Source organism: Paenarthrobacter sp. Y-19 (assembly GCF_029223985.1).
Taxonomy (GTDB): Bacteria; Actinomycetota; Actinomycetes; order Actinomycetales; family Micrococcaceae; genus Arthrobacter; species Arthrobacter nicotinovorans.
On record NZ_CP119414.1, the window covers coordinates 2,056,798 to 2,167,760 of the forward strand.

Annotated in this window: 123 protein-coding genes, 7 tRNA genes and 1 riboswitch (2 of these 131 only partly in view); of the genes, 68 read left to right on the forward strand and 62 right to left on the reverse strand. The window is 62.4% G+C overall.

The window, feature by feature from the left end:
• The 6 genes from PYR64_RS09495 to nrdH all read right to left on the reverse strand — a co-directional run.
• Positions 1–1,274: the 5' portion of an iron ABC transporter permease gene (locus PYR64_RS09495; protein ID WP_189075494.1), read on the reverse strand. 325 nt of this gene lie to the left of the window's left edge; the window shows 1,274 of its 1,599 coding nt (coding positions 1–1,274); its start codon is at positions 1,272–1,274; the stop codon falls past the left edge of the window.
• A gap of 4 nt (positions 1,275–1,278) precedes the next feature.
• Entirely contained in the window at positions 1,279–2,337 is a 1,059-nt protein-coding gene (locus PYR64_RS09500; RefSeq protein ID WP_039241728.1) for an iron ABC transporter substrate-binding protein, read from the reverse strand.
• 276 nt (positions 2,338–2,613) lie between these two features.
• A complete protein-coding gene (gene nrdF / locus PYR64_RS09505) occupies positions 2,614–3,588 on the reverse strand; it encodes a class 1b ribonucleoside-diphosphate reductase subunit beta (RefSeq protein ID WP_011775019.1) in 975 nt (324 codons plus the stop codon).
• Positions 3,589–3,709: 121 nt separating this feature from the next.
• Entirely contained in the window at positions 3,710–5,851 is a 2,142-nt protein-coding gene (gene nrdE / locus PYR64_RS09510) for a class 1b ribonucleoside-diphosphate reductase subunit alpha (RefSeq protein ID WP_018777793.1), read from the reverse strand.
• An 11-nt stretch (positions 5,852–5,862) separates the two neighbouring features.
• Positions 5,863–6,333: a class Ib ribonucleoside-diphosphate reductase assembly flavoprotein NrdI gene (nrdI, locus tag PYR64_RS09515; protein WP_018777794.1), complete on the reverse strand. Its 471-nt coding sequence runs from the start codon at positions 6,331–6,333 to the stop codon at positions 5,863–5,865.
• 63 nt (positions 6,334–6,396) lie between these two features.
• Positions 6,397–6,639: a glutaredoxin-like protein NrdH gene (gene nrdH, locus PYR64_RS09520; protein ID WP_011775022.1), complete on the reverse strand. Its 243-nt coding sequence runs from the start codon at positions 6,637–6,639 to the stop codon at positions 6,397–6,399.
• Positions 6,640–7,035: 396 nt separating this feature from the next.
• Between nrdH and PYR64_RS09525 the strand changes: the two genes are divergently transcribed.
• Positions 7,036–8,001 (forward strand): LysR family transcriptional regulator, encoded by a 966-nt coding sequence (locus PYR64_RS09525; RefSeq protein ID WP_018777795.1) that lies wholly within the window; start codon positions 7,036–7,038, stop codon positions 7,999–8,001.
• A gap of 50 nt (positions 8,002–8,051) precedes the next feature.
• The gene (locus tag PYR64_RS09530) at positions 8,052–8,555 is read left to right on the forward strand and encodes a DUF2004 domain-containing protein (RefSeq protein ID WP_079582192.1); all 504 of its coding nucleotides are present in this window, start codon (positions 8,052–8,054) and stop codon (positions 8,553–8,555) included.
• Between the two features lie 92 nt (positions 8,556–8,647).
• Here the strand turns inward: PYR64_RS09530 and PYR64_RS09535 are convergent, their stop codons facing one another.
• Genes PYR64_RS09535 through PYR64_RS09560 form a run of 6 tightly spaced genes read right to left on the reverse strand, consistent with a single transcriptional unit; the run spans position 8,648 to position 13,780 of the window.
• Entirely contained in the window at positions 8,648–9,358 is a 711-nt protein-coding gene (locus PYR64_RS09535; RefSeq protein WP_275779572.1) for a hypothetical protein, read from the reverse strand.
• Positions 9,358–10,395, reverse strand: a complete 1,038-nt coding sequence (locus tag PYR64_RS09540) for a VWA domain-containing protein (protein ID WP_110504713.1) — start codon at positions 10,393–10,395, stop codon at positions 9,358–9,360. The genes PYR64_RS09535 and PYR64_RS09540 overlap by 1 nt, the downstream gene beginning before the upstream one ends.
• Positions 10,392–11,387, reverse strand: a complete 996-nt coding sequence (locus PYR64_RS09545; RefSeq protein ID WP_018777799.1) for a VWA domain-containing protein — start codon at positions 11,385–11,387, stop codon at positions 10,392–10,394. Before PYR64_RS09545 ends, PYR64_RS09540 begins: the two co-directional genes overlap by 4 nt.
• Positions 11,378–11,839 carry a hypothetical protein gene (locus PYR64_RS09550; RefSeq protein ID WP_275779574.1) on the reverse strand — a complete coding sequence of 154 codons (462 nt, stop codon included), beginning with the start codon at positions 11,837–11,839 and terminating at the stop codon, positions 11,378–11,380. Before PYR64_RS09550 ends, PYR64_RS09545 begins: the two co-directional genes overlap by 10 nt.
• Entirely contained in the window at positions 11,829–12,761 is a 933-nt protein-coding gene (locus tag PYR64_RS09555) for a DUF58 domain-containing protein (RefSeq protein ID WP_026267173.1), read from the reverse strand. The genes PYR64_RS09550 and PYR64_RS09555 overlap by 11 nt, the downstream gene beginning before the upstream one ends.
• Before the next feature lie 11 nt (positions 12,762–12,772).
• Entirely contained in the window at positions 12,773–13,780 is a 1,008-nt protein-coding gene (locus tag PYR64_RS09560) for a MoxR family ATPase (protein WP_018777802.1), read from the reverse strand.
• Between the two features lie 149 nt (positions 13,781–13,929).
• Between PYR64_RS09560 and PYR64_RS09565 the strand changes: the two genes are divergently transcribed.
• Positions 13,930–14,133 (forward strand): hypothetical protein, encoded by a 204-nt coding sequence (locus PYR64_RS09565; RefSeq protein WP_227453649.1) that lies wholly within the window; start codon positions 13,930–13,932, stop codon positions 14,131–14,133.
• 21 nt (positions 14,134–14,154) lie between these two features.
• On the opposite strand, the gene PYR64_RS09570 is transcribed toward PYR64_RS09565, so the two are convergent.
• The 5 genes from PYR64_RS09570 to PYR64_RS09590 form a co-directional block, all read right to left on the reverse strand.
• A complete protein-coding gene (locus tag PYR64_RS09570; protein ID WP_055976036.1) occupies positions 14,155–14,976 on the reverse strand; it encodes a carbohydrate ABC transporter permease in 822 nt (273 codons plus the stop codon).
• A complete protein-coding gene (locus PYR64_RS09575) occupies positions 14,973–15,842 on the reverse strand; it encodes a sugar ABC transporter permease (protein WP_079582184.1) in 870 nt (289 codons plus the stop codon). The genes PYR64_RS09570 and PYR64_RS09575 overlap by 4 nt, the downstream gene beginning before the upstream one ends.
• Positions 15,839–17,209 carry an extracellular solute-binding protein gene (locus PYR64_RS09580; protein WP_275779578.1) on the reverse strand — a complete coding sequence of 457 codons (1,371 nt, stop codon included), beginning with the start codon at positions 17,207–17,209 and terminating at the stop codon, positions 15,839–15,841. Before PYR64_RS09580 ends, PYR64_RS09575 begins: the two co-directional genes overlap by 4 nt.
• Positions 17,210–17,242: 33 nt before the next feature.
• A complete protein-coding gene (locus tag PYR64_RS09585; protein ID WP_275779580.1) occupies positions 17,243–18,493 on the reverse strand; it encodes an ROK family transcriptional regulator in 1,251 nt (416 codons plus the stop codon).
• Between the two features lie 170 nt (positions 18,494–18,663).
• Positions 18,664–19,794 carry a methyltransferase gene (locus PYR64_RS09590; protein WP_275779582.1) on the reverse strand — a complete coding sequence of 377 codons (1,131 nt, stop codon included), beginning with the start codon at positions 19,792–19,794 and terminating at the stop codon, positions 18,664–18,666.
• Between the two features lie 218 nt (positions 19,795–20,012).
• Here PYR64_RS09590 and PYR64_RS09595 point away from each other — a divergent pair, with 218 nt between their 5' ends.
• Positions 20,013–20,390 (forward strand): cupin domain-containing protein, encoded by a 378-nt coding sequence (locus tag PYR64_RS09595; protein WP_018777809.1) that lies wholly within the window; start codon positions 20,013–20,015, stop codon positions 20,388–20,390.
• A gap of 76 nt (positions 20,391–20,466) precedes the next feature.
• Here the strand turns inward: PYR64_RS09595 and PYR64_RS09600 are convergent.
• Positions 20,467–20,539 (reverse strand) — tRNA-Ala (locus PYR64_RS09600).
• Positions 20,540–20,898: 359 nt separating this feature from the next.
• On the opposite strand from PYR64_RS09600, the gene PYR64_RS09605 reads away from it, so the two are divergent.
• On the forward strand, positions 20,899–21,498 hold the full coding sequence (locus PYR64_RS09605; protein ID WP_018777810.1) for a ScbR family autoregulator-binding transcription factor: 600 nt from the start codon (positions 20,899–20,901) through the stop codon (positions 21,496–21,498).
• A 125-nt stretch (positions 21,499–21,623) separates the two neighbouring features.
• On the opposite strand, the gene PYR64_RS09610 is transcribed toward PYR64_RS09605, so the two are convergent.
• From PYR64_RS09610 to PYR64_RS09665, 12 genes are all read right to left on the reverse strand, one after another.
• Positions 21,624–21,696: transfer RNA gene (locus tag PYR64_RS09610), tRNA-Ala, on the reverse strand.
• Positions 21,697–21,812: 116 nt separating this feature from the next.
• Entirely contained in the window at positions 21,813–22,217 is a 405-nt protein-coding gene (gene rsfS, locus PYR64_RS09615) for a ribosome silencing factor (RefSeq protein WP_275779584.1), read from the reverse strand.
• Between the two features lie 57 nt (positions 22,218–22,274).
• Complete coding sequence (locus PYR64_RS09620; protein WP_275779586.1) at positions 22,275–23,495, reverse strand: hypothetical protein; 1,221 nt, start codon at positions 23,493–23,495, stop codon at positions 22,275–22,277.
• A 9-nt stretch (positions 23,496–23,504) separates the two neighbouring features.
• Positions 23,505–24,179, reverse strand: coding sequence for a nicotinate-nucleotide adenylyltransferase (gene nadD, locus PYR64_RS09625; protein ID WP_227453706.1), 675 nt, complete (start codon positions 24,177–24,179; stop codon positions 23,505–23,507).
• Positions 24,180–24,183: 4 nt separating this feature from the next.
• Positions 24,184–24,423, reverse strand: a complete 240-nt coding sequence (locus PYR64_RS09630; RefSeq protein ID WP_018777814.1) for a hypothetical protein — start codon at positions 24,421–24,423, stop codon at positions 24,184–24,186.
• 82 nt (positions 24,424–24,505) lie between these two features.
• Entirely contained in the window at positions 24,506–25,870 is a 1,365-nt protein-coding gene (locus PYR64_RS09635; protein WP_055976052.1) for a glutamate-5-semialdehyde dehydrogenase, read from the reverse strand.
• Positions 25,867–27,048, reverse strand: a complete 1,182-nt coding sequence (proB, locus tag PYR64_RS09640) for a glutamate 5-kinase (RefSeq protein ID WP_018777816.1) — start codon at positions 27,046–27,048, stop codon at positions 25,867–25,869. The genes PYR64_RS09635 and proB overlap by 4 nt, the downstream gene beginning before the upstream one ends.
• Entirely contained in the window at positions 27,038–28,624 is a 1,587-nt protein-coding gene (gene obgE, locus PYR64_RS09645) for a GTPase ObgE (protein ID WP_275779590.1), read from the reverse strand. Before obgE ends, proB begins: the two co-directional genes overlap by 11 nt.
• Before the next feature lie 136 nt (positions 28,625–28,760).
• A complete protein-coding gene (gene rpmA, locus PYR64_RS09650) occupies positions 28,761–29,024 on the reverse strand; it encodes a 50S ribosomal protein L27 (RefSeq protein ID WP_003803426.1) in 264 nt (87 codons plus the stop codon).
• Between the two features lie 62 nt (positions 29,025–29,086).
• Positions 29,087–29,395, reverse strand: coding sequence for a 50S ribosomal protein L21 (rplU, locus tag PYR64_RS09655; protein ID WP_018777818.1), 309 nt, complete (start codon positions 29,393–29,395; stop codon positions 29,087–29,089).
• Between the two features lie 370 nt (positions 29,396–29,765).
• Positions 29,766–31,301, reverse strand: a complete 1,536-nt coding sequence (gene thiD / locus PYR64_RS09660) for a bifunctional hydroxymethylpyrimidine kinase/phosphomethylpyrimidine kinase (protein ID WP_275779597.1) — start codon at positions 31,299–31,301, stop codon at positions 29,766–29,768.
• Positions 31,292–31,390, reverse strand: a riboswitch (TPP riboswitch). Its footprint overlaps the gene before it by 10 nt.
• Before the next feature lie 86 nt (positions 31,391–31,476).
• Positions 31,477–34,623: an Rne/Rng family ribonuclease gene (locus PYR64_RS09665; protein ID WP_275779599.1), complete on the reverse strand. Its 3,147-nt coding sequence runs from the start codon at positions 34,621–34,623 to the stop codon at positions 31,477–31,479.
• 470 nt (positions 34,624–35,093) lie between these two features.
• Here PYR64_RS09665 and PYR64_RS09670 point away from each other — a divergent pair, with 470 nt between their 5' ends.
• On the forward strand, positions 35,094–35,765 hold the full coding sequence (locus PYR64_RS09670) for a vitamin K epoxide reductase family protein (RefSeq protein WP_018777821.1): 672 nt from the start codon (positions 35,094–35,096) through the stop codon (positions 35,763–35,765).
• A 77-nt stretch (positions 35,766–35,842) separates the two neighbouring features.
• Here the strand turns inward: PYR64_RS09670 and ndk are convergent, their stop codons facing one another.
• From ndk to ileS, 4 genes are read right to left on the reverse strand one after another with little or no spacing between them, the layout of a single operon-like run.
• Complete coding sequence (gene ndk, locus PYR64_RS09675) at positions 35,843–36,262, reverse strand: nucleoside-diphosphate kinase (RefSeq protein ID WP_018777822.1); 420 nt, start codon at positions 36,260–36,262, stop codon at positions 35,843–35,845.
• A 56-nt stretch (positions 36,263–36,318) separates the two neighbouring features.
• Positions 36,319–36,771: a DUF4233 domain-containing protein gene (locus tag PYR64_RS09680; RefSeq protein ID WP_039241765.1), complete on the reverse strand. Its 453-nt coding sequence runs from the start codon at positions 36,769–36,771 to the stop codon at positions 36,319–36,321.
• A gap of 1 nt (position 36,772) precedes the next feature.
• Positions 36,773–38,134: a folylpolyglutamate synthase/dihydrofolate synthase family protein gene (locus PYR64_RS09685; RefSeq protein WP_275779602.1), complete on the reverse strand. Its 1,362-nt coding sequence runs from the start codon at positions 38,132–38,134 to the stop codon at positions 36,773–36,775.
• A 3-nt stretch (positions 38,135–38,137) separates the two neighbouring features.
• Positions 38,138–41,422 (reverse strand): isoleucine--tRNA ligase, encoded by a 3,285-nt coding sequence (ileS, locus tag PYR64_RS09690; RefSeq protein ID WP_110505992.1) that lies wholly within the window; start codon positions 41,420–41,422, stop codon positions 38,138–38,140.
• 330 nt (positions 41,423–41,752) lie between these two features.
• Here ileS and PYR64_RS09695 point away from each other — a divergent pair, with 330 nt between their 5' ends.
• Positions 41,753–42,787 carry an endonuclease/exonuclease/phosphatase family protein gene (locus tag PYR64_RS09695; RefSeq protein ID WP_018777826.1) on the forward strand — a complete coding sequence of 345 codons (1,035 nt, stop codon included), beginning with the start codon at positions 41,753–41,755 and terminating at the stop codon, positions 42,785–42,787.
• Here the strand turns inward: PYR64_RS09695 and PYR64_RS09700 are convergent.
• Positions 42,784–43,563: an SDR family oxidoreductase gene (locus tag PYR64_RS09700; RefSeq protein ID WP_055972357.1), complete on the reverse strand. Its 780-nt coding sequence runs from the start codon at positions 43,561–43,563 to the stop codon at positions 42,784–42,786. The two genes, PYR64_RS09695 and PYR64_RS09700, sit on opposite strands and share 4 nt — an antisense overlap.
• 72 nt (positions 43,564–43,635) lie before the next feature.
• Between PYR64_RS09700 and valS the strand changes: the two genes are divergently transcribed.
• Together valS and PYR64_RS09710 are read left to right on the forward strand one after the other, a co-directional pair.
• Complete coding sequence (gene valS / locus PYR64_RS09705; RefSeq protein WP_275779606.1) at positions 43,636–46,257, forward strand: valine--tRNA ligase; 2,622 nt, start codon at positions 43,636–43,638, stop codon at positions 46,255–46,257.
• 342 nt (positions 46,258–46,599) lie between these two features.
• Positions 46,600–47,475 carry a DNA-formamidopyrimidine glycosylase family protein gene (locus PYR64_RS09710; protein ID WP_039241866.1) on the forward strand — a complete coding sequence of 292 codons (876 nt, stop codon included), beginning with the start codon at positions 46,600–46,602 and terminating at the stop codon, positions 47,473–47,475.
• Between the two features lie 32 nt (positions 47,476–47,507).
• Here PYR64_RS09710 and PYR64_RS09715 read toward each other — a convergent pair whose 3' ends face one another.
• From PYR64_RS09715 to PYR64_RS09740, 6 genes are all read right to left on the reverse strand, one after another.
• A complete protein-coding gene (locus PYR64_RS09715; protein ID WP_018777830.1) occupies positions 47,508–48,152 on the reverse strand; it encodes a DsbA family protein in 645 nt (214 codons plus the stop codon).
• A gap of 81 nt (positions 48,153–48,233) precedes the next feature.
• The gene (gene clpX / locus PYR64_RS09720) at positions 48,234–49,523 is read right to left on the reverse strand and encodes an ATP-dependent Clp protease ATP-binding subunit ClpX (protein WP_018777831.1); all 1,290 of its coding nucleotides are present in this window, start codon (positions 49,521–49,523) and stop codon (positions 48,234–48,236) included.
• A 182-nt stretch (positions 49,524–49,705) separates the two neighbouring features.
• The gene (locus tag PYR64_RS09725) at positions 49,706–50,365 is read right to left on the reverse strand and encodes an ATP-dependent Clp protease proteolytic subunit (protein ID WP_018777832.1); all 660 of its coding nucleotides are present in this window, start codon (positions 50,363–50,365) and stop codon (positions 49,706–49,708) included.
• Positions 50,366–50,405: 40 nt separating this feature from the next.
• Positions 50,406–51,017, reverse strand: coding sequence for an ATP-dependent Clp protease proteolytic subunit (locus tag PYR64_RS09730; protein WP_018777833.1), 612 nt, complete (start codon positions 51,015–51,017; stop codon positions 50,406–50,408).
• 220 nt (positions 51,018–51,237) lie between these two features.
• Positions 51,238–52,620, reverse strand: a complete 1,383-nt coding sequence (tig, locus tag PYR64_RS09735) for a trigger factor (RefSeq protein WP_018777834.1) — start codon at positions 52,618–52,620, stop codon at positions 51,238–51,240.
• Positions 52,621–52,690: 70 nt separating this feature from the next.
• Positions 52,691–52,765, reverse strand: a tRNA-Pro gene (locus PYR64_RS09740).
• Positions 52,766–52,893: 128 nt separating this feature from the next.
• Here PYR64_RS09740 and PYR64_RS09745 point away from each other — a divergent pair.
• Positions 52,894–52,967 (forward strand) — tRNA-Gly (locus tag PYR64_RS09745).
• Positions 52,968–53,092: 125 nt separating this feature from the next.
• Here PYR64_RS09745 and PYR64_RS09750 read toward each other — a convergent pair.
• The 3 genes from PYR64_RS09750 to PYR64_RS09760 all read right to left on the reverse strand — a co-directional run bounded on the left by PYR64_RS09750 (position 53,093) and on the right by PYR64_RS09760 (position 55,565).
• Entirely contained in the window at positions 53,093–53,980 is an 888-nt protein-coding gene (locus tag PYR64_RS09750) for a DNA-formamidopyrimidine glycosylase family protein (protein ID WP_018777835.1), read from the reverse strand.
• Positions 53,980–54,462 carry a ribose-5-phosphate isomerase gene (locus PYR64_RS09755; protein WP_026267179.1) on the reverse strand — a complete coding sequence of 161 codons (483 nt, stop codon included), beginning with the start codon at positions 54,460–54,462 and terminating at the stop codon, positions 53,980–53,982. The genes PYR64_RS09750 and PYR64_RS09755 overlap by 1 nt, the downstream gene beginning before the upstream one ends.
• A 98-nt stretch (positions 54,463–54,560) precedes the next feature.
• Positions 54,561–55,565 (reverse strand): hypothetical protein, encoded by a 1,005-nt coding sequence (locus PYR64_RS09760; RefSeq protein ID WP_039241778.1) that lies wholly within the window; start codon positions 55,563–55,565, stop codon positions 54,561–54,563.
• A gap of 130 nt (positions 55,566–55,695) precedes the next feature.
• Between PYR64_RS09760 and pepN the strand changes: the two genes are divergently transcribed.
• Together pepN and PYR64_RS09770 are read left to right on the forward strand one after the other, a co-directional pair.
• Positions 55,696–58,257 carry an aminopeptidase N gene (gene pepN, locus PYR64_RS09765; RefSeq protein ID WP_275779611.1) on the forward strand — a complete coding sequence of 854 codons (2,562 nt, stop codon included), beginning with the start codon at positions 55,696–55,698 and terminating at the stop codon, positions 58,255–58,257.
• 55 nt (positions 58,258–58,312) lie between these two features.
• Positions 58,313–58,792 (forward strand): OsmC family protein, encoded by a 480-nt coding sequence (locus PYR64_RS09770; protein WP_055972347.1) that lies wholly within the window; start codon positions 58,313–58,315, stop codon positions 58,790–58,792.
• On the opposite strand, the gene PYR64_RS09775 is transcribed toward PYR64_RS09770, so the two are convergent.
• A complete protein-coding gene (locus PYR64_RS09775; protein WP_275779613.1) occupies positions 58,789–59,787 on the reverse strand; it encodes an NAD-dependent epimerase/dehydratase family protein in 999 nt (332 codons plus the stop codon). The genes PYR64_RS09770 and PYR64_RS09775 overlap by 4 nt on opposite strands.
• An 87-nt stretch (positions 59,788–59,874) precedes the next feature.
• On the opposite strand from PYR64_RS09775, the gene PYR64_RS09780 reads away from it, so the two are divergent.
• The gene (locus PYR64_RS09780; RefSeq protein ID WP_275779615.1) at positions 59,875–60,573 is read left to right on the forward strand and encodes a mechanosensitive ion channel domain-containing protein; all 699 of its coding nucleotides are present in this window, start codon (positions 59,875–59,877) and stop codon (positions 60,571–60,573) included.
• Positions 60,566–61,048 (forward strand): globin, encoded by a 483-nt coding sequence (locus PYR64_RS09785; protein ID WP_018777842.1) that lies wholly within the window; start codon positions 60,566–60,568, stop codon positions 61,046–61,048. Before PYR64_RS09780 ends, PYR64_RS09785 begins: the two co-directional genes overlap by 8 nt.
• On the opposite strand, the gene PYR64_RS09790 is transcribed toward PYR64_RS09785, so the two are convergent.
• Positions 61,045–61,722 (reverse strand): hypothetical protein, encoded by a 678-nt coding sequence (locus PYR64_RS09790; protein WP_018777843.1) that lies wholly within the window; start codon positions 61,720–61,722, stop codon positions 61,045–61,047. The two genes, PYR64_RS09785 and PYR64_RS09790, sit on opposite strands and share 4 nt — an antisense overlap.
• A 63-nt stretch (positions 61,723–61,785) precedes the next feature.
• On the opposite strand from PYR64_RS09790, the gene PYR64_RS09795 reads away from it, so the two are divergent.
• Positions 61,786–62,691 carry an acyl-CoA thioesterase II gene (locus PYR64_RS09795; protein ID WP_055972341.1) on the forward strand — a complete coding sequence of 302 codons (906 nt, stop codon included), beginning with the start codon at positions 61,786–61,788 and terminating at the stop codon, positions 62,689–62,691.
• A 109-nt stretch (positions 62,692–62,800) separates the two neighbouring features.
• Here the strand turns inward: PYR64_RS09795 and ettA are convergent, their stop codons facing one another.
• Positions 62,801–64,483, reverse strand: a complete 1,683-nt coding sequence (gene ettA, locus PYR64_RS09800) for an energy-dependent translational throttle protein EttA (RefSeq protein WP_275779618.1) — start codon at positions 64,481–64,483, stop codon at positions 62,801–62,803.
• 177 nt (positions 64,484–64,660) lie between these two features.
• Here ettA and PYR64_RS09805 point away from each other — a divergent pair, with 177 nt between their 5' ends.
• The gene (locus PYR64_RS09805) at positions 64,661–65,092 is read left to right on the forward strand and encodes a hypothetical protein (RefSeq protein ID WP_275779619.1); all 432 of its coding nucleotides are present in this window, start codon (positions 64,661–64,663) and stop codon (positions 65,090–65,092) included.
• 90 nt (positions 65,093–65,182) lie between these two features.
• A complete protein-coding gene (locus tag PYR64_RS09810; RefSeq protein ID WP_079582166.1) occupies positions 65,183–65,620 on the forward strand; it encodes an SRPBCC domain-containing protein in 438 nt (145 codons plus the stop codon).
• A 58-nt stretch (positions 65,621–65,678) separates the two neighbouring features.
• Here the strand turns inward: PYR64_RS09810 and PYR64_RS09815 are convergent.
• A tRNA-Arg gene (locus tag PYR64_RS09815) sits at positions 65,679–65,754 on the reverse strand.
• Between the two features lie 219 nt (positions 65,755–65,973).
• Between PYR64_RS09815 and PYR64_RS09820 the strand changes: the two genes are divergently transcribed.
• Both PYR64_RS09820 and PYR64_RS09825 read left to right on the forward strand, forming a co-directional pair.
• Positions 65,974–66,528 carry a single-stranded DNA-binding protein gene (locus PYR64_RS09820; RefSeq protein ID WP_275779621.1) on the forward strand — a complete coding sequence of 185 codons (555 nt, stop codon included), beginning with the start codon at positions 65,974–65,976 and terminating at the stop codon, positions 66,526–66,528.
• A 169-nt stretch (positions 66,529–66,697) separates the two neighbouring features.
• The gene (locus PYR64_RS09825; RefSeq protein ID WP_039241789.1) at positions 66,698–67,378 is read left to right on the forward strand and encodes a DNA alkylation repair protein; all 681 of its coding nucleotides are present in this window, start codon (positions 66,698–66,700) and stop codon (positions 67,376–67,378) included.
• Here PYR64_RS09825 and mptB read toward each other — a convergent pair.
• The gene (gene mptB, locus PYR64_RS09830) at positions 67,371–68,927 is read right to left on the reverse strand and encodes a polyprenol phosphomannose-dependent alpha 1,6 mannosyltransferase MptB (RefSeq protein ID WP_018777851.1); all 1,557 of its coding nucleotides are present in this window, start codon (positions 68,925–68,927) and stop codon (positions 67,371–67,373) included. The two genes, PYR64_RS09825 and mptB, sit on opposite strands and share 8 nt — an antisense overlap.
• Before the next feature lie 147 nt (positions 68,928–69,074).
• Between mptB and orn the strand changes: the two genes are divergently transcribed.
• The 4 genes from orn (at position 69,075) to PYR64_RS09850 (ending at position 71,426) form a co-directional block, all read left to right on the forward strand.
• Complete coding sequence (gene orn / locus PYR64_RS09835; protein WP_079582149.1) at positions 69,075–69,710, forward strand: oligoribonuclease; 636 nt, start codon at positions 69,075–69,077, stop codon at positions 69,708–69,710.
• Positions 69,711–69,842: 132 nt separating this feature from the next.
• A tRNA-His gene (locus PYR64_RS09840) sits at positions 69,843–69,918 on the forward strand.
• A 118-nt stretch (positions 69,919–70,036) separates the two neighbouring features.
• The gene (gene def / locus PYR64_RS09845; RefSeq protein WP_039241790.1) at positions 70,037–70,609 is read left to right on the forward strand and encodes a peptide deformylase; all 573 of its coding nucleotides are present in this window, start codon (positions 70,037–70,039) and stop codon (positions 70,607–70,609) included.
• 4 nt (positions 70,610–70,613) lie between these two features.
• Positions 70,614–71,426, forward strand: coding sequence for an acyltransferase domain-containing protein (locus PYR64_RS09850; RefSeq protein WP_275779625.1), 813 nt, complete (start codon positions 70,614–70,616; stop codon positions 71,424–71,426).
• Here the strand turns inward: PYR64_RS09850 and PYR64_RS09855 are convergent.
• The 7 genes from PYR64_RS09855 to PYR64_RS09885 all read right to left on the reverse strand — a co-directional run bounded on the left by PYR64_RS09855 (position 71,411) and on the right by PYR64_RS09885 (position 76,724).
• Positions 71,411–72,211 (reverse strand): HNH endonuclease family protein, encoded by an 801-nt coding sequence (locus tag PYR64_RS09855; RefSeq protein WP_189075466.1) that lies wholly within the window; start codon positions 72,209–72,211, stop codon positions 71,411–71,413. The two genes, PYR64_RS09850 and PYR64_RS09855, sit on opposite strands and share 16 nt — an antisense overlap.
• A 119-nt stretch (positions 72,212–72,330) precedes the next feature.
• Positions 72,331–72,540 carry a hypothetical protein gene (locus tag PYR64_RS09860; protein WP_026267182.1) on the reverse strand — a complete coding sequence of 70 codons (210 nt, stop codon included), beginning with the start codon at positions 72,538–72,540 and terminating at the stop codon, positions 72,331–72,333.
• A 74-nt stretch (positions 72,541–72,614) separates the two neighbouring features.
• Complete coding sequence (locus tag PYR64_RS09865; protein ID WP_081623346.1) at positions 72,615–74,102, reverse strand: glyceraldehyde-3-phosphate dehydrogenase; 1,488 nt, start codon at positions 74,100–74,102, stop codon at positions 72,615–72,617.
• A 310-nt stretch (positions 74,103–74,412) separates the two neighbouring features.
• Entirely contained in the window at positions 74,413–75,555 is a 1,143-nt protein-coding gene (locus PYR64_RS09870; protein ID WP_275779628.1) for a site-specific integrase, read from the reverse strand.
• Positions 75,555–75,791 (reverse strand): DUF3263 domain-containing protein, encoded by a 237-nt coding sequence (locus PYR64_RS09875; RefSeq protein ID WP_275779630.1) that lies wholly within the window; start codon positions 75,789–75,791, stop codon positions 75,555–75,557. Before PYR64_RS09875 ends, PYR64_RS09870 begins: the two co-directional genes overlap by 1 nt.
• On the reverse strand, positions 75,788–76,189 hold the full coding sequence (locus PYR64_RS09880; RefSeq protein ID WP_275779632.1) for an ImmA/IrrE family metallo-endopeptidase: 402 nt from the start codon (positions 76,187–76,189) through the stop codon (positions 75,788–75,790). The genes PYR64_RS09875 and PYR64_RS09880 overlap by 4 nt, the downstream gene beginning before the upstream one ends.
• Before the next feature lie 34 nt (positions 76,190–76,223).
• On the reverse strand, positions 76,224–76,724 hold the full coding sequence (locus tag PYR64_RS09885; protein WP_275779634.1) for a hypothetical protein: 501 nt from the start codon (positions 76,722–76,724) through the stop codon (positions 76,224–76,226).
• A 290-nt stretch (positions 76,725–77,014) separates the two neighbouring features.
• On the opposite strand from PYR64_RS09885, the gene PYR64_RS09890 reads away from it, so the two are divergent.
• From PYR64_RS09890 to PYR64_RS09945, 12 genes are all read left to right on the forward strand, one after another.
• Entirely contained in the window at positions 77,015–77,308 is a 294-nt protein-coding gene (locus PYR64_RS09890) for a helix-turn-helix transcriptional regulator (protein ID WP_275779636.1), read from the forward strand.
• Between the two features lie 28 nt (positions 77,309–77,336).
• Complete coding sequence (locus PYR64_RS09895; RefSeq protein ID WP_275779638.1) at positions 77,337–77,612, forward strand: hypothetical protein; 276 nt, start codon at positions 77,337–77,339, stop codon at positions 77,610–77,612.
• Positions 77,609–77,815, forward strand: coding sequence for a helix-turn-helix domain-containing protein (locus PYR64_RS09900; RefSeq protein WP_275779640.1), 207 nt, complete (start codon positions 77,609–77,611; stop codon positions 77,813–77,815). The genes PYR64_RS09895 and PYR64_RS09900 overlap by 4 nt, the downstream gene beginning before the upstream one ends.
• An 11-nt stretch (positions 77,816–77,826) precedes the next feature.
• Positions 77,827–78,042, forward strand: coding sequence for a helix-turn-helix domain-containing protein (locus PYR64_RS09905; RefSeq protein ID WP_275779642.1), 216 nt, complete (start codon positions 77,827–77,829; stop codon positions 78,040–78,042).
• 139 nt (positions 78,043–78,181) lie between these two features.
• Complete coding sequence (locus tag PYR64_RS09910) at positions 78,182–78,544, forward strand: hypothetical protein (RefSeq protein ID WP_275779643.1); 363 nt, start codon at positions 78,182–78,184, stop codon at positions 78,542–78,544.
• Positions 78,541–78,684 (forward strand): hypothetical protein, encoded by a 144-nt coding sequence (locus tag PYR64_RS09915; RefSeq protein ID WP_275779645.1) that lies wholly within the window; start codon positions 78,541–78,543, stop codon positions 78,682–78,684. The genes PYR64_RS09910 and PYR64_RS09915 overlap by 4 nt, the downstream gene beginning before the upstream one ends.
• Positions 78,681–78,872, forward strand: coding sequence for a hypothetical protein (locus PYR64_RS09920; RefSeq protein WP_275779646.1), 192 nt, complete (start codon positions 78,681–78,683; stop codon positions 78,870–78,872). Before PYR64_RS09915 ends, PYR64_RS09920 begins: the two co-directional genes overlap by 4 nt.
• Positions 78,869–79,795 carry a lambda-exonuclease family protein gene (locus PYR64_RS09925; protein WP_275779647.1) on the forward strand — a complete coding sequence of 309 codons (927 nt, stop codon included), beginning with the start codon at positions 78,869–78,871 and terminating at the stop codon, positions 79,793–79,795. The genes PYR64_RS09920 and PYR64_RS09925 overlap by 4 nt, the downstream gene beginning before the upstream one ends.
• Positions 79,796–79,797: 2 nt before the next feature.
• Positions 79,798–80,700: a recombination protein RecT gene (gene recT / locus PYR64_RS09930; protein WP_275779648.1), complete on the forward strand. Its 903-nt coding sequence runs from the start codon at positions 79,798–79,800 to the stop codon at positions 80,698–80,700.
• Positions 80,700–81,200, forward strand: coding sequence for a single-stranded DNA-binding protein (locus PYR64_RS09935; RefSeq protein WP_275779650.1), 501 nt, complete (start codon positions 80,700–80,702; stop codon positions 81,198–81,200). The genes recT and PYR64_RS09935 overlap by 1 nt, the downstream gene beginning before the upstream one ends.
• A gap of 92 nt (positions 81,201–81,292) precedes the next feature.
• Positions 81,293–81,607, forward strand: a complete 315-nt coding sequence (locus tag PYR64_RS09940; RefSeq protein ID WP_275779651.1) for a glutaredoxin family protein — start codon at positions 81,293–81,295, stop codon at positions 81,605–81,607.
• Between the two features lie 124 nt (positions 81,608–81,731).
• Positions 81,732–81,938 carry a hypothetical protein gene (locus tag PYR64_RS09945; protein WP_275779653.1) on the forward strand — a complete coding sequence of 69 codons (207 nt, stop codon included), beginning with the start codon at positions 81,732–81,734 and terminating at the stop codon, positions 81,936–81,938.
• A gap of 66 nt (positions 81,939–82,004) precedes the next feature.
• On the opposite strand, the gene PYR64_RS09950 is transcribed toward PYR64_RS09945, so the two are convergent.
• Positions 82,005–82,961, reverse strand: coding sequence for a hypothetical protein (locus PYR64_RS09950; protein ID WP_275779655.1), 957 nt, complete (start codon positions 82,959–82,961; stop codon positions 82,005–82,007).
• Positions 82,962–82,978: 17 nt separating this feature from the next.
• Complete coding sequence (locus PYR64_RS09955; protein WP_275779657.1) at positions 82,979–83,809, reverse strand: hypothetical protein; 831 nt, start codon at positions 83,807–83,809, stop codon at positions 82,979–82,981.
• A gap of 390 nt (positions 83,810–84,199) precedes the next feature.
• Between PYR64_RS09955 and PYR64_RS09960 the strand changes: the two genes are divergently transcribed.
• From PYR64_RS09960 to PYR64_RS09990, 7 genes are all read left to right on the forward strand, one after another.
• Positions 84,200–84,691: a hypothetical protein gene (locus PYR64_RS09960; protein ID WP_275779659.1), complete on the forward strand. Its 492-nt coding sequence runs from the start codon at positions 84,200–84,202 to the stop codon at positions 84,689–84,691.
• Between the two features lie 316 nt (positions 84,692–85,007).
• The gene (locus PYR64_RS09965; protein WP_275779661.1) at positions 85,008–85,277 is read left to right on the forward strand and encodes a hypothetical protein; all 270 of its coding nucleotides are present in this window, start codon (positions 85,008–85,010) and stop codon (positions 85,275–85,277) included.
• A 449-nt stretch (positions 85,278–85,726) separates the two neighbouring features.
• The gene (locus PYR64_RS09970; RefSeq protein WP_275779663.1) at positions 85,727–86,197 is read left to right on the forward strand and encodes a hypothetical protein; all 471 of its coding nucleotides are present in this window, start codon (positions 85,727–85,729) and stop codon (positions 86,195–86,197) included.
• A gap of 95 nt (positions 86,198–86,292) precedes the next feature.
• Entirely contained in the window at positions 86,293–86,469 is a 177-nt protein-coding gene (locus tag PYR64_RS09975; RefSeq protein ID WP_275779665.1) for a hypothetical protein, read from the forward strand.
• The gene (locus PYR64_RS09980) at positions 86,466–86,765 is read left to right on the forward strand and encodes a hypothetical protein (protein ID WP_275779667.1); all 300 of its coding nucleotides are present in this window, start codon (positions 86,466–86,468) and stop codon (positions 86,763–86,765) included. The genes PYR64_RS09975 and PYR64_RS09980 overlap by 4 nt, the downstream gene beginning before the upstream one ends.
• The gene (locus tag PYR64_RS09985) at positions 86,762–87,007 is read left to right on the forward strand and encodes a hypothetical protein (RefSeq protein WP_275779670.1); all 246 of its coding nucleotides are present in this window, start codon (positions 86,762–86,764) and stop codon (positions 87,005–87,007) included. Before PYR64_RS09980 ends, PYR64_RS09985 begins: the two co-directional genes overlap by 4 nt.
• The gene (locus PYR64_RS09990; RefSeq protein WP_275779671.1) at positions 87,004–87,222 is read left to right on the forward strand and encodes a hypothetical protein; all 219 of its coding nucleotides are present in this window, start codon (positions 87,004–87,006) and stop codon (positions 87,220–87,222) included. The genes PYR64_RS09985 and PYR64_RS09990 overlap by 4 nt, the downstream gene beginning before the upstream one ends.
• A 137-nt stretch (positions 87,223–87,359) precedes the next feature.
• Here PYR64_RS09990 and PYR64_RS09995 read toward each other — a convergent pair whose 3' ends face one another.
• Positions 87,360–87,920, reverse strand: a complete 561-nt coding sequence (locus PYR64_RS09995; RefSeq protein WP_275779673.1) for a hypothetical protein — start codon at positions 87,918–87,920, stop codon at positions 87,360–87,362.
• A 320-nt stretch (positions 87,921–88,240) separates the two neighbouring features.
• On the opposite strand from PYR64_RS09995, the gene PYR64_RS10000 reads away from it, so the two are divergent.
• Entirely contained in the window at positions 88,241–88,726 is a 486-nt protein-coding gene (locus PYR64_RS10000) for a hypothetical protein (protein ID WP_275779675.1), read from the forward strand.
• Positions 88,727–89,540: 814 nt separating this feature from the next.
• Positions 89,541–89,978, forward strand: coding sequence for a hypothetical protein (locus tag PYR64_RS10005; RefSeq protein WP_275779677.1), 438 nt, complete (start codon positions 89,541–89,543; stop codon positions 89,976–89,978).
• Here the strand turns inward: PYR64_RS10005 and PYR64_RS10010 are convergent.
• Positions 89,975–90,484, reverse strand: a complete 510-nt coding sequence (locus PYR64_RS10010; RefSeq protein ID WP_275779679.1) for a hypothetical protein — start codon at positions 90,482–90,484, stop codon at positions 89,975–89,977. The genes PYR64_RS10005 and PYR64_RS10010 overlap by 4 nt on opposite strands.
• Positions 90,485–90,602: 118 nt before the next feature.
• Between PYR64_RS10010 and PYR64_RS10015 the strand changes: the two genes are divergently transcribed.
• On the forward strand, positions 90,603–91,448 hold the full coding sequence (locus PYR64_RS10015; RefSeq protein ID WP_275779681.1) for a hypothetical protein: 846 nt from the start codon (positions 90,603–90,605) through the stop codon (positions 91,446–91,448).
• Between the two features lie 255 nt (positions 91,449–91,703).
• Positions 91,704–91,771: transfer RNA gene (locus tag PYR64_RS10020), tRNA-OTHER, on the forward strand.
• 272 nt (positions 91,772–92,043) lie between these two features.
• Here PYR64_RS10020 and PYR64_RS10025 read toward each other — a convergent pair.
• A complete protein-coding gene (locus PYR64_RS10025; protein ID WP_275779682.1) occupies positions 92,044–92,211 on the reverse strand; it encodes a hypothetical protein in 168 nt (55 codons plus the stop codon).
• 67 nt (positions 92,212–92,278) lie between these two features.
• Here PYR64_RS10025 and terL point away from each other — a divergent pair, with 67 nt between their 5' ends.
• The 15 genes from terL (at position 92,279) to PYR64_RS10100 (ending at position 102,967) form a co-directional block, all read left to right on the forward strand.
• Complete coding sequence (terL, locus tag PYR64_RS10030) at positions 92,279–93,787, forward strand: phage terminase large subunit (RefSeq protein ID WP_275779684.1); 1,509 nt, start codon at positions 92,279–92,281, stop codon at positions 93,785–93,787.
• 12 nt (positions 93,788–93,799) lie between these two features.
• Positions 93,800–95,368: a hypothetical protein gene (locus PYR64_RS10035; RefSeq protein ID WP_275779686.1), complete on the forward strand. Its 1,569-nt coding sequence runs from the start codon at positions 93,800–93,802 to the stop codon at positions 95,366–95,368.
• 8 nt (positions 95,369–95,376) lie between these two features.
• Positions 95,377–96,423, forward strand: coding sequence for a phage minor head protein (locus PYR64_RS10040; RefSeq protein ID WP_275779688.1), 1,047 nt, complete (start codon positions 95,377–95,379; stop codon positions 96,421–96,423).
• Between the two features lie 174 nt (positions 96,424–96,597).
• The gene (locus PYR64_RS10045) at positions 96,598–97,839 is read left to right on the forward strand and encodes a hypothetical protein (protein WP_275779690.1); all 1,242 of its coding nucleotides are present in this window, start codon (positions 96,598–96,600) and stop codon (positions 97,837–97,839) included.
• A 3-nt stretch (positions 97,840–97,842) separates the two neighbouring features.
• Positions 97,843–98,190 (forward strand): DUF2190 family protein, encoded by a 348-nt coding sequence (locus PYR64_RS10050; protein WP_275779692.1) that lies wholly within the window; start codon positions 97,843–97,845, stop codon positions 98,188–98,190.
• A gap of 11 nt (positions 98,191–98,201) precedes the next feature.
• The gene (locus tag PYR64_RS10055; protein ID WP_275779694.1) at positions 98,202–99,284 is read left to right on the forward strand and encodes a Mu-like prophage major head subunit gpT family protein; all 1,083 of its coding nucleotides are present in this window, start codon (positions 98,202–98,204) and stop codon (positions 99,282–99,284) included.
• Between the two features lie 84 nt (positions 99,285–99,368).
• Positions 99,369–99,728: a hypothetical protein gene (locus tag PYR64_RS10060; RefSeq protein ID WP_275779696.1), complete on the forward strand. Its 360-nt coding sequence runs from the start codon at positions 99,369–99,371 to the stop codon at positions 99,726–99,728.
• Entirely contained in the window at positions 99,725–100,153 is a 429-nt protein-coding gene (locus tag PYR64_RS10065; RefSeq protein ID WP_275779698.1) for a DUF6093 family protein, read from the forward strand. Before PYR64_RS10060 ends, PYR64_RS10065 begins: the two co-directional genes overlap by 4 nt.
• 9 nt (positions 100,154–100,162) lie before the next feature.
• On the forward strand, positions 100,163–100,528 hold the full coding sequence (locus PYR64_RS10070; RefSeq protein ID WP_275779700.1) for an HK97-gp10 family putative phage morphogenesis protein: 366 nt from the start codon (positions 100,163–100,165) through the stop codon (positions 100,526–100,528).
• Positions 100,521–100,937, forward strand: coding sequence for a hypothetical protein (locus PYR64_RS10075; RefSeq protein ID WP_275779702.1), 417 nt, complete (start codon positions 100,521–100,523; stop codon positions 100,935–100,937). Before PYR64_RS10070 ends, PYR64_RS10075 begins: the two co-directional genes overlap by 8 nt.
• Positions 100,938–100,946: 9 nt before the next feature.
• The gene (locus PYR64_RS10080) at positions 100,947–101,153 is read left to right on the forward strand and encodes a hypothetical protein (RefSeq protein ID WP_275779704.1); all 207 of its coding nucleotides are present in this window, start codon (positions 100,947–100,949) and stop codon (positions 101,151–101,153) included.
• Positions 101,137–101,640: a hypothetical protein gene (locus PYR64_RS10085; RefSeq protein ID WP_275779706.1), complete on the forward strand. Its 504-nt coding sequence runs from the start codon at positions 101,137–101,139 to the stop codon at positions 101,638–101,640. The genes PYR64_RS10080 and PYR64_RS10085 overlap by 17 nt, the downstream gene beginning before the upstream one ends.
• Complete coding sequence (locus PYR64_RS10090; RefSeq protein WP_275779708.1) at positions 101,640–101,951, forward strand: hypothetical protein; 312 nt, start codon at positions 101,640–101,642, stop codon at positions 101,949–101,951. The genes PYR64_RS10085 and PYR64_RS10090 overlap by 1 nt, the downstream gene beginning before the upstream one ends.
• A 102-nt stretch (positions 101,952–102,053) precedes the next feature.
• Positions 102,054–102,635: a hypothetical protein gene (locus PYR64_RS10095; protein WP_275779710.1), complete on the forward strand. Its 582-nt coding sequence runs from the start codon at positions 102,054–102,056 to the stop codon at positions 102,633–102,635.
• Between the two features lie 74 nt (positions 102,636–102,709).
• Positions 102,710–102,967 carry a hypothetical protein gene (locus PYR64_RS10100; protein ID WP_275779712.1) on the forward strand — a complete coding sequence of 86 codons (258 nt, stop codon included), beginning with the start codon at positions 102,710–102,712 and terminating at the stop codon, positions 102,965–102,967.
• Here PYR64_RS10100 and PYR64_RS10105 read toward each other — a convergent pair.
• On the reverse strand, positions 102,953–103,150 hold the full coding sequence (locus PYR64_RS10105; protein WP_275779714.1) for a hypothetical protein: 198 nt from the start codon (positions 103,148–103,150) through the stop codon (positions 102,953–102,955). The two genes, PYR64_RS10100 and PYR64_RS10105, sit on opposite strands and share 15 nt — an antisense overlap.
• A 41-nt stretch (positions 103,151–103,191) precedes the next feature.
• On the opposite strand from PYR64_RS10105, the gene PYR64_RS10110 reads away from it, so the two are divergent.
• The 7 genes in view from PYR64_RS10110 to PYR64_RS10140 are tightly spaced (at most 28 nt apart) and all read left to right on the forward strand, a layout consistent with a single transcriptional unit that may run on beyond the window.
• Positions 103,192–106,410 carry a phage tail tape measure protein gene (locus PYR64_RS10110; RefSeq protein WP_275779716.1) on the forward strand — a complete coding sequence of 1,073 codons (3,219 nt, stop codon included), beginning with the start codon at positions 103,192–103,194 and terminating at the stop codon, positions 106,408–106,410.
• Complete coding sequence (locus PYR64_RS10115) at positions 106,407–107,243, forward strand: hypothetical protein (protein WP_275779718.1); 837 nt, start codon at positions 106,407–106,409, stop codon at positions 107,241–107,243. The genes PYR64_RS10110 and PYR64_RS10115 overlap by 4 nt, the downstream gene beginning before the upstream one ends.
• A gap of 12 nt (positions 107,244–107,255) precedes the next feature.
• A complete protein-coding gene (locus PYR64_RS10120) occupies positions 107,256–108,548 on the forward strand; it encodes a hypothetical protein (protein ID WP_275779720.1) in 1,293 nt (430 codons plus the stop codon).
• 26 nt (positions 108,549–108,574) lie between these two features.
• Entirely contained in the window at positions 108,575–109,531 is a 957-nt protein-coding gene (locus PYR64_RS10125; protein WP_275779722.1) for a hypothetical protein, read from the forward strand.
• 1 nt (position 109,532) lies between these two features.
• Positions 109,533–110,135, forward strand: coding sequence for a hypothetical protein (locus PYR64_RS10130; protein WP_275779724.1), 603 nt, complete (start codon positions 109,533–109,535; stop codon positions 110,133–110,135).
• 28 nt (positions 110,136–110,163) lie between these two features.
• Positions 110,164–110,484, forward strand: coding sequence for a hypothetical protein (locus PYR64_RS10135; protein WP_275779725.1), 321 nt, complete (start codon positions 110,164–110,166; stop codon positions 110,482–110,484).
• Positions 110,468–110,963, forward strand: the 5' portion of a protein-coding gene (locus tag PYR64_RS10140; RefSeq protein ID WP_275779727.1) for a hypothetical protein. The gene runs 263 nt beyond the window's last position; the window shows 496 of its 759 coding nt (coding positions 1–496); it begins with the start codon at positions 110,468–110,470; the stop codon falls past the right edge of the window. Before PYR64_RS10135 ends, PYR64_RS10140 begins: the two co-directional genes overlap by 17 nt.

Consider the following 110,963-nt stretch of genomic DNA (forward strand, 5'->3'; position numbering starts at 1 on the left):
AGGCCGGAGCGCAGGTTGACCAACGCCCGGGGAAGGAACAGCAACACGTAGGCCGCAACGAGGACTCCTGCCGTCTGGTAGACACCTGGCACCACCCGGATGCTGACGGTCACAAAGGCAAGGCCAACGACAATTCCCGGAAGGGAACTGGTGACGTAGTTGGAGAGTTCAAGCAGCTTGCTGAACCAGCTGGGGTGCCGGACAGCCAGATAAGCCATGGGGAAGGCAACCACAGTGGTCACAGCCGCTCCAACAGCCCCGTACAGGAGGGTCTGAAGAAGTGCCGGAAGGAATTCCTCCGCCTCCCAGACCTCGGCGCCTCCGGCCATCACCCACTTCAGGACAAACCAGAGCGGCAAACCGAATGCCAGCGCAGTGAGCGCCAAGAGGCTCAGTTGGGCCGGCAGCTGGTAACCACCCAGCGGCAGCTGCGTGGTCTTGCCTTGGGCACCCGATCCGATGCGTGCATAGCGCGCCGTTCCGCGGCTCTTCACTTCAGCAAGGAGCAGGAACAGGCAGAGCACCACCAGGACGCTGGCCAGCATGTTGCCGGCGGCACCGTTGAACGTCGACTGGAACTGGACCATGATCGCCGTCGTAAAGGTGTCGAAGCGGATCATGGCGAAGGCGCCGTACTCGGCCAGGAGGTGCAGTCCAACGAGCAGGGCCCCGCCCGTCATGGCAATGCGGAGCTGGGGCACGACCACCCGGAAGAACACTGCCCACGGGCCCAGCCCAAGGGAGGCGGCGGATTGCTCGATGGCCGGGTCCAGGCGGCCAAGCGTGGCAGCGGCGGGTATGTACACCAGCGGGAAGTAGGAAAGGGTCGCTATCAGCACCCCGGACCACAGCCCCTCAAGGGACGGCACGGCCGAAACCCAGGCGTAGCTGTTGACGAATGCAGGGATAGCCAACGGGGCAGCCAATGCAACGGCCCACCAGCGGCGCCCCCGGAGCGTTGTCCGCTCCACCAGCCACGCACCACCGACCCCCAGCAGCAAGCACAGCGGGATGGTGATGACGGTCAGCAGGATCGTGTTGAGCAGCAGCTCACCCACGCGCGGGCGGACGATGAGCTCGACGGCGGTGTCCCAGCCGGTCGCGACGGTCATGTAGACGACGTAGCCCAGCGGAAGAAGCGAAAACAGGGCTATCAGCACTGCCAGGATGGACACGGTGGAAACGCCGAAAGGCGGGCGAGGGCGTTTGCCCTTGCCCGCCGTCGTCGTGCTTTCCGTTCCTTGTGGTCGGGAAGCCGGGAGGTCGGTGATCACAGAACTAGAGGAGCCCTGCCTTGGTCATCAGCTCGGTGACCTTGGCGGAGTTCAGCTTGGCCGGGTCCACGGTGGGAGCCTGCAGGTCCTTGATCGGGACGAGCTTGGCGTTGGCATCCACCTGAGAGGCGATGGCGTATTCGAAGGACGTGCCGTTCTTCAGGACTTCCTGGCCTTGCTTGCCGGTGATGAACTTCAGGAATGCCTGGGCAGCGGCCGCGTTCTTGGCGGACTTGAGGACGCCGCCACCGGAGACGGAAAGGAAAGCTCCCGGGTCCTGGTTCTTGAAGAAGTACGGGGTGACGTTCTTTGAGTTTTCGCCGGTCTTGGCTTGGTCGCCGTAGTAGTAATAGTGGTAGATCAGCGCGGCGTCGACTTCACCGGCATTGACTGCCTTCATGGCCGTGCTGTTGCCCTTGTAGGCCTTGAAGTTTTCCTTCATGCCCTTGAGCCATTCCTCGGTTGCTGCTTCGCCCTTGAGCTCAAGCAGCGCGGCAACAATAGCCTGGAAGTCGGCGCCGGACGGCGACGCTGCCCACTTGCCCTTCCACTCCGGCTTGGCCAAATCGAGCATCGACTTGGGCAGCTGGTCGTCGCTGATCTTGTTCTTGTCGTACACCAGGACGGTGGAGCGGGCAGCGATGCCGGTCCACTTGCCGGTGGACGGACGGAATTCAGCGGGAACCTGGTCAAGGGTTGCCTTGTCCACGTCGGCGAAAAGCCCTGCGTTCTCTACCTGCGCCATTGCCGGAGAGTTCTCAGTCAGGAAGACGTCAGCCGGGGAAGCCTGGCCTTCCTGGACGATCTGGTTGGACAATTCCGTGTCCGAGCCCTGTCGGATGGTGACCTTAACGCCGGTCTCCTTGGTGAAGGCATCCACCCATTCCTTGGTCAGGGTGTCGTGCTGGGCGTTGTAGACGGTGATTTCACCGGAGACTGTGCCTCCGGAGGCGGAACCGGAAGAAGCGGGGGCACTGCCGGCGTTGGAGCCGCAGGCGCTGAGGCCAAGTGCTGCGGTTGCCGCGAGGGCGATTCCGGCCAGCGCTTTCTTGGGGATGTTCATTGGGGGACTTCTTTCTGCGAACAAAAACTCTTGGGGGACCTTCATCCGTGCAGGCCTGAGTGTTGGGAAGGCGCGCTTCTGTAAGAGTAGGTAAGGCTTGCCTACCTGCAAAGCCGGATGGCCTAAAAGTGATCAGTATCACCATAATTACGCAAGTCTTACATGACCTAATGCTTCAAACGCTTGGCGGTCACCGGGCCGCTCAGAGCACAAAAAAACTCGGGACCAGCCGCTTCCGCAGCTGATCCCGAGCAGATTTCCGATCACTTGGACGAACTAGAACTCCCAGTCCTCATCTTCCGTGTTGACGGCCTTGCCGATCACGTAGGAGGAGCCCGAGCCGGAGAAGAAGTCGTGGTTCTCGTCAGCGTTCGGGGACAGGGCCGACAGGATGGCCGGATTCACGTCGGTGACCGAAGCCGGGAACATGGCCTCGTAGCCAAGGTTCATGAGGGCCTTGTTGGCGTTGTAGTGCAGGAACTTCTTGACGTCCTCGGCCAGGCCGACACCGTCGTAGAGGTCGTGGGTGTACTGGACTTCGTTCTCGTACAGCTCAAAGAGCAGTTCGAAGGTGTAGTCCTTGATTTCCTGCTTGCGGGCCTCGGAAACCTTCTCCAAGCCCTTCTGGAACTTGTAGCCGATGTAGTAACCGTGCACGGCCTCGTCACGGATGATGAGGCGGATGAGGTCGGCCGTGTTCGTCAGCTTGGCGCGTGAAGACCAGTACATCGGGAGGTAGAAGCCCGAGTAGAACAGGAAGCTTTCCAGCAGTGTGGACGCCACCTTGCGCTTCAGGGGATCGTCACCCTGGTAGTAATCCATGACGATCTGCGCCTTCTTCTGCAGGTTCTCGTTTTCGAGCGACCAGCGGAAAGCGTCGTCAATCTCCTTGGTGGAGCACAGGGTGGAGAAGATGGACGAGTAGGACTTCGCGTGCACGGATTCCATGAAAGCGATGTTGGTGTACACGGCTTCTTCATGAGGAGTGATCGCATCCGGGATCAGCGAGACAGCGCCCACCGTGCCCTGGATGGTGTCCAGCAGGGTGAGGCCGGTGAAAACACGCATGGTGAGCTGCTGCTCATCCGGCGTGAGCGTGTGCCACGACTGGACGTCGTTGGACAGCGGCACCTTCTCCGGAAGCCAGAAGTTGTTGACCAGCCGGTTCCAGACTTCCACGTCCTTGTCGTCCTGGATCTTGTTCCAGTTGATGGCCTCGACGTGCGTCAGCAGCTTGACCTTTTCGGTCATTTCATCCCCTTTTAGCGTTGGGTTCTTAAGGTAAGCGCACGACGGCGGGTGGTGACCCGCCGTCGTGCTTTTCAGTTATGAGCGCGGCAACTGCCGCAATTTATCAACCGTTGAAGGTCGATCACAGCATGCAGCTGACGCAACCCTCAACCTCGGTCCCTTCCAGCGCGAGCTGGCGGAGACGGATGTAGTAGAGCGTCTTGATGCCCTTGCGCCATGCGTAGATCTGAGCCTTGTTGATGTCACGCGTGGTGGCGGTGTCCTTGAAGAACAGCGTCAGGGACAAACCCTGGTCCACGTGCTGCGTGGCAGCGGCGTAGGTGTCGATGATCTTCTCGTAGCCGATTTCATAGGCATCCTGGTAGTACTCCAGGTTGTCGTTGGTCAGGTACGGAGCCGGGTAGTAGACGCGGCCGATCTTGCCTTCCTTGCGGATTTCGATCTTGGCGGCCACCGGGTGGATCGACGAGGTGGAGTTGTTGATGTAGCTGATGGAACCGGTAGGCGGAACGGCCTGGAGGTTCTGGTTGTAGATACCGTGCTCCATGACGGATGCCTTCAGCTCGCGCCAGTCATCCTGGGTGGGGATGTGGTGGCCGGCGAAGAGCTCGCGGACACGCTCCGTTGCCGGAACCCATTCCTGCTCGGTGTACTTGTCGAAGAACTCGCCGCTTGCGTAGGTGGACTTCTCGAAACCGCCGAACTTCTGGCCGGTCTCGATGGCCAGGCGGTTGGACGCGCGCAGGGCGTGGAACAGCACCGTGTAGAAGTAGATGTTGGTGAAGTCCAGGCCCTCTTCGGAACCGTAGTGGACGTGCTCACGGGCAAGGTAGCCGTGGAGGTTCATCTGGCCGAGGCCAATCGCGTGGCTCTGGGCGTTGCCCTGGGCGATCGAAGGCACCGAGTTGATGTACGACATGTCCGACACAGCGCTGAGGGCGCGGATGGACGTCTCGATGGAAAGACCGAAGTCCGGCGAATCCATGGTCTTGGCAATGTTCATCGAGCCCAGGTTGCAGGAGATGTCCTTGCCGACGGTCTCGTAGCTGAGGTCCTCGGCGTAGATGGACGGCGAGGAAACCTGCAGGATCTCCGAGCACAGGTTGCTCATGGTGATCTTGCCGTCGATCGGGTTGGCCCGGTTCACGGTGTCCTCGAACATGATGTACGGGTAGCCGGACTCGAACTGGATCTCCGCGAGGGTCTGGAAGAACTCGCGGGCGCTGATCTTGGTCTTCTTGATCCGGGAATCGTCGACCATCTCGTAGTACTTCTCGGTTACCGAGATGTCGGAGAACGGAACACCGTAAACCTTCTCGACGTCGTACGGCGAGAAGAGGTACATGTCCTCGTTCTTCTTTGCGAGCTCGAACGTGATATCCGGAACGACGACGCCCAAGGAGAGCGTCTTGATGCGGATCTTCTCGTCAGCGTTCTCGCGCTTGGTGTCCAGGAAGCGGTGGATGTCCGGGTGGTGCGCGTGCAGGTACACGGCACCTGCACCCTGGCGGGCGCCGAGCTGGTTGGCGTAGGAGAAGCTGTCTTCGAGGAGCTTCATGACGGGGATGACACCGGAGGACTGGTTTTCGATCTGCTTGATCGGGGCACCGTGCTCACGGATGTTGGTGAGCGAGAGTGCTACACCGCCGCCACGCTTGGACAGCTGAAGGGCGGAGTTGATGGCGCGGGCGATCGACTCCATGTTGTCTTCGATGCGGAGCAGGAAGCAGGAGACGAGCTCGCCACGCTGGGCCTTGCCGGCGTTCAGGAACGTCGGGGTAGCAGGCTGGAAGCGGCCGTCGATGATTTCGTCGACGAGGCGGTTGGCCAGCTCTTCATTGCCGCGGGCAAGGTGCAGGGCAACCATGCAGACACGGTCCTCGTAGCGCTCCAGGAAACGCTTGCCGTCAAAAGTCTTCAGCGTGTAGGACGTGTAGAACTTGAACGCGCCAAGGAAGGTCTCGAAGCGGAACTTCTTCTTGTATGCGCGGTTGAAGAGCTCGCGGATGAAGTTCATCGTGTACTGGTCGAGGGTCTCGCGCTCGTAGTACTGGTTCTTGACCAGGTAGTCGAGCTTCTCTTCGAGATCGTGGAAGAACACGGTGTTGTTGTTCACGTGCTGCAGGAAGTACTGGTGCGCAGCTTCGCGGTCGGCTTCGAACTGGATCTCACCGTTCGGACCATACAGATTGAGCATGGCGTTGAGCTCGTGATAGCCCAGACCCTTATAGGCCTCAGGCAGCGGCTTCTTGGCCGTGTCCACAGCGCCCCCGGTTACTTCTGTTTCTGCGACAGTTGTGTCCAAAACTTTTCCAGCCCTTCGTTGACCCGTTGGACGTCTTCCGGCGTCCCCATGAGTTCAAATTTGTAAAGATGCGGCACTTTGCATTTCACGGAGATGATGTCTCCGGCTGCGCAGTAGTTGTCCGCGAAATTGGTGTTCCCTGCTCCGATAACACCGCGGATCAGTTCCCTGTTCCGGGGATCGTTCAGAAACCTGATGACCTGCTTCGGTACGGAACCTTCACCGTTGGTACCTCCATACGTCGGAAGTACCAGGACGAAGGGCTCCAGTGCCTGAAGCGGAGCGTCCTGGGCATAAAGCGGGATGCGGGCTGCGTCCCTGCCCAGTTTTTGGACGAATCGTTTGGTGTTCTCCGAGGTTGAGGAAAAGTAGATGAGGTGACTCCTCGTGGTGACAGCTTCCACAGCTCTGCGTGCGGTAGCCGCGGCCAGCGGTGCCATGGGAGTCACCTCAACTACATAGGAATTCTTGGTGTGGCGTGGTGGCGAAGTTTGAATGGAAACTTAGGCCACGGAGGAAACGGCCTGGGCCAGTTCCTCGATCTTGTCCGGGCGGAATCCGGACCAGTGGTCCTGCTCGGTTACGACAACCGGGGCCTGCATGTAACCCAGTGCCTTGAGGCGTTCAAGGGCCTCGGCGTCCTGGGAGATATCGACACTCTGGTAGGCGATGCCCTTCTTGTCGAGTGCCCGGTAGGTTGCGTTGCACTGAACACAGGCCGGCTTCGTGTAAACCGTTACGGTCATGATCCCTGTCCCCTAAGTTGAAGTCTGATTCTCTTCGTATCTGGCGGGCTCAACCGGAACTAACTACTGAATCCGATACCGGCCCGCAGGCTGCCGTGACAGCCAACACGCTCTTATTTAGTCTTGTGCTGGTTTCCCGCTCAATCCGTAAATCGATACTACATGTAGTGCAAGCGCCTCGCCGGAACCCCAAGATGATGTATTACAAGTATGTCATTCAATCCACCGCTCGTCCACAGGGCAAGGGGTTCAAAATGTCCGCAATTCCGCCAAACTGAGAGATGTCATCCACACCCTGTGGACTACTTAGCCACATTTAATCTTCAGCGTGTCGCCCCCGTCCGGCGTGTCGTGACACTTTGAAAATGTGGCGTGGCGAACAGCTAAAATCTGCTGATGGTCAACCTTCTCCACCTCCGGACGCTGATGGAGGTAACCCGGCTGGGTTCCTTCGCAGCCGCCGCCGCCCAACTGGGCTACACAGCCTCGGCAGTCTCCCAACAGATGGCCGCGCTGGAACGCGATACCGGCGTCGAGCTCTTCCAGCGCTCAGCACGAAGCGTGGTGCCGACGGAAGCCGCAGTGACCATGACGCGGCACGCCTCGAAGGTGCTGACAGACGTGGAAGCCCTCATGGCTGCAGCGTCCCGGACCAACGACTCCCCCGCCCAGGAACTGCGCCTGGGCATCTTCCCCAGCCTGGCAACCTATGTCTTGCCGGACATCCTCAGGAATGAAAGATGGAACGGGCTGGGCATCGAACTCAAAGTGTCCGTAGCCGAACCGGCGCAAACCATCCAGGGACTCCGGAGCGGTGGCGAGCTCGACGTGGCCCTCGTGTACCAGGTGGGACAGTCCGGTTTGGCGTGGCCGCATTCGCTCGAACGGCAGTGGATCGGCGACGACGACTTCCGCGTGGTCCTGCCGGCCTCCTGGAAAATCCGCGAGGATGCAGAGATCGAAGCCGCCCACCTCTCCGACATGCCGTGGATCGTCCACCACCCCGGCACCAGCGACGCATTGGTCATTGAGCGCCTGTTCGCCAGCTGCAACCTGCATCCCCGGGTGGTGGCCTACAGCGACGACTTCCACGCGAGCCTTGAAATGACCGCAGCGGGGCTTGGTGCCTCGCTGGTACCGGAACTGGCACTGCGGAACCGGCCGGCCGGCGTCGTGGTTCTTGATGTTCCGGACATCCGGCTGGCACGAAACGTCTTCGCCTTGTTGATCAACGAAAAGCGGACTGCCCAGGTGCAACTCTTCACCCAGCTACTGGCAGATACCCTCCGTGGCACGGCAGGCAAGAGCGGTCTCCACCCCCTGAAAACCACTCCTGTCAAGGGTCCGCAACGGCGCACGTGAAATATCCCCAAGTGCTGGAACGCACTGGATGTAGGGGTTAGATTGATCACATGGGCAAGGTAGCGAGCAAACATTTTGGGGAGATAGAGCTCAATCACGGGCGCGACCATTGCTTCGTCGCCAGACATGAGCTCGGCGGCAACCAGCTGGAACTGGACCTGAATGTCACCGCGCATGACCACTTCGACGAGGCGGCCCTGCGCAAGGTGGACTACCGTTTGCGTTTCCTGCCCGAACTGGTGGACCAGGTCCGAGAGATGATCGCCGACGAACTTGACCAGGACGGTACCAATCCCCAGCAGTTCCTGCATTTCCACTGTTCCCAGCTCAAAGAGGAACAGCTCGAGTCAGTCTTTGGTGTCCGCGACAAGGGCCAGCTCACCAATGATGTCTTCCTTAAAGCCCTCAAGCTCGGCCATGTGGCCATCTATCCCGGACAGCCCGAGCGCTATTTCGTCCTCGATTTCACCCTCGGCTCGCATTTCACGGACGAACTGCTGGTGGCCGCCGCGGACGAAGACGGCGTGGTGGATGACGAGATTTTGTGGGAGTAGCACGAGGCGTTTGACGCCCGACGGCGGGTAGGAGCCGATGGCAGTTTGACGACACCGGTCCTGCGGATGGTGAATCCTCGACGCCGGATCGGTCACCAGGGCTTCTCCACACCGGTACTGTCGTCGGGTCCGCGCAGATACTCGTCACGCTCCTGGCCCTCTCCCCGCTCGAGTTGGGCCTTCCGGGCACTCTCTTCGAGCTGCTGGAGTTGCTTGTCCTGCGGCGGCGCGGACGATTGCGGCGTGGACTGTTGCGGTGCGTTGTCCTTCGACTCGTCGCCTCGGTCCTTCTGTCCGTTAAGCCGGTCCCTGGCTGCCGCAAGGGCGTCCCCCTCCCCCGCCGCATTCGCAGGTCCGGGCTGCTGGCATTGGGCGGGCGCTGCGTCGATCACCGCCAAGGCTTCGCGGACAAGCCTGTCCTTGGCCTGCGGATCAGGTGCCGAATCCGCAAGCTTCTCCACACTCAGCACGAGGTTCACGCGGATCCTGCACTCGTCCACTCCGCCGCCGGCCCTCAACGCAGCCTCGAAGTCCGCCCGTGCAGCAGCAAAGTCGCCGGCCAGGACCCTTGCATCTCCGGAAGCGAACGGGGCCTTATGGGATTCAAGCACGTTGGCCACCCCAAGCCACGATGCCGCCTGCGCCACCCCGCCCTGCTTTCCTGCAGTGAAGGAGCTTTCCGCCGCGCCACCCAATATGCCCACGCTCAGGAGTTTCGCAGCGACTGCGAGCGCCAGGAGGGCAACAGGAGCCGACCAGAGCGCGAGGCGACGGTTTCGGCGTCGTGGATTCATGGCGGTCATCAGCTTTGCTCTTTCGACTGCGGACTCCGGGCCGCCCGAAGCGCGCCCAGGTGCCTGAATGGTTCCGGGAGGGCCAGGACGAAAGCCGCCAGTGCGAGCAACCAGTAGAGCTCGATCCTGCCCGGCACATCCGCGTCACCCGCGGAGACAGCTCCGGGCTGCGCTTTTTCGAGCATGTCGGATACGGGTCCGGTGCCGGTCCGGTGGGTGTAGGGGACATTCAGTTGACCTGCGATGGTGCGCAGTTGCGTTTCGTCGATCGTCGAGATCGCGTCCTGGCCTCCGCCGGAGCTCCGATCCTTCACGTAGGTGGGGGCGCTCTTTGAGGAGTCCTTCATGCGCCCTCCAGCGGCAGTCCCATATCCAAGGACTGCTCCCCCGGCCACGTTGGCTCCATCCATGGGCGACGGAGCCGTATTACTGGTGTTCTCGCCGTCGCCTGCATAGAAGACCAGGGCTGGCCGCCCCGGGTGCTGTTCCTGCGCGGCGGCGAGCCTTTCCTTGAGGAGTTGACCGGCTCCGCTCACGCTGCTGCCCTTGGCGTAGCGGGGATTCTGGGGCTGGAGCGTAGCCATGCTGGTTTGCAGTGCACTGGCATCCTGGGACAACGGCATGCGGACGGTGGCTTTGTCATCGAAGGTGATCAGGGAGAATTTGGCTCCGGCGAGCTCCTCTGCGATCGCCATGACGTCCTGGCGGACTCCCGCCAGCCGGGTGCCGGTTCCGTTGTAGTCTTCGGCTGCCATGCTGGTGCTGCTGTCCACGACAAAGAAGACGTCCAGGTCCGCGGACGTGGTGTTGGCCTGCCCGCCGGCCCAGCCCGGCCGCAGGGCGGCAAGCAGGAGGAGCACGACGACGACGCACCGGATCACCGCCTGGCGCACGGCGCGCCGTGACCGGCTTTGCACCGGGCTGCCGCCGTTGTGCCTGATAAGGGGGAAGGCCGTCCAGACAGTGAACGCGATGGCGCCCAGGCCGAGGGCTGCGAGGACAGGCCAGGGCAGGATCGGGGCCAAGGTCAGGGCGTTGTTCATCATCGATCGAGCCTCCTTCCCAGTACCAGCATTCCCAGCCCGGCCAACAGCGCGACGCCCAGGGGCCAGGCGGGTGCATCGGCAACAACGGAGCGCGGGGCCGACAAGTAGGCGGTGGCCTCGGTCTCCTGGACCTGCCGGACGATACGCGGCACGGCATCTGGGCTATCCAGGGTGGAATAGGTGCCGCCTGTCGCCTCCGCGGTCGCCTTGAGTTGCGCACCAGGTTGTCCGGAATCATCCCCGTAGTCCATGTCGCTGGGATTGAGGGCGTGAACCTTCACGTTCTTGCCGGCGGCCAAGGCGCCCGCTTCGGACAGGGAGAAGATCGACGCACCGGAAACAAAGTTATCGGTGGCTAGCACCACGGACCGCGAGCGCTTGGTGTCCTCCGCGGTGACGCCATTGCCGGCTGTGTCCGGGAAGCTCTGGACACAGGAGGCGAGTCCATCACCGATGAGTGATGAGCCTTCCCCGTTCCAGGTGCCGTCGAAGAACGAGCCCGCACCGTCCGCCAAGGCTTTTTCGGCTTGGGTGAGCTGCTCCTCGGCATAGTCGTAATCATCGGTGAGGGGAAACAGCTGGACACTGCTGCTGTCGAAGATGACCATGCCGATCCTCTCCCCGTCGAACTCCTTGGCGAGGTCCTTGAACACAGCTGCCAAGGCCGCATCGGTGCTGGTCATTGATCCGGAGACATCCAGACACAGGACGATGTCCCTGTTGCGGATCTCCGGTTGTTCGGTGGAGCGCTGGGCCGGGCGGGCGGCAGTGATCGCCGCTGCTGCCAGGAACAGGCCTGCCAACAGTGCGGCGAGGACCAGCCGGACCCGGTAGCGGCGGAGGGCATGCCGGTATTCGGGCAGGCCGATGAGCCGGTCGCCATGGGCAATAGCCCGGGTCAGCACTGGCCGCCGGCGCCGGAGGTACAGCAGGGTACTGACCGCCACCGCTGCGGCTGCCAGCGGCAGGATCCACCAGTAGGTCAGTTCCATGCCTGAACCACCTGGCGGGCAATATCGGCAGAGTGGGTTACTGATTGAACCGGCAGGGCCGAAAATTCACTGGGATAGATTTCCGCGATCCCGTCGGCCAGGCCATGCAAGCCCTGACGGCGCAGCTCAGCCAGGGTCATTGAGGTGACGGGCAGTGCTGTGGCAGCTCCCGCGAACTCCCTCACGAGGAAGCTGAGCCTCTGGTGGGCGTCGCGCACCGGCACCCGCCCGGCGTCGGCATCCCTTGCGGTTGCCTCTATCGCGTCCAGGCAGGATGACCGCAGTGCTTCCAGGTCCGGTTGTCCACCCGTCTGCCCGGCGGGCCCGGGTGCCCGTCGTGGCCGGAAAAGCCATCCGTACCATCCTGCGACCAGCACAAGGAGGAGGATCCCCAGCCACATCCACTGGGCTTGGTATTGAAGTGGTGCGTAGAACGTGGTTTCAGCCGGCACCCTGACCCCTTTTCGGCCCGCCCCGGGAAGCGAGTGCTCCCTGACGGTGCTTTTCCAGAAGGGCGAAGACCGTCGTGACGACGTCATCGCTGCCGGTGGTTTGTTGTTCGGCGATACCCAAGCGGCGGAAAAGGTCCCTGCGCTGGTCCGCACGCTGGGTCATCGCCCGCTTGTAAGCGGCCCGTACTGCCCGGTCTGCGGCAAGCGGGAGCGGTATGCCGGAGCCGGTACCGATGTCCATACTGTCCTCTTGACCCGGTGCGTCCGGCCCTGGTGCGAGGTCGGCGTCGCGGACCGTGAGCCAAAGAAGTTCATGCCGTGCCCGTAGCCTGCGCATCAGGTCCGCGGTACGGGCATCAGGCAGAACCTCGTCGGCAACAACCACCACCAGCATCCGTCCTTTGATGAACCGCAGGACGTAGTCCAACTGCTCTGCTATGTCACTGGGACGGGCGTCCGGACTGATGCTTGAGTCGATCTCCCGCAGCAGCCTCTCCAGATGTTCCTCGCCGCTTTTGGGAGGCCTGTACCGGGAGCCGCCCGCATTTCCGTGCACGAGGCCTACGTCGTCGCCGTGACGGCAGGCGAGGTACCCAATGACTCCCGCCGCATGAACAGCGATGTCCTTTTTGTTTTCCCCGGAAAGAGCTTCTGCTGCCATGTTCCTGCCGGTGTCCACCAGCAACAGCACTGAGTGGCGTCGAATGGCCACGTAGCGCTTGACGAGGGGCGAGCCATGCCGTGCTGTGGCTTTCCAGTCAATGTCCCTGACTTCGTCGCCGGGGACGTAGGTGCGCAGCTCATCGAAATCCAGGCTTCGGCCTTTGAAAACCGAACCGTACTCGCCGTCGAGCAGGGTGAGGGTCCTGCGGTGGGCGAAGATAAACATCTTCGACTTAACGCGTCTGATGAGGCTGGGCACCTGCCGCCCCGTTACGGCGTCTGGACGGACGCCAGGACGGCATCGATGACGGTCTCCACGGCAACGCCCTCCACGACGGCGTCGAAGCCGAGGATGATGCGGTGGCGCAGGACGCGGTGGGCGAGGTTCTTCACGTCCTCGGGGATGACGTGGTCGCGTCCATTGAGCAGGGCCAAGGCCCGTGCCGCCTGGCTGAAGGCGATACTGGCCCGTGGGCTGGCCCCGAACTCCACGAGGTTGGCAAGGTGGGGTTCCAGGTACTGTGACGCGTTGCGGGTGACATAGGCCAGACCAACGATGTACCGGACGATGGCCGGGTCGATGTAAACGCGGCGGACGAGTTCCTGGACCTGAACCACCGCATCGAGGGACGCGGCCGCCGGCGGTTTCTGCCCGGCACTGAACACGCCGGCGTCGATCCGGCGGATGACCTCGGCTTCTTCGGCAGGGCTGGGATAGTCCAGGACATCCTTGAGCATGAACCTGTCCATCTGCGCTTCGGGAAGGCGGTAGGTGCCCTCCTGCTCAATCGGGTTTTGCGTAGCGAGCACCAGGAACGGCTGCGGCAGCGGATAGGACTCCCCGCCGATCGAGGTCTGCCGTTCCTGCATGGCCTCGAGCATGGCACTTTGGGTTTTCGCGCTGGATCGGTTGATCTCATCCAGCAGGACGATGTTGGCGTGGACCGGCCCCAGCTGCGTGACGAAGGTGCCCTTGGCGGCGTCGAAAATCTGGGTTCCCGCGATGTCGCTGGGAAGCAGGTCCGGGGTGCACTGGATCCGGCGGAAGTCGGCACTGACCGATTCCGCGATGGCCTGGGCTGCCGTGGTCTTGGCCAGTCCGGGAACGCTCTCCAACAGCACATGCCCGCCGGTGAGCAAGCCGATCACCAAGGTCTCCCGCAGCCGGGTTTGGCCCACTACCTTGTTTTCGAAGCTCCGGACTATGCTGCCCACTAGTTGCTGGGCGCGTGCCATGTCCGGTGCATCGATTCCGGCCGTGGCTGTGGTCTGGTGCACTGGGGTCCCCTCGCTGGCGTTATGAGTCGTGCCGCAAGCGGTGGGCTTTGTCTTTCCGCCTGCATCGGCCACTCTATCCAAACGGCCCCCGGTCGAGGCCGCAATGGGTACCCCTCCCCATGGGGGCGCCGGAGGTCTATCCTTTTGCCATGCATCAGCTACCAGCCGCCTATCAGAATTATCTGGCATCGCAGGACCAGCACGTCATCGATGCCGTACGTCCCGTTCTCCTCCAGTCAGCAGCCGACCAGCGGCACGGTGTCCGCATCACCTTCAACCGGGGACCTACTGGGCACCAGGCTCACGTGGACGAGTCAATTCCCTTCGGCGAGATCATCGAAGACATCGACTGAACCGTCGCAGTTACCCGCGGGTCAGCCCTTCATGGCCCCGGACATCGCAAACGAGTTCCCCATGCCCCGTGATACCACCGCGTAAAGAACCAACACCGGGACGGAATAGAGGATGGAGAACGCAGCCAGCTGGCCGTAGGCGATGGCGCCATGCTGGCCGAAGAAGCTGAAGATGGACACGGCCGCCGGTTGCTTTCCCGTGGACAGCAGCAGGATGAACGGGACGAAGAAGTTCCCCCACGCCTGGATGAACACAAAGATGAACACCACTCCAAGCCCCTGTCCCATGAGTGGCAGAACGATGGTCCGTAACGTCGTCAGGTTCGATGCCCCGTCCATCCACGCCGCCTCTTCCAATTCCAGGGGAACCGAGTCCATGAAGTTCTTGGCCATCCAGATCGCCATGGGCAACGTGGTGGTGGCCATGAAGAAGATGGTCGCAGCCATGGAGTCCAGGAGCTGCAATTGAACGAACAAGCCGTAGACCGGGACCATGATGGCGGTCACTGGCAGTGAAGTGCCGAACAGCACCGTGTACATGAAGGGCTTGTTGAACCGGGACTGGTATCTGGACAGCGGGTAGGCGGCCAAGACGGCTGCAAGTACGTTCACCAGGGCAGTACCGGCCGATAAGACGAAGCTGTTGAGCAGCGGACGGCCCAAGAGCTCCGGTGTCAGGACGGCGCTGAAGTTAATCATCGACGGCGCCGATGGCACCTTGGTCTGGTACCCCGCTTGAGGGTCGACGGCGGCCAGCACCAGCCACAGCAGCGGCGCCGCAAAGCACAGGCCAATCACCAGCAAAGCGACGTCGGCACCAAGCCTGGCCCTGGAGCCCTTCATGCGCGCCGCTCCCGCAGCAGCCACACGTACACCGCACCAAAGACCATTCCCAGCAGGATGAGGACCGATGCTACCGCTGTGCCATAACCGATGTCCCCGAACTTGAATGCTTCCTGGTAGGCGAGAACAGGCAAGGTTGTGCTGGCGTTGGCGGGTCCCCCCGCTGTCATTACCCAGATGAGGGTAAACACGGCCAGTGTCTGCAGGGTGATCAACATCAGATTGGTGGCGATGCTGTTCCTGATCAGCGGAAGGGTGATGAACGTGAGCCGCTGCCACCCCCGGGCACCATCCATGAGCGCGGCCTCGGAGACATCCCGGGGAACATTCCCCAGCGCTGCACGGTACACGAGCATGGAGAAGGCCGTACCGCGCCAGGTGTTGGCCAGGATGATGGCCACCAGCGGGAACGAATACAGCCAATCCAAGCCGTGGGTTCCCAGTGCAGCCAGTATCTGGTTCAAAGTGCCGTCGCGGTTGAAGTACGCGTATGCCGCGAACGCAGCCACGATTTCAGGGAGAACCCAGGCAGCCACCACGGCTGTGCCCACCCAGTCCGACACGGTTTTGCGTGAGCGTGTCATGAGCAGGGCGATCAGCAGGCCGAGGAGATTCTGGCCCAGCACGGCCGAAGCAGCAACGAAAACGACGGTGAGCCACGTAGCCATGGGAAAGGCGTCGTCGGTAAACATCCGGACGTAGTTCTCCGCGCCCACCCATTGCGGCTCCCTTGCCGCTTTTCCGGTCAGGGCCGCGTCCGTGAAGGAGGCGTAGAACGACCAGGCCACGGGAGCGAGCAGGAAAACCAGGAGGAGCAGAATGGCCGGGGCTACTGGCAGGAGCCGCGAGAGGCGGCGAATCTTCATCGCTGCAGGACCTTGTCCTCACCTACCAGTTTGCGGACAGTGGCATCGTACTCCGCGGCGGCCTCCTGGGGGCTCTGCCTGCCTGTGATGACCGATTCCGTGGCGACCTGGACAGCGGTGGAAATCCGCGGATAGTCAGCAGTTGCCGGCCTGTAGCGCGTCACGTCCACCAAGGCGGACACGTCCTTGACGAAAGGATTCGCTGCAAGATAACCCGCCTCAGCGGCCACGTCCGTTCGAACGGCGATCTGCGAGTTATTGATGTCGTACGCCAAGGCGTTTTTCTTGTTCAGCGCGGTGGCGAGGAACTGGAAGGAAAGATCGGGGCTCTTGGTCCCAGCACCCACAGCCAAGGTCCAACCTCCCGACATGCTGACGCTGCCTGGTTCCTGGCCCTTCTGGGTGGGGAAGGCGGCCACAGCCATGTCCTGTTCATAGCCGGCCCACTCGTATGCGCCGCCTTTTTTCCAGAACGACGGCGCGTAGGAACCTTCCACGGTGGCCGCCAGTTTGCCCTGCGGGAACCACTCTCCGAAGACTTTCTTCCAGACATTGGCATCCAGTGCTTCCGCAGGACTGACGGCGAGTTTCTCGTCATAGAGGGTCTTCAGGAACGCCAGGGAGTCAGTGAAACCCTGGGAACCGACCACCCACTTCCTTTGGTCCTCGTCGTAGAGGGTGCTGCCGGTCCCGTAGAGGAGCTCATAGAAGCTCTGCATCACTGTGCCTTCGCCCGTACCCTTGCCGGCGTACATGGTGAAGGGAATCACTGTGGAATCAGCGGCTTTGACCTTCCGGGCCATCGCCAGAATGTCGTCCCAGCTTTCCGGTTGCCACGGAACAGCAATCCCGGCCTTCTGCAGCACGGCTTTGTTGTACCAGATCGCACGCGTATCCGTGCCCAGCGGCACCGCGTAGATTCCCCCGTCGTCTGCACGGCCGGCCGCCTTCGCGGCTTCGCTGAATTTCGCCCAGTCTTCCCATTTCCCAAGGTAACTGTCCAACTTGAGCAAGTAGCCGGCGTCGACGTCGGAGCGCACTTTGAAGGTGTCTTCGTAGAAGACATCCGGTGCTGTGTCCGGGGACCGCTGCGCAAGGGCGAGTTTCGTCCCGTAGTCGTCATCGTTGGCCTGGATGGGCTGGAGGTCAACCATCACGCCGGAATTGGCCGCCTCGAATTCCTTCTTGGCATCCTGCATCACGGCATCGAGCGCTGTGAAGGCATCGGTTTTTTGGTACACGATCTTCAGGGTCGTTTTCCCGGCTGCGTCCGGCGTGGACGAACACGACGTCACCCCGGCAAGAATGGCAGCTACGGCAATTGCGGCCACCATCTTCATGGATCGCATGGTCTTCACTGGGCGCATGGTGCTCCAATCAGTCAAAAGTGCGCTGCTGGGTCAGCCCTCCAGCAGAAGCCGTTGGGCGCGGGGGGCAAGCATGTGCTCCAGGACGAGGCAAGCAGCACCGATGGCACCAACGTCTTCGCCTACGCCGGTACCCACGACTTCGAGCCCGTGGATCATGCGGGCGGCATTGTTTTTGTCCAGGAGGCTGGGAACGCGATCCAGGAAATAAGGTGACATGCGGCCCCAGAACGGCCCCCCGAAGACCACACGCTCCACGTCCAGGGTGTTGGTCACCACGGAGACCGCCCGCGCCACGAGCGTTGCCGACTTATCCAGAATCGCTATGGCGCGTTCATCGCCGGCGTCGGCCTTGTCGCACAACTCCGCGTAACGTTCCTGCACTTCAGGACCGTCCGCCCCGTGGCGGTTACCGTCCAGGACGCCTGCCGCTTCGGCTTCGGCCACCAACACCTGCGGAATACAGGATGACTTGACGCAACCCTGAAGCCCGCAATCACATTGCGGCCCTCCCGGGTCAACGACGATGTGGCCTATTTCGCCGGCGTTGCCGGAGGTCCCGCGCACTACCTCATCGTTGAGGACGATGCCGCAACCGATGCCGGTTCCCATGTACATGAAAACGAAGCTTCCCGCGCCGCTCGCGCCGCCGGCCCAGGTCTCGGCCACCGCCGCACTGGTGACGTCCTTGTCCACCAGCGTTTCCAGGCCCGTGGCATTTGCCAACGCTTCCCGGATCCGCACCCTGTTCCAACGCGTCAGCAGTGGCGGCTCCACCACGGAACCTTCGTCGAGGTCGATCGGACCCGGAACTGCAACACCCAGCCCGGCAATCTTTGACGCGTCGACACCCGATTCCTCGATGAGTGACTGGATCTGTTCGGCGATGCTGGTGATCACCCCCGCGGGGTCGCCACCGGGAGTAGCCATCCGGGAGTGCTTGACGACATCGCCCAGCAGGTCCAGAACGACGAAAGTGATGACTGCAGGGTCCAGGTGCACTCCCACGGCGTACATTCCCGCAGGGTTGAGGCGCAGGATAGTGCGCGGCTTTCCCGGACCGGACCCTTCTTTGCCTGCCTCGACGATGAGCTGCTGGTCAAGGAGTCGTCGGGAGATATTCGAAATCGTTTGCGGCGACAGCCCCACGATCTGCGCCAGTTCCACACGGCTGAGTCCGCCCGAAGACCGCCGGATCGCCTCCAGAATGACGGTCAGGTTGAAGTCCCCCATGCGGGGTAGGTTGGTTCCGCGCCTCGGTGTCGGCTGCCGGATCTCAGTCACTGATGCCCCTAGTCATTCGGAAAATCTTCGTCGAATTTGGTCTCTGTGTGCATCGTACGACACCACTGCTCCCACGGATACGAGCACACGCTGGCTCGGAAGTCAGGGGTTGGTAACGATGACACTGCATTGTATGCGAGCACAGTTCATTGACACGTCACGAACAGCCCTCAAGGCTTCCTGCTGCGCGTCACCGTGAACTTTGGATTACGGCCTTCTTCCACGGTGGGGCCGATCAGCCGTTCAAGCGTCGGCCGGTAGCGCAGGTGACTGTTGTACACCGTCCACAACTCCCCGCCCGGCGCCAGGACGCGGGCGGCTGCTTCAAACATCCGCATCGCGGCACCGGCATGCACGCTGGCGCCCAAGTGGAAGGGAGGATTCAGCAAGATAAGATCGGCGCTGGCCGGTGGGAGCGACGACATGGCGTCGTCGTGGAGTACGGTGATCCGCTCCCCCAGTCCGTTTGCCATAGCGGTGCCCCTTGCCGAGGCAGCGGCCGCGGCAGATTGGTCGGTGGCGATAACGCGTGCTTTCTTTTGCTGCGAGGCAACCATGGTGGCGAGGATACCCGTCCCGCACCCCAGGTCCACCACACACCGCGCCTGGGGCATGCGGTCAAGGAATGTCAGCAGATAGCGCGTCCCAATATCAAGGCGTGCCCCCGCAAAGACTGCACCTTGGGCACTGACGGTGATTCCCAGTTCGGGCAAGGGCTCAACCACAGGAAAGGGCGGGGCAGCATTGACCGGCCTGGCGTCCCGCGCCACCAGGACCCGGGACTTTTGGCGGGCCAACTGTGGCTGGACGGAGCCAAAATACTTTTCCAGCACACTGTTCATGCCGATTGTCATGTGCTTTACGCGACCACCGGCGAGCAAAACAGCACCCGGGGCAGCAAACCGTGCAACGGCGTCGGCGATTTCCTCCAACTCCGCCAGGGCTTTAGGCAACTGCAGCAGCACCAGCTCCGCATCCTCAAGCAGTTCCCTGCCGAGCTCCAGCGGGCTGAATTTCCCCTCGGCACCGGTCCCCTGCGCATTGCGCCTTAGGGCCAGCCTCCCGGAGAAAAGGTCCTGGTGGACGCGGACATGTTCGACGCCGAGCCCCGCCAAAGCGCCGAGGGTCAACGCACCATACCGGTCGCCGATGACGGCAATCCTGGTATCGGGAGAGCTGTATTCGACGGCGGTTTCCAAGAGCAGCTTGTCCGTGGCGTCGTAGGCCTGCAAGTTGTCGGCCTCTACGTCCGGCAACCTGCTCAATGAGTCAAAGAGCGCCCCAAGATCCAATACCGCCACTAGGAGGTTCCCGCTTTCTTTGTTTCAATAACCGGCCGCTGCCGTCGTCTCGACTTTATGGGTGCTTCGGAGGAAGCTTAAGCTGGCACTACGCAAACACCTGTCCTCCTCCGCGCGGTGAGAAGACCCCGAAGGTGGCCGGCATTCGTCACGGCGACCCCAGGAGCCAGGCGCCGGGACCACCCGTCACTGGGCTCCCCTTTCCCTTGCGAGAAGCCATGAGTGTCAATGTTGTCACGAACCTGGACGCAAAGTCCCACAACTCTCCCGACGAAACCCGGCGTGCGGACAAAACCGTAGTGGACCTGGTCACTGTGGGAGATTACACCATCGCCCGTATGACGTTTGAACCAGGCTGGACGTGGGCAGACTGCATCAAGCCTGCCGCCGGCACCGATTCGTGCCAGTTAAGCCACGTCGGGTTCTGCGTTTCCGGTTCCTTGGAAGTCGAAACAAACGACGGCGGCAAGATCAGCATTTCCCCGGGATCCTCCTACTCCATCCCTCCTGGACACAACGCCCGGGTGGTAGGAGATCAGCCATTCCAGGGCATCGAGTTCGTCAGCGGAGCCGAATTTGCCGAAGCCCTCAAGTAGGCGTCCGGGCTGGAGCTGCGGTTCAGACCGAAAGCAAAAGACCCCGCTCGATTGAGCGGGGGCCTTTCTACCGGAGTGGAGCTGAGGGGACTCGAACCCCTGACCCCCTGCATGCCATGCAGGTGCGCTACCAGCTGCGCCACAGCCCCGGATTTGCTGACTTCATCAGGAAGTATTTCTCTTCCCGTCGAAGCAACTCGTCAATACTAACCACAATCCCAGCGGAAGAGAAATCGCCGGAAGGTGAGGTGCATCACGCCGGCCGCCCGTCCTTCGGGAGACCCGCGCGACCGAGGTGCGTGGAACGAACCACTGCACCTCCCCCCAAAACGGGCCGTGCGGAGTCTCCCAAAATGACGTGCTCCAAGGAGTCTAGGATCCCGGCGCCGGAAAACAAAACCGTCCAGTCGGTTTCCCTGCCTTTCCGCACTTGCGCGGTGATAGCGTTGTGAAATCCCGACGGCGGCTACTTCCGCCGCCAGCCCACCATGAGAGGTCCTCACAACGGATGCAGCAACGCGCGCAGGAAACCCGGCTGGCCGTCATTGAAGGGGCGGCATCGGTCTTCGCCGGGATCGGTTATGCGAAGGCGAGCCTGGCTGACATCATCGCGCACGCCGAGGTGACAAAGGGGGCACTGTACTTTCACTTCACGTCCAAGCGGGACCTGGCGCTTGCAGTGATCGAAGAACAACATTCCAAGGTCCTGGCTGCAGGTTCCGACATCCTGGGCACCAGCGCACCTGCGTTGGACAAGATCATCGCGCTCTGCAGGATGTTTGGCCGGCAACTCCTGGACGAACCGATCGTCCGGGCCGGTATACGCCTTACCTTTGAAGCTTCAGCGTTCGAGGCAGACGTATCCGGGCCTTACGAGGACTGGATCGCCACGGTAGAGGGCCTCCTGGGACAGGCCAAGGTTGAGGGCGCGGTCCGCGCGGACCTGGATGCCGCCGCCTTCGGCCGGTACCTGGTGGCCTCCTTCACCGGCGTCCAATTGGTTTCCGACGTACTGACCGGACGCGACGACGTGCTGCAGCGCATAGAGCAAATGTGGGAATTCATGCTGCCGGCCCTGTCTCCCGTCCGACCGGGCTCACCGGACTAGCCCGGCACCGGGCGGGTCTTTCAGCCCACCCCAGGGTCGGCAGCTTCGTGCCGGGAAGCCGGACACGAAAAAGGCCCCGCCTCCCTCACCGGATGATCCAGGAAGAGAAGCGGAGCCTCATAGGGTGGAGCTGAGGGGACTCGAACCCCTGACCCCCTGCATGCCATGCAGGTGCGCTACCAGCTGCGCCACAGCCCCATATTCTTGCTGCTTCACGCTTGGCTTTGGAAGCCATCCGCGCCGAAGCAACTCAAATATCTTAGAACAGCATTTCCGATAATTCCAAATCGGGCATATTCGCTTGCCGCAGCGTCCTAGGCTTCGGAATCCTCCGTGGTTGCAGCCTTGGCGGAAGCGTCATCACCGAGTTCAAGATCTACCACGGGGCAGTCCTTCCAGAGGCGCTCCAATGCATAGAAGACGCGGTCTTCCGCGTGCTGGACGTGGATGACAATGTCGGCGTAATCCAGGAGGACCCAGCGGCCTTCGGAGCGGCCTTCGCGGCGCACGGGCCGAAGGTCCTGCTTCAGCAGTTCCTCCTCGATCCCGTCCACGATTGCGTTGACCTGGCGCTCAGTGGGAGCTGATGCGATCAGGAAGACGTCGGTCAGCGCCAAACGCTCGCTGACATCCAGCGCGACGATGTCTTCTGCGAGCTTGTCCGCCGCGGCACGGGCAGCGTGACGGGCGAGGGTGATGGATTGTTCATGTGCAGACAAAGGGAACTCCTAGTTATGGCGCGTGGCCGGGAAATGGCGTGAGCCGTTGGGGCGGAACTATCCGCTGGTAATCATGATGATGCCGACGATCAGGGCAACCAGGCCCAATGCCAGGACGCCGTATTGCAGCAAGCGGCTCCGTTGGGCCCTGGCCAGGCCGGCAGTACTGGCATCCAGCGGATCCAGTCCATAGGCGGCACTGGCAGACACAGGAGGCCGCTGTGTTTCTTCGCTTGTTTCTGCCGTGGAGGTGGCTTTGTTCCTGGATGACCGGGCAACCGCCTCGGCGCGGGCAAGAACCCCCGCACGCCCACGCGGAGCACGTTCCTTCGCCGGTGCCTGTACCGGATCAAGCTTGGGGCCGGACGAGGTGACCAACGGGACAAAGGTAGTGCTGGGACGCTTCATCACCGGGCGTTCGACGCCGGGAACCTTGACGAACTCCAACGGAGTCACCATGGCGAGGTTGTTCGCCGTCGAAGGACCGGCCGATGTAGAAGGCTCCTTGCCCTGCCCGGGATGGTTCAGCCCGGGCTGGTTCTGGCCAGGCCCGCTCTGCCCGGGTTGGTTCCGTTCGGCCTGATTCTGCTCTGCCAGCTTTTGCTTGGCAGCGGCACGTTTGTTCAGCACGGCCGCGCGCTCGGCCAGGGCGATCTGCTGGGCCAGGACCTCGGGATCAACGGCAAGCGGATCCTGCTCGGCAATGTGTTCGAGCTTGGAAGTCTGGTTTTGGACCTGCGCGGCAATCAGTTCGCGAACAGCAAGGGCCTGTTCCACGGACATCTCTGATTCGGCCGCTGGTACACCGCCAGACCCGGCGGGTGCCGGTGTTTTCGACTGAGGGGACGCTTGTGGCTCATCCCGCGTCGGCGGATTTTCCCCGTCTTTGTCCGCAGCCTTCGGCTTGGCGCCGGGCATGGGAACAACCGGGTTCATGGACGTGGCAACTTCTGCCTGAAGCTGCTGAAGCCGAAGCTGGCGCCGGGTGGGCGGACCGCCACCTGAGAGTTGCTCTTCCTTATCGGCGAGCTCCTTGATGGTGCGCAGTGCGGCGCGGTCACGCGCCCGGATCTGGGACGAGCGTTCCTGGGCCGCAGCACCCACCGCATCCACAGGCGCATCCGCCGCGCGACGGTTGCGTCCGTTGGAGCGCTCTGCACCGTCAGCAGGCTCTGTCTCCTGCGGGGCCGTAGGCTCCGCCTGGACTTCCGGGTTCTGTTCCCGGGCACGGCGAAGCTCACGCCTGCTGCGGATGGGTCGCTGTTCCTGGCTGCTCATTTTACAAACTCATTCAGTACGTGCTTGGTCGTCTGATCCGGACAGTGCCGGCGACAGTTCTCCTGGTACAGCGTCAGGTGCATACAGTCCATACTTTGCGATGTACTGCACCACACCGTCAGGGACCAGGTACCACACCGGGTTGCCTGCACCCACGCGGATACGGCAATCCGTGGAGGATATGGCCATGGCCGGGACTTCGAGCAAGCTTACGTCGTCAGTCCGGCCGAGGTCGTTCAGCTCGTGTCCGGGGCGGGTAACCCCCACAAAGTGGGCCAAGGACCAGAGCTCGTCCACGTCTTTCCAGGACAGGATCTGGGCCAGGGCATCCGCGCCGGTGATGAAGAAGAGGTCGGCGTCGGGGCGCTGGGCCCGAAGATCCCGAAGGGTATCGATGGTGAAAGTCGGGCCGGGCCGGTCCACGTCAACGCGGCTGACAGTAAACCGTGGGTTTGATGCCGTCGCGATAACGGTCATCAGGTACCTGTGTTCGGGTTCACTGACCAGCTTGTGCGACTTCTGCCACGGTTGACCGGTGGGCACGAAAACAACTTCGTCGAGGTCGAACTTGGCTGCGACTTCGCTTGCAGCCACAAGGTGGCCGTGATGGATGGGGTCGAAGGTTCCACCCATCACGCCCAGCCGAAGCCTGCGCTCCGACTCCCCGCGAGGTGTTGCGGCAATAATGTTAGTGGCCCTGGCCGTGGGTGTGCTTGTTCGGGTGCTGGCGGTGCGGGTCAGCGTGCTCCTCCACTGCCTCGTGGCGGTTACCCAGGTTGGTGTAGGACAGGGTTACGAACATGAGAACCAGCAGCAGGGCAAACATCGAGACGCCGAAGACCCACGGCTCGGCCCACAGCGGGGCGAGTTCCTCGTGGCCGCCTTCTGTCTCGGCGGCAATGGACGTGGCGATCTGCTGAAACAGCATCTTCTCCCCTAGTTGGTTCTCAAAGGATTTCGACGGCGGGACTCCCCGCCGTTCCGGACTTCTGTTCTATGTTACCGCGTTGCTAGCTGCGGACTTGGCCTTCACCCTGCACGATCCACTTTGTAGTGGTCAGTTCGGTGAGGCCCATGGGACCTCGGGCGTGGAGCTTCTGGGTGGAGATACCAACCTCGGCACCAAGCCCAAGCTCACCGCCGTCGGTGAACCGTGTTGAAGCGTTGACAATCACGGCCGCCGAGTCAATCTCGGCGATGAACCTCTCCGCGTTGGCGAGGTTGTTCGTCAGGATGGCTTCTGTGTGCCCGGTGGTCCACTTGCGGATGTGCTTCACCGCGTCATCCAGGCTGTCCACCATGGCCACAGCCAGGTCGAGGTCCATGTACTCAGTGGCCCAGTCGTCGTCGTCCGCGGGAACAGTCTCGACTGCGCTGCCGAGGGCAGCCGCGATCCTGTCATCGACGTGAAGTGTCACGCCCGCCTTGCGCAGTGCGGCCGCTACTGCGGGCAAGGCCGTCGACCCTGAATGCACCAGGAGTGTCTCCACGGTATTGCAGACACTCGGACGTTGGGTCTTGGCATTGAGGAGGATCTCCACGGCCATCTCTTCACCCGCCGACTCATCAATGAAGATGTGGACATTGCCCTCACCTGTTTCGATAACCGGCACCGAGGAGTTGGTCACGACAGTCTGGATAAGCTCGCGTCCGCCCCGGGGAATGAGGACGTCCACCCGCCCGCGGGCACGCATCAGGACATTGGCACCTTCGCGGCCATACTGGTCAACTGTCTGCACGGCATCAGCAGGAAGTCCCACCGAGTCCAAGGCGTCGCGCAGGATCCGGACCAAGGCCTCGTTGGTGTTCGCGGCAGCGGAACCGCCACGGAGGATCACGGCGTTGCCACTCTTGAGGGCGAGGCCGGCAATGTCCACAGTGACGTTGGGGCGCGCTTCGTAGATGGCGGCAACAACACCCATCGGCACATTGACCTGGCGCAGGCGCAGACCGTTAGGCAGTGTCTGCCCACGGACCACGTTGCCCACGGGGTCCGGCAAGCCGGCCAGGTTCTCCAATGCGGCCACCAGGCCGTCGATGCGCTCCGGAGTAAGAGTGAGCCGGTCCAGGAGAGCTGCAGACGTGCCGTTGGCGCGGCCTACGGCAACATCCTTGGCATTGGCTTCAAGGACATGCTTCCGGTTCTCAAGCAAAGCTGCCCCGATTGCACGAAGCGCACGGTCTTTCCACGCACGGTTGGCCTGTCCCAGGCGGCGTGCTGCTTTCCGGGAACGATCGGCAATGGCGTGGACAGCAGCTTCGAGTTCCTCCGGAGTCAATGGAACGCGTCCTGCCGCAGGGTTCTCCGGCGCGGTGCCGGCAGTGCCGGTAGCGTCGGAAATCACAGGGGCGTCAGGGGTCAGCGCTTCAGTCATGCACCCAGTTTAGATGAGCGCGGCCCGCGCAGAAGCACCAGATCGTCAACATGAACAACTTCGCGGTCATAGCCCCGTCCCAGCGACTGACCAAGCTCCTGGGTAGTGCGGCCCAGCATGCGGGGAAGTTCCTCCGACGAGTAGTTCACCAAGCCACGGGCCACGATGCTTCCGTCCAATGCCACCATCTCCACCGGATCACCGGCTTCGAATTCGCCCCCGACCTCCGAGATGCCGGCGGGAAGCAATGAGCGGTGCCTGTCGCGCACAGCCTTGACGGCGCCGTCGTCGAGCACCAAACGTCCCTGCACCGTCGCCAGGTGCGCGAGCCACAAGAGGCGGACGGGTTTGCGGTTGCCGTTCACGGCGAACCAGGTTCCCACGTCCTCCCCCGCCAGTGCCGCTGCGGCATTGGCCGTGGAGGTGACCAAAGCATGTATCCCGGAACTTGCGGCAATCGACGCGGCCTCGACCTTGGTCATCATGCCGCCCGTTCCGACACCGGCCTTGCCGGCCTTGCCGATGGTGACGTCCTCCAGGTCCTGGGGTCCGCGCACCAGCGGGATGCGCCGGGCGCCTTGGGACGGCGGACCGTCATAAACGGCGTCGACGTCGGACAGCAGCACCAGCGCATCGGCGCGGACCAAGTGCGCCACCAAGGCAGCCAAGCGGTCGTTGTCGCCAAAACGGATTTCATGGGTTGCCACGGTGTCGTTCTCATTGACCACCGGCACCACGCCAAGATTCAGCAGCCGGTCCAAGGCCCGGAAGGCATTGGTGTGCTGGGTCCGGCGCATGAGGTCATCGGCGGTCAGCAGGACCTGGCTCACAGTTACCCCGTGTGCATTGAACGCCTGCGTGTAGCGGGCCATCAGGAGACCCTGGCCGACACTTGCTGCCGCCTGCTGGGTGGCAAGATCCTTGGGCCGCTTTGCCAGGCCCAACGGTGCCAGCCCGGCCGCAATGGCGCCCGAAGAAACGAGGATAATCTCGGTTCCGGCATTTCGCTTTCCGGCGAGTGCGTTGACGAGTTGCGTCAAGGACTTCTCGGAGATGCCACCCTTGATGCTGGTCAGGGAGGATGAACCCACCTTGACCACTATCCGTTTGGCGGTGGCTATCCCCTGGCGCTCCAGTCCGGCAGCGTCCTCGGAAACGTCAATGGTCCTAGTCGTCATCACCGGAATCCAGGGTGCTTTCCCTCACCGTCTGGGCGCGGCGCCCGCTGACGGACTCTGTCCAGATGCCCGCCTTGCGCTCGGCTTCGAGTTCGGCGCGCGCAGCAGCCTTGGCCTCGCGGCGCTCGATCTGCTCCTCGCGCTTCTGCGAACGCGTGGGACGGTCACCAATGTCAGCAACACGGATATCGGTGCCTCGCGGAGTTGCCAAAAGTTCGGCACCAGCCATCATGGTGGGCTCCCAGTCGAAGACGACGCCGTCATCCTCGCCAATGACGACGGTATCGCCGGGCTTGGCGCCAACCTTGAACAGTTCCGTCTCAACACCAAGCTTGGCGAGGCGGTCTGCAAGGTAGCCGATGGCTTCCTCGTTCGTGAAGTCGGTCTGCTTGACCCAGCGCACGGGCTTTTCGCCCAGTACGCGGAACAGCGGCTCGAGGTTCTTCTCTTCACGACGGATCTTGAAACCGGACTCGTTGACGGCGCGCGGGCGAAGGACCGGCGGAGCCACCTTGGGGGGTGCAGCCTGGACGGCGTCGCGCGCAGCCTTGACGATTTCGGCCATGGCAAAGCCGAGCTGGCGCAAGCCTTCGTGGCTGGTTGCCGACACTTCGAAGACACGGTAGCCCCGCGCCTCCAGGTCGGGACGCACGAACTCGGCCATATCCTTGCCGTCGGGGAGGTCGACCTTGTTCAGGACTACCAGCTTGGGTCGCTCGTTCAACGGGACAACTTCACCGTCAACGCCGGCGTAGCTCATATCGACGGCGTACTTCTCCAGTTCGGCCTCAATGATGGCGAGGTCGGAGAGCGGATCGCGGTCCGATTCCAGGGTTCCGCAGTCAAGCACGTGGACCAGGGCAGCACAGCGCTCAACGTGGCGGAGGAAGTTATGACCAAGGCCCTTGCCCTCGCTGGCGCCTTCGATGAGGCCCGGAACGTCGGCAATGGTGAAGCGGACGTCTCCGGCCTGGACCACGCCCAGGTTGGGGATGAGGGTGGTGAACGGGTAGTCGGCGATCTTCGGCCGGGCAGCGGACATGGCAGCAATCAAGCTGGACTTGCCCGCGGAGGGGAAGCCGACCAGGGCAATATCGGCAATGGACTTCAGTTCCAGGACGATGTCACTGGATTCGCCTTCGATGCCGAGGAGCGCAAAGCCCGGGGCGCGTCGCTTTTGCGAAGAAAGGGAAGCGTTGCCGAGGCCACCCTGGCCGCCGGCGGCCGCAACGTATTCAGTACCCTCGCCCACCAGGTCTGCCAGGACTTCGCCGTCCTTGGTCTTGACCACGGTGCCGTCAGGGACCGGAAGAATCAGGGTCTCGCCGTTCTTGCCTCCACGCCAGTCGCCCATGCCGGGGCCACCATTGGTGGCGTGCCTGTGGGGTGCGTGGTGGTAATCAAGCAAGGTGGTGGTCTGGGCTGACACGCGGAGGATGACGTCCCCGCCGTTGCCGCCGTTGCCGCCGTCGGGACCGCCGAGCGGCTTGAACTTTTCCCGCTTAACGGAGACACAGCCGTGGCCGCCGGTTCCGCCGGATACGTGCAGGACTACCCGGTCTACAAAGCTCGCCACGTGGATCTCCTCTATTGCTGTTGCCAGCGCTGTTGCAAAAACCAGCGCGCCTGAGGGCGCCCTAGTCGATTGTAATGCGGTTAAAAGAACGGTGGAGCGGGCCGCTTGGCCCGCTCCACCGGTTCAGAACTTGTTGTTACTCTGCAGCTGCAGCAGCAACGATGTTCACTACGCGACGGCCGCGGCGAGTACCAAACTCAACCGCACCGGCCTGCAGGGCGAACAGGGTGTCGTCGCCACCGCGACCGACGCCTGCACCCGGGTGGAAGTGGGTGCCGCGCTGGCGAACGATGATTTCGCCGGCGGAGACTACCTGACCACCGAAGCGCTTGACGCCCAGGTACTGTGCGTTGGAGTCACGACCGTTGCGAGTGGAACTCGCGCCTTTTTTGTGTGCCATGTGAAATGCCTGCCTCTAAATTTCTGGGGAAACTGAAAAACCTGAACAGCGGGTAACGAAAGTTACGCGATGCTGGTGATCTTGATCTTGGTCAGTTCCTGACGGTGACCCTGACGCTTCCGGTAGCCGGTCTTGTTCTTGAACTTCTGGATGACGATCTTCGGACCACGGAGGTCTTCGAGGATCTCAGCCGTAACCTTGACGTTGGCCAGTTCCGCTGCTGCGGAGGTGACCTTGTCGCCGTCAACCAGGAGCAAGGCGGGCAGCTCAAGCGTGCTACCGGCTCCACCGGGGACGCGGTTAAGCGTTACGTAGTCTCCAACGGAAACTTTTTCTTGGCGGCCGCCTGCGCGGACAATCGCGTACACCACTTGGGTACTCACTTCTCTCGACGTTTATAACTAAATTTGCGTGCGGAACCTGTCACCGGAATCAGGCTTGGTTCGCGCTGTGCCTCAACGCCGTGGACTTCTGTTCGAAGTCCGCGAGTCATCCCATGAACAATTCCAAGGGGCATAACCCAAGTGTTGGCGTAAGCACCGAAGATCAAGATTACGCTAGTTTGACCCTCAGCTGCAAATGAGGCCGGGACCGGAGGCTACCCCGTGACTTGCATCACGAGGTGTAACGGACTCTCCCGGCACCGTGCCCATACAGCCTACAGGGTTTGGCGGCGATTAACGTGATCACGCCCGCGACGCGCGGGACAAGCCATGCTTTTCATCCCGGTTCAGTCCCGGTTCAACACGCCGGGCCACCCTGGGCGTAGAGCCGCGGAGCATCAAAGAACGCCGTCTCGTAGCGGCAGGACTGCCTGAAAGCCTCAAGCATCTCCGCACGTTCACGCCCGGAAGCGGCAACGGCCGCCGCGTCTGTGAAGTTGATCGCCATCCTTGTGGCGGAGGCAAAGTCCTCGTCGGCGTACGTCCGCAGCCAGTCCGCATAGGGATGCCCGCCGGAGGCCCCGGCATCGACGAACGCGGCGTGGAGCTTTTGACCCACTTCCGCATACAACCAGTAGCAGGGCAGGATCGCCGCGAGGACCACCGCATAGCTGCCGGATGCCGACGTTGCCAGCAGATGGTCCACATAGGCTTTGGTGACCGGTCCGGTGACGCCCGAAGCCTCACGGGAGCTCAACCAGTTCCTGTGCAGTTCCGATTCAACTTCCAGGCATTGCCGTGAGCTCCTGGCCCAGAACAGCTGTTCTTCCTCGGTGGGCGCCAACGCGCCTGCACGGGCAAGGACCCTGGAATAGCCATTGAGATAGATGGCGTCCTGCGCAAGGTAGTAGCTGAATGCCGGCTCCGGCAAATGCCCCGACTGCAGTTCCTGGATGAAGTTGAGGCCGTGGATTTTTTCAAGCTCCGGGATGGCTTCCTTCCACAAAGTGGCGGCAAATCCGCCAGGCTGGAGGACGCGCTGGTGGTGGAAGTGGTCCACAGGCCCGTTGCCCCGGCCCACTTCCAGCTCCCCTGCGCTCCTCAGGGCCTGGAGCAGCCATGGTTTCGCTTCGCGCAGTGAGGCCTCCCAGTCGCCCGTGCGCGCCTGGACGGTAGCCAAGGCGGACGACAACGAGCATCCAGTGCCATGGCTGTTCCGGGTCGCAATCCTTGGACCTGCCACTTCGATGACGTCCTGCCGCAACAGCCCGCTGGTGTTGATCAAGGCATCGGGGCATTCCGAGCCGGCCAGATGACCGCCCTTGACCAAGACCGTGTTTCCGCACTCAGCTGCCAGTCGTTTGCCCTGCTCCAATGCCGATGCCCAATCAGCAGCCTCGGTTTCCCCCAGCAATATGGCAAGCTCGGGCAGGTTCGGCGTGATCAGGTCCGCCAATGGAAGCAGGGAACGAAGGGCCTCCCCTGCGGAGTCGGTCAGCAGGCGGTCACCGCTGGTGGCCACCATCACGGGATCAAGAACCACGACGGCGGGGCGCACCGATTCGAGCCAACTGCGCACCTCGTCAATAACAGCCGCGTCGCCGAGCATCCCGATCTTCACGGCGTCGATGACGATATCGGTACTGACGGCGTCCAGTTGCTGGCGCAGGAACTCCACGGGTGGTACGTGCACACCGCTGACACCCAGGGTGTTCTGGGCCGTCAAAGCCGTAACGGCAGCCATGCCATATCCACCGTGGGCGGCGATGCTCTTCAAATCAGCCTGGATTCCGGCTCCTCCGGACGGGTCGGAGCCCGCGATGCTAAGTACCCGGGGGGTTCGTCTGCGGTCCTCCGCCAGCGGATAAACAGCGGAAGATGACAATGCGGCCATGAGGACATCCCTTCGCCGGTGCTAACCGGACAGGTTCAACGGGTTTGGATCTCAGCCTGGCCCATCGCCTGGCACCCCGTGTCAGTCCCCCAGCCTAGCGCACCGGCAAACAGCAAAAGGCCCCGCAATTGCCGCTGGTAGCGGAACTGCGGGGCCTTGGTGCGGTCACAAACGGTTAGAGTTCGGAGGCCGGTACGCCGACGCCCAGGATGATGGGTTCGTCCGGGGCCGCTTTCCTGACCGGCTCCGCAGGCGCCTTGGACTCGTGCGCCGATCCCTTCGCGGCCGTAGCGGTCACGTCGTGGTGCTCAACACTGGTCTCGTTGGCCGCGCCTTGAGCCCTGCTTGCACTGCGGTTCCGGCGGCTACGACGACCCCGCGATGCTGAGGGGGCTTCGTCGGCGGCCGGAGCCGGAGCTTCAGTCGTCGGGATGTTCGCAGCCTTCGGGGCTTCGACAGCTTCCTTGGCTTTCTGGTCCTCAGGCGACGGTGCCGCGCCAAGGTGCGAGAAAGCTTCGGCCAGACGATCCAGGCTCATGGCCGGCTGGGCTGCCTGCGGCTCATCGTGGTGTTCAACGAAAGGCAAGGCAACCTCTTCGCCGCCAAAACGCAACACTGGAGTGGCCCGGCCTTCGCGGACAGCGGCGTCGTGCGCCGCGGCTTCCTGGGCCGTCGGGGCAGCGGAGACTGAACCGGCGTCGGGACCATGCTCCCCGGCCGCCCGGGTTTGCTCCTCTGCCTTGTGGAGCTCGTCATCGTGAAGGTGGGCGGCATGCGCGGCCGCTGCAATCGTCGCCAGTGCAGCCCGGGTTGCTTCGGCCTTTGCCTGACGGGCAGGGTCCTGGGCTTCCGGGTGTGCTGCCGGTGCCGCAACAGGGGCGGACGGCGTCGAATGGACCTGGGCCGGTGCTTCGACCGTTCCCTGGGCGCCGCCCTTGCCGCGGCGACGCTTGCGCTCGGTGCGGGCTGTGGACTGCTGTGCCTCGGTGTGCGGACGGTGCTGCTCGGCTGCCACGGTGTTGGCGCGGCGGTGCTCCACGGGCTCGTCATGCGTCACGACACCGCGGCCTGCGCAGTGCTCGCACTGCTCACCGAAGACTTCAAGGAGACCGGTGCCCATGCGCTTGCGGGTCATCTGGACAAGGCCCAGTGACGTTACTTCAGCAACCTGGTGCTTGGTACGGTCACGGCCCAGGCACTCCACCATGCGGCGGAGAACGAGGTCGCGGTTGGATTCCAGGACCATGTCGATGAAGTCGATGACGATGATGCCGCCGATGTCACGCAGGCGAAGCTGGCGAACGACTTCCTCGGCAGCTTCAAGGTTGTTCTTGGTAACTGTCTCTTCCAGGTTTCCACCACTGCCGGTGAACTTACCCGTGTTGACGTCCACCACCGTCATGGCTTCGGTGCGGTCAATGACCAGCGAGCCACCGGATGGCAGGAAGACCTTGCGCTCCAGGGCCTTGTGGATCTGCTCATCGATGCGCCAGGCAGCGAAGATGTCTTGATCCTTGGTCCATTTTTCAAGGCGGCCCACGAGGTCGGGGGCAACATAGGTTACATAGGCCTCGATGGTGTCCCAGGCGTCGTCACCGGAGACGATCAGCTTGGAGAAGTCCTCGTTGAAGACGTCACGGACAACCTTGATGGTGAGGTCCGGTTCGCCGTAAAGCAGTTCCGGTGCCAGCACCTTGGTGGAGGAAGCTTGCCCTTCGATACCTTCCCACTGCGCGCGCAAACGGTTGATGTCGTGGGTCAGTTCTTCTTCCGAGGCACCTTCAGCGGCCGTACGGACGATGACTCCGGCGTTTTCCGGCAGGCGGTCCTTCAGGATCCGCTTGAGGCGGTTGCGTTCGACGTCGGGCAGCTTGCGGGAGATGCCGGTCATGGATCCACCCGGCACGTACACAAGGTAGCGGCCCGGAAGTGAGATCTGGCTTGTGAGGCGGGCACCCTTGTGACCCACCGGATCCTTGGTCACCTGGACCAGGACGGAGTCGCCGGACTTCAGCGCATTCTCGATCCGGCGCGGCTGGCCCTCCAGGTTCACTGCATCCCAGTTGACTTCACCGGCGTACAGCACCGCGTTGCGGCCGCGTCCGATATCAACGAATGCAGCTTCCATGGATGGCAGGACGTTCTGGACCTTGCCGAGATAGACGTTGCCGATCAGGGAGTCCTGCTGCGTCTTGGACACGAAGTGCTCGGCCAGGACGCCATCTTCAAGGACTGCGATCTGGATTCTGTCGTCGCGCTGGCGGACGATCATTTGCCGGTCCACGGATTCGCGGCGTGCCAGGAACTCGGCTTCGGTAATCACCTGGCGGCGACGTCCGGTCTCGCGGGACTCGCGGCGACGCTGCTTCTTGGCCTCGAGCCGGGTGGAGCCCTTGACGCTTGCGACCCGGTTGGAAGGAGCCGTTTCCGTGATGGGCCGGGGGGCGCGAACGCGGGTTACCGTGTTGGGCGGGTCGTCATCCGAGCCGCCCGTCAGTTCAAGGTCCTGGTCTCCACGACGCCGACGACGACGGCGACGCGACGTGACGCCTTCTTCGAGGGCTTCAGCTGCGGGAGTTTCTTCGTCGCCGGAGTCATTGCTGTCTTCGGTGTCGTTCTCGTCGCGTTCAGTGCCACGGCGCCCGCGGCGGCCGCGGCTCCGGCGACGGCGACGACTGCCACCCTCGTCCAGCTCACCGTCTGCGGCTGCTTCAGCGTCGTCTTCCGGCTCGTCGTCCGTCTCTTCCACGGCCGCAACGCGCGGGACAGTGGTGAGGTCAGGGGCCTGGAAGATCATCGACGTGATGGAAACCGGCTCCATGAACAGCGAGGTGGCAGCGGCAGGAGCAGCTTCCTCGGCCGGAGCCTCTTCCTCAGCAGCAGGTTCTTCCGGCTGGGTGCCGGCCTCCGGCGTCGTGGTTTCTTCAACAACTTCAGCAGCTGCGGGCGTCTCTTCTGCCTCCACCTTGGGCTTGGCAGCACGACGACGGCGGACCGGCTTTTCGGCGGCAGCTTCAAGGACGGCTTCGGGCTGGGTTTCGGCAGCAGGCTCCTGGCCTGCGGCGGTTTCATCGCCGAGGCCGGGCAAGGGCTCGGTTGGCTCAACCTTCTTGCGGGACCGGGTGCGGCGTACGGGCTTGGCGTCAGCCTCGGGAGTTTCCGCAACTGCGGGCGTCCCAGTGACAGGGGCCTCAGTTGCCTCTACCTCAGCAACTGCCTTGGGCGCAGCCTTGCGCCGGGTCCGGGTGGTTTTCTTGGGCGCTTCCGCAGTTTCCGCGGGAGCTGCCTCATCATTAACGGCTACAACCTGGTCATTATCCATATGTGGCAACACTCCTGCCCCAGCGACACCGCCACATCCGGCGCCCAGAGGGGCAAATATTGTCAAAACCCGCAGGCGTTGACAGAAGTCGGTAGTATGCCTTCCGGTTCGCACCATCATTGGGGTGCGGCAGCCCTGGAAGGCCGGCGGCTTAGTTCTGAAACCCGTTGTTCTGCTGCCACAACCAGGTGCCGTCCATTGTTATGGCGGGCCTACCGAGGATCGACGTGATCCGGGCATGCCCAGCTCATACTGGCGGTCTTGGGAACAAGTCACCGGACCGGAATCCGAATGTGGGTCGGCTTCCAGCCATGTTCATTCTCTCACACCCGCGCGACATCGCCCGTTAGGACGCTGTGTCGTCCGGATCGGCACAAGCTGGGCGCAGCCCACAGCCAGCGGCGTTAGAATCCTCCCAAGAACCCTTCCCGGCCCGCCGGGGCACAACGTCGAAAAGGATCCGATCCGCGATGCCGAGCACCGCCAGGGAAAACCTGGCCATCAATACCTCCACCACTGCGGGAGAGTCGTCCGCACAACAGGAGAAGTTGCCGAGGACTGTCCGCGACAAGCCCTTCGCCTGGCTCCTCCTGGTCACCGGCGTCATCGGTTGGCTGGCGTCCGGGGCGTTGGTCCTGGAGAAACTGGAAGTCCTCAAGGACCCCAACCATGTAACGGTCTGCGATGTGAACCCGTGGATTTCCTGCGGCGCCGTGATGCAAACACCACAGAGCTCCGTGTTCGGATTCCCCAACATGTTCATCGGCATTGTGGCCTTTGCCGTCATCATCACCACGGCCATGGGCCTTCTCGCCGGCGCCAGGTTCTCGCGCGGCTACTGGCTTGGACTGCAGGCGGGCGTGACCCTCGGTTTCGTGTTCGTTGTCTGGCTGTGGTCCCAGGCCCTGTACGTCATCAATGTACTGTGCCCGTTCTGCATGGTGGTGTGGGCCGTCATGATCCCCCTCTTTGTCTGGGTGACCATCCGGAACATCTCCCACGGCGTCATCAAGGCACCGCCGGGCTTGACCAAGTTGCTGGGCGATTCCGGGTGGATCATTGTGGCCCTGCTGTATGTCGCGGTCATCGCCACGATCTTCTTCGCCTTCATCCACGTTTTCGCTGGGACGTCCGGCTACTAAACCGATCCGCGGGGTGACAGCTAAGGCCAATGTTCGACTCGAACATTGGCCTTAGCTGTCAGGTCGGTGCGGCGTGGTTAGCCGGCGAACCAGATCTTGATCTCGCGCTCGGCCGATTCAACGGAGTCGGAACCGTGGACGAGGTTCTGCTGTACCGCCAGGCCCCAGTCGCGACCGAAGTCGCCACGGATGGTGCCCGGAGCCGCCGTCGTCGGATCCGTCGTTCCGGCCAGTGAGCGGAAGCCTTCGATGACGCGGTGGCCCTCGAAGACGGCAGCGATGACCGGTCCGCTCAGCATGAACTCAACCAGCGGCTCGTAGAAGGGCTTGCCCACGTGTTCCTCGTAGTGCTGCTCCAGCAGCTCACGGGTGGCGTTGACCTTCTTCAGTTCGGCCAGGGTGTAGCCCTTGGCCTCGATGCGGGCGAGGATGCTCCCGCCCAGGTTGCGGGCGACGCCGTCGGGCTTGACCAGGACGAGGGTCCGTTCAATGCTCACAGTTGCTCCAATGTGATGTGTTCAGTGACTTACGTTCGGTGGTTTTCCCAGCCAGTTTACGGGGTTTGCGGGCCGGCTTCTTCACCGTGGGCAGCGTCCCATTCCGCCTGTTCACGGTCGCGCTGGGCCACCTCACGGTCGATCCTCATGCCGGCACGGATCCCGTACCACCAGCAGATGGCAAAGAGGATGCCGACAATGAACATCATGGGCTCGGCCAATCCCGTCAGGATCAGCACTACCTGCAGCACCCATCCCAGTCCGATGCCCCACGGCCTGGACAGCACGGCACAGGCAAGGACCAGCACCACGCTCAGGGCAATTCCGACGCCCAGGATGATGCCCGGATCGACTTCGCCGCGCTTCAGGCCGAACACAGCCAAGGTGCCGAAGAAAGCCACGAAGGCTTCGAGCAGCAGCACCGTGGACGCAAACATCACTTTGGTGGACCGGCGCTTCTTCGGCATGCCGGGACGCCATTCGCGCTGCGCTTTGGTCATTTTCGCCATGCTAGGCACTCGCCTTTCCCAGCAGGATCCGGGCCTCGGCCACCACCGTGATGGAACCCGTCACCAGGACACCGCCCGCCAGGTCATCGTTGGATTCGGCACGTTCGACAGCCCATTCAATGGCGTCGTCGAGCTTCTCGGCGATATGCACGTTGTCCTCGCCAAAGCCAAGGTCGATGGCGAGTTCAGCCAGTTCCGCTGCCGGAACGGCGCGCGCCGAGTTGGACTGCGTGAAACAGAACTCCTCGGCGAGTCCGCCGAGGGATTCCATGAGGGTCTTCAGGATTTCCTCCGCGTCCTTCTCGCGCAGGACCCCAACCACCACCACCAGTTTGCTGAAGGTGAATGCCTCCTGGATTGCTTCTGCCGTGACACGAATGCCGTCCGGGTTGTGGGCTGCGTCAACCACTACCGTGGGTGCGGTCCTCACGACTTCCAACCGGCCGGGAGATGTCACGGTGCCGAATGCTTCCTTCAGCACCTCGGCGTCCAGTTCCTTTTCTCCCCCGCCGAAGAATGCCTCAAGGGCGGCCACGGCAACAGCGGCGTTCTCGGCCTGGTGGGCACCGTGCAACGGCAGCAGAAGATCCTCGTAGCGCCCGGCGAGTCCCTGGATGGTCAGGACCTGGCCACCCACGGCGACACTGCGGGACTCGACGCCGAACTCGACGCCCTCGAAGCGGAAGGGCACGTCCACTTCACGGGCCTTTTCCAGCAGGACCTGGGCCGCGTCCACCGGCTGGGCCGCACTTACCAGGAAGCCGCCGGCTTTGATGATTCCGGCCTTCTCGTAGGCAATGTCCTCGGTGGTGTCGCCCAGGAGGTCCGTGTGGTCCAGCGAGATCGGCGTGATGACCGAGACCTGGCCGTCTCCGACGTTGGTGGCATCGGTGATGCCTCCCAAGCCGACTTCAATCACTGCGACGTCCACCGGCTGGTCCGCGAACACCGCGAAGCCAAGAATGGTCAGGCATTCGAAGTACGTCAGGCGCGGCTGGTTCTCCGCAACGAGCTCGTTGTCAACGATTTCCAGGTACGGGCGTATCTCATCCCAGATGCGTACGAACGTCGCGTCCGGTACCGGCTCGCCATCAATACTGATGCGCTCAGTGACCTTTGACAGGTGCGGGCTGGTGTAGCGGCCCGTGCTGAGTCCGTGGGCGCGCAAACCGGCTTCGATCATGCGGGCAGTGGAAGTCTTGCCGTTGGTGCCCGTGATGTGGATGATCGGGAAAGCCTTGTTCGGCTCCCCCAGCACGTCCATGGCACGGAAAAGCGGCGCAAGGCGCGGTTCCATCTTGTTTTCCGGCGCCCTGCCAAGGAGTTCGGCGTAGACGCTCTCAACGGAAAATTCGTCAGTCATGGTTCAGGCCCCTGCCTTTGCAACGGTAACCTGCGGTTCATCGACGCTGGCCGGAAGAACCTCCAGTTCCAGGGTGAGTGTTTCGGTCTTCACCAATTCAGCGTTGGCTTCCAGCGCGTCCACGACATCCTGGGCAGCTGACACAGTGGTCCGGATGCGGTCACTGACGTTGAATCCGGCATCCTTGCGGGCCTGCTGGATGGCGCGGACCATGTCGCGGGCCAGTCCTTCGGCGGCCAGCTCGGGAGTCACTTCGGTGTTCAGGACCACGAATCCGCCGCCCGGCAGCACCGCAACCGATGCTGAACCGCCGTCGGCCGACTCCGAAACCACGGTTTCCAGCGTGTATTCCTGCGGCTCAAGTTCCAAGCCACCGGCCACAACGACGCCGTCGTTGACCGACCAATCCCCCGATTTGGAACCCTTGATGGCCTGCTGGACATTCTTGCCGAGCCGCGGGCCGGCGGCCCGGGCGTTGACCACGAGCTTCTGCTCGATGCCGAACTCCTCGGGCGAAGCCGTGGCGGCATCCAGCAGCCGCACCGACCGCAGGTTCAGTTCATCAGCGACGACGGCGGCAAATCCTTCCAGCGCGTCCGCGCCGGGTGCCACGACAGTCAGCTCCTGCAAGGGCAGGCGGACACGCAGGTTCGCTGCCTTGCGGAGGCTGGAACCGGTCGAGCAGATCTGCTGCACGCGGTCCATGGACTCGACCAGGCCGGGGTTGGACGGGAACAGCGAAGCCTCAGGCCAGTCGGCCAGGTGCACGGAACGGCCACCGGTCAGGCCGCGCCAGATCTCTTCGGTCACCAGCGGCAGCAACGATGCCGACACGCGGCACACAGCTTCGAGGGCGGTGTACAACGCATCGAAGGCGTCGACGTTCTCGTCAAAGAAGCGCTGGCGGCTGCGCCGGACGTACCAGTTGGTGAGCATGTCCAGGTAGCTGCGCAGCTCGTCGCAGGCACCGGAGATGTCGTAGCTGTCCAGGCTGGCGGTGACCTTGCGGACCAGGTCACCTGTGTTCGCCATCAGGTACTGGTCAAGGGTGTCGGCGTAACCGTCATAGCGCAGCTTGGCCTCGTATCCCTCCCCTCCGTTGGCGGCATTCGTGTATAGCGTGAAGAAGCTGTACACGTTCCACAACGGCAGGATGACCTGGCGGACGCCGTCGCGGATGCCCTGCTCGGTGACGATCAGGTTCCCGCCACGGAGGATGGGGCTGGACATGAGGAACCAGCGCATGGCGTCAGAACCGTCGCGGTCCAGGACCTCGGAGACGTCCGGGTAATTGCGCAGGCTCTTGGACATCTTCTGTCCGTCGGAGCCCAGGACGATGCCGTGGCTGATGACATTGCGGAACGCCGGGCGGTCGAACAAGGCCGTGGACAAGATGTGGAGCATGTAGAACCAGCCACGCGTCTGGCCGATGTACTCCACGATGAAGTCGGCGGGGTTGTGGGTGTCGAACCATTCCTGGTTTTGGAACGGATAGTGCACCTGCCCGTACGGCATGGAACCGGAGTCGAACCAGACATCCAACACGTCTTCGACGCGGCGCATGGTGGACTTGCCCGTGGGATCGTCCGGGTTGGGACGGGTCAGTTCATCGATGAAGGGCCTGTGCAGGTCCACCTGTCCTTCGTTGTTGACAGGCAGGCGGCCGAAGTCGGCTTCGAGGTCGGCCAGCGAACCGTAAACGTCGGTGCGCGGGTACTCGGGGTCGTCCGACTGCCACACCGGGATGGGTGAGCCCCAGTAACGGTTGCGGCTGATGGACCAGTCGCGGGCGTTGTCCAGCCACTTACCGAACTGGCCGTCCTTGACGTTGCCCGGGATCCAGTTGATCTCCTGGTTCAGCTCGGACATGCGGTCCTTGAACTTGGTGACCTCGACGTACCAGGAGGAGACCGCGCGGTAGATCAGCGGGTTACGGCAGCGCCAGCAGTGCGGGTAGCTGTGTTCGTAACTGGCTTGGCGGACAAGGCGGCCGTCGGCGCGCAGAACCTGCGTGATGGGCTTGTTGGCATCGAAGACCTGCAGGCCGACGATGGATGCCAGCTCGCCATGGGCGAACAGCGGCAGGAACTTGGCCCCCTCGTCCACGGACAGGACCACCGGGATGCCGGCCTCTTCACAGACCTTCTGGTCATCTTCACCGTAGGCAGGAGCCTGGTGGACGATGCCCGTGCCGTCGGTGGTGGTCACGTAATCGGCCACCAGGAAACGCCAGGCGTTCTGCGTCCCATACTTCTCAGCATCGGCAAAGTCGTTCCACAGAGGCTGGTACTCGAGGCCTTCCAGCTCGGCACCGCTGTGGGTGGACACCACCGCGGCAGTCGCGGCAGCGGCGTCGTCGTATCCCAGGTCCTTGGCGTACGAACCCAGAAGGTCTGCTGCCAGCAGGAAGCTGCCCGTCACCGGAGCTTCCGCGGAAGCGGCCTTCACGCCGTTGGGTCCAGCTGGCAGGACGGCGTAGGAGATCTCCGGCCCCACGGCGAGCGCCAGGTTGGTGGGCAGCGTCCAGGGTGTGGTGGTCCAGGCGAGCGCCTGGACGCCTTCGAGCTCCTTGGAGAGTTCGGAGGCACCGGCCTTGATGGGGAAGGTGACTGTGACGGTCTGGTCCTGGCGGTTCTTGTAGACGTCGTCGTCCATGCGGAGTTCGTGGTTGGACAGCGGCGTCTCGTCCTTCCAGCAGTACGGGAGCACGCGGTAGCCGTTGTAGGTCAGGCCTTTTTCGTGCAACTGCTTGAAGGCCCAGAGGACCGACTCCATGTACTCGACGTTGAGCGTCTTGTAGTCGTTCTCGAAGTCCACCCAGCGGGCCTGGCGGGTGACGTAGGCCTTCCACTCGTTGGCGTACTTCATGACGGAGGCACGGCAGGCGTCGTTGAACTTGTCGATGCCCATGGCTTCGATCTGGGTTTTGTCGGTCATGCCCAGTTGCTTCATGGCTTCGAGTTCAGCCGGCAGGCCGTGCGTGTCCCAACCGAAGCGGCGCTCCACGCGCTTGCCGCGCTGGGTCTGGTAGCGGCCGACGAGGTCCTTGGCGTAGCCGGTCAGCAGGTGGCCGTAGTGCGGCAGTCCGTTGGCGAAGGGAGGGCCGTCGTAGAAGACGAACTCGTTGCTGCCGTCCGTGCCCGCATCCCGTTGGTCGATGCTGGCTTGGAAGGTGCCGTCTTCATCCCAGTATTTGAGGATGCGCTCTTCGATTTCCGGGAACTTCACGGAAGCGGACACGCCATGCGTGCCGGACGAAGACGCTGAGGCCTTGGGGTAGTGGGTCATCTCATATCCTGTGATAGCTGGTTGACTGTCAGGATGCGAGGACGGCTTCTGTGCTGCCTGTCGGCTGCGCAGGTACCGCGGTACCACCTCACTTACCGGAACGTGATGTTCCGGCCTCTCATTACTGCTGTGACGGGCTTACCCGCCCGGTTCTACTGGGCACTGTTTGCCGTTGAGGGCATTCGGTGCTTTTCTTCCGGAAGCTCACCGGTGATGGCCGGGTCAATGCTGGTCCATACAGTCTAGCGGCAGCCGGGGCTCCTGCTCCACTCGCAGAGTCATCCCTGGGGAGGACGGTCCCGGGCGGGAGGGCTGCATAGACTCGGGTCCATGTCCAACCCCGCTCCTGCCGTCCCGGCTGCCAGCAAAGCACATCGTCGGCCTTCCCTTGCATGGACCGTATTCGCACTTCTCTTCGCGGTGCCAACGGCAGGCATCTCACTGTTCCGTGCGATTCCTGTCGAGTGGCCCCTGCCGGTGGTCCAGTTGTTGTCGTTCACGCCGTGGCTCGTTATCCCGGCTGCCGTGGCGCTGCTCTTCGCTGTGGTGGGGCGGCGGATTTGGGTCATCATCACGACGACGGCCCTGCTGGCGGTCCAGCTCTTCTGGCTTTTCCCGCTGGACGCCGGGAAGCCCATGGAACTGCCCGCGGGAACGGTCACAGTTCCGGTGAAGGTCATGAGCCTGAACACCGAGTATGGCGAGGCCGATGCGTCGACCATTGTGCAGTTGGTCCGTGAGAACGGCATCCAGATCCTGGCGTTGCAGGAACATACCCAGGGTTTGGAGGACCGCCTCCGCGCGGAAGGCTTGGAGGCGATCCTTCAACACCGTGTCAGCGAGCCCAGCGACGACGCGTCGGGCGGCGCCGTCTACTCCGTGTTCCCGCTTGAACCGGATGGTCTCCTGCCGGATACCCCGTTCCGCATGGCCGTCACGAGGGTCCTCGTGTCGGACCAGGCCTCCGGTGCCAGGTCGGCTTTGAACCTCACTAACGTCCATGCGCTGCCCCCGGTGGACGAAAGGATCGAACAATGGCGGAGCGATCTTGGGAAGATCGGCCGTCAGGCCTCGACTCCGGGAAACCATCTGCTGATGGGCGACTTCAATTCCTCCTACGACCACCCGGAGTTCCGGGCGATGCTGGATTCCGGAAGGGACGGAGCGAAGCTGGTGGACGTGGGAACGGCAGCGGCGGGGCGGTTATCCCCCACCTGGCCTATGGAAGGGCCGCAGCTCCCGGGAACGGTGTTGGACCATGTGGTCACATCACCACGGATTGGCAGCAGCGGCTACCTGGTTCGCAAAGTTCCCGGCTCGGACCACGCAGCTGTGCTCGCCACGTTGGAGGTCCCTGCGGGCTAGTCCTGCTTGCGGACCAGTTTGTGGTTGGCTGCCTGGGCCACCGGACGAACCACGATTTGGTCCAGGTTGATGTGGTGCGGCAGTGAGACCGCGTATTTGACGACGTCCGCAACGTCGTCGGCTGTCAGGGGCTTCTCCACGCCGGCGTAGACCTTGGCTGCCGCCTCCTTGTCTCCAAGCCTGTTCAGTGCGAATTCCTCTGTGTACACCAGGCCGGGAGCCACTTCGATGACCCGGACGTTATTGCCCACCTCTTCAAGGCGGAGCGCATTGGTCATGGCGTGCTGGGCGAACTTCGCCGCGTTGTACCCTCCGCCGCCTTCATAGGCGGACAGCCCGGCCGTCGAGGTGAGATTGAGGACCGTTCCTTCGCCGTTTTCGCGCAGCATCGGCAGGAAGGCGCGGGTGATTTTCATGGTGCCCAGGACGTTCACCTGGTACATCCACTCCCAGTCTTCGGTATCGGCATTCGCAATGGTGTCAGCGCCCCGCGCACCGCCGGCGATATTGATGAGCGTGTCAGCACCCCCGGCTTTCGTGACAGCCGCAAGCAAGGCGGCGACGTCGTCGTCGTCGGTGATGTCTGCCGGGAACGGCACGGCGCCGGTTTCGGCACCCAGGGCACCAAGCCTGTCAGCCCTGCGCGCTACGGCGAAGACCTTCCATCCCGTGGCGGCCAGGGCCCTCACGGTGGCCTCGCCGATGCCGGTGCTGGCTCCGGTTACAACGGCCGTCTTGTTCTGTCCTGCGGGGATATTGTGCGCTGCCAAAGTCATGGCACTACCCTATCGGGGGTGCAAGGTTCCGGGGCGGCGGGTTGTAACGCCAGGCCATGAAACAATTGGTCCATGGCTGAATCAACGCAGGGTACAGACACGCCCGCCACCGCCCCCATCAACGTTCCCGACAAGCCGGCCCTTGAAGGCCTTGAGGCTGCCTTGACGCAGCGCTGGCTTGAAGAGGGAACCTACAAGTTCAATCCGGACACCACCCGGGAGCAGGTCTACTCGATCGACACTCCCCCGCCGACGGCTTCAGGCTCACTCCACGTGGGCCACATGTTCTCCTTCACCCAGACCGACGTCCAGGCCCGTTACATGCGGATGACGGGCAAGAACGTCTTCTACCCCATGGGCTGGGATGACAACGGGCTGCCGACCGAGCGCCGCGTCCAGAACTACTACGGTGTGCGCTGCGATCCCGCCATCCCTTACAAGGCTGACTACACTCCCCCGGCACAGCCGGCCAAGAACCAGCGCGATTTCGACGTCGTTTCGCGCCAGAACTTCATCGAACTGTGCGAGGAACTCGCCGTTGAGGACGAGAAGGTCTTCGAGAACCTGTTCCAGACGCTCGGCCTGTCCGTGGACTGGGACCTGACCTACCGCACCATTGACGACACCTCCCGTGCGGTGTCCCAGCGCGCCTTCCTGGCCAACCTGGCGGCGGGCGACGCCTACATGGCCGAGGCACCCACCCTGTGGGACGTGACCTTCCGTACCGCTGTGGCGCAGGCCGAGCTCGAGGACCGCGAAGTCGCCGGCGCCTACTACCGCTACCCGTTCTTCACCGAAGACGGCGAAAAGATCTTCATCGAGACCACCCGTCCGGAACTGCTGGCTGCCTGCGCCGCGTTGGTGGCCAACCCCGACGACGAGCGGTACCAGCCGCTCTTCGGCAAGACCGTGAAGTCCCCGCTCTTCGACGTGGAACTTGAGGTCAAGGCCCACCCGCTCGCCAAGGCGGACAAGGGTTCCGGCATCGCCATGGTGTGTACGTTCGGTGACCTGACCGACGTCACCTGGTGGCGCGAACTCCAGCTGCCCACACGCGCCATCATGGGCCGCGACGGCCGCATCATCGCCGACACCCCGGAATGGATCACTACCGACGCCGGCAAGGAAGCGTATGCCGCGATCGCGGGCAAGACGGCCTTCTCCGCCAAGGAAGCCGTAGTAGAACTGCTCAAGGCAGCAGACCTGCTCGATGGCGAACCGAAGAAGATCACCCACCCGGTGAACTTCTTCGAAAAGGGCGACAAGCCACTCGAAGTTGTCACCTCCCGCCAGTGGTACATCCGCAACGGTGGCCGCGACGAGGAACGCCGTGAGCGCCTGATCGCACGCGGCCAGGAAATCAACTTCCACCCGTCCTTCATGCGCTCCCGCTACGAAAACTGGATCGCCGGCCTGAACGGCGACTGGCTCGTATCGCGCCAGCGCTTCTTCGGTGTGCCCATCCCCGTCTGGTACCCGTTGGACGCGCAAGGCAACCCGGACTACGACCACCCGATCCTGCCCTCGGACGACATGCTCCCCGTGGATCCGGCAGCCGACGCCGCACCCGGTTTCGATGAGTCGCAGCGCGACCAGGCCAACGGCTTCACCGGCGATGCGGACGTCCTGGACACCTGGGCAACGTCATCGCTGACACCGCAGATCGTGGGCGGCTGGAGCCGTGACGAGGAACTGTTCTCCAAGGTCTACCCCTTCGACCTGCGCCCCCAGGGCCACGACATCATCCGTACCTGGCTGTTCTCCTCGGCAGTGCGTGCTGACGCCCTGCAGAAGAGCGCACCGTGGAAGCATGCAGCGATCTCCGGCTGGATCCTGGATCCGGACCGGAAGAAGATGTCCAAGTCCAAGGGCAACGTCGTTGTCCCCACGGACGTGCTGAACGAGTACGGTTCGGATGCTGTGCGTTACTGGGCCGCTTCGGCAAAGCTCGGCGCCGACACGGCATACGAGATTGCCCAGATGAAGATTGGTCGCCGTCTGGCCATCAAGCTGCTGAACGCCTCCAAGTTCGTGCTGAACCTCGGGGCCACCGAGAACTCCGTGGTGACCACCGACCTCGCGGTGCTGACGAACCCCCTGGACCGTGCGCTGCTGGCACAGCTGTCCGACGTCGTCGCGCAGTCCACCAAGGCGTTCGACAACTACGACTACGCCCGGGCGCTCCAGATCACGGAATCGTTCTTCTGGCAGTTCACGGACGACTACGTCGAACTGATCAAGGACCGCGCCTACGGGGCGGCCGGCGAGTCCGAGCAGGCTTCCGTACTGGCCGCGCTGGCAACGGCCCTGGACTCCCTGCTTCGTCTCTTCGCCCCCTTCCTGCCCTTCGCCACTGAAGAAGTGTGGGGTTGGTGGCGGACAGGGTCGGTCCACCGCGCCGAATGGCCCGCCGCCCTGGAAATCACCGACGGCGACACCACCATGCTGGGCACGGTCGGAATCGCTTTGAGCGGCATCCGCAAGGCAAAGTCCGAGGCCAAGGTCAAGCAGCGCACCGAGGTTCTCTCAGCATCCATTACAGCTTCGGAGATTCTGGTCTCGCAGCTGAAGGCGGGTCTGGGCGACTTGAAGGCGGCCGCTAACGCGCAGGAAATCACGCTGCAGTCCGGCGAAGGTGAACTGACAGTCAGCGACGTTGTCCTGGCACCTGCCGAGGAGACTCCAGCCTCTTAAGGCCAAGGTGAGCCCGGCAGTATCCGGGCAAAGGGGAAGCCCCATCAGCGTTTTGCCGTTGGTGGGGCTTCGACTTTTCGGCTGTCTGGTGACGACTTGACAGTCTGGCGGAATCCTTGGAATTTCAGGTCTTCCTACCTCGTCACTGGTAGCTTGCTTCCAACTGTGCCAAAGGCTGCGTTGGTTGCATATCACTGAATCTTTGGTTTCCGTGTCCCTCTTCTTTCGAAGTGGGTAAGAACCATTGTTGTACCGCAAATGACAACACGCAAGGGCTCCGGGATAACTACAATCCTGTAGTTATCCTGCCGATCCGGAACCACCTGTGGCAAAGTAATGTCCATGCCGGAACTGCCCGAAGTGCACGGCCTGTGCATGTACCTGGACACCCAACTCCACGGAGCCACGCTGACTGAGGTCCGCATCAACTCCTTCTCGGCACTCAAGACCGCCGACCCGCCCTACACCGCCCTCGAAGGCAGGACAGTCCAGGGGGTGCAACGGATCGGAAAGTTCGTTTGCGTTGACCTGGACGGACTTTTTTTCGTGTTCCACCTGGCCAAGGCGGGCTGGGTCCGCTACACGGAGCACCCGTCTTCGGCAGGGTTGCGGATGGGCAAGAGCAACATTTCGGCAAGGTTGCTGTTCCACCGAGCCAGCGACGACGCCCACATCGGAATGGACCTCACCGAAGCCGGGACGAAGAAAAGCCTGGCCATCTATGTGGTCAGGGACCCACAGGAAGTTCCAGGCATCGCAACACTCGGTCCCGAGCCGCTGAGCCCGGACTTCGATGAGGCTGCATTCGCCGCGATTCTGAAGTCCAGTCCACAGCAGATCAAAGGTCTGTTGCGCAGCCAAAGTGTCATAGCCGGAATCGGCAACGCCTACAGTGACGAGATCCTCCACGCCGCCAGGATCTCCCCTTTCGCCATAGCGAAGTCGCTGGACCAAGAGACCGTGGCGCGGCTGTATCAGTCACTGCAGGAGGTCCTGGTCGGCGCCGTCAACGCGGCAGCCGGTAAGCCATCCAGCGAACTCAAGGACACCAAGCGCAGCAACTTCCGCGTACACGCCCGGACGGGCCTGCCGTGTCCTGTGTGCGGAGAAACAGTAAGGGAGGTGTCCTTCGCGGACACCTCCCTCCAATACTGCCCCCACTGCCAGACCAACGGTAAGATCCTGGCCGACCGCCGGACCTCACGATTCCTCAAGTAGCCCGGCCGTGTCCTCTGGAGGGCAACAAGCGGTTAGTTGAATTCAGGGCTTTCGGTGCGGCTGCGCTTCAACTCGAAGAAGTGCGGGTAGCCGGCCAGGGTCACGGTTGCATCCCAGATCTTCCCGGCTTCCTCGCCACGCGGAATGCGGGTGAGTACGGGGCCGAAGAACGCAGTGCCGTTGACAGCGACCACGGGGGTTCCGACGTCCTGCCCTACCAACGAGATTCCGGACTCGTGGCTGGCCCGCAGCTTGGAATCGTATTCATCGGAAGTGGCAAAACGTGCCAGGTCCGCGGGAAGCCCGGTGTCGGCCAGGGCCTTCTGGATCACGGATGCGCGGTCCTTATTGCCCTCATGGTGGATCTGCTCCCCCATGGCGTCGTAGAGGGGCTTGACGTAGCTGCTGCCATGAAGCTCCTGCGCAGCAATGATCACGCGGACCGGTCCCCAGCTGTCGTCCATCATGGCCCTGTAGTCGGCAGGTAGATCGCGGCCTTCGTTCAGGACGGAAAGGCTCATTACGTGCCATTCGGTCTCGATACCGCGCACCTGTTCGACTTCCCCGATCCAGCGCGACGTAATCCACGCGAACGGGCAGACCGGGTCGAACCAGAAATCTGCCTTGTTGACGGTGTTGTCGGACGCGGTCACTTCAGACACAAGCTGTTCGGACACAGGGGAACTCCTCGGAAGAGTGGGAACGTGGCTTTTTCAAGGCGGCTCGCAACCAAGCCGCTCCTTTTTGCCAACGGCAGTTTAGGCAGACTTATTCCGCCGCTTTGCCACCACGTCATGGGCGATCATGGTGGGCTGGGCTTTCTTGGATACTGCATCGGCTGTGATGACCACCGTCGCGATGTCGTCCCGGCTGGGCAGATCGAACATGACCGGGAGAAGCACTTCTTCCATGATGGCCCGCAAACCACGGGCGCCGGTGCCCCGTTCGAGTGCCTGGTCCGCTATGGCATCCAGGGCGTCCTGGTCGAACTGCAACTCCACGCCGTCCAGCTGGAACATCTTCTGGTATTGCTTCACGAGCGCGTTTTTGGGCGTGGAAAGGATCTGGATCAGCGCCGGACGATCAAGGCTCGACACGGTGGTGATGACAGGCAACCGGCCAATGAATTCCGGAATAAGTCCAAACTTCAGCAAGTCCTCGGGCATGACTTCCCCGTAGGTGTCCACATTGTCCCTGGCTTCGTTCAGTGGTGCACCGAAGCCAATGCCCTTCCGGCCGGACCGGGAGCCGATAATGTCCTCCAGGCCGGCAAAGGCGCCCGCCACAATGAAGAGAACATTGGTTGTGTCGATCTGGATGAACTCCTGATGCGGGTGTTTTCGGCCGCCCTGGGGAGGTACAGAGGCCACAGTGCCTTCCAGGATTTTCAGGAGGGCCTGCTGCACACCCTCACCGGACACATCCCGGGTGATCGAAGGGTTCTCGCTCTTTCGCGAGATCTTGTCGATCTCGTCGATGTAAATAATGCCCTGCTCGGCCTTCTTGACGTCGTAGTCGGCGGCCTGGATGAGCTTGAGCAGGATGTTTTCAACGTCCTCGCCGACGTAGCCTGCTTCGGTCAAGGCCGTGGCGTCTGCGACAGCGAACGGGACGTTCAGCCGGCGGGCCAGGGTTTGGGCCAAATAGGTCTTACCGCAGCCGGTGGGGCCGATCAGCAGAATGTTGGATTTGGCGATCTCCACATCCTCGTGATGGGGCCCTTCGCCCAAACTGCCGGTCTTAGGTGCATGCCCGGCCTGGATGCGCTTGTAGTGGTTGTATACCGCTACCGCGAGCGACCGTTTGGCGGGTTCCTGGCCGATGACATATTCCTGCAGGAAATCAAAGATTTCGCGGGGCTTGGGCAACTCGAAGCTTCCGAGATCGGAGACCTCGGCCAGTTCCTCTTCGATGATTTCGTTGCACAGCTCGATGCATTCGTCGCAGATGTACACACCGGGCCCGGCAATCAGCTTCCGCACCTGCTTCTGGCTCTTTCCGCAGAAAGAACACTTCAGCAGATCCGTGCTCTCACCAATCCGAGCCATGTGGGAATCCCTTCGTTGCATGCGGGTGATGCGGCTCCGCGCCGTACTCAAGTGTGCGGCCAAGCCGCGGTTGGCACCACCGTGACACCATCCACTCTAGGTCACAATGGGCTGCTTGCGTGGAAACAGAACGCCGGTGCGGTCCATATTTCGCGAACCGCACCGGCGTCGTATTCCGTGTGCTACCGGGCGATTGCCTGCGGCTTGATCTTCCTGGAGTCAAGAACCTGGTCGATCAGGCCGTAGTTCATGGCTTCGGCCGCCGTCAGGATTTTGTCACGCTCGATGTCGTTATTGACCTGCTCGGAGGTGCGGCCCGAGTGGTGGGCCAGCGTGTCTTCAAGCCAGGTCCTCATGCGCATGACCTCCGCAGCCTGGATCTCGAGGTCCGAGGCCTGGCCGCCCTGGCCGCCGGAGAGGGCAGGCTGGTGGATCAGGACCCGGGCGTTCGGCAGTGCAAGACGCTTGCCGGGAGTTCCGGCCGCGAGCAGGACCGCGGCGGCGCTGGCTGCCTGGCCCAGGCAGACCGTCTGGATCTCCGGACGGATGTACTGCATGGTGTCGTAGATGGCCGTCATGGCCGTGAAGGAGCCGCCCGGCGAGTTGATGTACAAGGTGATATCGCGGTCCGGATCCGTCGACTCAAGGACCAGCAGCTGGGCCATGATGTCATCGGCAGATGCGTCGTCAACCTGCACGCCGAGGAAGATGATGCGGTCCTCGAACAGCTTGGTGTACGGATCCTGGCGCTTGAAGCCGTAGGGCGTGCGCTCTTCGAACTGGGGCAGGACGTAGCGGCTGGACGGGAGGTTACCGGCAGACCATCCGAAGTTGTAGTTCATGTTCTTACTCCTGGGGTTTCAGTGGTTCTTTGGTGCCGGATTAGTTTTCGGAGTTCGACTGGTTGGCCGTACCGCCGCCACCGGCCACAGAACCGGCGTGCGCCGAGATCTTGTCGAAGAAGCCGTATTCCAATGCCTCTGCGGCCGTAAACCACTTGTCGCGGTCGTTGTCCTTGAGGATGGTCTCCACGGTCTGTCCGGTCTGCTCGGCCGTAAGCTCCGCCATGACCTTCTTCATGTGCAGGATCAGTTCCGCCTGGATCTTGATGTCCGAGGCCGTTCCGCCGATGCCGCCGGATGGCTGGTGCATCAGGATGCGGGCGTTGGGGGTTGCGTAACGCTTGCCCTTGGTTCCGGAGGAAAGGAGGAACTGGCCCATGGAAGCTGCCAAGCCGGTGGCCACGGTGACAACATCGTTAGGAATGAACTGCATGGTGTCGTAGATGGCCATACCGGCCGTCACGGAACCACCCGGCGAGTTGATGTACAGGTAGATGTCCTTCTCCGGGTCTTCGGCCGAGAGAAGGAGGAGCTGGGAGCAAATGGCGTTGGCGTTCTCGTCACGCACTTCAGAGCCGAGCCAGATAATGCGCTCTTTCAGCAGGCGGTTGTAGATGTAGTTGTCCTGGGCTGCGGGATCGACAGTTGCCATCCGGGGAGCCTCTGATTGCTGTGACATAAGTACTTACCTCTCGCTGGTGCCAGTGACCTCACTGAACTTCACTACTTGGACACTAACCGTTTTCCGGGGTGATTTGTTCGCCGGAATCGCGCTGTTCGCTGACGGCGCACGTTTGCCTTCAGCGCCACTGTTCGGCCTTAAAGAAAACCGACCCCGGATCAACTGATCCGGGGTCGGCCTGCGTCGTGAATTAGAACTTCACTGCTGCGGGGTCGTCGCTGGCAGGAGCGTCTGCTTCTTCCGAAGCTTCAACAGCTGCAGCTTCTTCGGCTGCGGCTTCTCCGGCGGGGCGGACGAAGTCCGTCAGGTCAACCTTGTTGCCCTCGGTGTCGACTACCTCGGCCTGGCCCAGTACAACGGCCAGGGCCTTGCGGCGGCGAACCTCGGAAACCATCATGGGAACCTGGCCGCTCTGATCAATGATCTGGGCGAACTGGTTGGGGTCCATGCCGTACTGGCTTGCCGTGGTGACGATGTAGTCGATCAGCTCGTTCTGGCTGACTTCTACTTCTTCCTTGTCGGCAATGGCGTCAAGGATGATTTCGTTCTGGAAGGCGCGCTCGGTGTTGGCCTTGACCTCGGCGCGGTGCTCCTCGGTGTCGTGGTCACCTTCGCCGTGGGCGTTCTCCGGGTTGAAGTGGGCCTCGATCTGCTCTTCGACGACAGAGTCCGGAACCGGAACCTCAACGAGCTCAACGAGCTTGTCCAGGACCTTGTCGCGGGCCTCGACGCCCTGCTCCACAACCTTGGAGTCGGCTGCCTGCTTGGCGAGATCCTCGCGGAGCTCTGCAAGGGTGTCGAACTCGGAAGCGAGCTGGGCAAAGTCGTCGTCGGCCTCGGGAAGCTCGCGCTCCTTGACAGCCTTGACAACGACCTTCACCTGGGCAGCTTCGCCGGCGTGGTCGCCGCCAACAAGCGTGGTGTCGAAGATGGCTTCTTCGTCGGCGGACAGACCGGTAACGGCTTCGTCCAGGCCTTCGAGCATGGTGCCGGCGCCTACCTGGTAGGACAGGCCCGCAGCGGAATCGATCTCTTCGCCGTCAATGGTGGCGGTGATGTCGATGGTGAGGAAGTCATCGTTCTTGGCAGGGCGCTCAACGGTCTTCAGCGTGCCGAAGCGGCCGCGCAGTTCGTCGAGGGACTTGTCAACGTCGGCGTCGGAGGACTCAGCAGCAGCAACCTCAACCTTGATGCCGGCGTAGTCCGGCAGTTCGATCTCGGGGCGAACATCGATCTCCACCTGGAACTTGAGCTCGCCGTCGGTTGCGGACGGATCCGGAACCTCGGTGATTTCAACCTCAGGACGGCTCAGCGGGCGGACGCCGGTTTCCTGGACTGCAGCCTGGTACCAGCCGTTGAGGCCATCGTTGATGGCCGTCTCCAGGACGTAGCCTCGGCCGACACGCTGGTCGATGAGCTTGGAGGGAACTTTGCCCTTGCGGAATCCGGGAACCTGGATCTGCGAAGCAACGGTCTTGTACGCGGCATCGATGCTCGGCTTCAGTTCCTCAAAGGGAACCTCAACGTTGAGCTTGACCCGCGTTGCGGTGAGGTTCTCGACAGCGCTCTTCACAGTCTAAGTACTCCTGATTTTGTGGGTATGGGGTTCTGTCGTGTCCCGGAATCGGACACAAAACACAGAGTCGGGGTGACAGGATTTGAACCTGCGACTTCCTGCTCCCAAAGCAGGCGCTCTAGCCAAGCTGAGCTACACCCCGAACGCACAGGACAGTCTACGGGCAAGCGGGCCGGGAATGCACATTTGACACCGCCGCCGGAATTAGGTTTAGTTGTACCCGGCTTCAACAGCCACCGGGAAGTTGTCCTCAAGCAGGATATTCCTCCTGGGGACGTAGCTTAATGGTAAAGCCTCAGTCTTCCAAACTGATTACGCGGGTTCGATTCCCGTCGTCCCCTCCAGGCAAAGCGCCCCCGATCCACGGATCGGGGGCGCTTTTTTCTGCTGAGAGTCGTTTCTGTTCCGGATCGTTTCTGTTCCGGATCGTTTCTGTGCAGCTTTGTTTCTGTCCGGATCCGGCAGAAACCTAGACCTGGCAGCCGGGGCACCAATAGAGTTTGCGGGCACCGATTTCCGTCACACCCACCAGCGTCCCGCAAGCGCGGCAGGGCATTCCCTCGCGCTTATAGACAAAGTGGGCATCGGCGTCGGGCGCCAAGACGCCGCCGCCGGTCCAGAGTGACGGGGGTGTCGTAACAATCCGGCCATCGCGGACGCCGTCGGACATGGTTGCCACTGTGTCGTCCCACAGCCGGCCTGCGGTCTCGACGTCAATACCTGTTCCGGGCGTCCATGGGTCCACCGCCTGCCGGAACAGCACTTCGGCGCGGTAGATGTTCCCGACCCCGGCCAACACGGACTGGTCCATCAGCAGCAGTGCTACAGCGGTCTTGCGCCGGCGCAGGCGCGCGATGAACTCCTCGCGGTCCCCGGGCCGGTTTTGGAGGGGGTCGGGCCCCAGGCGGTCCAGCACGGCTTCCGCCTCGGCAGCAGTGATCGCCGCGCATGTGGTGGCACCACGAAGATCAGCCCAGCCGTGTTTTGAGACAAGCCTGACGCGGACGGCACCCACGGGCTCCGGCGGACCGGCGTAGTCACCACCGTCCGCGCCTGAACCGCTCTCCCGCTCACCGATGCGGCGCGGAGCTCCAATGCTTGAGGAACCAGTGAATGTGCTGTCTCCGCCAAAACTCCAGGCTCCGTACAGGCCAAGGTGCACGTGGAGGAACAGGCCGTGGTCGAAGCGGAGGAAGAACTGCTTCCCGTGGGCCGTTGCTTCCTCCAAGGTGTGTCCCGTCAACAGGCTTGCGCCGGCCACGAAACGTCCTTGGGGACTGGAGACTTCCAGGCGCTGCCCGCCAAAAACATCCTGGAATTGGCGGGCCAGCCGATGGACCGAATGTCCTTCCGGCACTACTGGACGATTTCGCCGGTGGTTTCGTACACGGCGATCTTGCCGATGCGGCGGACATGGCGCTCGTCGTTGCTGAACGGTTCCTGCAGGAAGGCTTCAATAAGCTCCGTGGCTTCTTCCACAGTGTGCTGGCGGCCACCGACGGCAACGACGTTGGCGTCGTTGTGTTCCCGGGCCAGTTTTGCGGTGGAGAGGTTCCAGGCCAAGGCTGCGCGGACACCCTTCACTTTGTTGGCGGCAATCTGCTCACCATTTCCCGAACCACCCAGGACAATGCCAAGCGCGTGAACCCCGGCCTCCTGGTCAGCGACGACCGCAAGGGCGGCGTTGATGCAGAACGACGGGTAGTCATCCAGTGCGTCGTATTCCTTGGGCCCGTGATCCACTACTTCGTAGCCCTTCGCAGTGAGGTGGTTGACCAAGTGGGCGCTCAGTTCCATTCCAGCGTGGTCCGTAGCGATGTGGACGCGGGGTGTAGTCACGGGAAGTCCATTCTTATCTGGCGCGCCGGTTCGGCACTGGGCAGCGGCACAGCACATGCCGGGGCGCGGCGTTGAGGGATGCGCTACCTAGGTTACCGCTACCGCGGTTGTTGGGCCTGCCCGTCATCGTGGGCCCGACGGGCAGCCCTGTTAAGAATTCCGGCAAGTTTGTCGGCTGAGGCACGCGTACCTGCGCTTAAAGCGACGCGGCCACCGTTAAGTTTCTTTACCACCACGGCCGGGCCGCTTCCCACCAGCATGGCGGTGGCGTCGTCATGGTGCCGCCAGCCCCAGCCGCCGTAGTCGGCGGCTTTGACCTCCGCGGCAGCAGCCGCGGCGATCTCGACGGCGGGAACGGTCAGGACCCGTACGATGCCTCCTGCGAAGACCTGCAGGCCTCCCCTGTCCGCCCGCACCCTGGCAAACAGGAAACAGGCACCAACCAGCGCCGCCGCGGCCACGAGGGCGCCGAGCCATGGCACTGCGACCGCAATCAAAGCAGCAGGGAACACTGCCGAAACGATGATCATGACGAACACCGAACTGCGGGCGTGGACCCACATCCTGAGGCTGTCGTGGGCCAGCTCCGGATCCGCCAGGAGGCGCAGCTCTTTCTGGAGGGCCACGTCATCTTCCCGCGTCCACCGGGGGTCCGGTTTGAAAGCGAACATCATGACGACTCCAAGGGCCAACGCGGCTCCGCTGCCCATAGCCAGCACGATCGGGTCGACATGGGACTCGCGGGCGTCGGCAGCCCCGCTTTGGCCCACCAGGCCGGCCGCCAGGACCGTGGTGATGAACAGGCTGACCATCAGGCCGATACCCATCATGACGCGCCGCATGATCACGGGCCGGGAAATCGGGACAGCCTGCAGGAACACTGCCCAACCGCACAAAGTGATGAGCGCCGCGCCGACTGCCACATAGGCGCCGAACGGCGCGAAGGACGTGCCGCCGTCGGCACTCCACATGACCGCCACGGGGTTGGGGAGATCATTGCGGAGCATTTGGGCGCACACCACGAAGCCGATGGCAAGCAGCAGAGGAAAGGCCACCGCGAACCTTAAAGCGCGGACGTCGAGGTTTTCCCGGATCGATCCCATATTCCAACGCTACTCCGTGGGAGCGACACTGTGGTGTCCACTCCTTGCCTTCCGTCGTGGGAGTGAAAGAATAACTTCATACCAGCGGCCGGCGGACCGGCCGGTCATCCCGATCTCCGGAGGCACTACTTTGCCAGGCCTGAACCTCACGCGCGATGAAGCCGCGAACCGCGCCGAACTGCTCACTGTCGACTCCTACGACGTCACCTTGGACCTGACCCGCGGCCCGGAGGTTTTCGGCTCCACCACCGTGGTCAGGTTTTCTGCCGAGGCGGGATCCTCGACGTTCATCGATGCCATCACGCACACCGTCCACAGCGTGACGTTGAACGGCACTGACCTGGACCCAGCGGAGGTCTCCGACGGCGTCCGCATCCAGCTGCCGGGGCTTGCTGCTGAGAATGAACTGACGATCGTGGCAGATGCGCCCTACATGAACACCGGCGAGGGCCTCCACCGCTTCGTGGACCCCGTGGATGGGGAAGCATACCTCTACACGCAGTTCGAGGTTCCGGATTCCCGGCGCATGTTCGCCGTCTTTGAACAGCCCGACCTGAAAGCGGCTTTCACGTTCACGGTCACGGCGCCGGCGCATTGGGACGTTGTTTCCAACTCCCCCACTCCTGTTCCCGTTGAGGCTCCTGCCGCCGTAGATGGCAGCGCGCGCTCCGTATGGAAATTCGCGCCGACTCCCCGGCTCTCCTCCTACGTCACTGCCTTGATCGCAGGGCCTTACCAGTCGGTCCGTTCAGAGGTCACCAGCTCCGACGGCCGGGTCATTCCCCTGGGAGTGTTCGCCCGCAAATCCCTGATGCAGTACCTCGACGCCGACAACATCTTTGAACTGACCCGCCAGGGTTTCGAGTTCTTCGAAGCCCAGTTCGGCTGCCCCTACCCGTTCGAGAAGTACGATCAGTTGTTTGTGCCGGAATTCAACGCCGGCGCCATGGAAAACGCCGGTGCCGTCACCATCCTCGAAGGATACGTCTTCCGCGGGAAGGTCACCGGCGCGCAGATCGAACGGCGCGCCATCACTGTCCTGCACGAACTGGCCCACATGTGGTTCGGTGACCTGGTGACCATGCGCTGGTGGAACGACCTCTGGCTCAACGAGTCCTTCGCCGAATACATGTCGCACCTCGCTGCCGTGGAGAACACCGAATTCGACCGGGCCTGGACCACGTTCGCTTCGGTGGAGAAGTCCTGGGCCTACAAGCAGGACCAGCTGCCCACCACGCACCCGATCTTCGCCGAGATCAACAACCTCGAAGACGTCGAGGTCAACTTTGACGGCATCACCTACGCCAAGGGCGCATCTGTACTTCGCCAGCTGGTGGCCTGGGTAGGCCCGGAACAGTTCATGGCCGGTGTCCGAACCTACTTCGCCAAGCACGCTTGGAAAAACACCGAGCTCGCAGACCTCATGGTTGAACTGGAAGCCGCTTCGGGCCGTGACCTCGACCAATGGGGCAAGCTCTGGCTCGAAACGGCAGGCGTGAACACCCTCGCACCCGAGGTAACCGTCGATGCTGAAGGCACCATCACTGCCTTCTCAATCCAGCAGACCGCCATCGATGAGCAACCCACCCTGCGTCCGCACCGCCTCGCCGTCGGCTTCTACATGCTCTCCGGCGAAGGCAAGCTGGAACGCACCCATCGCGAAGAACTCGACGTCGACGGCCCCAGGACCGGCGTGCCCGCACTGGTGGGCAAAGCTCGCCCGGACCTGATCCTGCTCAACGACGACGATCTGGCCTATGCAAAGGTGCGCCTGGACCAGCACTCCCTCGCCACAGCCAAGGAACACCTAAAGGACTTCGCAGCCAGCCTGCCCCGCACCCTGGTGTGGGGCTCAGCCTGGGATGCAGCCCGCGACGGCGAGACCCCGGCCCGCGGCTATGTGGACCTAATCCTGGCCAACATTGCCCACGAGACCGACTCTTCGGTCATCCTGGTCCAGCTCCGCCAGCTCGCCACCACCCTGACCTACTACGTCGCCGCAGAACATAAAGCCGCGACCACCATCGCAGCAGCGGACAGGCTCTGGGAACTTGCTTCGAGCGTGGAAGCCGGCTCCGACGCCCAGCTGCAATTCGCCAAGTCCTACGCGCAGTTGGCACGCAGCGAGGCACAACTGGACCGTCTCCAAGCCCTCCTGGACGGGATCGAAACCTTGGAAGGGCTCACCGTGGACCAGGACATGCGCTGGGAGCTCCTGACCGCGCTGGTGGCTGGCGGACGCCAAGGCCAGGAACGCATCGACGAAGAACTCGCCCGCGACAACACCTCCAACGGCCAGAACGCTGCCGCGCAGGCCAAGGCGGCCATTCCCACCCCGGAAGCCAAGGCAGCGGCCTGGGAGTCGATCGTGGTCAAGGGAGAACTTTCCAACGCACTTCAGTCGTCAGCGGTGGCAGGCTTCATGCGCGTCCCGGACACTTCCCTGCTGGAACCCTACGCGGAGAAGTACTTCCAGGCCGTGCCCGGGATCGTCAAGGAACGCACCCACGCACTGGCCCAGCAGATCGTGGTGGGGCTTTACCCGGCCCAGCTCACCACGCAGGCTACGGTGGACCGCACCGACGCGTTCCTGGCCGGACTTCCCGAAGAAAACGCAGCCCTGCGCCGCATGATGCTGGAAAACCGTGACGGAGTGGCCCGCGCCCTTCGCGCCAGGGCGGCCGACGTCTAGGACCAGCCCGCGGGGTCCATGCGGACAGTCGGTTGTGCCTGACTAGACTGTCCGCATGGGCCTGAACGAACACCACTACGCGCTGACTGTCCGCTGGACCGGGAACCTCGGAGAGGGCACAGCGGGATACCGCTCATATTCACGGGACCACGACGTCGAGATCAGCGGACTTCCCACACTCAAGGGGTCGGCCGATCCCACGTTCCATGGCGACCGGACGCGCTACAACCCGGAGCAACTGCTGCTTGCTGCGCTCTCGCAGTGCCACATGCTGTCCTTCCTGCACGTGGCCGTCAAGCACGGAGTGGTGGTTACCGGCTATGAGGACAACGCCGAAGGGCTCATGAAACTCAACCGTGACGGCAGCGGGCAATTCGAGAATGTGACGCTCCGGCCCCATGTCACCATCGTGGATGCCGCGCACGCTGCTTTGATGCCGCAGCTTCACCATGAGGCCAACCAGGTCTGCTTCATTGCGCGAAGCGTCAACTTCCCGGTCCTCCATGAACCGATCACGACGGCGGCCGCGGCCTAACGCTGCAGCTCCCGCCAGAGCGCCACGAGCCTTTGTTCGGTCCTGCGGCCAAGGCCTGCTTTTCGCTCTCTGTCCAGTCCCCGCATCCGCTCGTCGTCAAGCGTGGCGGCCAGGGTTTCCTGCCATGGGCGCAATGTCATTCCCGCCTCCCGGGCAGCACGGTTGGAGCGGGCTTGGAAGCCATCGTGCCCCGGGGGAAGCCACAAGGGCAGTGAGTCCGGTCCCGCCCAGTAGTCCACGCCCTGCTCAACGAGCCAGTGCTCGGAGGGACGGATAACATCACTCTCTTCGGCCCCGGCAATCCGTTGGGATTCGGTGATGTAGTCACCGAAGCGAACAACATCGCCCAAGGCGTTGTACGTTCCCGTCAGCCCGCCCTCGGCCGAACGCAGGATCCAGGTTGCGAGATCCCGGACGTCAATGATCTGGGTTGCGGCGGTGGGAATGTCCGGAACCAACACCGTGTCACTGTCCGCAGCGAATCTGGCCGGCCAGTAGCCGTATCTGTCCGTACCGTCCCCTGGGCCGCCGATGAGTCCGGACCGGACGATGTGCGCCTTCTCCCCCACCAGGCCCAGTGTCAGGTGCTCGATGGCTGATTTGGACTCGCCATAGCTTTCCGGGCCGGCCGTATGCCCCTCCGGCAGCGGCTCCAGCAGGGCCGCGCTTTCATCCGCGCCAGGTACTGAGTGGTCCGCATACACCGAACAGCTGGAGACGAACGTCCAGTGTTCCGCGACAGGTCCCAGCACCTCCAAGGCCTCGCGTGCCTGGACCGGATCCCTGGAAACGTCCACCACCGCGTCCCAGCTGTCTGCCACCTCCGCATAGGCCGCGGCACCCAAGGTGCGCTCCCCCCGCACCCACGTGGCGCCGTCGGGCGGGTTGGATGAAGTACCCCGGGCAAAACAGGTGACGTCATGACCGGCGGCAACGGCCTGCCGGGCGATTTCTGCTGACAGGAAGGCGGTGCCGCCCAGGACCAGGATGCGCATACCGTCACGCTACGGCGCTAGGGTTAAACGTGGACAGAGTGTTCCGCGCCCGGCGAACACGGGCCGACCACAAGGAGTTATTCCACTTTGACCTTTATCCCCCTTGCGGAAGCCATCAACATCGAACCCGAAAAGATCGACCTCGTTTCGATCCTAATTACCGTAGGCATCGGCCTGCTGGTGTGGATCGTGGCGCGCTTCATCATCCTGCGCATCACGCGGCGCGTATCTGCCGGCAGTTCCTTCTTCAAGAAGCCGCATTTCAAATGGGTCCAGCCCGCCATCCGCGCCCTGGACCATGAGCGGCGTTCCCAGCGCGCCGAGACCATCGGCTCGCTGCTCACCAGCCTGGTAAGTGTCGTGGTGGTGGTGATCGTCATCATCTACGTCCTCAAGTTCATGAATGTGGACGTCGCGCCCCTGCTGACCAGCGTGGGGATCCTGGGTGTCGCCATCGGCTTCGGCGCCCAACAGCTCATCCGCGACTTCCTCGCCGGCATCTTCATCACCATCGAGGACCAGTACGGGATCGGCGACGTGATCGTCACCAGCGAAGTGGTTGGTACCGTTGAGTCGGTTGGACTGAGGATCACCCGCGTCCGCGCGGAAGACGGAGCCATCTGGTACCTGCGGAACGGTGAGATCCTGAGGGTCGGAAACCGTTCCCAAGGGGACTACGTGCCGCTGGAGTCACCCGACAACAGCGACGAACCAGGCGCCTCAGCAGCGCCCGTCACAGCTGGCGCATCGCGCGTCACCAACGCCGAGGAGAAGTCCAATGAGTAACACTGCAGGCGGGGAGCCCCAGCCGGCGCAGGCGGGTCCCCGACGCCAGCTGATGCAAAACGACCCTTTCAGCCAGCCTGCGTACACGGACAGTTTCTATGCCGCCGTCGGCGGCCATGAAACGTTCGTGAAGCTCATCGACGTGTTCTACGACGGTGTGGCCACTGATCCGCTCCTGCGCCCCATGTACCCGGAAGAGGATCTTGGGCCGGCGAAGCGCCGCTTCCTGATGTTTCTCGAACAGTACTGGGGTGGGCCCACCACCTACGGCGAGGAGCGCGGCCACCCGCGTCTTCGCATGCGCCATATGCCCTTCCAAGTGACTCCCGAAGCCAAGGACCGTTGGCTGTTCCACATGCGGACGGCCGTGGACGCTCTGGACCTGTCGCCCCTTCATGAGGGAACCCTGTGGGACTACATGGAACGGGCCGCACTGACCATGGTCAACAGCCCTTCGGCAGCTCCCCGGAACTAGCCCGGAAAACCGAGGCCGAGCCCCGCGCCTGTGCGTACCAGCACATGGCCGCGGGGTCCGCTGAGCCGGTACCACCGACCATTCCTGAAGACCTGCTGCGCACCATCGCCCAGGAATCCAAGGGCGAAGGCCGCAAACGCGGACCCGGCAGGCAGGCCCCCGCCGTCGGGAAGCTCACGGCCCCAGACAGCAGCCCTTGCAGTATTGACCACCGCAGCACCTGCCGCGGTCGGAATGACGCCGGCCACCTCCGCGATGCCTGCTTCCGCGGCTGACTTGAGGTCGGCGTCGGACAATGTCCCCAGCGCCTCCCAGCCGCTGCGTGGCGCACCAACTCCGGCCCATGACTCCGAAACGGTCGACGGCGGGATGGGAAGTTCCACATCATCGGCACCGGAGCGGGCCAAACGGTCCATGACGGACGCGAGCGTTACGGTGACATCCGCGTGAGCCGGTTCAGCCAGCGCCATTGTCCTCAAGCCAAGGATCGTCGGCGTGGATTCACCCAGAATGCGCGGCCGCAGGACGCATACATAGGCAGCGAGGACGTTGCCTGCCGCCTGGAGGCGGATAGCGCCGTCGTCGATGCTTTTTGCCCGGGTGGCGAAGGTCCGCAAATCGGCGAGGTCGCGGGGATCGGCGAAGCGGAAGGACTGGGTCAAGACGTCTGTCACATGATCGACTCTACCGGCATGTCCCCGGTTGAGAGGGGTCGGGGTGGCGTCTAAAGTCGAACCATGACTGAGACGAACACTGGCCTCCAGGTGGAAGCACCCGCAGAAGACCCCATGGAAGTGCTTATCGGCCTGCTGGACCTCGGTGACTTCGACGGAGCACGGACCAATGAGGACATCTTCCTTGGTCCGTCCCAAAAGCAGCCCCGGCACCGTGTTTTTGGGGGCCAGGTGCTGGCGCAGTCGATGATGGCCGGCATGCGCACCGTGGAGCCGGACAGGGTGGCGCACTCCATGCACGGCTACTTCCTGCGTCCCGGGGATGCCAACAAGCCCATCACCTTCGGCGTTGAACGGCTGCGTGATGGCCGTTCCTTCTCCGCCCGCCGCGTGCACGCCTACCAGGACGGCGTCCCGATCCTTTCGATGATCGCCTCGTTCCAGGTGGAGGACAACGGCCTGGACCACCAGGCAACCATGCCCGAAGGCATCCCGGATCCGGAAACCCTCCCAAGCACAGCCGAGCTCTTGTCCCACTTCGACCACCCGCTGGCCCGGCACATGTCCTCCGAGCGGCCCTTCGACGTCCGCCACATCGACCCCGCGCTTTACGTATCCCCGCCAAGCGAGCATGTGGCCACCAATGCGGTGTGGATGAAGACCATGGGTCCGCTCCCTGACGACCCCAAACTGCACATCGCAGCCCTGGCCTACGCCAGCGACTACACACTGTTGGAGCCCATCCTCCGCAAACACGGTCTGTCCTGGATGACGCCGGGCATGAGCGTAGCCAGCCTGGACCACGCCATGTGGTGGCACCGGCCGGTCAAGGTGGACGAATGGATGCTTTACGTGCAGGAGTCCCCCAGCGCCCAGGGTGCCCGGGGTTTGGCCACGGGCAGGATCTTCAACCGCGACGGCGTGCATGTTGCCACAGTGGCGCAGGAGGGTATGGTGCGGATTCCATAGCGTTCGGACGCTCACGCAGTTCGGAATCACACGCAGGAAGGCCGGTCCCGTGGGACCGGCCTTCCTGTGTTCTGTACTGCCAGCTGCTCTGTACTGCCAGCGGCGGTGGTTAGTCGCGGGTCAGGCGACGGTGCGTCACGCGGTGCGGCTTGGCGGCATCCGGGCCCAGGCGCTCCACCTTGTTCTCCTCGTAAGAGTCGAAGTTGCCCTCGAACCAGTACCACTTGGACGGGTTCTCATCGTCACCTTCATAGGCGAGGATGTGCGTTGCCACCCTGTCCAGGAACCAGCGGTCGTGCGAGACCACCACGGCGCAGCCCGGGAATTCGAGAAGCGCGTTTTCCAGGCTGCTGAGGGTTTCGACGTCGAGGTCGTTAGTGGGTTCGTCAAGGAGCAGGAGGTTGCCACCCTGCTTGAGCGTCAGTGCAAGATTGAGGCGGTTGCGCTCACCACCGGAGAGGACACCGGCCTTTTTCTGCTGGTCCGGGCCCTTGAAACCAAACGCCGAAACGTAGGCGCGTGAGGGCATTTCCACGTGGCCGACCTGGATGAAGTCGTGGCCTTCGGAGACTACTTCCCACAGTGACTTGTTGGGATCGATGCCGCCACGGGACTGGTCAACGTAGGAGATCTTCACGGACTCGCCGATCTTGAGCTCACCGCCGTCCAGGGGTTCCATGCCGACGATCGTCTTGAAGAGCGTGGACTTGCCCACACCGTTGGGACCGATCACGCCGACGATGCCGTTGCGCGGAAGGGAGAAGGAGAGGTCTTCGATCAGGACACGGTCGTCGAAGCCCTTCTTCAGGTCCTTGGCCTCGATGACCAAAGAGCCCAGGCGCGGTCCCGGCGGAATCTGGATCTCTTCGAAGTCCAGCTTGCGGGTCCGCTCCGCTTCTGCGGCCATTTCCTCGTAACGTGCAAGACGGGCCTTGGACTTGGTCTGGCGGCCCTTGGCGTTGGAGCGCACCCACTCAAGTTCTTCGCTAAGACGCTTGGAGAGCTTCGCGTCCTTCTTGCCCTGGACCTCGAGGCGGGCCTTTTTCTTCTCCAGGTAGGTGGAGTAGTTGCCCTCGTAGGGGTAAAGGTGGCCACGGTCCACTTCCGCGATCCATTCAGCCACGTGGTCCAGGAAGTACCGGTCGTGGGTGACGGCAAGTACTGCGCCGGGGTACTGGGAAAGGTGCTGCTCCAACCACAGCACACTCTCGGCGTCCAGGTGGTTGGTGGGCTCGTCAAGGAGCAGGAGGTCCGGCTTCTGCAACAGGAGCTTGCACAGTGCTACGCGGCGGCGCTCACCACCGGAAAGGACGGTGACGTCGGCGTCTGCAGGCGGGCAACGCAAGGCGTCCATGGCCTGCTCAAGCTGGGAATCGATATCCCAGGCGTCCGCAGCGTCAATGGCTTCCTGGAGCTTGCCCATTTCATCAAGCAGCGTGTCGTAGTCCGCGTCCGGGTTGGCCATCTCTTCCGAGATTTCGTTGAAGCGCTGGATCTTGCCGTAGATCTCGCCAACGCCTTCCTGGACGTTGCCCAGGACGGTCTTCTCCTCGTTCAGCGGCGGTTCCTGCAGGAGGATGCCCACGGTGTAACCGGGGCTCAGGCGGGCCTCGCCGTTGGAAGGGGTGTCCAAACCGGCCATGATCTTCAGGATGGTGGACTTGCCAGCACCGTTCGGGCCCACGACGCCGATCTTCGCGCCAGGGTAGAACGACATGCTGACGTCGTCCAGAATAAGTTTGTCGCCAACGGCCTTGCGAGCCTTGGTCATCGTGTAAATGAATTCCGCCATGCCCTTAAATCTAATGGGTAGGCGTACATAACTCACATTCGCTGCCTGAGGCCGGACTAGCGGGCGTCTCCTACGAAGCATTTTCCGGTTGAGAGCACGGGCAACACCGTGACCACAACGCCGCCATCGCGTATCTGCCCCATAACGCAGGATTTCCCGGCCAGGGTGGCCGCTTCCATGGCGTCAACGTCAAGGCCGGTGGGTGTGCGGCTGACTGATACCTCGATATTCTCCTGGGGAATTCCCGCAGATACCAATGCGGCACGCAGCGCCTCCCTGTCCGGTTTGGGATTCCCGGCCACAAGGTTCTTAAACGTGGACTCGACGGTTGATGTCGTTGCAGCCACAGCTGGATCCGCAGTGTTGGAAGGGGCCTCCGCGGCGCTGGCGGACGCGCTGGCTCCAGGGCTGACGGGCGAGCTTGCGCCACTGCTGGCGCCCGGAGCGGTGGACCCCACCGGGGTGGTTGGAGGCCCGGGTGTGGCCGTGCAGCCTGTAGCCAGGACAAGAGCGGCGACCAGCATTGACCACCCCGCCAGACGGACCTTGGTGGTGGACGCCGGCGCCGGCCCGCGATACTTCGAAGTGCTTCCCCTGCTTATCACCTAGTCATTGTGCCATTCACAGGCGACCTCGACGGGCGTACCGTGTGCACCGGAAGGGTTCCCGACGGCGGGACGCGGAAATGGAGTGCACATTATGAGCGGACAAGCTTCAGAGGCCGTTGCGTCAGCCACGATCGACGCGCCGCTTGAAAAGGTCTGGGACGCCCTGACTGATCCGGCCCTCATCAGGCAGTACTTCCTGGGGACCAACGTCACTACGTCCTGGCGCGTGGGCGAGCCGATTACCTACGAAGGCGAGTACAACGGCAAGACCTACGAAGACAAAGGAACCATCCTGGTCTTCGACCCTCCTGTCAGGCTCAAGACTACGCACTTCAGTCCCGCCTCCGGACTTGCCGATATACCGGAAAACCACCACACCGTTGAGTACCTCCTGGCGGGAACACCGGATGGAACCACCGTGACCATCACCCAGGGGAACAACTCAAGCGAAGAAGAAGTGGCGTCTTCCACCGCCACCTGGCAACTGGTGCTGGGAAACCTCAAGGAGTTCCTGGAGTCCACCCCCTGAAAAAGGAGTCCACCCCCTGAAAAAACACCCTCCCTGGAAAGTATCCAAGGAGGGTGAATGGTGCCCCAGGAGGGAATCGAACCCCCGACCGGCGGATTAGAAGGCCGCTGCTCTATCCCCTGAGCTACTGGGGCGCACTGGCTCGATGACCACCCGGGCCGCTCGCGCCACAAAGAGTTTACATGCGATCGCTGGGTCACCCGCCATCTCCACGCTGGCTGCCTCCATTCCTCAACAACGGGCCTGGGCCCGAAGTTATTCACATAGCGCAGGACCGAACTCCCATGCGGAACGTCGCTGGACAAGGCTATAGATGCCGGACAGGCACTTCCCTACATCGTGAAGGACCACCAATGAATGACATGATCACCGTCAGGGGCTTTGTGGCCTCGGACGTGAAAAGTTCCACGACTACCCGTGGTACCGCTACTGCGTCGTTCCGCCTCGGAACCACTGAGCGCCGATACGACCGCGCGAGCAACACCTGGGTGGACGGCAACACCAACTGGTACACAGTGCAGTCGTTCCGTTACCTTGCCGGCCACGTGGGCTGCAGCATCAAGAAAGGCCAGCGGGTCTTGGTCGTCGGGAAGCTGCGGCTACGGCAATGGGAGCACGAGGGCCGCGTCTACCATGTAGCCGAGATCGTTGCCGAATCTGTTGGCCACGACCTCATGTGGGGCTCTGCCAACTTCACCCGGATGAACGGAGCCTCGGCACCTGTAGATTCGGGTCCCTCCGTGGATGACTCCGGCAATCCCGCGAATCGCAGCGACTGGGAGGGCGAAGACGAGGAGCAGTCTCCCCCGGAGGAAGAAACTGTACCCGCAGGGCTTCACAGTACAGGTGGCGACAGTTCCCTGTTGGTCAACACAACAACCGGCGAACTGGTGGGTGCCGGCGCTTGAAATGTCCGCCCGGCATCCGGCCGTCCAGGCGGATGCCGGCCAAGTGCTCCGGACAAGGGCGGGCCCCGACTGTGCCGGTACCGGTCGTGGTGGTACTGGTTGTACTGGACCTGCGGGGTTGGTACCAAAGGTTCGCCCTTGCCGCCGCCAACGACCCTAAAGTTGGGGCATGTCCACTACTGAACTCGTTGAGTCCATTCGCTTAAAGCTGCGTTCCGAGGCCGACCCGGAGCGCGCACGTGGCGCACAGGCGTACATGAAGTCAGAAATGCCCTCATACGGCGTCACAGTGCCTGGGGTGCGCAGAATCGTAAAAGCGGCTGCCAAGGCATTCCCACCGACGTCACCGGAAGAATTGCGCAGTGCTGCCCTGACACTGTGGCGGGAGGCAGAGGCACGTGAGGAGCGCTACGCGGCCATTGACCTCACCGGTTTGCGGATGGTCAAGGAAGATCTGCTCATGCTGCCCGTGTACGAAGAAATCATCCGGACGGGTGCCTGGTGGGACCTCGTTGATGGCGTATCGCACCGGATCTGCGCCCTGCTGTTGGCCCATCGGGACACCATGACCCCGGTGCTGCTTCGGTGGGCCGAAGACGGAGACATGTGGATCCGCAGAGCAGCCATCACTTCCCAGCTCGGTGCGAAATCCGCTACTGACCGGGTCCTGCTGGCACAAGCCATCACGGCAAACCTGGCGGACAAAGAATTCTTCGTTCGCAAGGCCATCGGCTGGGCACTACGGGAGTTCAGCAAGACCGATGCGGACTGGGTCCGTGGATTCGTGCAGGAGAACGCGCAAGCCCTGAGCCCCTTGTCCGCCAGGGAGGCCACTAGGCTGCTCAAATGATGGGGCGCAGCCCCGGCTCGTCGCGCTTGCGGAACAGGCTCTTGGTCTTCGGGTCAACAAAGATCAGGTAGACGGCAAAGAGGAGCGCAATAATGGCCGCCGCATTCCTGGCCAGCGTGAGCGCCAGGCCCAGGTCTTCGCTTTGCAGGTAGGGGAAGACGTCCAATTGGTCGGAGATGGCGTAGACCATGAAGAACGACACGATAAAGTAGACGGCCTTGACCTGCCAGTCGTTGCGGATACCCGTAACGGCAAAGAGCGGTATCAACCACACCACGTACCAGGACTGGATCATGGGTGCCAGGATAACGATGGCTGCAAACGCCAGCGTGAGGCGACGCATCAAGCGGTCGTAGTCGCCGCGGAAGATCTGCCAGGCGACGGCTCCAACCATCAGGACCTTGCCGGCGTCGTAAACCCATTTCGCCATGCCCCAACCGTCCAGGCCGAAGACATTGAAAATCGAGGCCACAACCAAGCCGATCAGCCCCACTGGGGCGTACCAGATCCAGATGCTGCCAGGAGCGGAAAGACCGTTGATCCAGCCGAATCCGAAACCGTTGACCAGGCTCAGGGCGTACAGCAGCCCGAAGCTGATGCCCGCCGTCAGGAACCAGTACAGGAATTTCCGCGGCCAGGAGGCGCCCTTGCCGGCCCACAAGAGTCCAATAAACGGCAGGAAAACAATGGTTATCGGTTTGACCGAAATCGAGAGCGTGACCAGCACGATGCCAAGAATCACACGACGCGTAGCGCAGTAGTAGAGACCTGCCAGCGCGAGACCGATCATCAGGGCGTCGTTGTGGACGCTGGCAATGAAGTTGGTCAGGAAGAGCGGATTCGCCGCTGTCAGCCACAGTGCCCGATGCGGATTAACACCGTGGAGTTCAGCCAGCTTAGGTACGTAGATGATGCAGAGCACGATGCCCACCAAAGCCACCATCCGGAAAAGCATGATGCTGGCTTCGGGCTGGACATTGGTCACCCACACCACGAACTGCTCGATCCACAAGAACAGCTGCCCATAAGGGACCGGCGCTTCCGTCCACATCTTGTCGGCACCCAGTTGGAAATAATTAGGGAGGGCAGAGATCCCGTTCTTGTACGGATTCATGCCTTCCACCATCAGACGCCCCTGGCCGATGTACGCGTACACGTCCCTGCTGAAAAGCGGAACCGTGAACATCATGGGCAGTCCCCACGCCACAACGGCCTGGAGCGTGGCCTTGCGCGCTTCCAGCCCCCACACCCGGACCCGTTGGCCCAGACGCAGCCAGGCCCGGACCAGCAGCATTCCACCAATGGCGAGCAGAACGATGGAGAGAGCGACGCCCGCGCCTTCGGTACGCATCCAAATAAAAAGCGGCAGTCGCCTGAGTTCGGATACCGGAGCCAGCCAACCAACGCCCAAGGAACCGAACACCATGAACATCGAACCGATGAACCCGGCAATCAGCGGCGAACGTGCGTTATCTACCTCGCTGGCTGCAGCATCCGCCGTCGGCGCTGCTGTCCCTGCCTTCTGGGCGGCGGGTACGGGCACCGTCATGTAGTCGTCATCCAATCGTTCGCCCGGTAAATTCGGGACAAAAGTTCTGCGTCTTCGGGGCTTCCGCAGCAGGAAGAAACGACACTGCTGCGCTCAAAAATCGTACCATCGGAGCACTTGGAACCGGCTGAAGGATAGGCTAGGCGCGTGCCTATTACTAATGAACGCATCGTCTGGATCGACTGCGAAATGACCGGCCTGGACCTCAAGAACGACGCCCTGATCGAGGTTGCCGCTCTGGTGACGGATTCCGAGCTCAACATCCTTGGCGACGGCGTGGACGTCGTGATCAAGCCGGATGATGCCGCACTGGAACAAATGAATGACTTTGTGCGGGATATGCATACCCGCTCCAAGCTTCTTGATGAGCTCCCGCACGGAAAGACCATGGCTGAGGCCGAAGCCCAGGTTCTGGAGTACATCGAGAAGTGGGTCCCGGATCCCCGCAAGGCCCCCTTGGGTGGAAACTCCGTGGGAACGGACCGGATGTTCCTGGCCCGGGACATGCCGAACATTGTTGAGCACCTGCACTACCGAGTTATTGATGTCAGCACCATCAAGGAACTCTCCCGGCGTTGGTTCCCGCGCGCCTACTTCCAGTCGCCCGCAAAACACGGTGGGCACCGCGCGTTGGGTGACATCAAGGACTCCATCGACGAACTCCGCTACTACCGCGAGGCAGTGTTCGTCGCCGCTCCGGGGCCCGACACCGCAACGGCGCAGCGCATTTCCAAGGACATCATGGCCAGCGCCGAAACCCTGGGATCCAGCAATCCGGTGTGATCTGCGCCATTTTTGAAGGTTTTTTCGCCAAAACCGGCAAAAGTGGACTTTGCACCCCAAAACAGCAGGTAAGCTATTTGTCGTTGCCTTCGAGGAAAGCCGGTCCAACGGACTAGCCCGAAAAGGCACATGGTGGGCTTAGCTCAGTTGGCAGAGCGCCTGGTTGTGGTCCAGGAGGTCGCGGGTTCAACCCCCGTAGCTCACCCCACCGAGATTGGCTGCAGAGCCGGTTTCCACAAAGGCCGCACCGGTAACCCGGTGCGGCCTTTGTTTTTAACCCGATCCGGTACGCCCCGGACCATAGCGATCACTAAGGAAGAACTGACATGACCGTCCTGCCAGTCACTATCTGGGGCGAACCTGTTTTGCACCGCCGGGCCAGCGAAGTCGAAATTTTCGACGACGAACTGCGCACCCTGATCGCTGACATGTTCGAGACGAACGATGCCGCCAACGGTGTGGGTCTCGCCGCCCCTCAGGTCGGCGTTGGCAAACGCATTTTCGTCTACAAGTACGAGAACGACGACGACGTCCCGCCCCAAGGCGTCGTAGTGAACCCGGTCCTGACGCTTTCCAAAGTTTCCGGTGCCCTTCCGGATCCTGACGAGGACGTTGAAGGCTGCTTGTCCTTCCCTGGCGAGTACTACCCTTTGCAACGTGCTGATTGGACCCGGGTCCAGGGTTTTGATGGCGACGGCAACCCCGTGGAATTTGAAGCGACCGGTTGGTTCGCCCGGATTCTTCAACATGAATACGATCACTTGGACGGCAAGCTCTACGTCAACCGCCTGGTGGACCGCTATGCCAGGAAAGCGATGAAGCAGGCCAAGAAGAACGGTTGGGGCAAGCCCGGCCTGACCTGGATGCCCGGCGTCGATCCCGATCCCTTCGGACACTAGGGCCGTGGACACCAGCACGCACGCCGAGCTGTTCAAACTCCTGGACATCAGCGCCGAGGACGCTCCGGAGTGCGCCCGTCTGTTGGCCACTCCCCCGGCCGCGGACGTCGTCCGCGCGTTGGACGCCTTGCAGGGCAGGCTGGGAGCTTTTCCGCTGCACAGCATCACGGCAGAGGGTGCATCGGAAGCGACCTGGATAGAAGCACTGCTTCGCTTCGCCCCGTCGGTCCACGACTATCATGCCGGCCTGGGAATCGGCGTGGGCGTCTCCGCTGCGTCCTTGGCAGACGTCGGACTGCAAATGCGGATCAACCGCCGGGTCCATGGGCGTTTTGGGCTCGACACCTGGTCCTGGCTGACGCTGCACATGGCCGGCAATCTTTTCAGGCTCGGCAGGCTGCAGTTCCATCTGGTGCCTGATGAGGGTTACGCCTCGGGCTGGGTGCTGGGTGTGCATATCCCCGAAGACGGCGGGCTCTCCCCCGCTTTGGTGGACGAGAGTTTCGCAGAGGCCCGGGATTTCTTCGCACGCCATTTTCCTGACAAGCCGGTGGCAGTGGCCACCTGTGACTCGTGGATGCTCGATCCCTATCTGGCAAAGCGACTGCCAGAGAGCAACATCGCCTCATTTGCCCGCCGCTTTACCGTGGACCGCTGCACGGACGCAGCCACGGATGCCGTGTACTTCACCTTCCGGCAGCGTGGCATGCACGACCTGGAGAAGCTCCCGCGGGAAACGTCACTTCAGCGCGTAGTTCTGGAGAGAATCGACGACGGCGGCACTTGGCAACTCGGGCATGGTCACCTGGCGTTGTAGATCGTCTGCTGATCCGGGCAGGAAGATAGAACGCTCTTCATGGCGTCTTTCTCCGCTTGGGTGACCCACAACCGGTAGGCCGTCTTCACCGAGATCTGCCGGGCAACGTAGTGGCAGCGGAAGTTCTTGTTGGCCGGCAGCCACGTCGCGGCGTCGCCGGCCCCTTTCTTGACGTTTGCCGGACCATCCGCCGCAATCAAATTCAGCGGGTCGTTCGCGAGGGTCTGCCTCTGCTGGATGGTCAGCTGCTGGGCGCCTTTTTGCCACGCGTCGGCCAGCGCCACCACATGGTCGATTTGCACGGCGGAGCTGGTGTCCTGGCCCCTAGTGAAGGATATTTGCCTTCCCGTGTAGGGTTCGTTCAACGTTCCGGAGGCCACCTTGCAGGAGGAGCCGTCCATGAACTTGACTGCACTCAGGTCGCGCCGGAGGATGTCGTTGCGGGTGTCGCAACCGTTCCGGTCCGCATCGGCCCACGCTTGTCCAAAGGCGGCCCTGTCATAGTCCGTTTTCGGCGCCCGCCCTTTGACCGGCAACTGGTCCAGGGCCTCGGAGGCCTTTTCGGGCATGACCGCCGCCGCGCCGCGCACAGGCTTCATCCATTCGGGGTTGTAAACCGGGGCTTCGCTGGGGCCGGACTGCGGAGGTTGAGCTGCTTCAAACTGGCCCACGGTGAAGAACCAGGACAGCCCGGCGACAATGGTAGCGGCAGCCAGTGCCAGAACCGCCCACGCTTGACGGGAACGGCGGCGGGCGCGTTTATAGGCGGACCAGGTGATGCTCAAGGGACTCCATCCAACGGGGCAGGCAGTGTCTTACGAGCGTAGGACACGGCCCCGACAGTCAGAGTCGGTATCCACAATGTGTAGGAGAAGTCACACTACACAGAGGGTGAAGGAGCCGGTTATTGCTCGCGCGTCACGCGTTGGAGGTCCTCGGCGGCAAGAGCCAGCAGGCCCCGCAGTTGTTCCACGCGCTCGTCGGTGACGTCCCCGGCAGCATTGGCCGCAACAGCTTGGTCCAGAAGCTTCTGGGCTTGCTTATGGTTGGCCTTGGCGACGTCCAGGGCGTGCTCCAGCGTGGTCTCATGTTCCATCGTTGATTCGTTTTCCATGAGACCCATTCTGGTCAGGTTTCCCGGCCGTTTCCAGTGACCCGGCCGGGAAACCCGTGTTAACTGCTGCGGACCTAGGCGCCGGCCGTTTCGAGTACGGCAATGGGAGCGATGACATCCCGGGCCGGGAACGACGGCGGGTTCACGCCGGCCATTTCTTCCATCACACGGACAACCTGGCAGGAGTAGCCGAACTCGTTGTCGTACCAGACGTACAGCACGAGGTTCTTGTCGTTGGAGATCGTGGCGAGGCCATCGACGATGCCGGCCCGACGGGAGCCGACGAAGTCCGTCGAGACTACATCGGGAGAATCGATGTAATCGATCTGCTTGCGGAGATCGGAATGCAGCGACATTTCACGCAGGAAGTCGTTGACCTCGTCGCGCGTGGTGCCCTTCTCCAGGTTGAGGTTCAGGATGGCCATGGAGACGTCCGGGGTGGGTACACGGATGGCGTTGCCTGTCAGCTTTCCCTGGAGTTCGGGAAGGGCCTTGGCCACTGCCTTGGCGGCACCGGTCTCCGTGATCACCATGTTCAGCGCAGCGGAGCGTCCGCGGCGGTCACCCTTGTGGAAGTTGTCGATCAGGTTCTGGTCGTTGGTGAACGAGTGAACCGTCTCGACGTGGCCGTGAATGATGCCGAACTTGTCGTTGATGGCCTTCAGCACCGGAGTGATGGCGTTCGTGGTGCAGGATGCGGCGGTGACGATCTTGTCGTCGTCACTGATGTCGCGGTGGTTGATGCCGTGAACAATGTTCTTGAGGTCACCCTTGCCCGGCGCCGTCAGCAGGACGCGGGCAACGCCCTTGCTCTGCAGGTGCTGGGAGAGGCCATCGGCGTCGCGCCAGCGTCCGGTGTTGTCGACCACCAGGGCGTCCTTGATTCCGTACTCGGTGTAATCAACAGTGGCGGGGTTGTCCGAGTAGATGACCTGGACCTGGACGCCGTTGGCGGTGATGGTGTTGGCTTCCTCATCCACGCGGATGGTGCCTTCGAAGGAACCGTGAACGGAGTCGCGACGCAGCAGGCTCGCGCGCTTCACGAGGTCGTTGTCGGCGCCCTTGCGGACCACGATGGCGCGCAAGCGCAGGCCGTGGCCGCCACCGGCCTTTTCGATCAGGATGCGGGCCAGCAGACGGCCGATACGCCCGAAACCGTAAAGAACGACGTCGGTGCTGGTGCGGTCGTCAGCGCCGCGCTTGCCAACGATCTCGGCGAGCTCGGAGCGCAAGTACTCATCCAGGGAGGCGCCATTGCCTTCTGCCCGGTACTTTTCCGTCAAACGTGCAATATCAATGGCTGCTGCACCGAGCTCCAGCTCGGAAAGGGCGTTCAGCAGGGGTGCCGTCTCCTCGAGCAGGAGCTCGTGGTTGCTCATCCGGCGTGCAAAGCGGTGGGCCTTGAGGATGTTCATGGTGGACTTGTTGATCAAGCTCCGGCCGTGGATGCTGGTGACCACGTTGTTTTCCCGGTACAACCGGCCGATCACCGGAATCATGGCCTCGGCGAGAGCCTCCCGGCCCATCCACTTATCAAGACAAGAATCTGACGTCTGGCTCACAGAACTACCTTCCTTGGGTCAACCACATACGTCCTCGTATGCGGATGGCGGCGGCCGCCCGGAGTAGTCCTGCGGCACATGCGCCGGCGGGCTTCGGTCCACCCACAGCGCCTTGAACGAGAGCAAAGAAAATCCGCCGGCTGCGAACGCAGTCCCGGCGGCAGAACATCTACGTTCAGTAACCATTCTAGGCGGGAAGGCCGGGGCATGGTCGTCCCGGAGGCGTGAAATCACTCACACGCCCGTCATTCAGGGAGTCATAAATGGATGGGTTGACCGATACGCCGGGTTCTGGAGAAACCCCGGAAACTCAGGCCGCTTCGGACTCCAGGGAGTTTTCAGGGAGTTTCTGCTCCGGCAGGACCACCAAACCATCCGACGCAGCCACCATCCGTTCGTCATCATTCGGCCACAGGTGAGCATAGGTTTGCAGCGTCTCAGTGGCGTCCTTGTGACCCAGCCTATGCGCTACCGCCACCGGCGACAGCCCGGCCGCAATCAGCAGCGAAGCATGGTGATGCCGGAGCTGATGCCAACCATCACCGATATTCGGCAGGACCTCCCGCGCCTTCTGCCAAGCCATGGACCGTGTGTTCCGGTAGCAGGCCCCGCCGATAGCGTTCTGGAACACCAGCCCTGCGGGGTCCTGTCCAGGTCGGGCCTTCAGCATAAGACTGGTCGCGGACCCGATCCGCACGGAACGGTACGACGCCTGGGTCTTCAAGGGCCCGAGCACGGGGCCGGACGCGCCCTTCTTGATGAGCTGCCTATCCACGGTCACGATCCCCGCATCCAAGTCGACACGGTCCCACGTGAGGCCGAACAGTTCGGACGGGCGCAGGCCCGTCGCCGCCGCGAACACCACAGCCTCACGGTAAACAGGGCCGATGGCCTGCACAAGCTCCTGGACTTGCTGCACACCGAGCGGCCGCACCGGAGCATGTTCAACCCTTGGCAGCCGGACACCAACCGTAGGTGAGGCCTTCAGGTGCTTGTCCATGACGGCGGCCTTCAGCAGCCCTGACAGGTACACGTACGTTGTCTTGATGGTCGATGGCGCGAGGGTCTCAGCCCACACACTGATGGCCCGCTGAATGTCGGCGCGGCTGAGGTCCTGCAGCGGCACCTTCCCGAGCGTCGGGATGATGTTGAGATCCAGCCGCCGGCGGATGGTCTCCAGCGATCCTTCCCGCTGGTGGACTTGGGCTGTGTACCAAACCTCGGCCCACTCCCCCACGGTCAGGGTGCCAGAGTTCAACGCCTGGTACGTGCCGTTCTGGATCTCGGCTTCCATCAAGGCGGCGTGAGTCTTGGCGGCGTCCTTGTTGGCGAAAGACATCTTCTTCTCAGTGCCGTCCGGTTCGACCCAGACAGCCCGCCACCGTTTGCCCTTGCCGTACTCGGCAGACCGTTTCTTGTCCTTGCGGATCCACCGGTCTTCGACGCGGGCCACTAGAACAGTCTCCGGCGGAGCGTGCCCGTGGCGCGGGTGGTGCGCTGCCTAATCAGTAGGGCGGTGCCGTGCGGATCAGCAGCCCGGGCCGCTGGGGTGTCGATGATCCTGTTGACGGCCTGCCAGTACTGGGTGGGCGTCAGCCCGAACCGTTCACGTGCATCAGATTCCCGGGCAGCCGCGTACTTGTAGGGTGCGGTGGCCAGTTTCAGGATGGCCTTGTCTTCATCTGTCACGGTGTTCCCCATCCAATGCGTTTCCGGAGCTCGAGCATTTCCTCGAAGCTGAGGGACTTCACGAAGTACTTCACGTCGCGGGGTAGGACGAAGAGCCGGTGAGCGATGCCGATGAGGTCATCGTCGATCTGGGCGGCGGCCACGAAGGCGTCGACGCTGATGAGGTGCCTGGAGGCCCACATGCTGGCCTGCGCTTCCTGTTTCGGGTTGCACCCGATGTGGCGGAAGTGGGCATGGCCCAGCTCGTGCCATGTGCTGGAGTGCCGCTGCAGGGCGCCCAGGTTCACGTGCCGCAAGATCGTGTGCGTGTCGGGGTCATAGCAAGCCCACCAGCCGTTGGGCGGGTAACCATCAATGATGGCCACTCCCAACTCTTCGGCTTTTTCCTCGTACCCCATGCCGGAGGACTCTATGAGTGACCCCTGACGTTTTTCAGTCAGGGTCGACCTCTGTGTCGAAGCTCATACCCTTTTCGCCTTGGTCGGCGGCGAGGCGGTAGTTGTCCTGGGCGGGCTGTTCGGCCTGCTTCTTGGCGGTCTTGGGTGCTGCGGCTGCTGCTTCGGCGAGGCCGTTGAGTTTGAGGAGTTCGCGGGACATGGAGGCGAGGACGTCTTGGGCGCTGGCCGGCAGGCGGCGGGCGTGGGCTAGGACGAGGCCGTCTTCGAGTTCGACTCCTACGCGGAGTCCGACTTCACGGGCGCAGACGTCGACGACGTCGGATTCGAGGACGTTGAGGCCGCGGGCGAGTCCTCGGATGGTGTCCGGGTCCGGGAAGTTCCGGAGTTTGCGGTTGACCATTTGCTGGAGTGCTTTGTGGGTTGGTTTGCCGCCGCAGTCTTTGGAGAGTTCGACGTAGGTGCGGGCGCCTCGTCGGCGGTTGATTAGGGACGCGAGGCTGTTCGCGACGGGTCCGTCTTCGGTGGTGTTTTCCATGAGCTGAACTCTCCCAGCAGGTTTTGTGTGCCGACAAACTGTAAACGCGACTTGACGCCTACCATGCGTTTACGTCCAAACATACCGTTCACGCCTACTAAATGCCTTCAAGAAATTTCCAGTTCCCATACGGGAGTAGGGGCATCGGCGCATGCCCGAGTTGACAGGGCGCCTACCACTCATCCATGCTTGGCATATCCCAGTTGCCAGATAGGCGCCTACCATGGGACACTAGAGAGGAAGTGCAGATGATCTACCAGCCCCGAACGCGATACCCGAAAGGCACCTACATGAGACTGAAGAACAGGGACCTCCTCCGGGCCATGGTCATCGTCCAGGAAGATGTCGACAAGGCCCGCAAAACCGGGCGCCCCATCCCGTCATCCAAGATCCCCCAAAGGGCGCTGGCGGACATGTCCGGAGTCACGGGCGGATTCATCAACCACCTCACCTCCGGCCGCCGTAAATCCTGCGAACCCAAAACAGCGGAACGCATCTCAGGCGCACTCCAAATCCCCCTCGATGTCCTCTTCGACCCCGATGAGACGCATAGCAGAAGTAAAAAAGTCAGCCCCAAGAAGTAGCCTCAGACCATCCACGAAAGGAAGTCACATGTGTCAGCCAGTCGCATTCGAGGAACTCGAGTGGAAAGAAAAAGGCATGGATCTCATAAAAGAACTCGCCGCGTCCGGCGCGCCGTTCGACGCCTACGCACTCACGGAGCGCGGATTGGCCGACCCGCCGCACCCGAACAAGTGGGGTTCCCTGTTCCGTGCAGCCAGGTCCCGGCGCCTCATTGAACACGCAGGGTTCCACCGCTCCAGCCGCCCCAGCCGATCCGGTGGGGTATGCCAGCAGTGGCGCGGACTTCCGGAGGCCGACCGATGAGCACCGCAGTCCAGGCACTCCCCCGCCTCGCCCTCACCCTGGAGCAGGTCTCTGAGATCTTGCAAGAGCCACCGGCAACAATCGCCAAGCACTGCCGCACCCAGGCACTCAAGGGCGCGTACAAGACTGGCGGGCGCACCTCGCCGTGGCGGATTCCGCCGGCGGCCATCGATTACTACCAGCAGCACCAGCCGAAGCAGTGAGGGCGTCCCTGATGACCGATAAGGATCCGCAGGCCGCGGCGCTCCGGCGGCTGGATGTGGCGATCACCATCCAGCAGCAGGCGCAGCAGAAGGCTGTGGACGAGCGGGCCCATATTGAGGCTGCCGTGCGTCAGGCCCTTGCTGCAGGGGTGAAGGTGTCCGAGGTTGCGGCGCGATTGGGCGTTACCGTGCAGCGGGTGTACCAGATCAAGAACGCGAAGTCCTAGAAGGATGCGCGGTGAGACGTTTAGTAGTTGCCAGATAGGCATTTTGAAAGTACCATTTACATATGGGCATAAAGGTGAGGCCCCGGGACTGCAATCCCAAGGCCTCGCAGCCACCGAACCCACGAAAAGGAAACATTCGATGACCGATCTCCACTTTACCAAAGCCCACGCCGCCGCGGTCCTCCGATACGAAATCGGAACCTTCGCCGAAGAAACCCCACTCCACGGATACACCGAAGCCGAGTACCAAACCTTCGCCCGCCGGCTGTCCTACCTGATCGACGCCGACGTCCATTGGATTACCATCGAAGACGCATGGCAGGCGTTTATTGATTTGTTTGCAGTTGCCAACTGCACGCACGAGGACATCAACCTCAACCGCTCCGGAAGCATCGACAACCGCACCGAACTCGCCGAACGAATCGAGGACAACCTGGCCGACTCGCTCCGGTACATCCTCGAACGCGGCCACTTCGCACCCCACTGGGAGCTGGCAGCATGAACGGCCTCTTCCTCCTCGTCCTTGTCATGGCCATCGGATTCCTGGTCGCCATCCCGTGGGCTATCCGCGCCGACCACGCCGAAGCGCACCTCATGCACCGCCCAGGGTCCGGCTGCCGCGACTGCGAGGCCAACCAATGAGCGCCCTGCAGCCCGAAGAGTGCGACCACTGGAACATCTTCCGGGGAGTCTGCGAGGACTGCGACGCGATCATCGAACCCGACTGGTCACCCTCCGACGCTGACCTCCCCACGCCGGACTACGGACACACAAACCCATCCACTGCCCGCCTCAGCGCGTGGGAAGAGAAGCAGGAGCTCACACGATGACTGTCACCATCCAGGAACTTGAAATGCCAGCGGCCCGCCTGCTCCTGGCACATGACGCTCCCCGCGCTCAGTGGCTCGAAGCCCGTCAGGCTGGGCTTGGCGCGTCGGACATGTCCACCATCGCCGGGGTCAACCCCTACAAGTCAGCCTATGAACTTTGGCTGGACAAGACCGGTCGTGCACCATCAAAGCCAGTCACCCGCCGCATGCGCATGGGCAACATCCTCGAACCCGTTGTCCGGGAGATCTTCGAAGAGGTCACCGGCCTGACCGTGCAGCCATGCGGCCTCCTCGAATCAGTGGACCACCCGATCTTCCGCTGCACCCCTGACGGGATCATCCCCGCTGCAGGCCGGGGCTTCGAAGCGAAGAACACCAACTGGCGACAGAAGGATCAGTGGGCCGATGGTGAAGTCGCTGACCACGCGGAAGTCCAGGTGCAGACATCCATGGGCGTTACCGGATTGCCTGGCTGGTACGCAGCCGCTGTGATCGATGGGAACCCGGACGACTTCCACTACCAGCTTGTCCACCGTGACCAGGCTCTCATCGACCTTCTTTTCGAAATGGGCGAACGCTTTTGGCGGGATCACGTCATCGCTGATGTTCCGCCGCCGATCACGGCAACTGACCTTGATGTGCTGAAACTCCTCAACCGCGATGTCAAGCGCTCCAGCGTCGAACGTGACGCTGACACCGTCGCCGCCACCCTATCCGAGTACCGGGCCGCCGCCGCTGCCGAGAAGCAAGCGAAGACCCAGAAGGACGCAGCTCAGGCCCGACTCATTGACCTCGCAGGCGATGCCGAGGAAGTCACGGTGGGCGGCGAAAAGCAGTTCACCTACAAGCAGACCACCCGCAAGGGATACACCGTTGCGGACTCAACCTACCGGACCATCTACGTCCCGAAAGTGAAGGCATAACCATGGGCTCCAACCTCGCCCAGCGCGTCCAGAACAACAACGCCGCCCAGCAGGCCGGAGGCAACAACAGCATCGAAGGCCAGATCCGCAGCATGGAGGCCCAGTTCCAACTGGCCATGCCGAAGGGCGTGGAGGCCGCGCAGCTTGTCCGCGACGCCATCACTGTCGTCCGGCAGAATCCGAAGCTCTCCCAGTGCGAACCAACATCGTTGCTTGGGTCCCTCATGACCTGCGCCCAACTTGGTCTGCGGCCAGGCATCGGCGCTCTCGGACACGCCTACATCCTGCCATTCTGGTCAGGGAAGAACCGACGCTTCGAGGCCCAGTTCATCCTCGGCTACCAGGGCATGGTGGAACTTGCCCAGCGTTCCGGGAAGATCTCCTCCATCAGCGCCCGCATCGTCTATAAGAACGACACCTTTGACGTCGACTATGGCCTCGAAGAAAAGCTCATCCACAAGCCGGTCCTCTTCGGGGCAAAGGGTGAGTCCATTGGCTACTACGCCGTCGTGAAGTTCACCACCGGTGGCCACACGTTCATCTTCGCCAACAAATCCGAGATCGAAGAGCACCGCGACAAGTTCGCGACAGCCAAGACCAAGGAAGGCAAGATCTTCGGGCCGTGGGTGGACCACTTTGACGCGATGGCGCAGAAGACAGTGCTCCGTGAGCTGTTCAAGTTCATGCCGAAGTCCACCGAAATCCAGAATGCCATCGTGGCCGACGAGAGCATCCGTCTGGACTATTCCCCCACAGCTGACCTCACGCAGGTATCTGAGCGTGTCGACACGTCGGAGCCGCAACCTGATTCCCTGGCGGGTGAAGTCGTTGACGAATCAACCGGGGAGCTGAGCGACGTAGACCGCGAATGGGGAATCCAGGATCCTGAAGGGCAGGTGGCGTAATGGCGGGCGAAACCACCATCACTGTCATTGGAAACCTGACATCAGACCCGGAGCTGCGTTTCACGCCGAGCGGATCCGCGGTGGCTAACTTCACCCTCGCTTCGACGCCGAGGACGTTTGACCGGCAGGCGAATGAGTGGAAGGACGGGGAAACCTTGTTCCTCCGGGCCAGCGTTTGGCGGGAGGCTGCGGAGAACGTGACCGAGTCCCTGACCAAGGGTATGCGCGTCATCGTCACGGGCCGCCTGAAGTCCAGGTCTTACGAGACCAAGGAAGGCGAGAAACGCACCGTCATAGAGCTGGAAGTCGACGAGATCGGCCCCAGCCTCCGGTACGCCAACGCCAAGGTCACCCGCACCCAGCGCTCCGGCAATGGTGGCGGCCAGGCGCTGGCCGCCACGGGAGGTGGCTGGGGCGGTGGCCAGCCACAGGAGGACGCCTTTGCCTCGCAGTCAAGTAGCGGCTGGGGTAACGGGCCGGACTCCGAACCCCCGTTCTAAAAGCGAACCACCACCCATGCAACCCGAACCGGACGCCTGTCCTTGGCAACAAGACACAGGCGTCCGGCACGTCCCCACCAAGGAGAAGCATTTTGACCGTCACCGACCTCACACCCCGCATCGAAGCCCGCGACGAAGTCACCGTCACCCTGTACAGCAAACCCTTCGGCTGCGTGCAGTGCGACGCCACCAAGCGGAAGTTCAAAAAGGAAGGCCTCATCGAAGGCGCCGATTACACCGACGTAGACGTCACCCAGGACGAAACCGCCCTGGCGTTCATCAAGTCCCTCGGCTACTCACAAGCCCCCGTCGTGTTCGTATCCACCCCGAAGGGTGATCACCACTGGTCCGGGCACAACCCCGGCGAGATCGACGACCACATCCTCCAGAAAGGCGCAGCAGCATGAGGACGATCGCTCTTGTTCCGCCGAGGCCGCCGCGTGCAGTCCAGAAGCCGGAACCGAAGGTGCCGACCTGCAGCTCATGTGAGTGGCCGCTGAACTCCACCGGTGAATGCAAAGGCTGCACCTGATGCCCGGCCAACTCAAGCGCCCGCCGTCGCCGGAGAAGCTCCACCAAGCCCGCGAGCTGCTGCAGGGTGGCGCCTCGCAACGGGAGGTCACGCGCACCACGGGCATCGCCCGCGAAACCCTCCGCAAGCACTTCCCAGGGCTGGGCTGGACCTACAAAGAGGGCGGCGACTTCCGAGCCCTCATCCGCCACTCCCCCATCCACTGAAAGGAACACCATGAGAGTTAGCCCCAAAGCCACTCGTGCCACGCTGGAGGTAGCACGATGAGCGGCCTAGAACAGCTGTGTGTGCCCCCCGCTGCTTATATAGAACGGCCCCTTCTTGCTGTTCCGCCAGAGGACAGCTATGTCGTGATCAGCAAGCAGTTCAAGCAAATCGTCAGCAGGCTTGGCCGGGAGAAGGAGCCGGCAGGGCCTTGCCCCGACATAGCGGCGATAGTCGAGAAGCTGGCCCAGCGCTCCACGGACACTTCCCCTCGTGGCATCAGCTTTGGCCTCATAGAGGACCCCATTGGTGGCGTCATGAATGTCCGTAAACAGGGGACTGCTGCTGCCAGGAGGAAAAATCTTGAAGCGGTTGACGGTGGAACCACGAGTCTCCAGAACGGCTTGGAAGGCAGCGACGAGTTCCTGCTCGTTCTTTTCAGCGATGACAGCTTCCCTAGCTGTTTGAACGAAGGACGTGCTCTTGTGGTCTTCAAGAGGAACCTCGTTGGCCGTCCCGGTGCGAACAGGCTTAGCGGTCCTCACGTTGACATCCCGCTCGCGCCGCAACACCTCACCCACGGGCCTCAGATGAAAAACGAAGACGGTGCGCATGACATCGTCAACGCCGATGCCATCCTCGATCGAATAGGGGTGGGCGTCGTCAATTTCAAACTCACCGAGGTAAATCCGCCGGCGCGAGTTTGTTCCAGGAAATGTGCCATCAACGCCGAAGAGCCTCAAGCTCTTGCCCAACAGCTTATGGTCGCGAGTTTGCAGATTGCCCTTGTGCATTCTTTGTGGACCCTTGCGATCCATGCCCGTGTAGGAGAATATTTCCCCGTCCAAGGACCAGCCATCGTACTCATAGCCGTTCTGCACGCCCACCTCTGGGTCAGTGAACAACAGTACATTCGGCGACTTCTCGGGGGTCTCCATGCCTCCGTAGATGCCCCCGCCGTACATGGCTTTGATGTCCTCTCGGCTACCGTTCCAACCGATGGGCGTACTCCAAGCAATCGTCATGACCGCAACCCTAGCTGCTATTCATGGTCGGCCCACATCTCTGCGAACCATTCCTTTTTAGGCTCTGTTTCTTTTCGTTTGGAACTGAGATTATTCACTACTTCCTGCCTCATTTCCGGACTCGCGTTCACCCAGACCCCCGCCCAGGTCACGAAGTACGATGAAGCGGCATTTAGGGTGTCAAAGGCGATCTTTTCAGCTTTTGTTCCAGACACATGGTGGGCATCTCGAGCCAGATCCGCGAGATGGGCCGGCCACAGGATGATCTCAGTCAGTCCTATTGCACCGAAATCTTCCACGTGCAATCTGAGCGCAGCCGACGTCGCTCTATGCTGTAGGTCCAGAATCGCCTTGGGTCCCGAAAAGTGGGCTGGGCGCAATTCGCTCGCAGCAGCAAGCAGATCAGCGACAGCAGAAATTTGCCTCGCTTTCTTCGCCTCTTCTCGTTGCTCCGCGAGTTGCAACTCCAGTCCGGCTTTCTGCTCGGCCAACTGGCGGTCAAGGCCGGCTCGCTGCTCGACAAGTTGGCGCTCTAGCGCCTCTCGTTGCTCCGTGAGTTGGTTGCTGGCTAGCTCTGCCTGGGCTTTGGCAGCTGTCGAAGCTAGTTCCCGCTGGACGCGCTCGTTGTCAGCCGCCAGGCGGTTTTGCTCCCGGACAGTCCGTCCAAGGACGAATGTAGCAACCCAGGCCGCACCGCCGGCCCCGGCTACCGCGCCAAAGATCCCGCTCCAGAGTTGCGCCCACGTTGCGCCGTTCATCCAAAGGATTTCGTCGGCCACGCGAGCTGCAGCAAAGGAGTCCAGAAGGCTCTCCCAGATCAGGGTCCAAACAAACAAGTCATCTTCCACCTCCGAATCCTATGAAGTGGTAGGCGGACGCGCTAATCGGCGCCCAGTGGTGACAGTATGACGGCGATTACGTGGGATGAGCCCAAGCACGTTTTGACGTGGTTGGAACAGGGCGGGAGGGGCAATTGGGAGGTTGTCGCTCGTGCTACTGCTGACACGATCATGGTCCGGTCAAGGCCGTCCATTGAGATTGTGCAGTCCGTCGTGAAGGCGCATTTCCTGCTCCGGGACGACATCAACCTATCCGCCTGGGCCACCCACACGACCGGCCCACGACCACAGGACATTACCCCAATCCTTGGGGTTTAGCTTTGCCCTCGTAGACGCGTGACAGACGCCAGAAAACGCCTGTCACGCGTCACGGTCTCAACGAAAGGTCACACACCAACCATGGCTGGCGACTACGCGCAGATGCGCCGAGATATCTGGGGGGACTCGGACTGGACTGACCTGTCCCCCATGGCCCAGTGGCTGTACTGGGTCATCACCACCGACCCCAAAATCGAACTCACAGGCGTCGCCGACTGGCGACCCAAACGCATGCTGAAGAAAGCCGCCGCGTTGACTGTGGACCTGTTCGAAGCGGCCGCCGACGAACTCCAGGCGAAGGCTTTCATCGTCGTGGACGAGGACACAGAGGAGGTCATGATCCGCACCTATGTGAAGCATGACGACCTGTTGAAGTCCCCGAACATGGGCCGGGCAATTGCACGTCTCTACCCCACCATCGCATCCAAAACACTGCGGGGCGTGCTCGTTCATGAACTCCACAAATTGAGGGATGAGCAACCAGATTTGAAGGGTTTCCCGGCCCTGGCGCAGGTCATGATGAACGCCCGGATTGATGCCCGGGAACTCGTCGCGGAACGGTTCGCAGCATGAACACGAACCCATCGGTAAAGGGATCGGAGAACCCATCCGGAAACCCTTCCACAAACCCATCCCGGAACCCATCCACAAACGGTTACCCAAACCCATGTGACAACCCATCCAACCCAGATCAGGAACCCTTTACCGATCCCTTCGGTAAACCCATCGGGGAACCCATGCCCCACACCAAGCACCTAACACCTAGCAACCATCAACCATCACCCTGGCAGCCATCAACCCAGAATCGTCACCTAAGTAGACGTGAGCGCGAGAAGCCAAATTCCAGCCACGACCGTCAAGGCAAAAACCAAGAATCCGAGGAGACACCATGAGCCCCCAAGCCAAGACCCGCCGCAACTTCTTCCAGAGCATCACCGTGGACGTCGACATCGACGAGAGCGTCCTCGAGGAAAACGGCTACCACCACGAGGAGGATTGCCCCTCCACGGCCCAGGCCGATGAGGAAGACCGCGACCTGGAGTTCAACCTCCGCCAAATGTCGGACTGGCATGACAGGGCCCACGGACTCAACCTCTGGTCCAGCTGCATGATCGAACCCTGCCGAGTCCTGGCCCCAAGCTTCCGGACCACAGCATGACGCCGGCTCAGATCCGGGCAGTCATCGAAGCCACCAAACGCCGGACACTCCTCGAAGCAGCCGTACAAATCCCACACCCCGAAGCAGCCAAATGGCTCCGAACGAAAGCCGAGAAGAAATGACCACGCAGACCCTCCCCGTAGGGGTAACCAAACACCACACAGAAGCGACCCTCAAAGCCCGCCACCAAGAGGCCCTGGATATCTTCGAGGCGTGGTGTGACAGGGTCCGGGATTGTGGTGGTTCGGACCTGAAAGCGGCTGAGCTGCAGCGGGATGAGGCGTGGGATTGGGTGGTGCGGACGAAAGCGGATCTGGACTTGTACCGGTCGGTGGTGTGTCAGCGGGGCACTGTGTGGGGTAGGACGGCTCCGCATGGGCGGTCTGGGGTGATTGGACATGGGTGATGTTTTGAGGCCGTCAGAGACGCACGCAGGCGGCCAAGTAGGAATGTTGGAGTTGCCACTGTTCGGCGAAGAGGTAGCGGCCACTGGCCTGTGGCGGGTGGTTGTGCCGGCGCCAGTGGTGAAGCCGGTCCGGAAGCGGAAGACTGGGAAGGTGGTTCAGCGGAAGCCTTGGCTGAACTCGAATGACCGGGACCACTGGCGGGTGATTCGTCCGATCACGGCGAACTGGCGGGCCAACGCAGCCGAGGCGGCAGCGAGGGCTGGATTGCCCACAGGACTGGCCAGGGTGCGGATCACAGCGCATGTGGTGAAAGCCAGGGCGGGCGACTATGACGCCGGGAACTACTACCCCACCGCCAAGGCCGTCGTGGATGGCTCATCGATCACGGCATGTGCGTGGATGACAACAACCGCTACGTCGAAGGCCCATTCCTGCACCCGGGCGGTAAAGGTGAACCCGCCCTCGTCCTCACGATTGAAGCGATCTAGCCGTGCCCACGGACACGCATCATAGTTGTTGAAGCGGCATTTGCTATGCGGTAAGCTGGGTGAACCACCCCGGCCACGCGGACTGCAATCCCCGCCGGACCACGAAAAGGAACAGACACCATGACTCAGCACCCCCACACACCAGCCCGGCAAGCAGCCGTGAACGCGCTCTTCGCAGCAGCGAACCACTGCCCGCAGCCCGGCCAGTACCCCACCTTCGCCCAGTACACCGCCGCTTTCGAGGCGTACCAGGCGGGCACCATGCAGCCCCTCCGCGACAAGCTGGCCACAGCATGAGCACGCCGCACAACACCGCGTACCCCGTCTACGAGGCTGCCGACAATTGCGGACACCCAGCCCCGGAGGATGACACCTCCGACGAGTACGCCGATTGGGAGAACAATCACCCCGAAGGCGAAGGACTCAGCGACTGCTTGCAGATCTGCGAACTCTCACCCATTGGCGTCTTCTGCCAGGAATGCTCACAGGACAACGGCGACTGGATAGGCCACCTCACCTACTGCGATGCGTGCGGGTACCCGTTTGAGGACGACGGCGCCTGCCAGTGCGAACTAGCGGAGGCTCAAGCATGAGCGCCCGTGACAGAGCACTCGCCCAGCAGATCCGCGAAAGCTCACTGGGCACCACTGAGATAGTCAACGCGATCAAGTCCGCCGGCTACGCGAAACAGACCCCGGAAGCCGCAGCCGCTGTGGTGGCCATGGAACGGATTCGGGCGGCCATGGATGCGTTCTTCAAAGGCGAGGTCAACCAGTTCGACGCTCTCACGAAGATCGCCGAGCACCTCGGCGCGTACCAAATCGAGCGCATATGAGTGGGACCACCGTCCGCCGCAAGGCCCGCAAGGCTCACCGCTGCGGGTGGGGTTCCTGCCGAACGATCCAGCCAGGCGAGGCGTACCTGATCCACACCACGTTTCCCGGTGACGACAGCGGCTACGCCACCACCGCTGGCCACCCGATCAAGATCGCTGAATGCTCCGACTGCGCCACCCGCTACGGGAGAGCCGAACTGCTGGCAGCGTCATGACCACGGCGGAGCGTCTCGCCCAACTCGCCAGGACGTGCCCGCACCTCGCCCGCAACCTGGGCCTACTCCCACCCGAACAACTCCAAACCATCCTCACAGACCAGAAGGAACCCAAACGATGAGGAACAGTGAGCATGCTACGGCTTGAAGCCCGAATAGAACGCCGCTGCGGCGCCGATGAAGCCTCCGACGACACCGAGGGCCCAAGATTGCCAGCGAACCTTGGCAGCGCGCCGGTCTGCGTAGTACTCGGCCTCAGTGCGCTTAGTGACCACCGGGCGATTCCGCCACCTTTGGAAGCGCGTCAAAGGCTTTGTGAGCCGATCGAACTCGTCAAACAGATCTGCCACCCAAATCTGGTTCACCTGCGCTTGCTGAAGTTCCGTCGCGGTGATGGTGACAAAGGATTTTTCCTGAGTTCCGTGGTCCGGGTAGTGCGCTTGGGTCGTGAGATGCAAAGAGAAGCTCTTACCACCAGCGGAGGCCTGAACATACAGTTCAGTGTTCAGTGGATTGGGCCTGCTGAAAAACTCGTCCGCGGATGCGTAGGTCGTCTTACCGTCGCCGATGTGAGGGCGGCTGCCGTTGGCGAAATTGCTGACGAGATTCAGGAATGCCTTGAGGCTGTCCCAGTCACGGAATGTAACAGGCCAGTTTCGCCGTATTTCGAAGCTGAGCGTCGGGTCGGTGCCGTTCATCCCGGGACGACCCGCAGAAGTGCGACGCCAAGCGTTGACTGGGCCGACCCACCAAACCAACGGTTCTCTCCAAAATCCCATGAATCCCCTCAGGCAGAACGCGTTCTCGAATCAGAACGGATTCTAGCGCAGGCTGCCGAGTGAGCCGGCCGCACTGCGCCGCATGCGGCCACCACCACACGGAACGATGCCAAGCCATCACCCACGATGCTGCAACGGACGGAGCCATCAAGTGCGGATGTCACGGGAATTCTGTCAGTCGTGGTCGATAGCCTGAGGATGTGACGGAACCGTCACAAACATCTCTGAAAGGAATAGCCGTGAGCAATGAACACACGGAATCGCAAGGCAACGAGTTCGCAAAAGATCCCGATGGATATACGCACGAAGACCTCGTGGCCCAGGACTACATACTGGAAATGATGCTTGTTGCCGCCATGGGCGAAGGCGATGATTCGGATACCGAGTTTTCGCTCACACTAGTCATCGACGGGGTGACTGTTACAGGCACGGCGATAAGTGCAAAAGCGTGGGCAAAGGGCGTGGCGGGACAGATGGGAGAGGCAAAACAAGCTGCAGCCGAGTTCGAAGACTTCGTAGCTGGCATCTATACCGCGAAATCCACTGAAGCAGACCGACGAGCCGAATCTGGCCTAAGAGTACCGCCCATGAATTTCGTCCACATGAGGGATGCCGTGGTGGGCAATGGATTGGGAGCATATCCTGTACCGCTTTGGCGTGGCAGCCTACGAAAGCTGAGTGGATGGACGCTTGGAAGAATCACGCGTGCTGACAACAAACAATAGACAGTTGGTGCGGCGCCAACTAACTGACGCCGCACAACTCAACTACCTCAGAAGCTCGTGCAGGACGACAGCGACGACAGTCCGTAACAGGCAGAACACACCTGCGATGAGCGAAGACTGGCGGCGGCTGTTGCAGTTCGGGCAGTGTTTCCGGGAGCGGCTGGGAGCCATGAGTTTTCATCCTTCTGCGAGCGAACGCGAAGGCGGCTGTTCATGGCAAAGGAAGCACCTAGATTGCCATGGGGCATTATTGGTGCCTACGATGACCAAGAACAACCAACTTCGAATTCGTTGTTCTGGTGGCCGGGCCCCCTCTGTTTTGACGGACGAGCGGGGGCGCCGGCCTCTTACGATTAACAGCTTAGATGCCACGATGGACACAATGCTGACTACTGCCCAGCTAGCGAGTAGATGCATGGCCCAAGGTTGTTTGAACGGTTGAAACATCTGTAAACACCGTTTGCCCCCAACGCCCCCGCTACGGCGCGGAATGAGTTTTTCGGGGTGTTTACACAACGGCGCCAAACGAATGTGACCTAAATGTTATAGACGGATGTCATAGGGGTGGTGGACCGTCCCACCCAAGATCAAGGAGTGGACAGTAGTGGCCAGTGACCCGAGGTTCGCGCCTGGGCAGATCGTGAAAGGTAAGACGATCTGCGGTGCGAAAAACAAGCAGGAGAAACCATGCGGACTCTCCCCCGCCGCTGGCGCCAAAAGGTGTGGCCGCCATGGAGGCAACTCCCCGCAGGCAAGGAAGGCTGCCGAACGGCGGGTCGCTGAAGCGCAGGCCCGGGTAGAACTGGAAAGAGGTGTGAGAACCCTCGGCCTGCCCATCGACATAGACCCCGGCAAAGCCCTGTTGGATGAGATCCACTGGACCGCCGGCCACGTCGCCTGGCTGCGAGAAAAAGTGCAGGAACTTCCGGATGAAGAGATGGTCTGGGGCAAAACCCTCCACCGTGCAGGTGTTGGACCGGAAGGACCGGTTGATGTCAGCGACCACAAAGCCGCCCCGAACGTCTGGTACGAGCTGTACATGAAGGAACGCGACCACCTCGCGAAGGTCTGCGCCCTCGCACTCAAAGCAGGTATCGAGGAACGCAAGGTCAAGCTGGCAGAGTCCCAGGGCGCACTCGTTGCCGAGGCTATCCGGCGGATCCTCGCAGCGCTCAACCTCACCCCCGCCCAGCAGGCCATGGTGCCGGAAATCGTCCCCCAACAGCTCCGTCTTCTTGCCGGAGGAGTCTAAGCCTCCGTCTTTTCCTGAGTGTCGATAGGCGCGTCCAACGTATCCGCATCACCTCCTGCACTGCTGGCTGGCTCCTCCTCGTCCGGGTACTTGAACCACTGCAGTCCGCCTGCGATCATCAACCCTCCGCCAAAGAAGGCAACTATCGCAACGAAGATGTACGCCCACGGCCACGACAAGGCAAGCATGATCAACAGGTACAGAGAGACGGAGGTCAACACCGCGACGAAAATCAAGGCCACGCGTCCTGACCAGTTGGCCTGGCGGCTTTCCTTTCGGATCATTTCCTTTGAGTACTTGGCGGCCTGGAACTTAATAAGCCTTTCGATGGATTCACGCGCATCCTCAGGAAGGGAGTCGTACAGTTTCGCGTTCTGCTTCATCGCGTGCACAGCCGAGGGGTCCTGCCTCTCATTGCGAAAATTGATCCAAAGGCTGGCCGCCGGGACAATCAGCGAACTCATCAGAGGGGCGAGCTTGATAGTCCAATTCAGAATTTCATCCACCAAGAAATCATAGTTTGCTTAGCAAGTTGCAATTAGAAACGGCAGGGAAGCGCATTGTAGATGTTAAACTGGCGCTTGGTAAAGGTCTCGGGGATTGGGGAGTGTTTTGGGGGCGATCATGCACGTAGGTCAGGTCATCACGGGTGGAAGTCAAAGCACTGGCTCACCCGGCACAGAATGCGGGAACTGCGAAGTACCCCTGCATGATGGGTACACTCTCTGCCACGACTGCACCATCCCACTCGAGGAGGATCTCCGCGCTGTCGCCGGGGTATGGGAAGACATTCTGGTCACCTCCGCCCGCATGGACGTCGGAGCGCAGCAGGTCGGCGGCGGATCCCACGTAGGATCGCGGCCGCCGGCCAACCTTGACGCCCTGGACAAAGCCCAAACCCTCCGCGTCATCCTTGGCGGGTGGGCCTCCCATCTCCCCACCATCGGCCCCCTAGGCGAACCGCCCGTCATCGCAAGGTGGCTACTCACCCAGATCCCCCTCATCCGGAAGATGGAATGGGCCGCCACCCTGGACGAAGAACTCCGGGCTGCACTCAACGACTGCCGTCACGCCACAGACCGGAGTGCGGAACAGGTCAGCCTCGGCGAATGCTGGAACGAGATCGAAGGGCTGCCCTGCGGCGGGACCATGATGTCCATCGTCGGCGGGAAGATCGCCAAGTGCAGGCTCTGCGGCGCCACAGACGGCAGCAGGGAACGCCAGCAATGGCTCATCAGCGAGGCGTGGCACGTCCAAGCCTTCCTACCGGACATCGCCCGCTGGCTCACCACCTCCGGGCACGCACGCATCGACATCAAGAAGGCCCGCAACTGGGTCAACGCAGGCAAACTGGAGCCTGACGCATGCGACCTGGACACCCGCCGGGAGCTTTACACCCCCGCCGCTGTCATCGCCGCGTATAGGGACACGCCCACTGGCAGGCGTGAGCAACTAGAACTTGCCAGTTAGACGCTTGACAGTTGCCAAAATAATCCATAGTCTTTTCATGATGCGAATAGTGGCTTTGGGGCTAACCATTGCAACACGACTGAACCCGCCTTCCCCCCATTTGAGGCGGGTTCTTTCGCGTCCGGGGACGGGTCAACACGTGAACCACGGACACTGTGAAGGCCGGCCGGGGCTCCCATCTTTCAGGCCCTGCAATGGACGGACCTGCCCAAGAACGTCCCCCACAACTGAATAGCCCTGGTACACATGGCCGGGGAGGGCTGTAGCTCAGGGTTGAGCAGCGACGAGAGTCGAAGGCCGGGTTCGAATCCCGGAAGCCCACGGCGGACTAGGCATTCCGGCATGGCACCAGCCAGACCCAAGTAGAGGCCTCGGGAAGCGCCCGCTACAGCGCTGCATCGTCCCGGCCAGTTCCGAGCCGCGCTGGGCGGCAGTCACCACGGGACCATATGGCTGGCACCAAAACCGGGCACTGATCAGCAACTGGCGGTAGAAACCAGCGGATCACTTTCCACCCAGCGCGGCGGCTGGGCAAGACCGCCGAAACGCCGGACCCCGCCACGGTGCACCACGGCGGGGCCTGGCACCAACAGGACTAGTTCGACGGACCCGGGTTGATTGTCTTCGCGTAAGTCTTCAGCAGGCTTTTGAACCGCTCGCCTTGCGGGTTATAGAACCAGTACTGAATCCCGTCTTGCTTACAGTCGGCAGCGAGGATCACTTCTTCGTTCTCAAGGCCTTCGTTTATGACGTAGTTCGGCATTTCTCTCCTCAAATGTGTTTGTAGGCCCGTTTGAACCCCACTCTTTCTATCAGCCTCGGAGGTACCCGTGACCATCGACATGTGGGAGCACGCGGCCCGCATGTTCGAGCCGGTAACGCCCAAGTGGGCAACTCCTGGTGATCTTGCTGCATCACTGGATCCTCGCACCCGGCAGACACCAGCGCTGGACCTGATTGACGCCGAGCTTGTGCGGGCCTTCAACACCCCTGATTCGCGTCTGATCATTTCCATGCCGCCGCAGGAGGGCAAGTCACAGCGTGCGTCCCGGAGGTTCCCTCTGTGGTGCCTCACCCAGAACCCTGACCTTCGTATCGCCATCGCCTCCTATGAGATGAACACGGCCCGCCGCTGGGGCCGCACCATCCGTGACGACATCGCCCAGAACGCTGAACAGATCGGCATCCGCGTCCGTGACGACCTGTCCGCGCAGGGTGAATGGCAACTTGCAGGCCACGACGGCGGCGTCTACTCCGCCGGTGTTGGTGGCGCGCTGACGGGCCGCCCTGTGGATCTGATGATCATCGATGACCCTGTGAAGGGCCGCGAACAGGCTGACTCCCCCACGATCCGTGAAAAGACGTGGGACTGGTGGACGGACTCAGCCTCGACCCGTCTCGCGCCAGGCGCACCGGTCATCCTCATCCTGACCCGCTGGCACAACGACGACCTCGCAGGCCGCCTCCTCGCCGCTGAGGACGGCAAACGCTGGCGGGTAGTCAACATCCCCGCCCAAGCCGACCACAGGCCAGAGCGCGGCGAAACAGACCCCCTCAACCGGGAACCCGGCGAGTTCATGCTCTCCGCCCGCGACAGCGAAAAAGCCAAACGCAACTGGCCCCGCATCAAGATCCAAGCCGGCCCCCGCACATGGGCCTCCCTCTATCAGGGCCGCCCAACCCCAGGCGAAGGCGGGATCTTCCCAGCCGAGTGGCGCCGCTACACCGAACGCCTCCACATCGACCGTGCCGACGGCACATGCTGGGTGCCAGGTATCGGCCGTGACGATCACGAACTGGTGCAGTCCTGGGACTTCACGTTCAAGGACACCAAAGCCTCTGACTACGTCGTGGGCCAAGTGTGGCTGCGCGTGGGTGTCACAGCGTACCTGCTGGACATGGTCCGGGCACGGCTGAACTTCAACGACTCCTGCAACGCCATGCTCGCCCTCACCGCGAAGTGGCCGCAGGCGCTGGCGAAGTTCGTCGAAGACAAGGCCAACGGCCCGGCTGTGATGAACTCCCTCGCTCAACGGGTACCGGGCATGATCCCCATCGAACCGGAAGGGTCGAAAACAGCCAGGGCGAACGCGATCTCACCGTTCGCTCACGCGGGCAACATCGTTCTCCCGGACCCGTCGATCCTCCCGAACGTCGAGGAACTCGTCGAGGAAGCCAAATCATTCCCCGCCGGCGCCCATGACGACACGATCGATGCCATGTCACAGGCCACCAACCGGCTCCTCCTCATGCCCCTCACCGATGGGCTGCATGACCAGATCGAACCGGACGTCTACGAAGAAGCGGACCTGAGAGGGTACGCGATCACCCCGTACTGATAGGAGGGCCCTGTGCCTGGCATCATGGAAGCCCTCGGACTCAAGAAGGCCGCAGAGCAGGAACCTACCGTCGAAGCGTGGCGGTTGGAGGACGCGGCCTACCGGCTGGAGACGGCGAACGAGAACCTCGCCCGGCTGCAGCTCATGTACGAGGACGCCGGCTGGGAATCCCTCACCGCCGTGGGGCAGCGCGAGTTCACCCGTGAAGGGCTGACCCGCAACGCTGACCTGTGCCGGGTGATGTTCGTAGCGAACCCTTTGATGAAGCGTGGCCTCGGGATCCGCGCCTCTTACGTCTTCGGGCAAGGTGTGGAGATAAACGCCCGCGCCACCGGCGACGACGGCGAACAGGACGTCGAATCCGTTGTCCAGGCGTTCCTGGACGACGAAGGCAACCGCGACGCCGTAACCGGCGCACAGGCTCGGATCTCCTTGGAGAATGACCTGGGCACGGACGGCAACGTGTTCCTCGCCCACTTCACGAACCCCCTCACGGGGAGGGTGAAGGTCCGGCCTCTCCCGTTCGATGAGATCGTGGAGATCATCTCAGAGCCCGGTGACAAGACCACCCCGTGGTTCTACCGTCGCCGCTGGGTTGAGACCACCCTCACGAACACGTTCGGTTCCCTGAGCCGCGAGTACGAGGCCCTGTACCCGGCGCTGAAGTACCAGCCGCTCACCAAGCCGAAGTCCTTCAACGGCGTGGAAGTGCGCTGGGAATCCCCAGTGCTGCACGTCAAGGTCAACCCTTACGGTTCCAAAGTGTGGGGCGTCGGTGATGGGTTCGCCGCTTTGCCGTGGTGCCGCTCCTACAAGGAGTTCCTTGAGGACTGGGCGACGCTGTGCCGGGCGCTTTCCCGTATCGCGTTCCGTGCCTCATCCTCGAAGGCCAAGGCCTCCCAGGTGCAGCGTGCCGGGCTGGAAGCGATCAACAAACTCGGTGCCGGCTCCTCAGTCTCGCTGGGTGAAGGGCAAACGCTGGAGGCTGTCCCGAAGACGGGCGCCACACTGGACTCCGAGTCCGGCCGGCCACTGGCGGCTATGGCTGCTGCCGCGTTCGGTGTGAACGTGACCATCCTCCTCGCGGACCCGGGCGTTACCGGGAGCCGGGCGACAGCCGAAACCCTTGACCTTCCGCAGCGGCTTGAACTCATGGGCCGTCAAGAGGTCTGGGCCCAGGCGTACCGGGCTTCCTGCGGCTACGTCATCGAGCAGGCTGTCATTGCTCCCCGGGGGCCACTCAAGGGCACGGTGGAGCGTGACGGCGACAGGCTCCTTGTGGATCTCGGCGACACTGACCCCACGGTTGAAGTGATCTGGCCGGACCTTGAAGAGGTGCCCGTTGACACCCTCATGCAGGCCATTGAACGCGCTGATGGTATGGACGTCCTGCCTCCGGTGGAGAAGTTCAAGCTTGTCCTGCGTGCTCTCCGTGTGCGCGACATCGATGACCTGCTGGAGTCCATGGTGAACGACGCTGGGGAATTCATTCCTCCATCCACGGGAACGGACGCCGCGGCCGGGAACCTCGCCGCGCAAGCGTTCCGTGACGGGAAGGACCCAGGCGCAGCTTTGAAGTAGGAGGTCACGTGGCGATCACTCAGGAAACCCTGCGGATCGTCGCTGACCTCCGCACACGCTTGGAACGCATGACAGACATGCAAACCCTGGCCCTTACCCGGGCATGGGTGGAAGCATGGGACGCTCTCGCGCCCAGCTTCCAAGCCGCTGTCGTGGATCTCATGGCGCAGGCAAAGGACGGCACAGTGTCCCGGGCTGTGGTTGCCCGGAATGTCCGGCTGCGGGACGCGATGCAGACCGCACGGACCATGCTCGATGCCCTCGCCGCGCAAACAAACACCGTAGTCGTGAACGACATGAGCGCCGCGGTACTCGACGCGTTGGACACACACGCCGCGCTCATCGGCTCGCAACTGCCATCGAACGCTTCCCAGCTTGGGGTTACGTTCACGCGCATGTCACCGGAGGCGCTGGCCGCCATCGTGGAGCGGACCACGCAGCGGATCCATTCCAGCACCCGCCCGTTGCCGGCGGATGTTGAGCGGGTCATGAAGCGTGAACTTATCCGTGGGATAGCCGTGGGTGACAACCCCACCAAGACGGCCGCCCGGATCATGAAGCAAGCCGAGGGCAGGTTCAACGGCGGACTCACCCGGGCACTCACCATCGCCCGAACTGATACTCTCGACGCGCACAGGGAAGCCACGCAAGCGTCAGAGAAGGCCAACAAGGCGATCCTCGAAGAGTGGGAATGGCATGCTGCCCTAACCGCGAGGACGTGCCCGTCCTGCTGGTCCAAGCACGGCACCCGCCACCCTTTGGACGAGGCGGGCCCGAACGATCACCAGAACGGCCGCTGCGCCCGCGTAACGGTGACGAAGTCATGGAAAGAGCTTGGCTTCAACATCAAAGAACCAGCGCCTGTGACACCGGACGCTGAAACGGTCTTCAACAACCTCACCCCGGAAACCCAGCAGGCCATCATGGGCCGTCAACGCCTGGAGCTGCTGCAATCAGGTCAGGTCAGTTGGGCGGACCTGTCCACCAAACAGTCAACGGCTGGTTGGCGGGACTCCTACACCGCAACCCCGGTCAAAGCCCTGATCAGTCGCTGAGGCCCGGTTCGTACTGCACAGCCCCGCACCATTTGCAGCTCACTTCGAGGGACCCGCCGCTGGAACGCAAGTGGATCACTGACGCTTTCCACTCGTGGCCCGGGCACTCCCCAGGCACACCAACACTGTCGTTCCGGTCATCAAGGCCCACACAACCATTCTAGGAGGCTGTCAATGGCCAAGCTCATCACCGAGGCCGGCAAGCTCAGCACCCCATCCGAAACCGGAAAACTTCTCATCACCCTCATCACCCCCGGGTGGGGTTCCTCCGGCTACTACTCGGACAAGGTCCTCGAGCAGGCGGCCAAGGACAAGGTCTTCCCGGCCGGCACACAGATGCACATCGACCACATGTCCTCCTCGGATGAGTTCGAGCGCCCTGCAGGGTCACTCACGACTCTTGCCGCGGTGCTCGAAGAGGACGCCGTTTGGGATCCGACCTACGTGGATGAGGAGACAGGCAAGAAGGGGCGCCTCGCCGCCCCCGCTCTCCTCGGGTCCAAGTACCGGCCGGAGATCACGGAGTTCGCCAAGTACATCGGCACGTCCGTCGCTGTCGGCGTGGACATGAAAGCTGGCGAAGCTGAGGGCAGGCGCGGGCAGATCATCGAAGCGATGTACCCGCACAAACTCAACCGCGTCGACTTCGTCACTGTCGCCGGGCGCGGCGGGAAAATCGACAAAGTCATTGAAGCGTTCGCCGGTAAAGCGCACGAGGTAACCGCCAATGACCTGCGCTCACAGCTCCGTGACCTGGTCCGTGGCGCTTACGGCGACGAGCAAACCTATGTGTGGCTCGAAGACTACGACGAAGCCAATGTGTGGTTCAGCCTCCAAGGCGACACCCAGCCCGCCACCTACCAGGTCGGATACACCGTCGCCGACGACGTCGCCGAACTCAGCGGCGACTCGACCGAGGTCCGCAAAGTCACCACATACGTCCCCGTCACCCCAGCCGCAGAGGCTGCCCAAGATTCCGTCCCGAACCCGGCGACGGTTACCGAAAATCAGGAGGAAGCCACCATGGCAACCATTGATGACGCAGAGCTCAAGCAGCTCCGCGAAGCCGCCAGCCGGGCCACCGCGCTGGAAGCAGAGAACACCAACCTCAAGACTGACAACGCCAAGCTCGCCAGCGACAACCGCAAGGCCGCTGCCGAGGCCATCGTCGCTGAAGCGTTCGGCGACGTCGACGCGAAGGTCACGCGGGCGTCCCTCGTCTCCGCTGCCCTGGCCGCTGAGTCGTTCGACCCGAAGGCCCTCAAAGACACCGCCGTTGAGGCTGTCGCAGAGATCCGCGCCGAACGCGGCGAAGGCAACGTCCACGGCGCAGGCCAGACCACCGCGCCAGCCCAGGAAGCGGCCGTCACGGTCTCTGACGCGGACATCCTCAAGGCCCTCAAGGGAGGCAACTAAGCCATGAAGAACCAGCGCTACACCAACGCCAAGCACATCGAAGTCACCTTCCCGTACGACCGGCTCTCCGGTGAGCCCGTCCGTGTCGGTTCCATCTGCGGCGTCGCGGTGAAGGACACCAAGGCCGGCGAACGCGGCACGATCTGGCTGGACGGTTCCTATGACCTGACCGTCACCGGCGCCGTCGCGTCCGAGGGCCTGCCCGTGTACATCACCGCGGCCGGCGCCCTGAACGTGACCGCCACCGGCAACTACCGCTTCGGCACTTCGCTCGGAACCAAGTCCGCAGCGGCCGGGCCCCTCGAAGTCGCCCCCATCGGCTACACCGACCAGACCGCCGTTGGCGCGTAAGGAGACCTGACATGAATGTTCTGAACACCGGCGACATCCTCGCCAAGGAGGGCTTCCGTATCGCCCCCACCGTCCGGGCACGGATCCTCGAAGCAGCGAAGCTGTTCAACGAGGGCGTCGCGGGCAAGTCCGCGGCCGCAGAGTTCCGCATGAAGGAAGCATTCAGCACCTCGGACTTCCCCCTGCTCCTCGGTGCCGCGTTCCAGGTCGAGGCCCGTGACCGCTACCAGGAAACCACCCCGGAATGGCAGACCATCGCCCCGGAGAAGAAAGTCGTCGACTTCCGCCCCGCGAAGGTCATCGACGTCAACGGCGGACGTGACGCGTTCGAGGACGTCGCCGAAGGCGAAGAGTACAAGGGACGCTCCCTCACCGAGGCCGAGTTCACCTTCAAGGCTGGCAAGACCGGTAACGCTTTCGGGCTGACGTTCGAGGCACGGAAGAACAACCAGTACTACCAGCTCCTGGACTTTCCCGGACGCTTCGGCACCTCCGCCCGCGCCACCGAAGACGCCAAAGTCTTCGGCACCTTCGTGGACGTCAACGGCCCGATCACGTCGTTCTTCGGGACGGTCGCGAACAAGACCCTCACTGACGTGAACCTGCTGGCCGCGTACAAGACGTTCGTGTCCCGCAAGAACGCTGATGGCTTGCCCATCAACTTCGGCGGCCGCCCGATCAACCTCGTGGTTCCCCCGGCTCTGCAGTTCGAAGCCGAGGCCCTCGTGAACGAACCGGTCGTTTCCGCCGGTGGCACGGCCACGAAGAAGAACCCCCTCTTCGGGAAGTTCAACGTCGTGGTGTCCTGGCGTCTGGCCGTCATCGACCAGTCCGCCAACGTGAACACCACGTGGTACCTCTTCGCTCCCAAGGAATCCGACTTCGCCGCTCTCGGCAAGGTCACCATGGTCGGCGAAGAGACCGTGGACATCCGAGTGAAGCGTGACCAGGGCGAACGCCCGGACGGCGGCGCCATCGGAATCGAAGAGGGTTCGTTCAACGACGACACCATCTGGTACCGCGGCCGCCACATCACCGGCGGCGCGAAGCTCGACACCACGGGCGCCTACGCCTCCACCGGCACCACCGCGTAACAGCGCACCACCCCGGTGCCGGGGTGACAAATAGGGCAAATCAACCCCACCCCGGCACCACTCCAAACTTCATAGGAGGCACCAATGGCCATCGACTTCACCACTGACGTTGGTAAGGTCCGCCTCCTCATCGCGGATCTTGACGAGACCTCCTTTGTCGTCAGTGACGACATCATCGGCGGGTACCTCGTCCTCAACGACGACAGCACGCTCCTTGCTGCCGCTGACTCCCTGGATGCCATCGCCACGTCCGAGGTGCTGCTGGGCAAGAAGATCCGCACGCAGGACCTCGCCACGGACGGTCCCGCCGTTGCTGCCGAGCTACGGGCACAGGCCGCCAAACTTCGTGCACGGCACGCTGACGACAACGGAACGGGAGCATGGTTCGACGTCGTCGGATACTCCCCCGCCCCGCACGCTGAGGGCGAGGAGTACAGGCTGTGAGCCCACTCCCCGGATACAAGGTCATCCCGCCGCGCTGGGCCGAGCACCACCGCCCCATCGCCGTCGCCACGATGACGTCCCCCTGCACCATCACCCGCACAGGAACTGGCCCACCGCCCTACCCCGTCCCGGAGGGCTGGACCGGGGAAGCCACACTCTGGCCGCCAGAAGGTCAGCAAGGCCTTTGCCGACTGCAGGAACTCAACCGGGCAAGCGCCCCGATCCCGGGCGAGCAACCCACGCAGCTCCGCGACTACCTCGCGGTACTGCCCGTGGAAGTACTCCAAATCGTCCGTGCTGGCGAAAACGGGGACACCCTCCACGTCGCCGGGCGCCGGTACAAGATCCAACAGGCCATGCACGGCTCCCAGCTCTGGGAAGCGGACCTCATCTGCCAGGACAACCAAACCCAGCAAAACCCGTAGGAGGCAGCGGTGGGAGCAAACATCAGTTCCCTTGAACTCCTGTATGCGGATCTCGGAGGCGCGAGCAAGCGTGTGGTGGAGATGTCCAAGGTGGTCATCAAGAAGACCGCACTGGACATCGAACGCAACGCCAAAGCCATCGTGCCCGTGGACACCGGCAACCTGAAGAACAGCATCGGCCACTCAGACATGCGGATGCTGTCCTCTGAGCACCTGCAGGTGGACATCGGCCCGACCGCGAACTACGGCCAGTACGTCGAGTTCGGCACCTCCGTGCAAGCACCCCAAGCTTTCATGGGCCCGTCGCTGGATAGGTTCTCCGGCCAGTTTGAGCAGGCCATGGCGCAGCTCGGGGCGGAGGCCCTCGGTGGTTGATATTGATGCGCTGACGAAGCAGGTCACCGCGGCTGAGGACGAGATCACAGGGACCACGAACTATGACGGGTTCGTCCCCACAGGAGTACCGCAGTCCGGCGGGTACGTCCTCCCCTACTTCGTCAACTGGTTCGGCATCGGTGACAACCCCGACGAGACCACAGCCGACGGCAAACAGCACGCAGACACTCTGGTCTGGGACTTCCAAATCACCGCGGTCGCGTCCAACGCTGCAGCCTGCCGGGCAGTAGCGCAGGCACTGAAGCAGAAGCTCATCAACATGCAGGTCGGCACCGGAACACTCCGCCTCAACCCCGATGGCTTCAACCAGCAATCCCCCATCCTCGACGCCTCAGTCACCCCAGCCCGCCTCATGCTGCCCATCCAGTGGCGGCTCACAACCAACTAGGAGACAGCCATGGCAGACGAAAACTTTGTCACCGCGGTAGACACCAACGGCAAGAAACGCCGGGTCCCCCGGCACTACCTGGACAACCCGGCATTCGGGTACAAGCTCCCGCCCTCCACACGAGCGCAGGAACCGGCCACTCCGGCCAAAGCACGAGTAACTGAACCGGCCAAGCCGGAGAACACGAAGGAGATAGCCAATGAAAAGGGCATCTGACGGTAAGTGGAAGGCAACCCTTCTCACCTCTGCACCGGCTGACGAAGCCAACCCCACAGCCCTCGAGCTGAACGCAGGAATCGAGATCTCCTGCAACATCCTCGACTCGGACAAGGCATGGTCGAACACCGCCTCGGCGACGTTCGATGAGAAGCCCGCCTGCGTTGAAGGGCAGGTCCTAGCCCTGGGCGCGTCGAACTTCGACCTTGGCCTGACGTTCCTCCGCGAATACCTCGAGGCCGGCGGCCCCGACGTCGCAGGCGAGGACGCCGGTTACCAGGCGGTCAAGACCAAGGGCTCCGAAGTGTGGATCTACGCACGCGAAACGGACAAGAAGTCCACCGCCGCGTGGGCCACCGGCGACGAGTCCTACCTCGGCGGCCGTGTCCAGGCTGACGCTTCCGCCCGCGTGAACAACGAGGGCAACATCAAGCGCCGGGTCACGTTCCTGCCGCAGGCCATGTACGAGAACATCACGGTCGCCTAGTGCTGACCCAGAACGTTCCCGTTCTCGCTGGCACGGCACCGACGTTCGCGGCGCCGTCTGCCAGTGACACCGCGCAGGTTGGTGCGCTACTGATCGTGAAGAACGGCAGCGGAGCATCAATCAACGTCACGCTGGTTACACCGTCCACCCTGCCCACGGGTGACGCGTACCCGGACAAGGTGTATGCCGTCGCTGCTGGTACTGAGAAGTGGATCCCGGTGCTCAAGGAGTACCGGAACTCTTCCGGTGTTGCTGGTGTGACTTTCTCCGCTACCGCTTCGGTAACGGCCGCGGTCATCAACCGCGTGTAGTAACTCCCGTGGTGCGCGTGATTCAGGCTCCGCGCACCACGGGCCACCACCTTTCTAGAGCCTGCCCACCACAAACCCCTCACCTTAGGAGCCTGAACCCCTATGACTACCACCCCCGAGACTTTCGACGTTGAAGCCTGGCTCACTGACGCTGCACTCCCCGAAGAGTCCGCCGTCGTGTACAAGCGTGCCGACGTGATCTCCGAACTCACCGATTTGAAGCGCCGCATCGAGCTGGCCCGGGCTGAGGAAGCCGAACCGGACTTCGAACGCACGGCCACGCAGGCGCTGCCGTCGCAGGCGCTGGCTGACGAATACGAAGCCCTGCTGAAGACGTTCTCTGACTCCGCACTGACCGTCTACGTGCAGGCACTGCCGCAGGCCACCATCGACGCCATGCGGGCCAAAGCCGCTGAGGACTTCGCTGACGTCGAGAGCACGAAGGCGAACGTCGAGTTCGGTTACCGGCTCATCGCCGCGTCCATCGTTGCCGTGAAGCCTGCGAACGGTGAACGCGTCCCAGCTTCGTTCACGCCCGAGTCACTCAAGGCGTTGGAAGAGGCTGTCGGTGTCCCACAAGTGCAGCTCATCACCATCGCACGGAAGAAGGCACAGGATCTCGTGCCTGAAGTGGACGCCGATTTTTTGCACAAGCCCTCTGGCACGGCAACTGGCCGGGAGTAGTCCGGGTCCTCAAAACCGCCAGGGACCACGGTAAACCTCCATCGCATTGGTTCAGCCGTAACCGTGGCGAATGGATGGAACGCGACTACGTCCTAACACTGGCGCTGACCATCTATGAGGACGGGCTCTGTGGCTGCGGGCAACCTGCGGCCATCGCTCATCATCCGGATAACGACGGCTGGTACGACGCGCACAAGATCCAATGCCACTCCTGCGCAGCCCGCGAACGAGCAACCACAGGCGCCGGGACGCAGCCGTACAAGCCAGACCCGGGCGAGAAAGTCTTCACCAGCTACGAACGGCCAGAAGACCAGCCACTACCGCCGCGCTGAGCGCCTTTGCAGGTAGCCAATCACCACGAGGACGAGACCCACCAAAACGCTGAGCAAGGGCGGCGTCGGCCCGTTCGCGCCGCCAACCAGCGCCACCACGACAGCCAGGACTGCGATCACCGAACCCAAACCAATCAAGGTATCGCCGGGTTGCTTCTTGCGGGTCTCGTTCTCGTTGGCCATGGGCTGATTCTGCCACACCCAATTTCATACAGGAGGCCCCGTTGACGACTCGATCCCATGTTGTCCGGTTGGAAGCGGAGGTCAGCAAGTACACCGCTGGCATGGGCAAGTCCGAGGTTGCCACTAAGAAGGTCATCGACACGGCCACTGCCCTGGGCAAGGCCGTCGATGAGGTCTTCGAAAAGTCCGGCGACGGGAAGCAAGCCAAGGAACTTGCCGAGCTGGCGGCCGCGCATCAGAAAGCAGCGAAAGCTGCGGGCCTTCATTACAACGCCACCGGCGAACTGGAGGACGCCAACAAGCGCGTACTGACCAGCGCCCAAGCATCCGCCCACGGCCTGGACTCCTTCAGCGAAGCCGTCTACAAAACCAGCTTCGAAACCGAGCAGGCAGCGGAAGCCCAGAAAAGGCACTACGCCTCACTGGAAAAGGTCGGCCAAGTCGCGGCCATCACTGGCGCGGCGATCATGGCCGGCGTTGCCGTGTCGATCAATGCGTACGCAGACTTCGAACAGCAGATGTCGCAGGTTGACGCGGCGACGCACGAGACCGCCGCGAACATGGATCTGCTGCGGGCAGCTTCCGTGGAGGCTGGAGCTGACACGGCGTTCTCTGCGAAGGAAGCGGCCCAAGGTGTTGAAGAGCTGGCTAAGGCTGGCGTCTCAACAGGTGACATCCTCTCTGGTGGCCTGAAAGGGTCTCTGGACCTTGCCGCCGCCGGAAACCTCGGCGTCGGCGAGTCCGCCGAAATTGCAGCTTCCGCGCTTACGCAGTTCAAGCTCAAGGGCGACAAGATCCCCCACCTCGCTGACTTGCTGGCCGCTGGTGCTGGCAAGGCCCAGGGATCGGTGCAGGACCTCGGTCAGGCACTGAACCAGGCTGGTCTGGTCGCTGCCTCCACCGGGCTCTCCATTGAGGAGACCACTGGTGGGTTGGCTGCGTTTGCGTCGGCGGGTCTGATCGGTTCGGACTCGGGCACGTCCTTCAAGACGATGCTTATGGCGTTGACGCCGAACTCAGCGGCCGCCGCTTCGGAGATGAACAAGCTGGGCATCTCCGCGTACGACTCGCAGGGCAAGTTCATTGGCCTGTCAAAGTTCGCCGGGAACCTGCAGGAGTCCATGCGTGGGCTCTCGGATGAGCAACGCAACGCGTCCATGAAGATCATCTTCGGATCTGACGCCGTTCGTGCCGCGAACATCCTGTACGAACAGGGTGCCGCTGGGATCCAGGGTTGGACAGACAAAGTCAACGACTCCGGCTTTGCTGCGGACACGGCCCGCCGTAAGCAGGACAACCTGCGCGGCGATCTGGAGAAGCTCGGCGGTTCAATTGATACCGTCCTGATTCAGTCCGGGTCTGGGGCCTCGCAGGCTTTGCGAGGCCTTGTGCAGGGGCTCGAGGACGTCGTTGACATAGTCGGGCAGGTACCGGCCCCGGTCCTGTCCGTGGCCACAGGCTTCGCCGCGGTCCTCGGTGGCGCCGCCCTGCTCGGTGGCGGACTCATCACCGTCATCCCGAAAATTCGGGACACCAAGGAAGCGCTGGAGGTTCTGGCCCCAGCTGGGTCCAAGGCCAACAGTGTGCTTTCCAGGACGGGCCGGATCGCGGCAGGAGCGGCGACAGGGCTTGCAGCCGTCGCGGCAGCGTCCGCTATCGCAGCTCCGGCGCTGGATAAGATCCTCGCCCCGACAGGGGAAACCGCTGACGCGTTGGAGAAGTTCTCCGGGCAAGCAGCTCAAGGGGCTGTCAGCGCTGATGTTCTGAACAAGTCCTTCCAAGATCTTGTGGAGCACAAGGATGGGGTCAGCGACTTCCAGCAGGCCATCAGCGGAATAGCTGACCCGGGCATTTGGGGCAACATCGACAATGTCGCCACTGACACCATCGGAGTCCTGAGCGTTGGTCTCGTGCAGGTCCAATCAACCTCTGAAAAGGCCCGGGAACGGTTCAAGGAACTCGGGACACAGATAGCTTCCTTGGATGATAAGAAGGCTGCTGCTGCTTTCCAGTCCATGGCTAAGCACACGGATGGCTCATCCGAGTCACTGAAGCGGCTGCTGGAGTTCATGCCAGACTACCGGCGGAAGCTTGAAGAGCAGGCAAAAGCGTCAGGCTACGCCACCGACGATCAGACCCTGCTGAACATCGCGATGGGCAAATTCGCGACCTCAGCCGACTCGGCAGCCTCGGCCCAAGAGGCCTACGCTGAGGCGGCAGAAAAGTCCCAGGCAGCGTCCGAGGAAGTAGCCAAAGCACTCGAGGATATTGGCGTTTCCGCAAGCGGCAGCATCACAGACCTCGTTAAATTCACGGACGCTCTGATCAACGCGGGCCTACTGAACCTCAGCGCCCGGGACGCAGCTCGCGGGTTCGAAGATGCGATCGATGCTGTCACCGCGGCCGTGGCCACAAACGGCACGTCCCTGGACATCAACACGGAACAGGGACGTAAGAACCAAGCTGCCCTGGATGCTGTGGCAGGTGCTGGCCTGCGGGTAGTCAAGGCCAACGCTGAGAACGGCGAGAGTCAGGCAGTGTTGCAGGGAAACCTTCAATCGACCTACGACAAGCTGATCGCAAGCGCTGGCCAGTTTGGCATTACGGGTGACGCAGCAATCGCGTTGGCCCGCGAGGTTTTGAAGGTGCCGCCTGGCGTGAGCATTGAGTCGTGGATGAACGATGCTGCAAAGCGGATGGCTGAGCAGACCAAGGGTGCGATGGACGCCATTGACGGTCGCGTTGTCCGGACTTACACGGTCGCCGAAGAGAAGACAATCAAGATCATCGAGACCCAAGTCCGCGGCGGAGGGTATGAAGATGACCCAGCCATGACAGCTTTGCGGCCCGGGTCGCTCGCCCCGAAGAGGGCGGGTGGCGGTGACCTCGACATGGCCCCGGGCCCTAAGGGCATCGATTCGCAGTTGTTCTTCGGCGCCAAGGGCGAGCACGTCCTAACCGCGTCGGAAGTGGATTTGATGGGCGGGCAACAGGCCGTCTACCGGTTCCGTGCGAACCTTCGGTCCGGGAACATCGCAAGCCACCAAAGCGGTGGCACGATGGGTGTCCCTGCTTCCCCGCATCAGTTCATGCCTTCCGGGTGGAATGCCCCGCAGGCGTCTCCGGTGAACGTGGCGGCCCCGTTCGTGAAGGTCCTCCTTGACGGCAAAGAGATCGGCGCGAAGTTTGAAGTCGTCGCCGGCAACGTCGTCAGTGATGCTGACGCGAACTCACGCTACTACCGGAAGGGGCGGGGATGATTGCTGTAACGGCTGAGCAGCTCCCGGGTGATCCGGCCCCGAAGGCTGGGATTTCGGTCACCGGGCTGGGCATTGGTTCTTCGTTGGTGAATGTATGGCGTATCGCGGACGGGAAACGTAAACCTGTCCGCGGTGCCCGCCGCATCACCATGAACGACGCATCCTTTGTTACTGACTGGGACGTCCCAACAAACCGGTCCGTGGTGTACGAGGTGGAGGTTCTGTCAGGTCCTGGAGGGCCAGCACGTGCCACAGCAGAATCACTGGTGGTGGAGGCCGCGAGTAGCTGGCTCATGGACCCCTTCGTCCCGCAAACTGCGATGCCCATCCTTGGGCAACGGAAGCAGAACGGGGACGTATACCTCCGTGGCCCGGCCTTGTCGGCGCTGGAGTACAGCGCCGACACGTCCATCTTCAACATCATGGGCGACAACGAACCTATCGGCCTGTTCGGGCAGCGGATGGCTGAGAAGGGCCTGGACTTGTCCATGGGCACCCGCTCCGCCGAGGAGAACAAGCGCCTCAAGAACCTCCTGCTATCGACGTCCAGCTTCTTGTTCCGCCCAGGTCCTGAACTCGCCGGGGTTGAGCTGGAGGGCTCCATGTTCATCCTGAACCCCACGGCCGTGCAGGTCCCCATCGACACCTTGTGGGGTGGGGAGATTACGTGGTGGGACTTCAAAGCGGACACGGTGAAGGCTCCAACGTTGAAGGTCCTCACGGCGACATTCACTTACGGCGACGTGAAGATCATGTTCACCACGTACGGGCAGAAGCAGGCGGCCATGGCCGGGCGCACCTATCTGGATGACTTGAAGAACCCCCTCGGATAAGGAGGCCCGCCCGTGCGTCGGATCGATCAGAGCACTTTGGACGCACTGGATGGGTCCCGGCCTGCTGACACTTTGACGGTGTGGGCTTGGCGGGGCAATGAGTTGGTGGTTCCGGAGCCCTTGTTGATCAAGTCCTGGTCAGCGGGTGATGAGGCTGGCGAGAACGTGAAGATCGCCCAGCGGGTGTCTTTCGTGTTCGCTGACCCTGACGGGACGCTGAGCGCTTGGCGGTTCGATGACCCGTTGGGTGTAGGTGGTACACGGTTGCAGGTCATCTACAAAGTTGGCGGCGCCGGGGCTGTGAACTACGCGTGGTTCCGGGTGACCGGCAACACGCCGACTGAGTACCGAGAATCTCGTGTCATTGACGAGTTCGGCTACGAAGAGCCTGACGGGTCCTTGCCGATCCATAAGCGGCGGATCTGGATCACGACAGCGGCGGTTGCTGTGACTGCCGTGGACATCACTGAGTTCGTGGATCAGGACAAGCTCGAAGCTCCTGAGTCCCCCGGTGCGGGGGCGACGGTCATTTCTGAGTGGCGGCGCCTCACCGGCGAGTACTTCCCCACTGTCGTTGATGCTGGGGTGACGGACCGGGCCGTGAACCGGACCCTCGTGTATGAGAAGGAACGCCTGGACGGCGGGCAAGACTTGCTGGCCAGGATCTCTGCGAGGTTCCGGATGGGCGGCGACGGCGAAGCGCACATCTACCCGAGGCAGGGCCCTTTGGTGTGGCGGTGCGAGCCGGGCAAAAGCCTTGTGAACGTCTCCCATTCGATGGGCAGCGGCGGTCTGTACAACCGCTGGGTTGTTGAGGGCAAAGAGTCGGCGGGCAACCCGATCACTGCCGCGGTGCAGCTCACCACTGGGCCGCTCCGCTACGGCGGGCCTTACGGCAAGGCCCAGTACTTCTACAAGTCCGAGATGATCACCACTGAAACGGACGCGATCAACTACGCCGTCACGTTGCGGGAAGAGTTCCTCGGCAACCTGTCCATCGAGCTGGATGTGGAGATCGCGCCCCGGCCGGAGCTGCAGGCCGGCGACCGGATCGAGGTTGGTTGCCCGGTGAAGGGCGGCCATGTCGCGTACCTTCCCGGTGAGATCACCAGCATCCAACGCGGCGGCGACCCCCTCCCAAGGGGCACGGCGTTGAAGGTCCGTTGCTCCTACACCGACGTCGTCGCTGCGCTGTCCCGGACCGAGTGGGCAAAGCACCTGACCGGTTCCATGCCTGACCTCACCTGGGATCTGATCCCAGGCACGTGGGGTCAACTACCTGATCGTCCTTGGGACGGTCTCTAACAACTGAACACTTTGGGGGTAACGCGATGGTGGCTTTGACCGGCACGATGGGCGAGATCCCCCCGGGTGGGACGTCACGTGAGTTCGGCACCGCGTACTTCGACGGCGCCGAGTGGTGGGCGGTCATCCGTGGCAAACCGATCATGGCCCGCTGGCTGGACCCGATCCAGCCGTTACAGGGCGGGAAGATCGTCGTGGATTTCACCACGGACGGTAAGGGCCTGTCCTCGGCGTTGGTGATTGGCGGGTACACGGACCAGCCCCGACCCTCTACGGGAATCGCCCAGGAAGTCATCCCGGCAGGGCTGGCGACGACCATCGTGTTTATCGGCTCGGACGGGGTCACGTACACCACCGATCGTTTCATCGGTTCGTACTCACCCGGCGACCCGATCTACCTGACGTGGGACGCTGCCACGCCAACGATCATCGGGAAGATCCAGTCGCAGGCCACCCCACCACCAGCGCCGCCACCACCTCCCCCGCCCGCCGTCGTGACCGGCACGGAAACGCTGCTGGTCACGGCTTCAGACACGTGGGGTGTTGGCGGATGGGGCCGGTGGGCGAAGTCCCAGAACGGCGGCGAGTACGTGTACTCCGGGTTCTGGGCCGGGCAAACACTCACCGGCTCATGGTTCTACGGCGCGCCCCGGCCAGCGTTGCAGGGCAAAACAATTACCGCCATCAAGTTCTGGATACCAGCCCGCGAGCCAGTTGGCAGCAACAACGCAGCGGCGACGATCCATATCTGCGCGCACACCTCCAGCGCCCGGCCCGGCGGTGACGTCGCCCGCGTAGTCGGCCCGTTCGACGTCGTCGTAGACCCTGGCTTCCAAGGCGGATACGTGAACCTCCCTCTGACCTTCGGCCCGACCCTCGCCGCCGGCGGCGGGATCAGCATCGCCGGTGACCCATACATCGGGTTCCTGTCCCGGCTCAAAGACCCCCAAGTGGGCAAACTCATCATGGATTGGAGCGCCTAAGGTGCAGACCCTCGACAACGGCATTGAAGTGCCCACCAACTCGGATGAGTACAACCTCACCGACGATTACGCGGACGCGTTCAAGCAGGTGCCTGGCGCGACCCTCGTTACGTCGCAGGCGCAGCGGGACGGCCTCGACAAGTGGGACGGCCGCAGCGTTCAACGGCTCGACCTTGAAGGCCAGCCGGTTGATATTTGGGACGCCAGCGACGGGGTGTGGCTGCCGAAAGCACCACTCACTCTGACGTTCACGAGCACGTACCGGCAGGTTGGCACGTACTTCGGTGAGGCTGTGAAGGCTGCCGGGGTGTCCCGGTCCGGGCGGCGGGTGAGTTTGCAGGGCGGTTTGGCGAACAACGTCCCCGTGAATTACGACATGCTCGATCCCGGCAACTCGGCCACGGAGTACACATTGGCCGAGTTTGACGTGGCCTACGCCCCGAAGGGTTCGTCCGAGCTGTTCACCCTGCTGGTCAACGCCTACACCTGCAACGTCCGTGTCACACCGGCCGGGAAGATCAAGATCAGTTTCCTCGTCGCCGTGCCGTCTAAGCCGGTCGGAACGATGATCTTCAACCTCGGCGGCCTCTCTTGGAACTCGTAGAGGCCGGAATGACAGGAGGGGCGGGCGTGTGGACGCTGCGACCATCACGGCCCTTGGGGGGCTGCTCATCGCTTTCGGTGGCGGGGCGTGGAAGCTCATCGACCGGGCGGACAAGAAGCGTGAACGCCGGGAGGTGGCCGTGGAGGATCTCCTGAAAGCCCGGGTCGCTTCCCTCGAAGGACAGTTGCAGAAGCAGGCTGACGACTTCGACAAGGAACGGCGCCGGAACAAGCGCTACAACTCACGGATCAAGGCGGCTGCCGGTAGGTGGCGGGAACAGCTCCTTGTGAATGACATCCAACCCGACCCCGCCGACTGGCCGGAGGATGACCATGACGACACTGAATGATCCGGAGCTCGAAGCCGCGCAGGCGGAGGCGGCGAAGTCCCGACGGGCCGCGAAGCGAACCATGCTTATCCTCGCTGGCCTGTCGCTGGTGCTGCTGGCTGTGGTGGTATTTGCTGTTTGGCTGGCGTCGGATAATCACCGCTTGGCTGTGGTGAATGCGCAGTATGGTGCCGGGCAGGAGCAGGAGAAGAAGGACCTGGCTCAGGCGGCCACGGACAATCTTTGCCAGTCCGCTGATCAGACGGCGGCCGCATCGGAGACGTGCCGGAATCTGGAGAAAGCCGCGACGGAACCGAGCCAGGGCCCGCAAGGGGTTCAGGGGTTGCAGGGCATTCCCGGGCCGAAGGGTGACCAAGGGTTACCGGGTCCGCAGGGCGTGCAAGGCGTGCAGGGTACCGCTGGACCCAAGGGTGACACTGGCGCGGCTGGTGCGTCCGGAGCTGCGGGGGCCCATGGTGTGGATGGCCTGAACGGCGCGG

Coding starts and splice junctions, on each gene's coding strand:
- clpX (WP_018777831.1), bottom strand. CDS start 49,523: ATGGCTCGGATTGGTGAGAGCACGGATCTGCTGAAGTGTTCTTTCTGC.
- PYR64_RS09975 (WP_275779665.1), top strand. CDS start 86,293: ATGACTCAGCACCCCCACACACCAGCCCGGCAAGCAGCCGTGAACGCG.
- PYR64_RS09950 (WP_275779655.1), bottom strand. CDS start 82,961: ATGACGATTGCTTGGAGTACGCCCATCGGTTGGAACGGTAGCCGAGAG.
- PYR64_RS10085 (WP_275779706.1), top strand. CDS start 101,137: ATGAAAAGGGCATCTGACGGTAAGTGGAAGGCAACCCTTCTCACCTCT.
- PYR64_RS10060 (WP_275779696.1), top strand. CDS start 99,369: ATGGCCATCGACTTCACCACTGACGTTGGTAAGGTCCGCCTCCTCATC.
- PYR64_RS10055 (WP_275779694.1), top strand. CDS start 98,202: ATGAATGTTCTGAACACCGGCGACATCCTCGCCAAGGAGGGCTTCCGT.
- PYR64_RS09770 (WP_055972347.1), top strand. CDS start 58,313: ATGGGCCTGAACGAACACCACTACGCGCTGACTGTCCGCTGGACCGGG.
- PYR64_RS09710 (WP_039241866.1), top strand. CDS start 46,600: ATGCCGGAACTGCCCGAAGTGCACGGCCTGTGCATGTACCTGGACACC.
- PYR64_RS09810 (WP_079582166.1), top strand. CDS start 65,183: ATGAGCGGACAAGCTTCAGAGGCCGTTGCGTCAGCCACGATCGACGCG.
- proB (WP_018777816.1), bottom strand. CDS start 27,048: ATGACGACTAGGACCATTGACGTTTCCGAGGACGCTGCCGGACTGGAG.
- PYR64_RS09935 (WP_275779650.1), top strand. CDS start 80,700: ATGGCGGGCGAAACCACCATCACTGTCATTGGAAACCTGACATCAGAC.
- PYR64_RS09900 (WP_275779640.1), top strand. CDS start 77,609: ATGAGCACCGCAGTCCAGGCACTCCCCCGCCTCGCCCTCACCCTGGAG.
- PYR64_RS10115 (WP_275779718.1), top strand. CDS start 106,407: ATGATTGCTGTAACGGCTGAGCAGCTCCCGGGTGATCCGGCCCCGAAG.
- PYR64_RS09725 (WP_018777832.1), bottom strand. CDS start 50,365: ATGAACTACAACTTCGGATGGTCTGCCGGTAACCTCCCGTCCAGCCGC.
- PYR64_RS09990 (WP_275779671.1), top strand. CDS start 87,004: ATGAGTGGGACCACCGTCCGCCGCAAGGCCCGCAAGGCTCACCGCTGC.
- ettA (WP_275779618.1), bottom strand. CDS start 64,483: ATGGCGGAATTCATTTACACGATGACCAAGGCTCGCAAGGCCGTTGGC.
- PYR64_RS09580 (WP_275779578.1), bottom strand. CDS start 17,209: ATGCGCCCAGTGAAGACCATGCGATCCATGAAGATGGTGGCCGCAATT.
- nrdF (WP_011775019.1), bottom strand. CDS start 3,588: ATGACCGAAAAGGTCAAGCTGCTGACGCACGTCGAGGCCATCAACTGG.
- PYR64_RS09825 (WP_039241789.1), top strand. CDS start 66,698: ATGTCCACTACTGAACTCGTTGAGTCCATTCGCTTAAAGCTGCGTTCC.
- PYR64_RS09685 (WP_275779602.1), bottom strand. CDS start 38,134: ATGACTGACGAATTTTCCGTTGAGAGCGTCTACGCCGAACTCCTTGGC.
- PYR64_RS09880 (WP_275779632.1), bottom strand. CDS start 76,189: ATGGGGTACGAGGAAAAAGCCGAAGAGTTGGGAGTGGCCATCATTGAT.
- PYR64_RS09960 (WP_275779659.1), top strand. CDS start 84,200: ATGGCTGGCGACTACGCGCAGATGCGCCGAGATATCTGGGGGGACTCG.
- PYR64_RS09970 (WP_275779663.1), top strand. CDS start 85,727: ATGTTGGAGTTGCCACTGTTCGGCGAAGAGGTAGCGGCCACTGGCCTG.
- def (WP_039241790.1), top strand. CDS start 70,037: ATGACCGTCCTGCCAGTCACTATCTGGGGCGAACCTGTTTTGCACCGC.
- mptB (WP_018777851.1), bottom strand. CDS start 68,927: ATGACGGTGCCCGTACCCGCCGCCCAGAAGGCAGGGACAGCAGCGCCG.
- PYR64_RS09545 (WP_018777799.1), bottom strand. CDS start 11,387: ATGGAACTGACCTACTGGTGGATCCTGCCGCTGGCAGCCGCAGCGGTG.
- PYR64_RS09785 (WP_018777842.1), top strand. CDS start 60,566: ATGAGTAACACTGCAGGCGGGGAGCCCCAGCCGGCGCAGGCGGGTCCC.
- thiD (WP_275779597.1), bottom strand. CDS start 31,301: ATGGCCGCATTGTCATCTTCCGCTGTTTATCCGCTGGCGGAGGACCGC.
- PYR64_RS09530 (WP_079582192.1), top strand. CDS start 8,052: ATGGGCAAGGTAGCGAGCAAACATTTTGGGGAGATAGAGCTCAATCAC.
- PYR64_RS09980 (WP_275779667.1), top strand. CDS start 86,466: ATGAGCACGCCGCACAACACCGCGTACCCCGTCTACGAGGCTGCCGAC.
- PYR64_RS09945 (WP_275779653.1), top strand. CDS start 81,732: ATGCCCGGCCAACTCAAGCGCCCGCCGTCGCCGGAGAAGCTCCACCAA.
- PYR64_RS09860 (WP_026267182.1), bottom strand. CDS start 72,540: ATGGAAAACGAATCAACGATGGAACATGAGACCACGCTGGAGCACGCC.
- PYR64_RS09595 (WP_018777809.1), top strand. CDS start 20,013: ATGAGTGTCAATGTTGTCACGAACCTGGACGCAAAGTCCCACAACTCT.
- PYR64_RS09890 (WP_275779636.1), top strand. CDS start 77,015: ATGAGACTGAAGAACAGGGACCTCCTCCGGGCCATGGTCATCGTCCAG.
- PYR64_RS09965 (WP_275779661.1), top strand. CDS start 85,008: ATGAGCCCCCAAGCCAAGACCCGCCGCAACTTCTTCCAGAGCATCACC.
- PYR64_RS09500 (WP_039241728.1), bottom strand. CDS start 2,337: ATGAACATCCCCAAGAAAGCGCTGGCCGGAATCGCCCTCGCGGCAACC.
- PYR64_RS09760 (WP_039241778.1), bottom strand. CDS start 55,565: ATGGGATCGATCCGGGAAAACCTCGACGTCCGCGCTTTAAGGTTCGCG.
- PYR64_RS09535 (WP_275779572.1), bottom strand. CDS start 9,358: ATGACCGCCATGAATCCACGACGCCGAAACCGTCGCCTCGCGCTCTGG.
- PYR64_RS09605 (WP_018777810.1), top strand. CDS start 20,899: ATGCAGCAACGCGCGCAGGAAACCCGGCTGGCCGTCATTGAAGGGGCG.
- PYR64_RS10100 (WP_275779712.1), top strand. CDS start 102,710: ATGGAACGCGACTACGTCCTAACACTGGCGCTGACCATCTATGAGGAC.
- PYR64_RS09915 (WP_275779645.1), top strand. CDS start 78,541: ATGAACGGCCTCTTCCTCCTCGTCCTTGTCATGGCCATCGGATTCCTG.
- PYR64_RS09575 (WP_079582184.1), bottom strand. CDS start 15,842: ATGAAGATTCGCCGCCTCTCGCGGCTCCTGCCAGTAGCCCCGGCCATT.
- recT (WP_275779648.1), top strand. CDS start 79,798: ATGGGCTCCAACCTCGCCCAGCGCGTCCAGAACAACAACGCCGCCCAG.
- PYR64_RS09885 (WP_275779634.1), bottom strand. CDS start 76,724: ATGGAAAACACCACCGAAGACGGACCCGTCGCGAACAGCCTCGCGTCC.
- PYR64_RS09525 (WP_018777795.1), top strand. CDS start 7,036: ATGGTCAACCTTCTCCACCTCCGGACGCTGATGGAGGTAACCCGGCTG.
- PYR64_RS09805 (WP_275779619.1), top strand. CDS start 64,661: ATGGCGTCAACGTCAAGGCCGGTGGGTGTGCGGCTGACTGATACCTCG.
- PYR64_RS09820 (WP_275779621.1), top strand. CDS start 65,974: ATGAATGACATGATCACCGTCAGGGGCTTTGTGGCCTCGGACGTGAAA.
- PYR64_RS10050 (WP_275779692.1), top strand. CDS start 97,843: ATGAAGAACCAGCGCTACACCAACGCCAAGCACATCGAAGTCACCTTC.
- PYR64_RS09665 (WP_275779599.1), bottom strand. CDS start 34,623: ATGGATAATGACCAGGTTGTAGCCGTTAATGATGAGGCAGCTCCCGCG.
- PYR64_RS09985 (WP_275779670.1), top strand. CDS start 86,762: ATGAGCGCCCGTGACAGAGCACTCGCCCAGCAGATCCGCGAAAGCTCA.
- PYR64_RS10015 (WP_275779681.1), top strand. CDS start 90,603: ATGCACGTAGGTCAGGTCATCACGGGTGGAAGTCAAAGCACTGGCTCA.
- PYR64_RS09910 (WP_275779643.1), top strand. CDS start 78,182: ATGACCGATCTCCACTTTACCAAAGCCCACGCCGCCGCGGTCCTCCGA.
- PYR64_RS10045 (WP_275779690.1), top strand. CDS start 96,598: ATGGCCAAGCTCATCACCGAGGCCGGCAAGCTCAGCACCCCATCCGAA.
- PYR64_RS09630 (WP_018777814.1), bottom strand. CDS start 24,423: ATGCTGTTTCAGCAGATCGCCACGTCCATTGCCGCCGAGACAGAAGGC.
- PYR64_RS09995 (WP_275779673.1), bottom strand. CDS start 87,920: ATGAACGGCACCGACCCGACGCTCAGCTTCGAAATACGGCGAAACTGG.
- PYR64_RS09680 (WP_039241765.1), bottom strand. CDS start 36,771: ATGGCGAAAATGACCAAAGCGCAGCGCGAATGGCGTCCCGGCATGCCG.
- PYR64_RS09730 (WP_018777833.1), bottom strand. CDS start 51,017: ATGGCAACTGTCGATCCCGCAGCCCAGGACAACTACATCTACAACCGC.
- PYR64_RS09565 (WP_227453649.1), top strand. CDS start 13,930: ATGCATCAGCTACCAGCCGCCTATCAGAATTATCTGGCATCGCAGGAC.
- PYR64_RS09905 (WP_275779642.1), top strand. CDS start 77,827: ATGACCGATAAGGATCCGCAGGCCGCGGCGCTCCGGCGGCTGGATGTG.
- PYR64_RS10095 (WP_275779710.1), top strand. CDS start 102,054: ATGACTACCACCCCCGAGACTTTCGACGTTGAAGCCTGGCTCACTGAC.
- PYR64_RS10025 (WP_275779682.1), bottom strand. CDS start 92,211: ATGCCGAACTACGTCATAAACGAAGGCCTTGAGAACGAAGAAGTGATC.
- PYR64_RS10105 (WP_275779714.1), bottom strand. CDS start 103,150: ATGGCCAACGAGAACGAGACCCGCAAGAAGCAACCCGGCGATACCTTG.
- rpmA (WP_003803426.1), bottom strand. CDS start 29,024: ATGGCACACAAAAAAGGCGCGAGTTCCACTCGCAACGGTCGTGACTCC.
- PYR64_RS09620 (WP_275779586.1), bottom strand. CDS start 23,495: ATGAGCAGCCAGGAACAGCGACCCATCCGCAGCAGGCGTGAGCTTCGC.
- nrdI (WP_018777794.1), bottom strand. CDS start 6,333: ATGGCACCGCTGGCCGCGGCTACCGCACGCAGAGCTGTGGAAGCTGTC.
- PYR64_RS09775 (WP_275779613.1), bottom strand. CDS start 59,787: ATGCGCATCCTGGTCCTGGGCGGCACCGCCTTCCTGTCAGCAGAAATC.
- PYR64_RS09895 (WP_275779638.1), top strand. CDS start 77,337: ATGTGTCAGCCAGTCGCATTCGAGGAACTCGAGTGGAAAGAAAAAGGC.
- PYR64_RS09795 (WP_055972341.1), top strand. CDS start 61,786: ATGACTGAGACGAACACTGGCCTCCAGGTGGAAGCACCCGCAGAAGAC.
- PYR64_RS09670 (WP_018777821.1), top strand. CDS start 35,094: ATGCCGAGCACCGCCAGGGAAAACCTGGCCATCAATACCTCCACCACT.
- PYR64_RS09925 (WP_275779647.1), top strand. CDS start 78,869: ATGACTGTCACCATCCAGGAACTTGAAATGCCAGCGGCCCGCCTGCTC.
- valS (WP_275779606.1), top strand. CDS start 43,636: ATGGCTGAATCAACGCAGGGTACAGACACGCCCGCCACCGCCCCCATC.
- PYR64_RS09570 (WP_055976036.1), bottom strand. CDS start 14,976: ATGAAGGGCTCCAGGGCCAGGCTTGGTGCCGACGTCGCTTTGCTGGTG.
- PYR64_RS09635 (WP_055976052.1), bottom strand. CDS start 25,870: ATGACTGAAGCGCTGACCCCTGACGCCCCTGTGATTTCCGACGCTACC.
- PYR64_RS09695 (WP_018777826.1), top strand. CDS start 41,753: ATGTCCAACCCCGCTCCTGCCGTCCCGGCTGCCAGCAAAGCACATCGT.
- nrdH (WP_011775022.1), bottom strand. CDS start 6,639: ATGACCGTAACGGTTTACACGAAGCCGGCCTGTGTTCAGTGCAACGCA.
- PYR64_RS10125 (WP_275779722.1), top strand. CDS start 108,575: ATGGTGGCTTTGACCGGCACGATGGGCGAGATCCCCCCGGGTGGGACG.
- PYR64_RS10080 (WP_275779704.1), top strand. CDS start 100,947: ATGGCAGACGAAAACTTTGTCACCGCGGTAGACACCAACGGCAAGAAA.
- PYR64_RS09540 (WP_110504713.1), bottom strand. CDS start 10,395: ATGATGAACAACGCCCTGACCTTGGCCCCGATCCTGCCCTGGCCTGTC.
- PYR64_RS09700 (WP_055972357.1), bottom strand. CDS start 43,563: ATGACTTTGGCAGCGCACAATATCCCCGCAGGACAGAACAAGACGGCC.
- ileS (WP_110505992.1), bottom strand. CDS start 41,422: ATGACCCACTACCCCAAGGCCTCAGCGTCTTCGTCCGGCACGCATGGC.
- PYR64_RS09920 (WP_275779646.1), top strand. CDS start 78,681: ATGAGCGCCCTGCAGCCCGAAGAGTGCGACCACTGGAACATCTTCCGG.